General features: G+C 39.8%; 89 protein-coding genes and 2 tRNA genes (1 of these 91 running past the window's edge). 36 read left to right on the forward strand and 55 right to left on the reverse strand.

The window, feature by feature from the left end:
• Positions 1–571, forward strand: partial view of a sulfatase family protein gene (locus D7Z94_RS21025; protein ID WP_120713588.1) — the end only. Its footprint begins 866 nt before the window's first position; the window shows 571 of its 1,437 coding nt (coding positions 867–1,437); its start codon lies beyond the left edge, outside the window; it ends in the stop codon at positions 569–571.
• Positions 572–638: 67 nt separating this feature from the next.
• Here the strand turns inward: D7Z94_RS21025 and D7Z94_RS21030 are convergent.
• Positions 639–716 (reverse strand) — tRNA-OTHER (locus D7Z94_RS21030).
• A 117-nt stretch (positions 717–833) separates the two neighbouring features.
• Here D7Z94_RS21030 and D7Z94_RS21035 point away from each other — a divergent pair.
• The gene (locus D7Z94_RS21035) at positions 834–2,060 is read left to right on the forward strand and encodes a site-specific integrase (protein WP_158594697.1); all 1,227 of its coding nucleotides are present in this window, start codon (positions 834–836) and stop codon (positions 2,058–2,060) included.
• A gap of 306 nt (positions 2,061–2,366) precedes the next feature.
• Here D7Z94_RS21035 and D7Z94_RS21040 read toward each other — a convergent pair whose 3' ends face one another.
• The 7 genes from D7Z94_RS21040 to D7Z94_RS21070 all read right to left on the reverse strand — a co-directional run bounded on the left by D7Z94_RS21040 (position 2,367) and on the right by D7Z94_RS21070 (position 10,054).
• Positions 2,367–4,652, reverse strand: coding sequence for a relaxase/mobilization nuclease domain-containing protein (locus D7Z94_RS21040; RefSeq protein ID WP_120713590.1), 2,286 nt, complete (start codon positions 4,650–4,652; stop codon positions 2,367–2,369).
• On the reverse strand, positions 4,649–5,038 hold the full coding sequence (gene mobC, locus D7Z94_RS21045) for a plasmid mobilization relaxosome protein MobC (RefSeq protein ID WP_147415951.1): 390 nt from the start codon (positions 5,036–5,038) through the stop codon (positions 4,649–4,651). Before mobC ends, D7Z94_RS21040 begins: the two co-directional genes overlap by 4 nt.
• 570 nt (positions 5,039–5,608) lie before the next feature.
• Positions 5,609–6,472, reverse strand: a complete 864-nt coding sequence (locus tag D7Z94_RS21050) for a phospholipase A (protein WP_120713592.1) — start codon at positions 6,470–6,472, stop codon at positions 5,609–5,611.
• A 216-nt stretch (positions 6,473–6,688) separates the two neighbouring features.
• Entirely contained in the window at positions 6,689–7,366 is a 678-nt protein-coding gene (locus tag D7Z94_RS21055) for a type 1 glutamine amidotransferase domain-containing protein (RefSeq protein WP_120713707.1), read from the reverse strand.
• Positions 7,367–7,517: 151 nt separating this feature from the next.
• Complete coding sequence (locus D7Z94_RS21060; RefSeq protein ID WP_120713593.1) at positions 7,518–7,685, reverse strand: lmo0937 family membrane protein; 168 nt, start codon at positions 7,683–7,685, stop codon at positions 7,518–7,520.
• 122 nt (positions 7,686–7,807) lie between these two features.
• Positions 7,808–8,908 carry an AI-2E family transporter gene (locus tag D7Z94_RS21065; protein ID WP_120713594.1) on the reverse strand — a complete coding sequence of 367 codons (1,101 nt, stop codon included), beginning with the start codon at positions 8,906–8,908 and terminating at the stop codon, positions 7,808–7,810.
• Between the two features lie 267 nt (positions 8,909–9,175).
• On the reverse strand, positions 9,176–10,054 hold the full coding sequence (locus D7Z94_RS21070; protein WP_120713595.1) for a YihY/virulence factor BrkB family protein: 879 nt from the start codon (positions 10,052–10,054) through the stop codon (positions 9,176–9,178).
• Between the two features lie 146 nt (positions 10,055–10,200).
• Between D7Z94_RS21070 and D7Z94_RS21075 the strand changes: the two genes are divergently transcribed.
• From D7Z94_RS21075 to D7Z94_RS21095, 5 genes are all read left to right on the forward strand, one after another.
• Positions 10,201–10,836: a DNA-3-methyladenine glycosylase family protein gene (locus D7Z94_RS21075; protein ID WP_120713596.1), complete on the forward strand. Its 636-nt coding sequence runs from the start codon at positions 10,201–10,203 to the stop codon at positions 10,834–10,836.
• 205 nt (positions 10,837–11,041) lie between these two features.
• The gene (locus tag D7Z94_RS21080; RefSeq protein WP_120713597.1) at positions 11,042–11,494 is read left to right on the forward strand and encodes a ferritin-like domain-containing protein; all 453 of its coding nucleotides are present in this window, start codon (positions 11,042–11,044) and stop codon (positions 11,492–11,494) included.
• Between the two features lie 171 nt (positions 11,495–11,665).
• Positions 11,666–11,818, forward strand: coding sequence for a YqaE/Pmp3 family membrane protein (locus D7Z94_RS21085; RefSeq protein WP_120713598.1), 153 nt, complete (start codon positions 11,666–11,668; stop codon positions 11,816–11,818).
• A gap of 24 nt (positions 11,819–11,842) precedes the next feature.
• Positions 11,843–12,415, forward strand: a complete 573-nt coding sequence (locus D7Z94_RS21090; RefSeq protein WP_120713599.1) for a hypothetical protein — start codon at positions 11,843–11,845, stop codon at positions 12,413–12,415.
• A gap of 385 nt (positions 12,416–12,800) precedes the next feature.
• Positions 12,801–13,997 (forward strand): IS256 family transposase, encoded by a 1,197-nt coding sequence (locus D7Z94_RS21095; RefSeq protein WP_120713600.1) that lies wholly within the window; start codon positions 12,801–12,803, stop codon positions 13,995–13,997.
• Positions 13,998–14,046: 49 nt separating this feature from the next.
• On the opposite strand, the gene D7Z94_RS25700 is transcribed toward D7Z94_RS21095, so the two are convergent.
• Positions 14,047–14,184 (reverse strand): hypothetical protein, encoded by a 138-nt coding sequence (locus tag D7Z94_RS25700; protein ID WP_158594698.1) that lies wholly within the window; start codon positions 14,182–14,184, stop codon positions 14,047–14,049.
• A 61-nt stretch (positions 14,185–14,245) separates the two neighbouring features.
• Entirely contained in the window at positions 14,246–14,548 is a 303-nt protein-coding gene (gene hpf / locus D7Z94_RS21100) for a ribosome hibernation-promoting factor, HPF/YfiA family (RefSeq protein WP_120713601.1), read from the reverse strand.
• A gap of 319 nt (positions 14,549–14,867) precedes the next feature.
• On the opposite strand from hpf, the gene D7Z94_RS21105 reads away from it, so the two are divergent.
• The 5 genes from D7Z94_RS21105 (at position 14,868) to D7Z94_RS21120 (ending at position 19,813) form a co-directional block, all read left to right on the forward strand.
• Positions 14,868–15,428, forward strand: coding sequence for a helix-turn-helix domain-containing protein (locus D7Z94_RS21105; RefSeq protein WP_120713602.1), 561 nt, complete (start codon positions 14,868–14,870; stop codon positions 15,426–15,428).
• Between the two features lie 15 nt (positions 15,429–15,443).
• Positions 15,444–15,890, forward strand: a complete 447-nt coding sequence (locus D7Z94_RS21110) for a response regulator (RefSeq protein WP_120713603.1) — start codon at positions 15,444–15,446, stop codon at positions 15,888–15,890.
• A 12-nt stretch (positions 15,891–15,902) separates the two neighbouring features.
• The gene (locus D7Z94_RS21115) at positions 15,903–18,062 is read left to right on the forward strand and encodes an ATP-binding protein (RefSeq protein ID WP_120713604.1); all 2,160 of its coding nucleotides are present in this window, start codon (positions 15,903–15,905) and stop codon (positions 18,060–18,062) included.
• Positions 18,063–18,615: 553 nt separating this feature from the next.
• Positions 18,616–18,765 (forward strand): DUF5670 family protein, encoded by a 150-nt coding sequence (locus tag D7Z94_RS26235; protein WP_394347461.1) that lies wholly within the window; start codon positions 18,616–18,618, stop codon positions 18,763–18,765.
• 31 nt (positions 18,766–18,796) lie between these two features.
• A complete protein-coding gene (locus D7Z94_RS21120) occupies positions 18,797–19,813 on the forward strand; it encodes a helix-turn-helix domain-containing protein (RefSeq protein WP_120713605.1) in 1,017 nt (338 codons plus the stop codon).
• Between the two features lie 145 nt (positions 19,814–19,958).
• Here the strand turns inward: D7Z94_RS21120 and D7Z94_RS21125 are convergent, their stop codons facing one another.
• From D7Z94_RS21125 to D7Z94_RS21155, 7 genes are all read right to left on the reverse strand, one after another.
• Complete coding sequence (locus D7Z94_RS21125; RefSeq protein WP_120713606.1) at positions 19,959–20,447, reverse strand: Dps family protein; 489 nt, start codon at positions 20,445–20,447, stop codon at positions 19,959–19,961.
• Positions 20,448–20,548: 101 nt separating this feature from the next.
• Entirely contained in the window at positions 20,549–21,193 is a 645-nt protein-coding gene (locus D7Z94_RS21130) for an SDR family oxidoreductase (protein WP_120713708.1), read from the reverse strand.
• 332 nt (positions 21,194–21,525) lie between these two features.
• A complete protein-coding gene (locus D7Z94_RS21135; protein ID WP_120713607.1) occupies positions 21,526–23,277 on the reverse strand; it encodes an FAD/NAD(P)-binding protein in 1,752 nt (583 codons plus the stop codon).
• A gap of 16 nt (positions 23,278–23,293) precedes the next feature.
• Positions 23,294–24,115: an MOSC domain-containing protein gene (locus D7Z94_RS21140; protein ID WP_120713608.1), complete on the reverse strand. Its 822-nt coding sequence runs from the start codon at positions 24,113–24,115 to the stop codon at positions 23,294–23,296.
• Between the two features lie 60 nt (positions 24,116–24,175).
• Positions 24,176–25,396, reverse strand: coding sequence for a Pycsar system effector family protein (locus D7Z94_RS21145; protein ID WP_120713609.1), 1,221 nt, complete (start codon positions 25,394–25,396; stop codon positions 24,176–24,178).
• A gap of 49 nt (positions 25,397–25,445) precedes the next feature.
• Complete coding sequence (locus tag D7Z94_RS21150) at positions 25,446–29,168, reverse strand: ShlB/FhaC/HecB family hemolysin secretion/activation protein (protein WP_120713610.1); 3,723 nt, start codon at positions 29,166–29,168, stop codon at positions 25,446–25,448.
• 86 nt (positions 29,169–29,254) lie between these two features.
• Positions 29,255–29,932, reverse strand: a complete 678-nt coding sequence (locus D7Z94_RS21155) for a head GIN domain-containing protein (RefSeq protein WP_120713611.1) — start codon at positions 29,930–29,932, stop codon at positions 29,255–29,257.
• A gap of 295 nt (positions 29,933–30,227) precedes the next feature.
• Between D7Z94_RS21155 and D7Z94_RS21160 the strand changes: the two genes are divergently transcribed.
• The 3 genes from D7Z94_RS21160 to D7Z94_RS21170 all read left to right on the forward strand — a co-directional run bounded on the left by D7Z94_RS21160 (position 30,228) and on the right by D7Z94_RS21170 (position 33,935).
• Positions 30,228–31,247, forward strand: a complete 1,020-nt coding sequence (locus D7Z94_RS21160; protein ID WP_245967271.1) for a DNA topoisomerase IB — start codon at positions 30,228–30,230, stop codon at positions 31,245–31,247.
• A 64-nt stretch (positions 31,248–31,311) separates the two neighbouring features.
• Positions 31,312–32,343 (forward strand): ligase-associated DNA damage response exonuclease, encoded by a 1,032-nt coding sequence (locus D7Z94_RS21165; RefSeq protein ID WP_120713613.1) that lies wholly within the window; start codon positions 31,312–31,314, stop codon positions 32,341–32,343.
• The gene (locus tag D7Z94_RS21170) at positions 32,340–33,935 is read left to right on the forward strand and encodes an ATP-dependent DNA ligase (RefSeq protein WP_120713614.1); all 1,596 of its coding nucleotides are present in this window, start codon (positions 32,340–32,342) and stop codon (positions 33,933–33,935) included. Before D7Z94_RS21165 ends, D7Z94_RS21170 begins: the two co-directional genes overlap by 4 nt.
• A gap of 381 nt (positions 33,936–34,316) precedes the next feature.
• Here D7Z94_RS21170 and D7Z94_RS25800 read toward each other — a convergent pair whose 3' ends face one another.
• The gene (locus D7Z94_RS25800) at positions 34,317–34,481 is read right to left on the reverse strand and encodes a hypothetical protein (protein WP_170158857.1); all 165 of its coding nucleotides are present in this window, start codon (positions 34,479–34,481) and stop codon (positions 34,317–34,319) included.
• 232 nt (positions 34,482–34,713) lie between these two features.
• On the opposite strand from D7Z94_RS25800, the gene D7Z94_RS21180 reads away from it, so the two are divergent.
• The 4 genes from D7Z94_RS21180 to D7Z94_RS21200 all read left to right on the forward strand — a co-directional run bounded on the left by D7Z94_RS21180 (position 34,714) and on the right by D7Z94_RS21200 (position 38,602).
• Positions 34,714–35,043, forward strand: coding sequence for a YtxH domain-containing protein (locus tag D7Z94_RS21180; protein ID WP_120713616.1), 330 nt, complete (start codon positions 34,714–34,716; stop codon positions 35,041–35,043).
• A gap of 352 nt (positions 35,044–35,395) precedes the next feature.
• Entirely contained in the window at positions 35,396–35,596 is a 201-nt protein-coding gene (locus D7Z94_RS21190) for a hypothetical protein (protein WP_120713618.1), read from the forward strand.
• 247 nt (positions 35,597–35,843) lie between these two features.
• The gene (locus D7Z94_RS21195; RefSeq protein WP_120713619.1) at positions 35,844–37,268 is read left to right on the forward strand and encodes an SDR family oxidoreductase; all 1,425 of its coding nucleotides are present in this window, start codon (positions 35,844–35,846) and stop codon (positions 37,266–37,268) included.
• A 137-nt stretch (positions 37,269–37,405) separates the two neighbouring features.
• Positions 37,406–38,602: an IS256 family transposase gene (locus D7Z94_RS21200; RefSeq protein ID WP_120713620.1), complete on the forward strand. Its 1,197-nt coding sequence runs from the start codon at positions 37,406–37,408 to the stop codon at positions 38,600–38,602.
• A gap of 235 nt (positions 38,603–38,837) precedes the next feature.
• On the opposite strand, the gene D7Z94_RS21205 is transcribed toward D7Z94_RS21200, so the two are convergent.
• The 5 genes from D7Z94_RS21205 to D7Z94_RS21225 form a co-directional block, all read right to left on the reverse strand.
• Positions 38,838–39,254: a PepSY-like domain-containing protein gene (locus tag D7Z94_RS21205; RefSeq protein WP_120713621.1), complete on the reverse strand. Its 417-nt coding sequence runs from the start codon at positions 39,252–39,254 to the stop codon at positions 38,838–38,840.
• A gap of 32 nt (positions 39,255–39,286) precedes the next feature.
• On the reverse strand, positions 39,287–40,183 hold the full coding sequence (locus tag D7Z94_RS21210) for a mechanosensitive ion channel family protein (protein ID WP_120713622.1): 897 nt from the start codon (positions 40,181–40,183) through the stop codon (positions 39,287–39,289).
• A 186-nt stretch (positions 40,184–40,369) separates the two neighbouring features.
• Positions 40,370–40,972 carry a DUF2652 domain-containing protein gene (locus D7Z94_RS21215; protein WP_120713623.1) on the reverse strand — a complete coding sequence of 201 codons (603 nt, stop codon included), beginning with the start codon at positions 40,970–40,972 and terminating at the stop codon, positions 40,370–40,372.
• Between the two features lie 18 nt (positions 40,973–40,990).
• Positions 40,991–42,277 carry a DUF2254 domain-containing protein gene (locus D7Z94_RS21220; protein ID WP_120713624.1) on the reverse strand — a complete coding sequence of 429 codons (1,287 nt, stop codon included), beginning with the start codon at positions 42,275–42,277 and terminating at the stop codon, positions 40,991–40,993.
• A 17-nt stretch (positions 42,278–42,294) separates the two neighbouring features.
• Positions 42,295–43,008, reverse strand: coding sequence for a flavodoxin family protein (locus D7Z94_RS21225; protein WP_120713625.1), 714 nt, complete (start codon positions 43,006–43,008; stop codon positions 42,295–42,297).
• Positions 43,009–43,376: 368 nt separating this feature from the next.
• Between D7Z94_RS21225 and D7Z94_RS21230 the strand changes: the two genes are divergently transcribed.
• Positions 43,377–44,255, forward strand: coding sequence for a mechanosensitive ion channel family protein (locus D7Z94_RS21230; RefSeq protein ID WP_120713626.1), 879 nt, complete (start codon positions 43,377–43,379; stop codon positions 44,253–44,255).
• 173 nt (positions 44,256–44,428) lie between these two features.
• Entirely contained in the window at positions 44,429–45,112 is a 684-nt protein-coding gene (locus D7Z94_RS21235; RefSeq protein ID WP_120713627.1) for an SOS response-associated peptidase family protein, read from the forward strand.
• Positions 45,113–45,193: 81 nt separating this feature from the next.
• On the opposite strand, the gene D7Z94_RS21240 is transcribed toward D7Z94_RS21235, so the two are convergent.
• Positions 45,194–45,406, reverse strand: coding sequence for a hypervirulence associated TUDOR domain-containing protein (locus D7Z94_RS21240; RefSeq protein ID WP_120713628.1), 213 nt, complete (start codon positions 45,404–45,406; stop codon positions 45,194–45,196).
• A gap of 181 nt (positions 45,407–45,587) precedes the next feature.
• On the opposite strand from D7Z94_RS21240, the gene D7Z94_RS21245 reads away from it, so the two are divergent.
• The 5 genes from D7Z94_RS21245 to D7Z94_RS21265 all read left to right on the forward strand — a co-directional run bounded on the left by D7Z94_RS21245 (position 45,588) and on the right by D7Z94_RS21265 (position 47,493).
• On the forward strand, positions 45,588–45,851 hold the full coding sequence (locus D7Z94_RS21245; RefSeq protein ID WP_120713629.1) for a hypothetical protein: 264 nt from the start codon (positions 45,588–45,590) through the stop codon (positions 45,849–45,851).
• A gap of 65 nt (positions 45,852–45,916) precedes the next feature.
• Complete coding sequence (locus tag D7Z94_RS21250) at positions 45,917–46,366, forward strand: ferritin-like domain-containing protein (RefSeq protein ID WP_120713630.1); 450 nt, start codon at positions 45,917–45,919, stop codon at positions 46,364–46,366.
• A 257-nt stretch (positions 46,367–46,623) separates the two neighbouring features.
• The gene (locus tag D7Z94_RS21255) at positions 46,624–46,785 is read left to right on the forward strand and encodes a DUF1328 family protein (protein WP_120713631.1); all 162 of its coding nucleotides are present in this window, start codon (positions 46,624–46,626) and stop codon (positions 46,783–46,785) included.
• A 34-nt stretch (positions 46,786–46,819) separates the two neighbouring features.
• Complete coding sequence (locus D7Z94_RS21260; RefSeq protein ID WP_120713632.1) at positions 46,820–46,999, forward strand: hypothetical protein; 180 nt, start codon at positions 46,820–46,822, stop codon at positions 46,997–46,999.
• A gap of 227 nt (positions 47,000–47,226) precedes the next feature.
• Positions 47,227–47,493 carry a hypothetical protein gene (locus D7Z94_RS21265; RefSeq protein ID WP_120713633.1) on the forward strand — a complete coding sequence of 89 codons (267 nt, stop codon included), beginning with the start codon at positions 47,227–47,229 and terminating at the stop codon, positions 47,491–47,493.
• Positions 47,494–47,840: 347 nt separating this feature from the next.
• Here the strand turns inward: D7Z94_RS21265 and D7Z94_RS21270 are convergent, their stop codons facing one another.
• The 4 genes from D7Z94_RS21270 to D7Z94_RS21285 are packed head-to-tail and all read right to left on the reverse strand — an operon-like array spanning position 47,841 to position 51,614.
• Complete coding sequence (locus D7Z94_RS21270) at positions 47,841–48,383, reverse strand: hypothetical protein (protein ID WP_120713634.1); 543 nt, start codon at positions 48,381–48,383, stop codon at positions 47,841–47,843.
• Between the two features lie 40 nt (positions 48,384–48,423).
• A complete protein-coding gene (locus D7Z94_RS21275) occupies positions 48,424–49,623 on the reverse strand; it encodes a DUF748 domain-containing protein (protein WP_120713635.1) in 1,200 nt (399 codons plus the stop codon).
• A 10-nt stretch (positions 49,624–49,633) separates the two neighbouring features.
• The gene (locus D7Z94_RS21280; protein WP_120713636.1) at positions 49,634–51,220 is read right to left on the reverse strand and encodes an AsmA family protein; all 1,587 of its coding nucleotides are present in this window, start codon (positions 51,218–51,220) and stop codon (positions 49,634–49,636) included.
• Positions 51,204–51,614, reverse strand: a complete 411-nt coding sequence (locus tag D7Z94_RS21285) for an arsenate reductase family protein (protein ID WP_120713637.1) — start codon at positions 51,612–51,614, stop codon at positions 51,204–51,206. Before D7Z94_RS21285 ends, D7Z94_RS21280 begins: the two co-directional genes overlap by 17 nt.
• Positions 51,615–51,739: 125 nt before the next feature.
• On the opposite strand from D7Z94_RS21285, the gene cls reads away from it, so the two are divergent.
• From cls to D7Z94_RS21300, 3 genes are all read left to right on the forward strand, one after another.
• Positions 51,740–53,161, forward strand: coding sequence for a cardiolipin synthase (cls, locus tag D7Z94_RS21290; protein ID WP_120713638.1), 1,422 nt, complete (start codon positions 51,740–51,742; stop codon positions 53,159–53,161).
• Between the two features lie 68 nt (positions 53,162–53,229).
• Positions 53,230–53,802 (forward strand): hypothetical protein, encoded by a 573-nt coding sequence (locus D7Z94_RS21295; protein WP_245967272.1) that lies wholly within the window; start codon positions 53,230–53,232, stop codon positions 53,800–53,802.
• A 95-nt stretch (positions 53,803–53,897) separates the two neighbouring features.
• Entirely contained in the window at positions 53,898–54,200 is a 303-nt protein-coding gene (locus tag D7Z94_RS21300) for a hypothetical protein (protein ID WP_120713640.1), read from the forward strand.
• A gap of 164 nt (positions 54,201–54,364) precedes the next feature.
• Here D7Z94_RS21300 and D7Z94_RS21305 read toward each other — a convergent pair whose 3' ends face one another.
• The 4 genes from D7Z94_RS21305 to D7Z94_RS21320 all read right to left on the reverse strand — a co-directional run bounded on the left by D7Z94_RS21305 (position 54,365) and on the right by D7Z94_RS21320 (position 64,057).
• Positions 54,365–55,885: a GH3 family domain-containing protein gene (locus D7Z94_RS21305; RefSeq protein WP_120713641.1), complete on the reverse strand. Its 1,521-nt coding sequence runs from the start codon at positions 55,883–55,885 to the stop codon at positions 54,365–54,367.
• Between the two features lie 107 nt (positions 55,886–55,992).
• Positions 55,993–56,670, reverse strand: coding sequence for a ferredoxin reductase domain-containing protein (locus tag D7Z94_RS21310; RefSeq protein ID WP_120713642.1), 678 nt, complete (start codon positions 56,668–56,670; stop codon positions 55,993–55,995).
• A gap of 173 nt (positions 56,671–56,843) precedes the next feature.
• Positions 56,844–59,174, reverse strand: coding sequence for a translocation and assembly module lipoprotein TamL (tamL, locus tag D7Z94_RS21315; RefSeq protein WP_120713643.1), 2,331 nt, complete (start codon positions 59,172–59,174; stop codon positions 56,844–56,846).
• Positions 59,175–59,197: 23 nt separating this feature from the next.
• Positions 59,198–64,057, reverse strand: coding sequence for a translocation/assembly module TamB domain-containing protein (locus D7Z94_RS21320; RefSeq protein ID WP_158594699.1), 4,860 nt, complete (start codon positions 64,055–64,057; stop codon positions 59,198–59,200).
• 750 nt (positions 64,058–64,807) lie between these two features.
• On the opposite strand from D7Z94_RS21320, the gene D7Z94_RS21325 reads away from it, so the two are divergent.
• Positions 64,808–66,262, forward strand: coding sequence for a CotH kinase family protein (locus tag D7Z94_RS21325; protein WP_120713645.1), 1,455 nt, complete (start codon positions 64,808–64,810; stop codon positions 66,260–66,262).
• On the opposite strand, the gene D7Z94_RS21330 is transcribed toward D7Z94_RS21325, so the two are convergent.
• On the reverse strand, positions 66,259–67,407 hold the full coding sequence (locus D7Z94_RS21330; RefSeq protein ID WP_120713646.1) for a metallophosphoesterase: 1,149 nt from the start codon (positions 67,405–67,407) through the stop codon (positions 66,259–66,261). The genes D7Z94_RS21325 and D7Z94_RS21330 overlap by 4 nt on opposite strands.
• Positions 67,408–67,650: 243 nt before the next feature.
• On the opposite strand from D7Z94_RS21330, the gene D7Z94_RS21335 reads away from it, so the two are divergent.
• Both D7Z94_RS21335 and D7Z94_RS21340 read left to right on the forward strand, forming a co-directional pair.
• Complete coding sequence (locus D7Z94_RS21335; RefSeq protein WP_120713647.1) at positions 67,651–68,082, forward strand: PA2169 family four-helix-bundle protein; 432 nt, start codon at positions 67,651–67,653, stop codon at positions 68,080–68,082.
• A 164-nt stretch (positions 68,083–68,246) separates the two neighbouring features.
• Positions 68,247–68,657: a hypothetical protein gene (locus tag D7Z94_RS21340; protein ID WP_120713648.1), complete on the forward strand. Its 411-nt coding sequence runs from the start codon at positions 68,247–68,249 to the stop codon at positions 68,655–68,657.
• Positions 68,658–68,786: 129 nt separating this feature from the next.
• On the opposite strand, the gene D7Z94_RS21345 is transcribed toward D7Z94_RS21340, so the two are convergent.
• The 3 genes from D7Z94_RS21345 to D7Z94_RS21355 all read right to left on the reverse strand — a co-directional run bounded on the left by D7Z94_RS21345 (position 68,787) and on the right by D7Z94_RS21355 (position 71,928).
• The gene (locus D7Z94_RS21345; protein ID WP_120713649.1) at positions 68,787–69,227 is read right to left on the reverse strand and encodes a nucleoside deaminase; all 441 of its coding nucleotides are present in this window, start codon (positions 69,225–69,227) and stop codon (positions 68,787–68,789) included.
• A gap of 113 nt (positions 69,228–69,340) precedes the next feature.
• Positions 69,341–70,729: an NAD-dependent succinate-semialdehyde dehydrogenase gene (locus D7Z94_RS21350; RefSeq protein ID WP_120713650.1), complete on the reverse strand. Its 1,389-nt coding sequence runs from the start codon at positions 70,727–70,729 to the stop codon at positions 69,341–69,343.
• A gap of 83 nt (positions 70,730–70,812) precedes the next feature.
• Positions 70,813–71,928 carry an alkene reductase gene (locus tag D7Z94_RS21355; protein ID WP_120713651.1) on the reverse strand — a complete coding sequence of 372 codons (1,116 nt, stop codon included), beginning with the start codon at positions 71,926–71,928 and terminating at the stop codon, positions 70,813–70,815.
• A 292-nt stretch (positions 71,929–72,220) separates the two neighbouring features.
• Between D7Z94_RS21355 and D7Z94_RS21360 the strand changes: the two genes are divergently transcribed.
• Complete coding sequence (locus tag D7Z94_RS21360; protein WP_120713652.1) at positions 72,221–73,075, forward strand: formate/nitrite transporter family protein; 855 nt, start codon at positions 72,221–72,223, stop codon at positions 73,073–73,075.
• A 277-nt stretch (positions 73,076–73,352) separates the two neighbouring features.
• Here D7Z94_RS21360 and D7Z94_RS21370 read toward each other — a convergent pair whose 3' ends face one another.
• From D7Z94_RS21370 to D7Z94_RS21415, 10 genes are all read right to left on the reverse strand, one after another.
• Entirely contained in the window at positions 73,353–73,598 is a 246-nt protein-coding gene (locus D7Z94_RS21370; protein WP_120713654.1) for a hypothetical protein, read from the reverse strand.
• 358 nt (positions 73,599–73,956) lie between these two features.
• The gene (locus D7Z94_RS21375) at positions 73,957–74,229 is read right to left on the reverse strand and encodes a hypothetical protein (RefSeq protein ID WP_120713655.1); all 273 of its coding nucleotides are present in this window, start codon (positions 74,227–74,229) and stop codon (positions 73,957–73,959) included.
• 9 nt (positions 74,230–74,238) lie between these two features.
• A complete protein-coding gene (locus D7Z94_RS21380) occupies positions 74,239–74,508 on the reverse strand; it encodes a helix-turn-helix domain-containing protein (RefSeq protein WP_120713656.1) in 270 nt (89 codons plus the stop codon).
• A 969-nt stretch (positions 74,509–75,477) separates the two neighbouring features.
• A tRNA-Val gene (locus D7Z94_RS21385) sits at positions 75,478–75,552 on the reverse strand.
• A gap of 206 nt (positions 75,553–75,758) precedes the next feature.
• Positions 75,759–76,970 (reverse strand): bifunctional folylpolyglutamate synthase/dihydrofolate synthase, encoded by a 1,212-nt coding sequence (locus D7Z94_RS21390; protein ID WP_120713657.1) that lies wholly within the window; start codon positions 76,968–76,970, stop codon positions 75,759–75,761.
• The gene (locus D7Z94_RS21395; protein ID WP_120713658.1) at positions 76,971–77,873 is read right to left on the reverse strand and encodes an energy transducer TonB; all 903 of its coding nucleotides are present in this window, start codon (positions 77,871–77,873) and stop codon (positions 76,971–76,973) included. It lies immediately after the preceding gene.
• Positions 77,873–78,259 (reverse strand): ExbD/TolR family protein, encoded by a 387-nt coding sequence (locus D7Z94_RS21400; RefSeq protein WP_120713659.1) that lies wholly within the window; start codon positions 78,257–78,259, stop codon positions 77,873–77,875. The genes D7Z94_RS21395 and D7Z94_RS21400 overlap by 1 nt, the downstream gene beginning before the upstream one ends.
• 9 nt (positions 78,260–78,268) lie before the next feature.
• Complete coding sequence (locus D7Z94_RS21405) at positions 78,269–78,961, reverse strand: MotA/TolQ/ExbB proton channel family protein (RefSeq protein WP_120713660.1); 693 nt, start codon at positions 78,959–78,961, stop codon at positions 78,269–78,271.
• A gap of 52 nt (positions 78,962–79,013) precedes the next feature.
• On the reverse strand, positions 79,014–80,351 hold the full coding sequence (nhaD, locus tag D7Z94_RS21410) for a sodium:proton antiporter NhaD (RefSeq protein WP_120713661.1): 1,338 nt from the start codon (positions 80,349–80,351) through the stop codon (positions 79,014–79,016).
• Positions 80,352–80,367: 16 nt separating this feature from the next.
• Complete coding sequence (locus D7Z94_RS21415) at positions 80,368–81,600, reverse strand: Glu/Leu/Phe/Val dehydrogenase dimerization domain-containing protein (protein ID WP_120713662.1); 1,233 nt, start codon at positions 81,598–81,600, stop codon at positions 80,368–80,370.
• A 281-nt stretch (positions 81,601–81,881) separates the two neighbouring features.
• Between D7Z94_RS21415 and D7Z94_RS21420 the strand changes: the two genes are divergently transcribed.
• From D7Z94_RS21420 to D7Z94_RS21430, 3 genes are all read left to right on the forward strand, one after another.
• Positions 81,882–83,024: an acyl-CoA dehydrogenase family protein gene (locus tag D7Z94_RS21420; RefSeq protein WP_120713663.1), complete on the forward strand. Its 1,143-nt coding sequence runs from the start codon at positions 81,882–81,884 to the stop codon at positions 83,022–83,024.
• Positions 83,025–83,436: 412 nt separating this feature from the next.
• Positions 83,437–87,945 carry a glutamate synthase large subunit gene (gltB, locus tag D7Z94_RS21425; RefSeq protein ID WP_120713664.1) on the forward strand — a complete coding sequence of 1,503 codons (4,509 nt, stop codon included), beginning with the start codon at positions 83,437–83,439 and terminating at the stop codon, positions 87,943–87,945.
• Positions 87,946–87,953: 8 nt separating this feature from the next.
• Entirely contained in the window at positions 87,954–89,420 is a 1,467-nt protein-coding gene (locus tag D7Z94_RS21430) for a glutamate synthase subunit beta (protein WP_120713665.1), read from the forward strand.
• Between the two features lie 119 nt (positions 89,421–89,539).
• On the opposite strand, the gene D7Z94_RS21435 is transcribed toward D7Z94_RS21430, so the two are convergent.
• The 9 genes from D7Z94_RS21435 to D7Z94_RS21470 all read right to left on the reverse strand — a co-directional run bounded on the left by D7Z94_RS21435 (position 89,540) and on the right by D7Z94_RS21470 (position 97,889).
• Positions 89,540–91,072: a sulfatase gene (locus D7Z94_RS21435; RefSeq protein WP_120713666.1), complete on the reverse strand. Its 1,533-nt coding sequence runs from the start codon at positions 91,070–91,072 to the stop codon at positions 89,540–89,542.
• A gap of 128 nt (positions 91,073–91,200) precedes the next feature.
• On the reverse strand, positions 91,201–91,338 hold the full coding sequence (locus tag D7Z94_RS25805) for a hypothetical protein (RefSeq protein WP_170158858.1): 138 nt from the start codon (positions 91,336–91,338) through the stop codon (positions 91,201–91,203).
• Position 91,339: 1 nt separating this feature from the next.
• Positions 91,340–92,815 carry a sodium:solute symporter family protein gene (locus D7Z94_RS21440; RefSeq protein ID WP_120713667.1) on the reverse strand — a complete coding sequence of 492 codons (1,476 nt, stop codon included), beginning with the start codon at positions 92,813–92,815 and terminating at the stop codon, positions 91,340–91,342.
• Positions 92,812–93,573 (reverse strand): creatininase family protein, encoded by a 762-nt coding sequence (locus D7Z94_RS21445; RefSeq protein ID WP_120713668.1) that lies wholly within the window; start codon positions 93,571–93,573, stop codon positions 92,812–92,814. Before D7Z94_RS21445 ends, D7Z94_RS21440 begins: the two co-directional genes overlap by 4 nt.
• Before the next feature lie 4 nt (positions 93,574–93,577).
• Positions 93,578–94,456, reverse strand: a complete 879-nt coding sequence (locus D7Z94_RS21450) for a RidA family protein (protein ID WP_120713669.1) — start codon at positions 94,454–94,456, stop codon at positions 93,578–93,580.
• Complete coding sequence (locus tag D7Z94_RS21455; RefSeq protein WP_120713670.1) at positions 94,453–95,586, reverse strand: mandelate racemase/muconate lactonizing enzyme family protein; 1,134 nt, start codon at positions 95,584–95,586, stop codon at positions 94,453–94,455. Before D7Z94_RS21455 ends, D7Z94_RS21450 begins: the two co-directional genes overlap by 4 nt.
• A 2-nt stretch (positions 95,587–95,588) precedes the next feature.
• Positions 95,589–96,392 (reverse strand): SDR family NAD(P)-dependent oxidoreductase, encoded by an 804-nt coding sequence (locus D7Z94_RS21460; RefSeq protein WP_120713671.1) that lies wholly within the window; start codon positions 96,390–96,392, stop codon positions 95,589–95,591.
• 45 nt (positions 96,393–96,437) lie between these two features.
• Positions 96,438–97,178 carry an SDR family NAD(P)-dependent oxidoreductase gene (locus tag D7Z94_RS21465; RefSeq protein ID WP_120713709.1) on the reverse strand — a complete coding sequence of 247 codons (741 nt, stop codon included), beginning with the start codon at positions 97,176–97,178 and terminating at the stop codon, positions 96,438–96,440.
• 21 nt (positions 97,179–97,199) lie between these two features.
• Positions 97,200–97,889: an RraA family protein gene (locus tag D7Z94_RS21470; protein ID WP_120713672.1), complete on the reverse strand. Its 690-nt coding sequence runs from the start codon at positions 97,887–97,889 to the stop codon at positions 97,200–97,202.
• Positions 97,890–98,194 lie beyond the last annotated feature (305 nt).

Raw genomic sequence — 98,194 nt, forward strand, 5'->3', positions numbered from 1 at the left:
TGGGGATCTTTTGGGGTCCCACGGGGCTTATAAAAAACAACAACCCTACGAGGAATCTGCTCGGGTGCCTATGCTATTTTATATTCCGGAGAAACTAAAAATAGCTGTAGAAGAGAAAGATGCTTTGATGAACTCGGAAGATATATTGCCTACTATTTTAGGTTTGTGCAATATCCCAATTCCCAACTCTGTGGAAGGCATCAACTATAGACCCTATTTGGAAGGTAAAGAGCAATTAGGCGAGGCTGCTTTACTGACCTGTGTACAGCCATTTGGTCAATGGAACAAAGTTGAACACGGTGGAAGGGAATATAGGGCCATCAAGACCAAACGGTACACCTATGCTCGAGATTTGAAAGGTGCTTGGTTGTTATTTGATAATAAAAAAGATCCCTATCAAATGAACAATCTAGTTGATCAAGCTCAGTATGCTTCCTTGCAAAACGATTTGGATAAACAACTTTCAGAACGATTGAGGGAAACAGGGGATGAATTTCTTCCCGGGATGGACTATATTGAAAAATGGGGGTATCCCGTTGATGAAACAGGTACTGTACCTTACACGCATTGAATAAGGATATCGCAATTTCTAAAAACAAAAAAGCCTCCGATTTCTCGGAGGCCTTGTGTTTACTGGGTGGGCCCTACTGGATTCGAACCAGTGACCCCCTGCTTGTAAGGCAGATTTTATTTGAATTTATATGAATTAAAAACCCAATAAATACGGGGGTTTTCAGCGATTAGTTGTATATTTAGGTACATTTAAGACCATAAAAAACCACATTCTGCGTGCAAACTGCGTGCACATGTGCACGCAGTTTTTAACATTTATCATGGCTACCTATATAAAACTCTCATTGGATACACGAAGGAAAGATAACAAAACCTTCCCTTTAATCTTTCGTTTGACCCATAACCGGAAATCTACAAGTATTGGAACGGGGCATAAATTAGCGACTTCCGAATGGGACGAAAAAAGACAAAAAATCAGGCCTTCTTTCAAAGGCACTGAATCCCCTTCCCGTTTGAACAATCTACTACAAAAGAAAATGGCGCGTATGGTGGATATCCTTACGAAATTGGAAGATGGCGACAAATTGAAATATATGAGCGTGTCCGAAGTACGAAGCCATATTACCCGTACTACCAAAAAGGTTACTTTTTATCAGTTCGCCGAAAAGCAGATAGCCGACCTGATCAAAGCGAACCGTATCGGAAATGCCAGGGCATACAAACATGCCTTAAAAGCGGTCAAAAATTTCAGAAACAACAAGGATTTTACATTCGATGAGCTGAACCTAGATTTCCTTAACCGATTTGAAAAGCATCATTTGGCTAAGGGCAACAAATTGGGTGGCCTAAGTGTTTATTTGAGAACTGTAAGGGCGATCAACCGAAAAGCAATCAAAGCAGGGGTTGCCGACAAAGAAGGTTATGCTTTTGATGACTATGTCATTCGAAATGGAAAGCCCGAAAAACGGGCTCTTCCTATTGATGCCATCCGTAAAATAGCTGAACTTGATTTGGAAAAGGATACCGTTCTGTTCAGGGACAGAAACATTTTCATGATGAGCTTCCTGCTCAACGGCATGTCCTACGTGGACATGGCCCATCTCAAGCTGTCCAATATCGTTGATGGTCGCATCCGATATTCAAGAAAGAAGACCGATGAACCCTATAACATAAAAATCCATGACCAACTCAAACCTTTGCTGACCTATTTTACCAAAGGCAAGAAAAGAAGCGACTACTTGTTGGGTGTTGTCAAAAGTGATAATCCTATTGAAAGCTATAATCAAATCGTTTGGGCTAGAAAGCGGTATAACGATAATTTGAAAAAACTGGCCGAGCTTGCCGGAATTCAAGAAAACATTACGAGCTACGCAGCACGCCATTCATTTGCTTCAGGAGCAAATGAAATGGGAATTCCTCTTACAGCAATTTCTCAAATGTTAGGCCATAAGCGAATTAGTACCACACAAGCATATTTAGCTAATTTGAGAAAAAGCAAAATGGACGAATACCAAGACGAAATTTTCGGGCAACTATCGGAAAAGTAAGTTTATCAATGTTTCATAAATCGGATTAAAAACCCTCCTTCTTTCTTTTACTTCAAAAAAACGAAGAATCTCAAACTCCATCATCATGTCTTTTGGAACAGTTTTCCGTCCTCCCCCAAATCTTGCCATAACTAACCTGCGCGTGGATCCTGCGGAGTTTCTTTAGCGTTCCGGCAGATAAGCGTAAAGAAGAAACTTCGTAGGGCGCAAACCGACCCCTGCTTGGTATACCATACTTCTTCTCTCCCTAGCCACAAAAAAGCACCCGTAGGGTGCCAAATTCTTTGATAAATTCCTATGTTTGATTTACATCGATAAGCCCCTACCCTTATATTTCGAGTAATCGGTTAGTTCATCCTTAAAGCCGTTGAAAACTTCTTCCCCTCCAAGACTTTTGCTTCCCAACAGATTGCCCAGAGCATAAATGCCTTTTCGAAGGAGGCGAGCCTGTTTTATATCCATCTGTTTTTTGGAAACAGTATTTAGGGCTTCCTTAAACCCGTTTTCCATATGGTGTTCCAACAGCTGTAAAGGAAGATTGGGTCTGACACCGTCTAATACGAACAAATAAGCAGCCTTAGTATATTGTCCTCGCTCGATCAAATATGCAGACCAAAGATTCTTCAAATTATCCCGCCCATGGGTTTTGATATCCTTCAAGGTTTTTGTTTGCCCATCCAAAACCTTATTTATATCACCCGATGATTCCAGATAGGTCTGTGTTTTTGGCGGGAGCGGAACTTGTATGGGATACTTGGAATATATCGAACCGATGCACAGCCTTTCTTCCCTTCTTTTAAAATAAAACCCTTTGGCATTGAAAAACTTGATATAATCTCTTGGGGATTTCTCAAAGGATACCTGTATTCGCTCGGCATATTTATGATAGGCCTTCAGGCTCAAGCGTTCAAATTTCTCCCTGTAAGGTTCGGCAATGGCATCATAGAGGTTCGGGAACATCAACGGCAGGAATATCGCGGTCGGGTTTAGACCGATTTCTTTTTCGGTCTTCTCGTTCAAAAGTCCTTCCAATACTTTTTCGTTCTCTTTAACGAAGAACGGGGAAGCATAAAAGTCGTTTCGGTTGGGCAAACTTACGTAGCCTAAATCCATTTTGACCGAATGTCGATTGGAATTCACGTAACTGATAACGCCCCTGCCGTATTTGATTCCAAGGCCGGGCAAAAGCTCGAAAGGGATTATTCGTTGCCTTGTTGTATTGAACAGTTGTTTGTCGATTGACTTTTTTACTAGGTCGGCCTTTATCTTCAATTCCCGTTCTTCCCGCATCAGTTCGGTGCCATAAATCTCATGTTTTACAATGTCGAATTGCGCTCGTATCAATTTGCCCAGCTCTCGGTTGTCGGTGTGCAGGTATTTCTGTAGAAACCGGAACCGTTCAGATCGGGCCATTTCGGCTGCTATAGCTTTTATTGGAATCCTATGGATATGTTCCGAGGAAAGGAGCTTGCTTCTAGAACTTTGATAGGTGCTTCTGTAAGCTTCCTTGATGCAGCGTTTAAGTTCCAATTGTAGCTGTTCGCTTTCCGCGTACATCTGGGTAAATCCGCTTTCGAACAGTTCTGGGTTTTGAATGATTCCGATATCATTTGCTATCTCCCCGCTCTTGAGGACATAGCCCGATTTGTCATAAATTGTAAAATCCAAGGCTTTTCCTTTTTCATCATAGTCGACCTTGCAATCCAGTTTTTGATGGGATTTTAGGATATCCAGAAGATGTTCGGGGTTTATTCCCTTGAAAAGCTTGTACGTGGTACGCAACTGTTTTTCCAACCTTTTTTTGACCATCGGCAATAGTTTTGAACCTAGGTTATGTTCAAAGACTTTTTGCAGTTTTGGACCGCTCAATTGGGGGTGGACGGTATAGCCGTTGATGAACCTTGACTTGTACCCATCTTTTACGGCGATACCATACGATACCCCTATCCTGCCATTACGTTCGGTCGTCTTTAGCTCAATGTGATTGTTCTTGAGATGTTCGGCTAGTTCTTTAAAGCTTCGCACCTTATACTTTTGAAGGGTGTTGTTCACGATGTCCTGTATATAGAACCTGACCCCGTTGCTATCCCGGTTTCGGAATTCGGGCATTTCATAAATCGGTAGGTCTTTTGTGTTCTTCGTTTCTGGCGATGGGGAAAGTCCGAACTCTTTTTCAAGATATTTCTGTGTTGCTATGCTCCTTCTTATATCATTGGAGAGGTTTATCTGCAAGCAGTCTTCTTTGATCGTGGTCGATACGATATGAACGTGCTCGTGTTTGGTATCATGATGGCGTACCACAACAAAAGGCTGTTCGCCATAGCCCATGTGTTCCATGTACTTTTTAGCGAGTTCGAAAAAGTCCCTATCATCCAAGTGATCTCCCCGGGGAAGGTTAAGGGAAGCGTGTAGATACCGCTTTTCTGAATCATGCCGATTGCCAAGATGATTCAATACCCTGCCGAAAAACTCCATGTTGGTATCTGTATCGGAATAGGTATTCTGGAAGCCTAGAATGGTGCTTTCCGTTTTGCCCAATACATACTTCAGCACTCCCTGCACGCTTTTCCGGTAAAGCACCCTTACTATCATTTTTGGTTTTTGGTGTTAATCGTTTCTATAAGTTCGAGCATCAGTTCGCTGGCTCTTCGTATCTCCCGTTCGAGGTTCGAATTCGGGCTTCGCATGTTCTTGTAGTTGGCCACTTTGACGAGTTGGTTAATGTTGGTGCCTATCTTGTTAATCTGGTAGCTGAGGTTGGAGATGCCATCGGGAATACGTTTGTCTTTTACGGTTTCTTTGTTCAAAATAAGCTTTCTCAAGAAGGGACCGACCGTGCCCCTTTTTCTAAAATCGAGATTATAGGATTGAAGGATGGTCTTTACTTTTTCCAGTTCCGTACCATTGAATCGGAGCGTTATCGCATGCTCCCGTTTCCTGTCCCCCAATCGTTTTCTCCCGCCTTTGTTACTAGCCATTTTTTGACTCGATTTTATCGTTTTTTCACTTCGCAGAAGTAGGCGTTTTACGGTGCGCAAAACATCACTTGCTATCCACCAACGTGGATAAATATAATATATCAAATCGAATTATAATAGTCTAATAATCAATATTTTAAGTCGTAAAACCATATAAGACCAATAGATACCATTTGAGACCAATCGACTAATTTAAATGGTCTAATATGGTCTCGAAATAATTACGGAATTTGGGAAATCTTTAAAATTTTTGAGAGTAGGGAGAGGAAAAGACAAGCGGTTTTTTCGCCGCTTGGTTTTTTGCGGGGTGCCGAGGGTGTTCAGAAATATGGAACGGAAAGACCCCGAATGCGAACCAGCGAAGCGGTTCGCTTGGGAAGTCTTAAAGTGGAAAATTTTTGAACTTCCGCAGGGGCATCAGGGACATGGGTAATTACCGATTTATAGATCTTGAAGAAATTCAAACAAATCTGATATTTACACACTTTAGAATTTCAATCTTTAACTAAAAAAGAAATACTTTTTTACTAGATTTTTAATTCAAATAAGACCTAAAATTTGAAACCAGTATTATTGCTTCCCCCTAAACTTCATGAACAAATCTTTAAAAGCAATTCCGATTCGTAAACGATATGTGCTTTCATCAAATGTAATCAGCTCTTCTGAATAGCCCATGTAATATTGCAGGTAGATAAATTGGTTGCTTCTTTGTGAGATGCGATAGCTGGCACCTACTACCAAACTTCCCTTCCAATCAAAGCTTGGTGCCTTTCTTATTTCTGTATCGAAAATGATATTTTTATTGAGTCGATATGCAAGGTCTAGTTGTTGGTAACCTCTGAACTCAGTGATATTTTTGTTTTCTACTGGTGGCTTTAGTGGAATCCATATTTTCAGACTGCCGCTCAGATTATCTGAAATATATGTGTTGTAGGTTGCTGAAAAGAAATTCCAGCTACGCGAGTTAGCCCCATCCCTACCATTACTTTCATGTTCGAATTGCACTTGAAGAAAACTATGGAATTTTGAGTCCTTAAAAAATGGTTTAAAAAGGGCTAGCGAAGGATTATAATTGGTTTCTCGAAATGGATAAGATTCTTTGTATATATCCCAAAAAACTTTCTGACGATACGTAAAAAATAGGTAAGAGCCCCAAAGGAATTTCTTATTGGTCAAGCGTTGCTTGAAGCCAATTTGAAATTTCGCATCACTGTTGTCACTGGCAGGTGATTCTCCTAACGTAGAACCGGTAAGAAAATAATTATCACCATAAATTGTAAAAGATGGTATCGTGCTCACCCTATCACTGAATGCTACACTGTCGATTACTGTAGTTATAAAAGTTAAGCTATCAGGAACAAAAGTCGCCTGTGCGCCAAGAAATAAAGGAAAACACAATAGGCTGACAAAGGCATTTGAAAATCTTGAATACATAATTATAAATGTTTCTGCCCAGAAATACCTTTAAATTAAGTATCGATGGAATATTTTTAAATGTGTGAAGGTGCTTTAATCATTGGACTTACCCCTAGAGCATCCATTTTTACATATTAAAGGAAATATAGGCCTTAAAAACCTACTTAACTTCGAGAAGTAAAAAAGCCTACAAATTGATATTTTGTAAGCTTTTCAATACTATATTTTTTTTATTTATTGAACCATCTCCATTAACTTTTCAGCAACCAATCCTGAAGATGCTGGGTTCTGACCTGTAATTAGATTTCCATCGGTGATGGCGTATGATTCCCAATCTCCTTTTTTGGAATAGATACCGCCATTTTCGACAAGCATATCTTCTACCAAAAACGGAACGACGTTTGTCAATTGAACTGCTTCTTCTTCGGTATTTGTGAATCCTGTTACTTTTTTTCCTTTTACCAAGGCATCGCCATCTGCATTTTTAACATTCTTTAAAGCAGCAGGTGCGTGACATACAAATGCTATGGGCTTTTGCTGTTTATTAAATGTTTCTATGAGTTTGATGGATGTTTTGTCATCTACCAAGTCCCATAACGGACCATGACCTCCTGGATAGAAAACAGCATCATAATCTTGAGCCCGAACATCGGTCAATTTATGGGTTTCCTTTATTTTTTTCTGTGCCGTTTCATCTTTCTTGAAACGCTCGGTATCCGCTGTCTGGTTATCAGGGGTATCACTGCTAGGGTCAATTGGTGCTTCACCACCTTTTGGTGTTGCAAGCGTTATGGTTGCCCCTTTATCTAATAAAGTGTAATACGGGTTTGCGAATTCTTCAATCCAAAAACCAGTTTTCTTTCCTGTGTCTCCCAATGTATCATGAGAGGTCAAAACAAATAGTATTTTCATTATCATTTTTTTAATTATCAATACAACTATTTAAAACAAAATAATGCTTTCTCATCGCTGAGAAAGCATTATTTATAACTTTCTACTGTCCAATTGAATACAGCTAAATACAAATTCAAATGAAAGCAATTTTAGACTTTTATATAAGGGTCTACAAAGGTTTTCTACCTGTAATAACATTATATAGTATCGAGATAACTGCGATAACCAATAATAAATGTATTAAGCTACTTGAACCTATTCCGGCAATAATACCAAAAAAGCCCAAAGCCCAAATAACGATTGCGATAACAGCAACTAGCCAAAGAATACTTCTCATAATTTATATTTTTAGGTTATTATTTATAATTCAAATTTCCACCAAATAGGTCAAGGATATTGACCCTATAGCATTATTTATTAGTTCAATCCTGAAATATGCATCTGCTTTTTCCGTGAAAACTAAAGTCCTTTGGTAATTGCCCTAACCCATCGGTAATCGAACATGAACTCTTTTAGGACTACTTTAATGACCGTATAACCTGGCACTGCTATAATCATTCCCACAACTCCAAAAAGCAAGCCTGCCGCCACTATGACCAAAAATATCTCCAACGGATGTGATTTAACACTGTTCGAGAAAATCAAGGGTTGTGAAAAGAAATTATCGACTAACTGACCAATAACAACACCTATGAAAACATAGCCCGCACTTGGTAGAATTACTTCCCTAAAATCCAGCTCTAAAAAACTGGTCATGGTTAAGAGAATCATGATAATTGTACCAACCATGGGTCCCAAATAAGGAATTATATTGAAAAGTGCACAAAGTAGTGCAATAACGACAGCGTTCTCAACACCTACAAGTAAAAGCGTTACACTATATATAATAAAGAGTATGAGAATCTGTAGCAGCAGACCAACGAAGTAGCGCGACAATAAAATCTTGATGGTCTCAATGGAGTGTTTTGTTTTCTCTTCAAGAGATTCCGGAAGCAGTTTTAACAGAATCCTTTCTATAAACTTACTATCCTTTAAAAAGAAAAATGAGATAAATAGTACTGAAAAGAGCCCGATTCCAAAACTACTTAGAATATCTATGAAGTAATTCAAGAACTTAGGAACGAAACCCATATCAAGCTCTTCCATTAAGTTACTTTCTAGTTCAACTTCCTCCATAAACTCATCAACTACATTAGGTGACGCACCAAAATATTGCACTATTTGGTCATATAGCTTATCAAGTGCCTTTTGCAAATCATCCATATTCAACAAGGAAAGGTTTTCCCCTTGGTCCGTTAACATAGGAATAAAGAGCGCGAAAATACCAGTTAAAATCCCCAAAATGAACATCATAGTAAGGACGACTGCTAGGGTATTTGGAAACTTCAATTTTCTTCTTAGAAAAATTACACTCGGACGCCCAATCAAGGCGACCACTCCCGCAATTACTAGATAAACAATGACCGATTGCAACTTATAAACAAGAACGCAAAGCAGCATTATTGCAATAAGTATGGCTATTGCTTTTAAAATACCTTTGGCAATGGTTGTTGATTTCATGATTGAAGATTGCTTTTTTAATTTTTATTGGTTCAAACAAAACTAGAATTGGAGAATCAAAACCTTTAACTCAAAAGATTAAAAGAGTAACCTAGTAGCAGTTCAAATTAGAAATTATCCTAGATTGGAATACATCTAACAATCTCTCCGCTATAGTAAATGGATCAGTGTTTTGCGTGTTGACGATATTTTTAAAGGTCGATTGAATCTTACTAGTAAAGGAATAACCACAAGTACCGGATTAAGGCTGTTTGCATCCAGCAAGAGTCACTCAAGGTTCTGGGTGAGATATCGGTCAGAATACACTTTGGTGAACTGAGCCCCAAAGAATAAAATTAAACTGGAGTAAGATACCCACAACATGACAATAATGATAGAACCTGCCGCGCCATAGGTAGAGCCGGGTTCAGTTTGTCCAAAATAGAAAGCCAGTACATACTTACCGATTATAAAAAGCAATGCTGTGAGTGCGGCACCAACCCGTACAGCTTTCCAGCGGATACTTTTACTGGGAAGGTATTTGAACATGGAGGCGAACAATACATAAATGAAGACCAACGAGAGTGTGATATCGATGAAATAGGCCAGCCCAACAATTTCAGCAGAAAAAAGATTTGAAATTCTTTTTGCAAAACTGGTTAGTAGTGACGTAAGTACAAAACTCACCAAAAGTAAAAATCCAAAGATGAGAATAAATCCGAAGCTCTTTAAACGACCGAAGAGGGTTGCTATAAGTTCATTACTGAATTTCTTTTGAATTCCCCAAATTTCGTCCATGACATTTTGTAGTTGATAGAAAACACCGGTAGCGCCATACAGCAGTACACCAATACCGAGAACGCTTGCGAATATTGATGTTGGCGCATCTCCTTTTTTAGTGACCATTTCTTGAATTGATGCCGCGGTATCAGGGCCTAATGCGCTAGATATTTCAGTAAAAAGTTCGCCTTGTACGATTTCCCTTCCCCAAATAGCGCCTATAATGTCGAGAATTAAAATCAGTAATGCGGGAAGCGAAAGAATTGCATAGTACGCAACCACTGCACCTAGCTTGAAAGGCTCTTTGGCTATCCAAGCATTAAAGGTCTTTTTTAGAAGGTTGGGTAAATACTTAGCTGTAAACCTTTCCCTATTCAATTCGTTCATAACTATCACTTTTTAGCTGTAAATTAACTAAAGCTATATTTTAGAAATTGACCTAATCAATTAAAGTGTTGCTCGTTTTACCAAATAGGATTCTAATTTTGTCTGTCTTATTACGGGTTATAATATCTTTCCTTATATAGCAAACTATGCCAAATCCAAACGACATCAAAACCATCATTACTCCAGAAGCGGTCATATATTTATCCGCTACTGATAAGCATATGAAGCGGATTCATGGACTCTATGGACTTCCCCCTGATTGGAAAAGGCCGGCAAACTTTGTATCCTTAGTTAAAATCATTTTGGGGCAGCAGATCAGTCTGGCATCCGCCGAAGCACATTTTCGAAAACTCAATGCATATCTGCACGAATTTTCACCCAAAAAGATTTTAAAGTTGAGCGATGATGAAATGCGTATGTGCCAAATCAGCAGACAAAAAGCTTCGTACTTAAGAGCTCTATCTCAAACTATAGTAGATGGTTTTCTTTCGATAGACAAACTAAGCGGTCTCGAAGAAACAGAAATTCGTGAAAAATTGACTTCTATAAAAGGCATCGGGCAATGGACGGCAGATGTGTTTTTGCTGTTCTGTATGCAATCAGAGGACATTTTTCCCATTGGGGATGTCGCCGTTGTAAATACCGTCAAAAAATTATACAACGTAAAGACAAGAGAAGAAATCATAAGCCTTTCGGAAGTCTGGAAACCCTATCGCTCGCTAGCCACTTATTTTCTCTGGCATCATTATTTGAGTGAAAAGGGGCAAGTTTTCCTTCCCTAAGGATTCAATCCTGAAAGGTTTTTCCATTTACAATTCCCAATAGCAAATTCCCGCAAGCCCTTACGGCGACTAAAATCGTTGTACTTCATCGATATGACTAATCTTAAATTCATTCGCGTCAACAAAATAGATATGTTCTCTTTATTTTGAGTTCAGCTAATAGTTAGCAGTAAAATTTAATTCACACTAAAAATCACATACAGAAATGAACAAAGACATCGAAAAAATTGAAAATAGAATAAAGGATATTTTAGAAAAGAACGAAGACGCCATAAAAGGCTTCGATAAAGGAGCGGAAAACGCTAAAGAACTTGGAACCAAAGCTTATTTCGCGAGAAGGGCTGAAAATCGTAAAATGTTCTTAAAGCAATTGAGAAATTCCGTCACCGAATTAAATGTTGGGAACAACGAAATAGAGGGAAGCACCGCAGGAGCAGTACACCGCACATGGATGGATGTAAAGGCCTTCTTCGCATCAGATAATGATGAATCAATGTTGGAGGAAGCTGTGCGTGGAGATAAATCAGCTATTAAGGAATATAATGAGGTATTGACGGAAACAATGATTCCGTACAGGGTAAAGGAAATTATTCGAGAACAGCGAGATTCCATCCAAAACGATTTGGAAACTTCAGAAATTTTGGAAGATTTTAGGTAGCAATACACCTCATAAAAACCATAAAAAGGCCTCTTAGAAGGTCTTTTTTTGCTTTATAAAATAAAATTGTAGTTATCATCTCATAGGTATAGCGTCTGTTTTAATTTGTTTTGCGTCAAAGTGTTGGACTAATGATTGGCACTTTTGCAACGAACATAAAACAGAATTGAAATGTCATTAATTACCATTATTCTAAACATACTGCTGCCGCCGTTGGCAGTTTTTTTAAAGCATGGGGTGAGCACCACGCTTTTAATTAGCATCGTATTGACTTTGTTGGCTTGGTTGCCTGGGGTTATTCATGCATTTATAGTAAACAAGTAAAAATTAATCTTAAAAATTTATCTTATGAAAAAAGTAATTCTAACAACGTTAATACTTGCATTTGCCATCAGCTGTAATGTAAAAAAAGAGGAAAAAGGAGCATTGCCCGATATAGATGTCGATGTATCCGCAGACATGGGTGAACTACCAGAGTATGAAGTAAATTGGGCTGATATAAATGTTGGTACCACTACTAAAATGGTAAAAATTCCAAAGGTAATCGTAGTTATGGAAGAGGAAGAGGTTGAAGTTCCTTTCATTGATGTTGATATGCCTGGTGAAGATAAAATGGAGCGTACCATTGTTATCGAAGCAGAGGTTTCAGGAAACGAGCACGACTTGAATATTCAGGAAATCCGTGCAACTGACCGAAGATTGTACGTTATTTCAAAATTGGATAAGCTTGATACGGATTTGGGAGATAAAACCATGCGTGTGCAAGACCAGATTGAGCTGAATGCACCAGATTTAGATGTGGTTCATATCATTATAGGTGAAAGAGCGGACAATGTATTGAACAAACAATACCGTTACATCAATTCTATGAATGACCTTAGTGAGAAGGTAAAAAAGGCTAAAATTATCTATTCAAAATAAGTTTATAGTCTTTAATAAAAGTAAAAAGTGTCGATGATATATCGACACTTTTTTTATGCATGCTTACGCCTAATTATGCAAGTCATTTGGTCATTGGGAATGAATTTCCATCGTAGAAAAATATTTGTATTGGGGTTGCCGAAGATTGAGATTGGAACTTACTCGCAATGAATAACCTGAAATAACTTTCCTATTAGTTTCAATACTAGTTCGGACTAAAATCCTAATACCCTATTAAGACCATACACATTTTTTCTAAACCAAGTCTGAAGTCTTTTGTGCCTACTTAGACCTATAAAGGACTATCCCATAAAGTGTGTAAATAGAAAATTAGCGGGGGCATGCCCCCGCTAATTTTTTGTCTAATTTTAAATATTTACACATTATGAAGAAAGAAGAGTTGTTCAACGATGATTTCCTGAAGCAGTTCAAGACCGGTGACGAACTCAACAGTTTTCTGAAGGAACTGCAAAAAAGAGGCATCGAGAAGATGCTCGAGGGTGAGCTCGACGGCCACCTCGATTATGAGAAACACCAAAGGTCGTCCAATGCCAATAAGCGCAACGGGCATTCGAGGAAGAAGGTGCGGACTTCCTTCGGGGAGTCCGAGATAGCCGTTCCCAGGGATAGGGATGCCAGTTTCAATCCCATGATAGTCCCCAAGCGGGGCAACATGGTCGACGGGCTTGAAAATATCATTGTATCGCTCTATGCCAAGGGCATGTCGGTCAGTGACATAGAGGAACCGATACACGAGGCCTATGGCTTCGAGGTCTCCACATCGACCATATCCCGTATCACCGAAAAGGTAGCCGCCGACGTTACGGCATGGCAGAACCGGCCCCTGGAACCGGTCTACCTGATCGTATGGATGGACGGTATCGTCTTCAAGGTCAGGGAATCCTCCAAGGTGATCAACAAGACCATCTACGTGGCCGTAGGCTTGCGTAGGGATGGGAAAAAGGAAGTATTGGGCCTATGGCTGGGCAAGAACGAATCGGCCGCTTTCTGGATGTCGGTTCTTACCGATATCAGGGCCCGGGGCACCGAGGATATCCTGATCACGGCTACCGACAACCTGAACGGCTTTACCGATACCATCAAGAACGTCTTCCCCGAATCCAAGACCCAGCTCTGTGTGGTGCACCAGATACGCAACGCCTGCCGTTACGTGGTCTGGAAGGACAAAAAGGCTTTTACCTCGGACATGAAGGGCATCTACAACGCTCCCAACCAGAAGGCTGCCAAGGCCGCCCTAGAGGACTTCGCCAAGAAATGGGAAGCCAAGTACTCCTACGCGATAAGGAGCTGGAGAGAGAATTGGGATGATCTCACAGTGTTCTACGAGTTCCCTGTGGAGATACGACGGATTATCTATACCACCAACCTTATAGAGAACCTGAACGGGAAGATTAGGAAGTACACCAAGAACAAACTCTCCTTCCCGACCGATGATGCCGTAATGAAATCCGTATATTTGGCAACAAGGGAGGCTACAAAAAAATGGTCGATGCCCATCAGGAACTGGGGCATCATCCTGAACCAGTTCCTTACGATCTATGAAAAAAGGGTAAGACTTTAAAAAAGTCCAACCCCTGCTAATTTAAACTTACACACTTATCGGGATAGTGTCACCTATAATTCGATTTCTTCTTTCTATTTTTAAGATACTTGTAGCCCATATAACCAAATTGAGCACCTACCATTACAATTTTCATTTTTCTGCCTACAAAAAGGGAGGCTATACTCAATAGTGAAGTTTTCTTCATATTTTTTTTCTTGTAAAAACACTACCCAAGTAATAGAGAGTGCTTGAGATTTCATTTCAAATTAGTACGACCGATTTTTCTCTTTACGTTTGCGTAATTGTCGTTCCAAGTCATTGACCGACTCTGAAATTGAGCTCGCAAATTCGGCATGACTGGCTTCTGCGAAAAGACGAGGACCAGGCAGGCTTAGTCTAATGTTGCAAATTTTTCCTGTTTCATCGGAGGTGGTGTTCTCTGTTTTGAAAAATACATCCGCTCTAATAACATCAGCATACTTTTCATGTAATTTTTCTAACCTTTCTTTAACCATTACTTCCAATCTTGAACTGGCTTCTACATCATGGTACTCGTAAACTATTTCCATAAAATTCTAAATTATTTCATTGATTTATCGACAGCGTGAAAAATAGCTCTGATTTTCTAAACCTCACTATAAATACGCTATCCTATACTGTATAAAATTATTAAAGCATATAAAATTGTATTGACCCATTATCAATTTTGTTTGCCCCTAATACGAATTCTCTAGAAACAAGATTTATGTAGATAATATAATTCATGCTTTGGGGTGGGTATTTTCAAAAACTAATATTCGCTTATTGCTCAGAAATATTTCCATATCTTGTGTCCTTAGTTCAAAAGAGTTCTTATTTCGATACTGCTCCGAAAACCATTGCCTATTTATGAAACTATACGTCAAATTCGATTTCAATACAACTTGCAAAAGAGTTTTGGAAGAACGTCTGAACGCGTTCGGTGTAGACTATAACATATTAGGTATTGGAGAGGTCATTTTGAAATCCTCGTTCAGTACCGAGCAACTAAATCAATTGCAAGTCTCACTTGACCCATACGGTATCAAGATTATCGACGATGAAAAGAGTGAACTGGTGCAGCGTATCAAAGATGCCGTTACCGAAATGATTTATCTTGACGAGAAAGCAAAACTTTACAAGTCATCTACCTACCTTGCCGATAAATTGAATTATTCTTATAACCATTTATCGAATGTTTTCTCGGAGACTACCTATAGCTCGATTGAAAACTTCATTATTTTAAAAAAAATAGATTATGCTAAAACATTGATAGCGGAAGATAAGCTGACATTGACTGAAATCGCGTTTCGATTGAATTATAGTAGCGTGGCGCATTTATCAGGCCAGTTTAAGAAAACCACGGGACTTACCCCTTCAGTTTTTCAACGTATACTAAACAAACGAAAAGAACTTTCTCAACCCCAATAACTCCGTAACACACCTATGAATAAAAATGCAATGCATATTGTATTAGCCGATGATGACGAAGATGACCGTCTTCTATTTCAAGAAGCTATAGAAGAGACCAAGGTCAAGTTGCACCTCTCGCTCTTTCATGATGGCCAACAACTAATGGATTATCTCTTACAGGGGCCATCTGTTCTGCCGCAACTGATTTTCCTCGATTTAAACATGCCCATCAAAAACGGTATGCAATGTTTGAAAGAGATTAGAAGCACTGCACATTTAAAACATCTTTGTGTCGCCATTTATTCTACCTCTTCCTCTGATCATGACATCGAGGAAACCTTCATTAACGGAGCGAATATCTATATTAATAAACCCAACAGTTTTTCGAAGCTACGCGATGCCATTAAAAAGGTGTTACAGATGAATTGGCAGTACCACACCTCGAGCCTAAACAAGGATAATTTTTTACTTCGCATTTAATGTGTAATCCATATGAAATTAACACGGATACGGTCTTCTTATAAATTATATGTTGTCATCCTTATTGTTGCAGTAGGTGTTTTACTTTTTACTGCTGCCCTGGTTTACAAGCAAACCAAAAGACTTCAAACTAGCTCTGAAATGGTAAGACATACGCTAGAAGTGCAAAAAGAAATCAACAATCTTTTTACTAGCTATACCTTACTGGTGGCCACCCAACTGGATTTCGACGCTAAGGATGGTACTACACTTTCAGATACCGTCTCAAAATACCAGAAGGAAGGAAATGCCTCATTGACCCACCTAAAAGAATTAACGGCCGACAATACCAAACAACAAAATTTTCTAGCTGAAATGAGCAGTTTGCAAACCCGTTTATACAATCGGGTCGTTATTTCTGCGATGAATGTCCCTACAGATTCTACCGTGATTTCAAAGGCGTCAAAGGACCATGAAAAAATAATTGTGTTGTTTGAAGAAATACGTGAATTAAAGAACGAGATGATGTCAGAAGAGGAAAATCTTTTGGCCCTAAGAAAAGAAGATTATAATGAGCGTATTTCAGTAACACCGCTTGCTTTGATAGCTTCATTTTTGTTTTCGCTATTGATATTTGTATTCGCTTTTCAAAAACTGAACAGCAACAGAAAACGGATTACCAGCACACAATTGTTTTTGGAGAAAATATTAAAGTCTACCGATAATGTTGTCGTTTTCTATGAACCCATAAGAGACAAAAACGAGAAGATAATCGATTTTAAAATATCCTATTCCAATGATGTGCTAACTGATGCTACCGGAGATAAAGTCGATGATATAATAGGCAAGAAAATGAGTGAAGTGTACCCAATGCTATTAGCAAATGGAGTTTCTGACATCATGATAAAAAGCTTAGAAACGAATACTCCGCAACATATCGAGAAAGAATACCACCAGTTTTTTGATAGGCCCCAAATTTTTCATAGTACCGCTACAAAATTAGATGACGGTGTCTTATTAATCTCATCTGAAAATACTGCAGAGGTACTAGCAGAGCGGAAATTAAAAGCTCTAAACGAGAGCTTGACCTTTCAAAATACAATACTTAACGATGCGGAAGTATTAGCCAAAATAGGTAGTTATAGATGGGATAAGAACACTAAAGAAACTATTATTTCTGACAATTATTTTAGACTTTTAGGCTATGAACCGGGAGAGATTGAATTCAACCCGGATACTTATAGAGAATTTGTATATCCTGCAGACAGACCTATATATGATGAAATACTTAAAAATATCAGGGAGAAAAATGAACATGGGGAGTACTCCTATCGCATCATCACTAATAAAGGCAAAATAAGGCACGTTCGCAGCATAGGACATTTTGACAATAATCTGATGGTTGGCCTGGTGATGGACGTTACTCACGAACATAAAGCGCAACTAAAATTATATAACAAAAATCAAGACCTAAAGCGCTCTAATGAAGAACTAGAATCTTTTAACCGTGTTGCGAGCCATGATCTACAAGAGCCTTTACGCAAAATACAGATGTTCATTTCTCGTCTTTCCGATTCAGAACTTGAAAACCTATCTGAAAAAGGAAGGGGCTATATCGAAAAGGTAAGCTCTTCCGCCAATCGAATGCAGACTTTGATCAAGTACCTTTTATCGTATTCTCGTATCAATAAGACCAAAGATGACTTTGTAAAAACAAACCTAGACGATATATTGGATAAAGTAAAGGAAGATTTAGATGCCCGTATCAAAGAAGCTAATGTACACATTGCTATAGACAACATGCCTACTTTAAAGGCGGTGCCTTTTCAAATGGAACAATTGTTCAATAACCTCATATCAAATTCCATTAAATACAGAAATCCTGATGTGGCATCGAAAATCGTAATCGATTGTAAGAAAGTGACCAGTAAACAAATCGGTAATGATTTTATAACAAAGGCTAAAAAATACAATCGCATTTCCATCATGGACAATGGTATCGGCTTTGACCAAAAAAATTCAGAAAAGATTTTTGAGTTATTTCAACGGCTACATCAAAAGCATGAATATTCTGGAACGGGTATTGGTTTGGCAATATGTAAAAAAATCGTAGAAAACCATAATGGACATATTGTGGCCGAAAGTTCGCCTAATGAAGGTGCTTCATTTTGCGTCTATCTTCCCATAATTTAGCAGTACAGAGCCAACAATCTCGTGGCAAGCCTATGAGAAATTTCAAAGGGGCAAAATTTCAATTTTGAGACGCACCTTGTGGCATTACATTTTGATTATCGAGTAAATAATTAGCTCTTGTACGTGGAGTTTCTCTTTATTATTCTCAACAGATGTCATGTCTTCTTTACCAATATCCATCTCTAACTAGCCTCTCATCTATCTTTAAACGGGTTATTTCTTCAATAATATTAACCCTTTCGTAAAATTATGTAACGTAATACCAAAATTGTGTAACACGAAAGCTGACCGCTTAACGGAACTTTGTAGTGTAGCATTAAATAGATAAATCAACTACAAAATTACACCGATATGAACACAGCAATCATCTATCAGCATCAAAATGCCAGAGTGGGTAAGACTAGAAGTCAATTTGAATTTCAGTCAGAATATATCAAACACAAAGAGGTAAAAGTTGTAGTTCATAGTTCAGTGAATAAAAATACGACCGTTGGTTGAGCTGATAAAATCATGAGAATCAGTTTCAATTTATTCCTTATTAAGCACAAATCAGATGTCAAAAATTTTAAACAGCATTGCAGCCTTCAGCATGCTATCATGGATAGTTGGTTTCTTTTTTTACAACTACGGTCCTGAAGTTCATTTACTCTTAGCGGCAGCAGTAGGATTACTCATAATAAAAGTCCTTTTAGAAAAACAATAAAATTATAAGAACAACTATAAAATCAACAACGATGAAAAATATAAGAATCACTTCAACCTTACTCGAATCACTTTTCAAACAATTACAATTACAATTAGGAGGTCAAGTTCAAACGTTAGCTAAAGAATATACTTTGGAAATCAACAACGATGTGGCCAAAGGTTTTATTTCAGGAATCGTTTCGGAAGAAGCTAAATCATATATAGAATATGATATTACTTTTAAAGAAGATGTTGCCTTAGCTCATATATCAACTGAAGAAAACCCCATCTTTTTCAGTTACTGCTCAAAAGGGCGCTTGATGCAAAATTTCGGGGAATATGGGAAAAAAAACAGATTAGGACAATTTCAAACAGGAATTTTCTCAAGTACATATGACCAGAGCATTTACTTGAACTTTAGAAAAGATGAGGCGGTAAAAATCTCCATGATTCTAGTAAACCAAGATGCTGTAAAAGAGGAAGAATTAAAATTCCAATTACGGAATGCTTTTGCTCCAAACACGGATACGGATACCTATGCGTACATTGGTTCTTTCAATTTAAAAATCGCTGAACGCATTCAACAATTGGCTGCTATATCTCAAAAAGGACTGGTACGAAATTTATTAATCAATGGTATGGTTCAGATGATTCTTGCTTTGGAAATACAACAGCACAGCGAAGATATGATTAGCGTAGTAAGAAACATGGGCTCGCTAACGAGAAGCGAAATGGAGGATATTAAGGAGATTTCAGAATTCATTAGAAACTACCCTGAAATACAATACAGCTTGAAGTACTTGAGTAGAAAATCAGGTCTATCTCCCTTCAAATTACAAGAAGGTTTTAAAGTTCTATATGACCGGACAGTTACCGATTTCATCAGAAATGAACGTGTCGAAGCTGCGGAAAAATTGATAAGAACCTCAGAGCTGAACATTTCTGAAATCGTTTATACTGTTGGTTTGACGAGTAGAAGTTACTTTTCTAAAATCTTTAAAGAGAAATACAACTGTAGCCCTAAACATTATCAAAATCATCAGAATACGATAGCTGTTACAGCATAATATACACTTAAACGTAGAAAAACCGTCCACTGAGTTTGGACGGTTTTTTGTTTACATGCGTTATTGATTTAAAAAAGAACCAACTAAAAAATGCAGTAAATAGATCCTGTCGTTTTCATACATAAACAAAAAATTCTAGAACATTCTAGAATGTCTTCAAAGTCGCTCGCATCATCCAAGCCATTTGTTCGTGCTTTTGCATCAATGCGATTATAAAATCAGCCGTTCCGTCATCATTACGCTCTTCAGCATTCTCGCTAATGTTCTTTCTGATGAATTTGATAATCGTGTCATGGTCTTCTAGAAGTATACTAAAAAAGCCTTTGGTATTATTTTGCTCAGGTCCCTCTTCATTTAGTTGAGAGGTTTCTAAAAATTGTTTCATTGTGCCAGGAGCATAAAATCCTAACATCCGAATACGCTCGGCTACCTCATCGATGACCGTTTCTAACTTGTTGTATTGTTCCTCTAGAAAAACATGTTTCGAATGAAAATCGATTCCCTCGATATTCCAATGCGCATTTCTTGTTTTGATATATAATACATGCTCATCTGCCAAAATTTGCTTTAGCATTTCCACTACCGCTTTTCTGTTTTCCTTCTTAATTCCTATTTCTGTTTTTGTTGTTTCCATTGCGATTAATTTTAAGTTATACTGTAAGTTAAAGGGATGTTGCTTTTTGTCTTGATGGCAATGACAAAAGGAGTGACGCAAAACATTTTAGACAGCCATTATTATCCCATGTTTTCTTCGGAAATGGCATCCATTGCCTTTCCAATTAAGGTTTCGCCTTTAATGATTTCAAAGGTTTGATTGAAAGGCGCACTATCATGCAAGGCCCTTACCAAAGTTTGAGCTACATCAGCTCTACTAATTTCGCCTTGCTTATTTAATTTGTGACTTAAAGCTATTTTACCTGTGCCTATTTCATTGTTCAAAGTTCCGGGTCTTACAATGGCATAGGTAAGATTGCTTTTCTTTAAATATTCATCAGCGTTGTGTTTCGCCTTCAAATAGTCTTGTAGTTCGGAAGCTTCTTCGGGAGCATCTGCGCCCATGGAACTAAGCATAACAAATTTCTTTACAGCCATATTTTTTGAGGCGTCAATAAGTTTTTTTGCTCCCTCTTGGTCTACCTCAACGACTTTCTTGCCACCCGAACCAGCAGCAAAAATCACTTTGTCAATATCCTTAACGGTGTGATTTATATTTTTCTCTAAATCACCCATGACTGTAGTAATTCCTTTATCCGAAAATTGAGAGATATCTTCTTCTTTGCGAACCATCGCAATAGGGTTGAAATATTGTGATGCTTCTAAAAGGGCTATTATTTTCTTACCTGTTGTTCCGTTCGCACCTGCTACTAATATATTTTCCATTGTATTCTTTTTAAATTTCATATAAAGTTGCCACTAATCGAACAGATAGTTTGATGCAGATTGATTTAAAATTGATGCAAAAGGAGAGGAGAAAAGTGGACGGGAAAAACCTTCTTAAAGCTAGCAAGCATTAGAGGCTGTTTTGAAAAAGGTCTAAGTTCAGAGGAGCGTAGTTTTGTACTGGTGCTACATGACTTATATCAGGCCATGGTTTTTTGGATGACTTCCACTCCATCATCGATATTCCTTATTTGTTAGATTTGATACAGCCGGAACAATATTTATACTATTAGAGTAAGGTTATTTTGGTGAATATGATTTGCTTTAAGAATCTATTTCAATTCCAATCGCTCCACAAGACCCTCAGCCCATAACTCTGAGCGTTCTCCAAAGCATTCTAAAATAGCGTCAACACCTATAATCGTTCCTTTGGCGAGTCGGCCTAGAACAGCTAACGGTAGGATATTATTCTCTGCCCCCAGTTCTACCAAGGCATTTTCGGCGGTGTTGATACCTAACGCGCTGTGAACCGGCTCTACTAGCGAATCGCTTAGAAGACTTTTAACTAAGGGGGAGTTCACTTCTAGCAACTTTGGAGAATCCAAAACCGAGTCGACCATGCTATTAGCTATTACGCGCTTGTCATCCCGTTCCAATTTCCAACCCTCGGCGGTTTGGGTGATTTCAGGGTTATTTACGAAATCAAAGGTCATTGCACCCGCATCTACCAGCGCCAATAGTTGCTGAAGACTATCTACAGGAGGGCCATACGAATAGCGTTTTAAGCGTTCATCCAATTGAATGATTTCGGCGATGAGCTCATCATCTAAGTTTGTAAAAGAAAGTTCTTTGTACATGCTTGGTTGGCAATGCCGCCATACCTGCCCGATACAATAATCTAAACTGATTTTGGAATGCCCGGTTGCCATTTCGACGAAAGCTGTCATACTTTGGTAGGCTGGCAGCGATTTTGAGATGATTAGGGAATCTTCTGTACTTCCATCTTCCAACCAGTTCGCTACTAGCTTCTCCAGTTCGCCTTCGGTCAGGGTATGGGCGTAAACACTATCCCCCAAGGAACAATACTTTTTAACAATCAAAGGTGTAATAGCGTCTATTAAAAACCTTGTATCGGAAACTTTTCCTCCCTTTCGAACCGAATTTCTAAGCCGCTCGGCAAACGCTTCTAGTTCTGCTTCCGAAGGTATATAGGGTTTATCTAAATTGAGATGTAAAGGTTTCGGGGTCATAGGAAGTCCGTCCAAAGAGAAAGGAACCAACTGCACCCCATTTTTCTCCGAAGGGCGATAACTCATCTTTCGCGTGTCTTTATCCAATAGCTCAAAAGAACCACCCAAACCTTCGGTAAGTGCACGCGCCACATCAATCATGGCGAGACCAAAACCACGAAGGGCAATGACATCATCCTCTTTAACATCCTTACTGATATCCTCCACAGGATAGGGAGCGGTAAAAAGTTGAAGGGCCGTATCCGCTTCCAATTTTTCTTTCCATTTTGTCAGCTGTCTATCTACTTTGGTGGGTTGATGCCCTATGGTCAAAACGACCTCATCGGCAGAATAGGTTTCCTTTACATTTGTAGTAATTTTAAACTTTCCGTCAGAATAGTCCAAGCTCGTGACCTTCGCTAGCACCACTTCAAGTTTACCTAGCATCAGCAAATCCTTTGTTATGGCAGCATAGCGTTCGCCTAAATAGGTGCCAAGTTCAGAACGTAAAGGAAATTTGTCGGGTATCGTTCCCACGTCCTTCCTTTCGTCAAAACCGCTCCAAGTCTGATAGGATGGAAAACTCGGTATAGCGAAACCGCTACCATTAATTGATTCTCTTTTGGGGATGGTCAAACCTCTTTCAGAGACATTTAACCAATTCGTATCGGGCTGCCCCAAATGATATACTGGTCCATTGCCCAATTGGTCAGTTTCTTCAAAAAGTAAGGTCTTAACTTTTCCTTTAAAATCTTTATTAGCTAGTGCTTTGTGTAAACTTTCCAGAGCGGAAAGTCCCCTTGGGCCGCCACCAATGATGGCAACAACTTGTTCATTCTCGTGGTTCTTTGACATAGATTGTTCCGAAGGTTTATTTCTCCAATTTCTTTATCACTTTCACAATATCCCCCTGCGCTATAAATCCTTCTGTAATCGGCACCAGATTGATTCCGAAAGCGGGACCTAAACCTCTTGCTAACCCGGTTTTTGCAATTGTTGCCAAAGGTTCTAATTGTTCATTTTTGTCTAAAGTGTCGGGGTCGATGGTCGTAAACACGCAGCGTTGCGTCTTTTCCTGTACCCTGAACATACATTCGTTAATTTGAATCATATCCCAAGTATTCTCCTCAAAAGCTTGGTAACCATCGATTACGATATTCGGTCTAAAATTTCGAACGGAGACTTTATCCGATAACTCTGAATTGAGATGTTTCAATGTCTCTAGATTAAGTAGATGAACCGGAGCGGAATCCGCATAGGCCATATGTTCTCCTTCCCTACCGCCATGTTTGGGTGATATAGGCCTGAAATTCTTTCCCATATAAATCATGCGAAAATTTCCGTCTAAGAACTTCGATACCAAGGAGGAAGTCTCACTATTGAGAAGTATTCCTGAAACGGTATTCCTGAAAAGTTTGATTTCTACCATCTCATCCTGTTCATTTGGTAGTGAAAAAGAATAGGTGTCCGAAGCGATGGATACTTTTAATTGAAGGTTATCAATTCTAGATTCAATACTCAAAAGCCTGGGATACTCTCTGCCGGTAACGATCTTATTATCCGCATCGATAACGGCCACAGTCCGGTCTTTGTCCAACCCGTATGCTGTTACAAACGCCTTTTCCAAGGAGTTACCCCTCATTGATTTCACAGGATATTCAAAAATCTCAACTACACACTTTTTATGGGACATCTAATAGTAATTAACACTGCATTTAAACTATACGAAATGATTCATGCCAAAAAACTTCCACTATTTGACAAGCTCGGGAATAACTAACAAACGCTCTGGCCCGAAATACTTAAAGGCGACGAAAAATACGATTACCGAAATAATCATCCCAGTCATAAACAGGGTATAAGTCCATCGCAAAAGTTTATATTTTCTTGATAGCACTACCCCAAGAAAATAGAGGTCTTTCGTTAAGCTGCTGTAAATATAATCCTTATCGTTCAGCATGCCCTCTATAGCATTTTCGTAATCTTTCAAAGCCATCTTGTGAAAATTTCCAAAGAATAATATATTGACTTTTTTAGCCTTGACATCTTCTATATTGAACTCGCCACTTGTCACATTGGGCTTTGTAGCAGAAACCGATAAAATCATAGAGGCAATACTAAATATGATAAATATTAAAGTTGGATAAATCAAATAATCATTTGACGGATTATCTAATTTCGGAATCAAATTTGAAAGCGCCATCGAGATGATTATCGCATTTACAGATAATAATATATTTGCTTTAGTGTCAGCGATATCACTCAATTTCAGGTGGTTACGCAATGTGACGCGATACAAAGTCTGAATGCCCCTATCAGGACTATTGTTCTTCAAGGAGGCCTTTAATTTCTCCTTCCGGACCAATTTTTTCTCGGATTTCTTGGCCTTCATCAGACGGCGCAGGTTTTTATCCTTTCGCTCTTGCCAATTTTTTTGAGCATAGTCGGTATAAAAACGATGCTCGCTCCTGAAAAGATTGATGTTCTCATTTCGCCAGTCCGTAGCGGCTATTTTTCGGTCTGTCGTACTGTTGATTTCCTCTTTTAGCAGCTCTGCAAGCGCCATATATTTTTTCTTCCCGAGATGGGACCAATCGGCATCCTTAATTATTTTTTCACTATCCGTCTTAGGGACATGGTTTCTTTCGGTCGCTCTGATTAAATCACAAACCATATCTATTTTAGGTTGACTATAATCCAATTTACCTAAAAACTCTTTTGCCATAGTGCAACTGCGCTCTTCATGGCCTTCTATGGCATGTACATAACCAACATCATGAAACCAAGCAGCTATAAGGATTACTTCCGTAGTTTGGTCATCCAAAGACACGTCTTCCATAATTTCTTTTGCACTAGCCACTACGAATTTGGTGTGTTTCAAATTATGGTAGACGTACGAACCATCAAGTTCGGTAGTTAAGATATTGGTGATATGCTCCGTTATCTTTTTCAAAATATCATTGTTCTGAACCATAAGCTTAGTATTTGTTATTTATTGCTATTGCTTTTGCGAAAGTTCCCTTTTATAGTGATAAGCCAAATCCGAATTGCACCAAGTTGTTCTCCTTTGAATTAAAATAACCCAGATTGAGTGTCAAGGCTTTGAGGCTGCTAATCCAAAAACCAACTCCTTGAGAGGTGTGCCAAATGTTTGAATTTTCGTTGCGCTCCCAAACACGACCATAATCGAATCCGCCATACAGACCTATCGTTACAGGAGACACGGCCGTGATGTACCTTTTCAGTTTTACTTTCAAATCGGTGGAATGATACAAGTACGAACGACCTGTAAAACGTTGGTCACGGAAGCCTCGGAGTCCATTGTCGCCACCCAATGATGGAGCATGGTAAAAGAAGGTATTTCCTCCACCGACCAAACTTTTATATTCTGCTCGAGTAGCTAATACCAGATTTCCCGAAGGAATCAATTTATGGTCAACACCTACATTTAGCGAAGCGTAGCCAAAATTATTGTTATTGAGATTCACGTTGGCTTTATATCCGATGGAAAAACCAAACTGTAGTGCCTTCGTCGGAAAATCACCCGCATTACCATTCTTATACTTTCCCATGACTTCGGCACCTAGGTACCTTTGCTGTTCAAAAACAATGGGGTCAAAAGTTGTTGGATTAAAGAACCGTCCAGTAGCTTCATTCACCCTTAGCGATTCAAAAAGCGCCTTTATTCGAAGACTATAAAAAGCCAAGCCGACACTGGCACGGTATTGTTGAAGACGCGCACGATAGAAATCCCTATCCAAAGCATCTTCTTGGTTGACCGTCTCGTTACCACGTCCAAAAAAGTTATTGGTGAACTTGTCGCCTGTATAATAACCATTGACCTCCAAGTTCCATTTGGGAAAAATGTTACCAAAAACACCTTGATAATCTAATTCGGCGGATTCAAAACCAAAGTAATAGCTACCTGCAAAACTATGTTTCTGACGAAAGGAGTTTCCGTTCAAACCCCGTTTCACATAGGTATCTTTAAATCCGAGAAAAAAACCATCATCCGTTCTAAAACCTACTTTTGGAGCTAGAATATTGGTATTGTTCTTGAAATAGGTAAAGTGGTAGTTATTGGTTTTATAGAGGTCACTAAGTTGTACTTTGGGCTTTTCTTTTCCAAAATTCGTTTTCTCATGTTCCCACTCATACACCTTCAAGCGCTTCTTATTTTCAACGATAAAAGTATCGTCTCCGTAACCACCGATGATACGAACCATAATCTCTTTATCGGCTTCCCCAGTAACCATGAAAACATCATCATCGCCTAGGCCGTAAATCAAAAGTTCTTTGGTCTCGTCACGACGAAAAGTGCGTTCATATATTTTTTCGTTTTTTTCATCTGACAATAATCGCTTGATAACCACTTTGGTCTGCCCCTCGGGCATACGCGTTATTTCGATAACATCATCTTTTTCCGTGGCTGTTATCGCCACACTACGGTTTAGGAATTCGCCATATTTCTTAGCGTTCCCGGGAAGCGTTTTCAATCGCTCCATCAAATCTTTTTTAATCTTAACGACGATATCATCCGCATTTACCTCTGGAGGTAATTTTGAAAAAGCATTTTCAATGACATCTGATGTTATCTGTTCCTGTATGATTTTTGCCTCTTGCTCCCAAGCTTCCGCACCCAATTTTGTCAAAAGGGAACGGTCAAGCGGATAACCGCTATTATTAATCCATTTCAGATTATCGATATCCGCATCGAAAGTTTGCCATGAGCGACTCAAAGGCACAAAAAGTTTGATTACCTTCATGGCAAACCCATCAAATTTCGGGAAGGCATTGTCCCTATCCCGTGGTACGGGCATGAACTCCTTATGACCTGCGTTATTCTCAAATTGCAGCCATCGCCATTGGTCTTGGTGCCTATCCCAATCGCCAATGAGCATGTCAAAAACACGTGCTCGAATATAACTATGTTGGTCTACCGTGTATGATTCGTCGCTCTTGATTTTCTCAAGCATATCGGTGGAGCTCTCCACATCCGTGACTTTTCCTGTTTCGTCAATGGTGCGTTTGTAGCCTTTATAATTGGTCTGTTCTTCGGATGGTCTTCTTTCCACGAAATAAAGCTCGTCCCCAAAACTTTTATTATATTCTTCTAAAGAAGCCTGCTTTGGCACATAGAATAAATCGGAATCAGAATGGTTGACCCCAGCTGCTTTCGCTAATGGATTGACCGCCAATTGTAAATACGGATGTGCCGTCGTAAAGAAGTCTGAGATCACATCTTCGGCGAAGGTATCTTTATAGTCTTCTTCATTATACGCAAGCCCGGGTAGTTTGAATTTCAAGAACTTCAGCGCATTTTTCTTTAGCGAACGCATGGCATATTCCTTGCCCTTTTTATCTTCCAATCGTAATGAAAAAGATTGGTGCCCTCCGCCCTCTTTGGTTACTTTCAATCCACCATAAAGCGTGTCTAATTTTACGACTGGCGCAGTAACTTCTTTGGCATAAAATTTTCTGTAACGGTCTCCCCAAAGAAATTTATGAAGTCCGCTTTTATCATAGTCTTTTGGATCCGTTAAGACAGCTTGTTTTTTTGTTGTTTCCTCGGAAATTTCAAAGTTATCAAACTTCTTTTTTTTCTTGAACTTCGGTAATACTTGATAAGCATCCTCTTTATCCAATGTATCATCGGTTATCATGGTCACTTTAGAACTTCCATCAGCGAAATATTCCAATTTGGAAAAGCCTCTTTTTCCTGCAGTATAGACACCTTCGTACAATAAAGAGCCCCCAATGGCAGTAATGCGGTCTTTTCCTCTATTAGTGGCGGACGCCTTGCCCAAAGAACCGCTCACGATTTGATGTAAGTCACCGCCCGATAGATATTGTAGACTTTCTTCATGACCTGAAACTATAGTAATTCGGTCTGAAGCCTGCGCCAACGAGCTTACCATAATCCGCATGTAATTGTAGTATCTGGAATTCAAATTATCCGGGTTGAATGCCCCTAAATCGTTTACGGTCTGGCGAAGCGTTCCTAAAAAAGGCAAGGGTAACAGATGTTGTTTGGCCGTGATGTGACCTGCATATTCTCCATTACTTAAAACAGGGTGGTGCATGGCAATAACAATATTTTTACCTTGCCCATCATTTATATAGCCTTCCAACTCTTGTATGAAACGCCTCCGCGTATTTACGTTGGTACACTTTTTATTAATATTTTCAATACGTGACCAATTTGAGATAAACCATTTCGAATCGACCAGTATCAAATCTAAATCTTCATTGATAACCCTTCGTTCGAGCGGACATGCATTTTCAGGGAAGAAATTTATTCGGTCTTTGTCCAGATCCTTGATAAAGTCTTCGGTTCGTTCCAGTTTTTCTGATTTGTAACTCTTCCATTCATTGTTTCCAGGGATGAAAATGGTCTTACCACTAAAATTTTTGACCAAATCAAGCTGTTTTCGCAAAAGAATTTTATCTCCTTTCCAATTCTTGGTTTCCATGGAAACATTATCCCCCGTGAAAATAAGGGTGGAGTTAACATTAGATGCCTCTAATTGCGTTCTCAAGGTACTCAGAATTCTCTCGGATGCATCTTTATCAAGATTGCCCAAACCGCCCGCTAAATAAAAAGTGTGGGTAGGTTTTTGTTCTCCGTCAAATAGAATCGCCGATTCTGCATGCTGGGTTTTAAAGGTTGCGCAAGATTGAAAGAGGAACAGCCCTAGAAGGGCTTTTGAAAACTGTTTTAAAATTAGGTTTCGTGAAATTAGCATAGGCGTCGGTCTTGTTACTAGCCGTTATATTTCAAAAAAGGGACTAAAAGCATAGCTTCTAGTCCCTGTGAAGTATTTGTTCCTTTTTATTTTCTTACGATAATGGAACCGCCAAAAGTTTTATCTTCTAAAATCTTCTCGGGATTTCCAAAAATCTCTACTGTGCCACCTGCAGTTACGCTTGCATCAACGTAGTCAGAAGCAGAAATAAAAGCCGTACCGCCTGCGAGAATGGTAACGTCAGTAGTTTCAGTTTTGAGTCCTTTACCTGCGAAATGTCCTCCGGTACGTACTGTAATCTCTTGATTCGTTGCAGAGCCATCAACCATTATCTTTCCACCCGTAACCGCTTTTGAATCTAAATTTCTTGAATCCAGTTTTAGGGTGATTTCTCCACCTTCTTGCGCTCTGACCGTTAGATACTTGGTGTTAATAATATCTTCTGAGGTAATTTTTGAATTCTCGTTAGCATCTATCAAACTAAGATTGTCGGTATAATAAAGTGTGATATCGGTTGTTTTTCCATCTAGGGCATTATCTACCTCCATACGTACTTTCAACAAGCCGTCATTGTTCACTATCGCGACCTCATCTTGGTCGTCTCCTGATATAACTGCCTGATTTTTATCAGACTTGACGAGTTTGACACTTAACTGGTCATATACTTTGAGTTCGTCAAAATTTGCTAAATCAATTGTTGTATTCTGGGCAAAACCAAAGGCGCTGCTTAAAATAAGCGCTGGTAAAATCATTTTTATTTTCATCTTGTCTCTTTCTTTAATTTATTAATAATAAAACAAAGCTATGGGGTTCTCACAGGGCAGTTTGTCGCTAACCCCATTATAATTGACGCAAATGCAATAGCTTGGATTTGGATGTGTGATAAAGAGCAATCCAGTTAACGAAATCTCCAATAGAGCACATTTTGAAAAACGAAACAATCTAGCTTCGTTGTAAAAATTTGAGATTCTTACCTCCCTTGAAAACTTTACCACAATGCGAAATTTAAAACATGAGACGATTGCTCAACTATTGCAACAGCCAGAAACGGCAATCGAGTTGTTAGATTTAATCTACGTATCGGATGAGCATTTATCGATTAATCGGTTGTTGAACGAATCTAAATTCGAATATTTAACCGAAGATGGAGTCTATCTAGAGCAGGAAGATCAACTGGAACGTATCAAATCTTTAGTCATCCCTCCGGCATGGCAAGACGTAAAAATTACGCATTTGCCTAACGGACATTTACAGGCTGTTGGAAAAGATGCCAAGTCCCGGAAGCAATACCGCTACCACCCCATGTGGACTAAAATCAGGAATCAGACCAAGTTCTACAAAATGGCCGCCTTCGGCAAAGTGCTGCCAAAAATCAGAAAGAAAGTAGAGCGTGACCTAAACCAAGACGGATGGCCAAAAAGTAAGGTGCTCGCTTTGATAGTCAAACTGATGGAGGAAACCCACATTCGTATCGGTAGTGAGCAATATGCCAGAAGAAATAAGACATATGGACTCTCAACCCTGCGCACAAGGCACGTAAATATTCACAAAGACCGCTTAAAATTCGAGTTTGTTGGTAAAAAAGGGAAGAAGCATAAGATTAGTATCCGCAATAAAAAGCTACTACACTTAGTAAGCAAGTGCGAAGAAATTCCAGGTTGGGAATTGTTTCAATACTACGACAAAGATGGAGAGAAGCATTCGGTGGACAGTGGCATGGTCAACTCCTATATTCACAATATCAGCGGCGAATTATTCTCAGCCAAAGACTTTCGCACTTGGGCCGCTTCGGTCGTCTTTTTCGACACCTTGTTAGACCTTGATCCAACCGAAGACGAAAAGCAAATTCATAAGAATACCCTAATCGGCTTTGACGCTGCAGCTGAGGCTTTGGGCAATACTAGAAATGTATGTCGTAAATCGTATGTACACCCGCTGGTAGTCAAAAAATACGAAGAAGGTTCACTTTCAGAACAGTTCATGCAAGTAGAACGTATAGAAAAGGAAAAACCATTTATGTCTCCTTCGGAGGAGGTTTTACTCCAATTGTATGGCACCTACAAGCCCTTAGAAATTTAAGAGTTGAATTTCTTGACTGAAAACAATATCGTACTCTAACTCCCATAGAAGAAAGAAAAATAAAATGCAAACAAAAGTCCCTTTACTCGCCTTTAATGAAAATGGAATTTACTGTGAGGCCGCGCAAGTGTATTTAGACCCTTGGAAGCCTGTAGATAAAGCCATTATTACACATGGGCACGCAGACCATAGTCGCTGGGGGCATAAAAGTTATATTACACACCACACCAATGTACCCATAATCAAACACCGCCTGGGCGATATCAATGTCAGCGGTAGAGATTTCAATGAAACATTCGTTATCAATAACGTGAAATTCTCCCTACACCCAGCAGGACATATCATCGGCAGTTCTCAGGTACGTGTGGAACACAAGGGGGAGGTTTGGGTCTTTACAGGGGATTATAAAACCGAGGAGGACGGAATTTCTATTCCCTTCGAGCCTATACAATGTGATACGTTCATTACAGAATGTACTTTCGGATTACCTGCGTTTAAATGGATTCCTCAACAGCAGGTTTTTGATGACATTAATGCTTGGTGGCATGAAAACCAAGCCGAAGGAAAAACATCCATTTTATTCGGATATTCTTTAGGTAAGGCACAACGCTTACTAAAATACCTCGATACATCCATCGGAAAAATTTATACGCACGGCGCCATTGAAAATATGACGGAAGTCCTGCGCCCACTAGTAGAATTTCCACCAACGACTTTGATAACCAAGGAGACGAAAAAAGAAGAACTACTGGGCAATATTGTATTGGCACCGCCCAGCGCCCACGGCAGCACATGGATTCGCAAGATGGTGCCTTATGTAACAGCCTCAGCCAGCGGATGGATGACCTTTAGAGGTGCGCGACGCCGTAGAGCCATAGATAAAGGTTTCGTACTCTCCGACCATTGCGATTGGGAAGGCCTACTCTCAGCTATTGAAGCTACAGGAGCCGAAAAAATCATCAGCACACATGGGTATACCGATATTTTCTCAAAATATTTAAGGGAAAAAGGCTATGATGCCCGAACAGAACAGACCCAATACGAAGGAGAACTAAATGAAATGGCAACTGGAAAAGAGGAGGCGACTATAGCATGAAGTATTTCGCAGATTTAATCCGAAAACTGGATAGCACCAATAAAACCAATATAAAGGTTGCAGCTTTGGCAGATTACTTTTTACAAGCTTCAGAAACGGACAAGGTTTGGACTATTGCGATACTATCACACCGCAGACCACCTCGGCCTGTGAACACAACCCTGTTGCGCAATTGGGCTTCAGAACTTTCCGGAATACCCTTATGGCTTTTTGAAGAGTCGTATCATATTGTGGGCGATTTGGCAGAGACGATAGCCTTGGTTATTCCTACTTCGGAAGAGCGTACTGAAAAGAGCCTGACGGAGTTTTTGGAAGAAATGATTCAGCTTAAAAAAGAGGATGATGATACGAAAAAAGCATATCTTTTTGACAATTGGAAGGTCTTGAACTACTACGAGCGTTTCGTGTTTACCAAACTAATCACGGGTGGTTTTCGTATTGGGGTTAGTCAAAAATTGATGACCCGCGCACTTTCGCAAGCGACGGGTATTGATGAAGATATTTTGGCGTATAAATTAATGGGGAATTGGAAACCCAGCGAAATTTCATTTCACGACCTTATTTTAGAGGAAAAAGCATCGGATTATCTTTCAAAACCTTACCCCTTCTATTTGGCCTATGCCGTAGAAAATGAGGTTTCTGATTTAGGAGATGCTAAAGAATGGAGTGTCGAACACAAATGGGATGGTATTCGCTCACAGGTTATCATTCGCGAAAACGAGCTCTTTGTTTGGAGTCGTGGTGAAGAATTGGTCACCGACAAATATCCCGAGTTCAATACATTTATAGGGGAGTTGCCCAACGGTACGGTGCTGGATGGGGAATTGCTTCCTTTTATCGATGGAAACATTGGTACCTTCAACGACCTTCAGACGCGCATCGGGCGTAAGACGGTATCCAAGGCATTGTTGGCAAAGACACCTGTTGTAATGAAGGTCTACGATTTGCTGGAGTGGGAAGGGAAAGATATTAGAGCGCTCCCCTTTCTTGAAAGGCGAAAATTATTGGAGAAGTTGGTAACTCAGGCATCAGATGAATTACCGCTTCAACTTTCACTAATGATGCATTTCAATACATGGGAGGAAGTGACTCAAGAACGTTCACGAGCACGAGAAATGCGTAGCGAAGGGCTAATGCTTAAACAAAAAGACTCCGCATATAAAGTAGGAAGAAAAAAAGGCGAATGGTGGAAATGGAAAGTAGACCCACTAACTATAGATGCCGTTCTGACCTACGCAATGCGAGGTCATGGTAGGCGTTCCAATCTTTTTACCGATTATACGTTTGCCCTTTGGAATACAGAAACGGAAACACAAGAACTGGTCACTTTCGCAAAAGCCTATTCAGGTCTGACAGATGCGGAATTTAGAAAAGTAGATGCATGGATTAAAAGAAATACCTTGGAACGTTTTGGACCTGTGCGCAGCGTAACACCTGAATTGGTGTTCGAGATTGCTTTTGAAGGTATCGCACTTTCAAAACGTCATAAAAGCGGAATAGCGACACGCTTTCCTAGAATTTTAAGGTGGCGTCAGGATAAGAAAATCGACGAAGCAAATACCCTTGATGATTTGAAAGCGATGATACCTTGAATTTGATTTAGTAATCGCGCGATCTTAGATTGCGAACGTATTGGTGATACATTACATTTAGTTTTCCAAACGCTCAAATTACCTCTCAGGCGCTTGTCTATTTTTCCTTTCTTCACAGTCAGACGTTTCATAGCATCCATAATACTAGAGTCTTTTCCCTGTTTGAATAGCTCATTGAGCTCTGGAACTAACGCCTTAGCTTCCCTTGAAGCATTGACCTTATCGTTAGTGGTCATTCCAGGCAATTTCCTTTTTTCGAATTCTTCAGCTCTTTCTTTTAACTCTTCTACTATAATGAATCGCCTGATAGGGAAGCATACATTTAATCCCTTTCCAGCCCTTTTTCAATGCTAGATGGAGATTTCCACATTACTCTCCGTTTTAGATCACCGTACCACTTAATACAATAGCAGCAACGATGATGATTAATACGATGACAATAAATATGGCGCCAAAAAAGGTCTTTTTGTTTTTTTGAAAGATAAATTGTCTCGTGGAATCCTCTGGTTCTTTTACAAATTGGGTTTCTTCTTCACCTTGTTTCATAGTTGCTTTTAATTTTTAGTTTGATTTTTAATCTTTCATTCCAAAAATACAGGAAGACAAGAAGGCCGCTTACCGTTATTGACCAAAAAACTAACGCAATTGCTTTATCATCATCTCAGTCAATGATTTGACTTTTAGCGTCAATAAAATCCCATGATTCTATAGAACTTTGTAAAACAGTAAAAACCGATTCTAATATTGGTTCAAGGATAACTCTTAAAAACAAAAACATATGAGCAACGAAGGAAACACAGTATTAGGCATATTGGCCGGAACAGCAATTGGAGCAGCATTAGGCATTCTTTTCGCCCCTGATAAAGGCACCAACACAAGAAGAAAAATTGCAGACCAGGCTGCTGCCACCCAAGAGTCGCTTAGGGAAAGTGCCTTGGATATGAAAGATAAGGTAAGTCACTCTTTGGCCAATGGTAAAGAATCTTTAGAAACCCGTGTTGAATCACTCGTTTCAGATGCCAGTTACAAGACAGAAGATGTTATCTCTTCTTTAGAGAATCAATTGAAGGTCTTAAAAGCTAAAAACAGACAGCTACAGAAATCATAATGGGCGTTATCGATTCTTTAAAACAAACCTCATCCAAAGCAATGGATACTGGGGAGACCTATTTGAAAAAGACACAGGAGTATTATACCCTGAAAGCTTTTCAACAATTGGCTTTCTCGGCCAGTCTCTTAAGTAAGTTGCTCCTGGTGTGTAGTTTGGTTTTTTTAGGATTTATATTCCTAGTAGTAGGAGGTGTTATCGCCCTAGGAGAACATTTAAATAGCCTACCGCTAGCATGCCTAGTTATCGGTTTTGTTTTAATCGTTATAGCAGTGATAGTTTTCTTTTTCAGAAAACATATCGACACAGCCGTTATACGAAAACTCTCTAAAGAATTTTTTAATTGAACCAGATGAACAGATACCAATCTTTTGAAGATATTAAATATAACCTAAAACGACTAAGTCTTGAAAGGCAAATAGCCTTAGAGCAAATGAAAGGGCTGAAGCATGAGGTGGAAGAGGACCTTGGCCCCTATCAATGGCTACAAACCGCCGTAGGTGCCATAAAGAAATTTGGAGCATTGTATTTTATAAAAAAACTTGTGAAGTAGTTCACGACGTTTTAGTTGGTTAATTGGTTGGTTGTTTAAAAGCGTGCCCGTTTGATTTGGGTGCGCTTTTATTGATTTAGAAATCAAAAACACATCACTATTTCCTAAACGATAAAAAAGATTCTCGGTTACTGTCTTGGCAAAATTCTTTAAAACAAATTACAGGGACTGAAATAATATATGGCCGATAGCCTAAGATGGAGTACAACATTGTACCTTATGGCGAATACATTGACTTTAAATAAAAATGAAGATACTTTTAACAGGAGCTACAGGCTACATTGGCAAAAGATTACTGCCCATTTTGTTGGAAAACGGTCATCATGTTGTTTGTTGTGTAAGGGATAAAGAAAGGTTCAACCCTCCTAAGTCATTAGCACAACATATTTCGATCATAGAAATTGATCTTCTAGAAAGTTCTACCTTGAAAAATATTCCGAACGACATTGATATTGCGTACTATTTGGTGCACTCAATGTCTTCGACGAATGACTATCGAGTATTAGAACAGAAATCTGCAATCAACTTTCGGCAGGCCTTAAGATCGACTTCGGTCAAGCAAGTTATCTATCTAAGTGGTATTGTCAATGAAAAAGAGCTTTCAGAGCACTTATTATCTAGAAGAAATGTCGAAAAAGAGCTTGAAAAAGGCCAATACCACTTTACATGCCTCAGGGCAGGAATAATCATAGGATCAGGTAGTGCATCTTTTGAAATTATTAGAGATTTGGTCGAAAAACTTCCTTTCATGATCACTCCCAAATGGTTGCAAACAAGGTGTCAACCCATTGGAATAAGTGATGTTATCCTCTTTCTTACTAAATGCATGCTGGAAGAAAGAACGTTTAATCGAAACTTCGATATCGGTTGCGACGATATACTCACGTATAGAGAGATGCTCTTGGGTTTCGCCAAGGTCAGAAACTTAAAACGTATTATTTGGACCGTGCCTGTGATGACCCCAAAGCTATCCTCGTATTGGTTGTATTTTGTGACTTCTACTTCTTATAATCTAGCTACATCATTAGTGGAAAGTATGAAAGTAGAAGTGGTTTGCCGAAATACGGAATTGAATGAGATTTTAGACGTTCATCCGATTTCTTATGTAGATTGCCTGAACAAGGCTTTCAGTAAAATTGAAAAGGGAGACATCGATTCTAGCTGGAAAGATGCCTATCAAAGCAGTGGTATGGGAATTCACATTTCAGATCACATGGTAGTACCCGAACATGGTTGCTTTAATGACAAGCGTAATGCTAAGATAAAAGACATTGAATCATGTAAAGAGAGAATTTGGAGTATCGGCGGTAAGAATGGCTGGTACTATGCAAATTGGTTATGGAAAACTCGGGGTTTTTTAGATAAATTGTTCGGGGGAGTAGGCTTAAGGCGAGGAAGAACCAATCAACATACCCTTGCAGCAGGAGACGCGCTTGATTTTTGGCGGGTCTTATATTCGGACAAAGAAGAGGGTAGGTTGTTGCTATATGCTGAAATGAAGCTCCCGGGAGAAGCCTGGCTAGAATTTAGACTGGAAGGGAATAAACTGACCCAAATAGCGACTTTTAGACCTTTGGGTTTGACGGGACGGTTGTACTGGTATGCAGTTTACCCATTGCATGAACTAATATTCGGTGGCCTGATTAGAAAATTAACAGAGGTAACCAATTAACCGTGAATTCATCAATCGCCATTTCGGATGAGAAGTTGAGCAAAAAAAGAAGGACTATCCCATAAAGTGTGTAAATAGAAAATTAGCGGGGGCATGCCCCCGCTAATTTTTTGTCTAATTTTAAATATTTACACATTATGAAGAAAGAAGAGTTGTTCAACGATGATTTCCTGAAGCAGTTCAAGACCGGTGACGAACTCAACAGTTTTCTGAAGGAACTGCAAAAAAGAGGCATCGAGAAGATGCTCGAGGGTGAGCTCGACGGCCACCTCGATTATGAGAAACACCAAAGGTCGTCCAATGCCAATAAGCGCAACGGGCATTCGAGGAAGAAGGTGCGGACTTCCTTCGGGGAGTCCGAGATAGCCGTTCCCAGGGATAGGGATGCCAGTTTCAATCCCATGATAGTCCCCAAGCGGGGCAACATGGTCGACGGGCTTGAAAATATCATTGTATCGCTCTATGCCAAGGGCATGTCGGTCAGTGACATAGAGGAACAGATACACGAGGCCTATGGCTTCGAGGTCTCCACATCGACCATATCCCGTATCACCGAAAAGGTAGCCGCCGACGTTACGGCATGGCAGAACCGGCCCCTGGAACCGGTCTACCTGATCGTATGGATGGACGGTATCGTCTTCAAGGTCAGGGAATCCTCCAAGGTGATCAACAAGACCATCTACGTGGCCGTAGGCTTGCGTAGGGATGGGAAAAAGGAAGTATTGGGCCTATGGCTGGGCAAGAACGAATCGGCCGCTTTCTGGATGTCGGTTCTTACCGATATCAGGGCCCGGGGCACCGAGGATATCCTGATCACGGCTACCGACAACCTGAACGGCTTTACCGATACCATCAAGAACGTCTTCCCCGAATCCAAGACCCAGATCTGTGTGGTGCACCAGATACGCAACGCCTGCCGTTACGTGGTCTGGAAGGACAAAAAGGCTTTTACCTCGGACATGAAGGGCATCTACAACGCTCCCAACCAGAAGGCTGCCAAGGCCGCCCTAGAGGACTTCGCCAAGAAATGGGAAGCCAAGTACTCCTACGCGATAAGGAGCTGGAGAGAGAATTGGGATGATCTCACAGTGTTCTACGAGTTCCCTGTGGAGATACGACGGATTATCTATACCACCAACCTTATAGAGAACCTGAACGGGAAGATTAGGAAGTACACCAAGAACAAACTCTCCTTCCCGACCGATGATGCCGTAATGAAATCCGTATATTTGGCAACAAGGGAGGCTACAAAAAAATGGTCGATGCCCATCAGGAACTGGGGCATCATCCTGAACCAGTTCCTTACGATCTATGAAAAAAGGGTAAGACTTTAAAAAAGTCCAACCCCTGCTAATTTAAACTTACACACTTATCGGGATAGTGTCAAAAAAGAGAACATCCCCACGATGTTCTCTTTTCATATTAATGGTTTATCAAAACCTTACATAACCTACTTATGCCTTACAAAGTTATATTTTTAAACTCCCGAAAGTTTGCTCATTTGATTCTGTTTTTAATACAATTGATAAACTACAGCTTTGCAAAATCTAGATATCTATAAAAGGAAAATCAATTAATTATCTGCCCCTCTGTATTGAACTCCACATCCATATTCTTGCCCTTGGCCTTGAATTCAACATCGTAGAAGCGGCCTTTTGAATGGTGGTCAACCTCTTCGATTTCAACAAGGTCCTCATCTTTGTACTCTTTCTTGATGATATCTTGAATTACTTTAGGAAGGTCTTTTTTCTTGATGCTCCGTTCGGTTTCTATCCACTTACCATCGGGACTAAAGTCCGCTCGGTACTTCTCCCCTTTTTTCTTAAAACCTGCCTCAAAGTTACCGTTCGCATCTACCTCCCACTCCGGACTATTCTCCTTGGGATATTTGTGCTCGAAAGCAGATAGAACCGCATCAGGAGTTTTCTGTGCACATCCCGTTAAGTGAAAAAATAATAGAATCGTAAAATATAGAATCCTTCTCATCTTATTTAATTTTACTCGAACTGAGTTCAGGTCTAATTTTGACTTACTTCGCCAATTTCTTTGTTCTTAAATTCCAACTCATTATCAAATTGCAGGGTGCGTATCGGAAATGGTATGTTGATATCATTGGCGTTGAAAGCAGCTTTAATCGCTTTGATTCCAATACTTTTTGCTTCCAATCGGTTTCTGACATCTCTGGCGTTGACCCAGTATCTACAGCTAAAATCAATGGCGCTATCGCCAAAGTTTCTATAATAAAATTCTACGTCTGTATTTTTATCGACTTGATTCAAGTTCTTTATCGTGTCTTTTACCAATTGCTCGACTTTATCTAAATCTGAACCATAACCGACACCACAGTTGATTTCAATTTTAAAATTCGAGGTAAGGGAGTAGTTCTTTAAAGGGTTTTCTATAATCGTTTTGTTCGGAATAATCACTCTGGTATTATCCATCGGTTGCAACACTAGACTGTTTAAATTGATATCTACCACTTCACCTTCATACCCTGTAGTTTCAATCCAATGTCCAATTTGAATTTTCTTTCGAAAAGAGAGTTGAATACCCGAAAGCATATTTGACAAAGTACCCTGAAGCGCGAGCCCTATAACCAGACCGGAAATTCCTGCACCGGCCAATAAGGTATTTAAAGCTTTACTTAGGTCCAGAGCACCCAATGCCAGAAAAAGACCGACTAGCACCACAACAATTGCAGCTGCACGACCTATTAAATTAGTTATAGCCTTTTGTGGAATGCTCCTTGAAGCCAAACGAACGGCCCATTTATTGACCACTTTGGCCAAGTAATAAGCAATTACCATTACTATAATAGCCACGAGCAAGTTGGGCAGGTTATGTATTACGGATATTGCCCAGCCTATTAGTTTGTCATATATATCGGTAAAGGATGTTTGTATTTCTGTTTTCATACTATCATTATTTTTCGAGAAACATGGATTATTCTTTGCCATGACTACTTTCAGATTCCATGAGAGCAATCGCTGTTGACATTAAGTAAATGCAAAGTTAATTAGAGGGCACACCAAAACTTTATCCGTATGAATAACATATTGATGCAATCGAAAATGTAAATTGCTTGCTGAAAGGAAAGTTGATTATTCGAGCAAAGGTTTCAGGCCTATGTAGCTGTAATTAATTTCCCCTAGATGGCGGTATTCAACATCTCGTTCGATTAACTCTCCCCATTCGAAATTTCGTAGCAAGGCGCCATTTTTATACTGGTCGGTCAGGGCCTCTGATAAAAGAATATATTCATCTAAGGGAACATCGTTTTTCAGAAGTTTATGGGCGATAATTAGATCTTCGCCAATGAGCTTGATACGTGTTCCTACCTTAACTGGTGCGATTTCGTTACCATAATGTAGCACAATCTTCAAACCCAACATTTCTGGAATCATTACCGCTTGGTCACTTTCTCCGTAACGCTTTCTCAAAACCTCAAGTTGCTCGTAGAACTCAAGATAAAACTGCCTGCATTGGTCGACCAAGGCTTTTAAGGTAGGCAGTTCGCCCATTTTATAGAACAAAACGGCATCGCCCTCTATTTCAGAAACTTTCAATCCTATCTCATTGGAGTAGATTATTTGGTTCAGTAGTGAGGGTATGACCTTCGAACTAAGTTCAAAATCCGCTTCACGCATAAATTTTGTAAATCCGCTAATGTCGGGTATGCAAATCAAAGTGGGTTCCGCTTTCATATTTTTAAATTATTTAATTCATTGACCATGAAGTAAACTTAGGGTATTTTTCTTGTCCATCTCATTTTCAATATTCAATTTAATATCTTCGGCAATTGCCATAAGTTCACGTGCCACATCCTCTCTTTTTTCCTTTGAAATATTAGAATTACTTTGAATAAACCTTAAAGCGTTAATGAGTGCCATCATGACAGAACTATCCTTTTTAGAATACAAACGAATGGGTTGTACAATAGTTTGCATCAAAATCTTACCAGAGATGGTGCTACCAATTACTTTTAAATTGCAATCCTTTGGGTTCAGCAATACTTCATTAGGAATTTGCAAAACTGTGTTCATCAACGTACCCAATCTTGTGATAACACTAATCGCTGTTCCAGGATCGTTTATGCCAGGTGACATCGCTTTTACAGCTACCTCCATCAATTTAATCATTCCACCTAAGCTACTATTTCCTTCATGACGGTTTGTAGAAATGTGAAGTCCCAACCGAAGCGCTTCTATTTCATCTTCATCAAGCGAATGTTCTATCCTTACAATTGGTGTACCCTCCCATAAATGTTGGTCTTCGTACGCCAAGATATTTATGACATTGTCCTTATCCTTTAGCTCATCAGCTATTAAAGGAATATCAAAACCACGGTAAAATCCAGTCTCATCCATCTTAAGCTCTTGTGAAAACGAGATGTCCTTGGTACTTTCTGATGCTGCTTCGCTAGACATATTAATCTTCTGCTCCTTTAATTTCTTGGCACTTGAACGCGCTACGCGATCGATAATATTATGAATCTGTATTGCGCCCGAGATACTATTGATAAACGAGACGAACAGTCCTACACAAAGCACTCCTAACAAAGCAGCAATCATCGTAGATAGTCCGAAGGATTTTGAATCAACACCATAGGCACCCAAAGAAATTAGGATAATCATGCAATAGGTGAGTGTTCCGATATAAACTCCTAAAATAATCTGATGCCTTTTGTTGGATATCAAACCTGGAAGCAATCGTGGAGAGAAATTGGCAGATGCTTGGTTCAAGACTACCATAACCATAGTAAAACTAAATACGGTCAAGGAAAGGATGCTTCCCACTAGAGTCGAAAGTATGACCCTTGCAGTTTCTCTGTCTTGTATAATGAGGTGCGGAACTTTTTCCTTTAACGTGGTTACTACCTCAAAATCTTCTGCGAATAAAGACAACCAAGCGAGAAAAAAAAGCCCAATTGTAATGATTACTGGGTAAAAGGCGATACTATAAATAATTTTATTGTAAAGCTTTTTAAAAAAACTGAGAAAGTTTTTCATGGAATAATATATTCAAACTATCTATACTCGGGGTTTTCGAAATTCCATCTAGTACCATCGTCCCAATCTTCGCGGGAATTCCCATAAGCGGGATACCCATTCTGGGCTTTCAACATATTAGCCATATGTAACAAATTGTAGGCCATAAACGTTGTGTTCCTATTTGTGAACTCGTTCTTTTTCGCGCCAGATTCCTCATCCAAATAACTTGGTCCGGGACCAGCTTCGCCTATCCAACCGCAATCGGCTTGCGGGGGAATGCTGAACCCTAAATGCTGCAGCGCATAGAGCATACCCATGGCACAATGCTTGATACCGTCTTCGTTGCCTGTGATGACGCATCCACCGACTTTTCCGTAATAAATATATTGTCCTTTTTCATTGGTTTGTCCGCTCATGCCGTAAAGACGCTCCACCAATTTTGTGGCAATAGAGGACTTTTCTCCCAACCATATTGGTGTACCCATGACCAAAATATCGGCGGCCATGATTTTATCAAAAATAGTGGGCCAGTCATCTTTGGCAGCACCTTCTTTGGTCATATCGGGTAGTAGGCCTACCGGCACATCATAATCGGCAAGTCTGAGGGATTCGGTTTTTACCCCTTCCGATTTCATAATCTTCATTGCGACCTGCATCAACCCTTCGGTATGACTCTTATTTGAGGAATCTTTTAAGGTGCAATTAATGAATACTGCGCTTAGTTTTGAGAAGTCGGGTTTATCTTTCATAATAGTATTTTAATAACTGCAACATTAGGCTTATATCAGCTATCCATTTGTCTTGAACAAAATAAATTTTAACCCTGATAATAGTAACAGTCTACCATATCAGTCAATGAAAAGTTTGATAAGACACGCTATCGAAATGGGTTTGCACTAGATTTGTTTCAGGAAATATAGGTCATAACATACGCAAAATGTATAAGAACCGAAAGTATATTTCAGTTAATAAAAGTATTTTTTGGTTGGTAAAAATGGTCAAGACACTCTTTATTGTCACGACCATTTTTTTTAAATCAAAATGGAATACCACACTCTTTGGAAACAAAATTGGCATAGGAGGACGCCCCTACTGACCGCAATAAATAAAATAAATTATGGAAGTACAATTTACAAACGCTTGGCAAAAGATGATTGAAAAATTACAATCTTGGCTTGATAGCTTGGTTGTCAATATACCCAATATTATCATTGCCATTATCGTATTTATTGTTGCTCTTGTTGCGGCTAAATACATTAGAAAGCTGGCTCTTCGTTTGTTGGAAAGAACAAAGTTGCAGCATTCTATGAAAAACTTAATTTCGAAGATTGTATCGATGATTGTGGTGCTAATGGGGCTCTTTCTTATTTTAGGAATTCTCGATTTAGGTAAAGCGCTCAACACCATTTTAGCAGGTGCCGGTGTAGTTGGTTTGGCTGTCGGCTTGGCATTGCAAGGTGCCTTAGCCAATACTTACGCTGGTATTGTTCTATCTTATATTAAACACATCAAATTCGGCGACTGGATCGAGACCAGCGATTTTGAGGGCGAAGTGATCAACATCGATTTAAGAGCCGTCACTTTAAAACAACCGGATAATAATTTGGTTTACATTCCCAATAAATTGGTGGTGGAAAGCCCTATAAAAAACTTTTCTACTACGGCACAATCGCGCGTAATTTTGGAATGTGGAGTCGGTTATGAATCAGATTTGCGTGCGGTTCGCGAATTGGTTGTCCAAACCATATCGTCTTCCTTCGAAGCGGTAAGCAATAAAGAGGATGTCATTTTTTTGTACAAGGAGTTCGGAGATAATTCCATCAATTTCGAAACCCGTTTCTGGATAAATTCTACCTCGGCTATCGAAGTGGCAAGAGCAAAAACAAAAGCGATTATAGAAATTAAGGAAGCCTTTGACAAAAACGGAATCAATATTCCCTTTCCGATTCGGACATTGCATTTTCCTGAAAAAGTTTCTGTTAGCACCGATTCATAGCCACAATCGTATTTGGGTCAAACTTTTGTCTGAATGAACTAGTAGTACCAATTTACCTATACTATCTTTATGAAACCTAATAAAGAGGCTTTACCGTGTTTAAACATAAACTACTTCCCCAGCTTCAACACTTAATATGTACTATAGGTAAAGCATATATCTAAAATAACGCGATGTACTATAAGCTATCAAACACAGCAGCGAGAGAAGAGATTGAGAAAACGTATGAAATGCCATTTCAGTATCCAAATCTTTACAAAGCAGAAGCAGTTGTTTTCGGATTGAACGAAGTGACGCTACCCCTTATTACCATAGAGAACACCGAAGAAATATCATTGGCCATTTGGGGGATGCTACCTACCGGCTTCAAAGAAGATTGGCCTATTTTTCAAAATGTGACCAATACCTTGAACCTTCTGCAAGACTGCGTTAAAGATAATAGCTGGCAAAGCGAGGCGTTCTACTATAGAAGGTGTCTCGTTATTGTCAATGGCTTTTTTACTTCGTTCTTCAAAAATGGTAAAGTACAGCCCTATTATGTTAGTTTGATGACAAAAAAACCATTCTTGCTTGCAGGTTTATATAACCAGACTGAAGATGGTTTTTTAACTTGTTCGCTGTTATTAGGTAAAGCCAAGGGAATCGTAAAAAAGCATCAGAACCTATCAAATCAAATGCCATTAATAATCAAAAAAAACCTGATTAATAGTTGGCTTGATAGAGATGCCGATTTAGACGAGCTAAACTATGTTTTAAATAACACTCCTTTAGATGGATTAGAAGTCCACCCCATTGCAGCTGATTTATTCAATCGTGATATTTCTTACGACACGATCTTGAATCCGGTTAGCCGATAAAAACAAGGCACTTCGCCTCAGTAGTTCTGTACTCCAATTATGGTTCTACCATCATCTCTTTAGTAGTTATAAGCTGAAACCTTAATCGTTACGCTCTACCTCGCCTTCACTTTTCAGTACATAGTCTCCATCATCTTGTATGATATAAAGTGCTTTGTTGCCTTTTTCTCCCTTTCGAGTGACTATGGTTCCTTTGATAGTTTTTGTTACGGACTCGTTATACGTCTCAACAATTTTACCCTCAGCGGTTCCGTTGCCCCATTTCCATTTGACTTTTGTTCCTTTTCTCAACATTGTGTGCTTTTTTAAATTTTCTTAAATATGAATATTTCCAGTATTCAAAACTGACGTAGAAAAATGATATTTTGATGCATATGAAAAGAAGTATTCGTCTAAAAACGTAATGAGTCAATACTAATTGCAAATGCACCAAAGAGCCTTAGTTTACAGTACTAAATTTGTAATAAATAAAAACATGGGCATTACTATTCTTATTGGACTTTTATCAGGACTGCTGATTTTTACCGTAGTTATGATTTCCATGGAAATACATAAATACTTTGAACCGGACCCGGAAGTTGATGAGGATGAACCTCTTACAGAGAAAACGAAAGAATCTTTTATAAATATTACCCCAGAATTTCATATTGATGCGGGAAATATCGAAACAAAGAACCAATTAACCGCAATGAAGTACAAACTCGAAATGTTCAAATTACGGAACGAGTTTTACAAATAATATAGTAAGATGTTAAGCAATGGGCATCTTTAAATAAATCCGTTGTTCACTTAAATTTTTATCACATGAGTACATATACAGAAACAATAGGTAACAAATTGAACGACCTTTTAGAGCGCACATATGACGCTGAAAAGGGATACAAGAAAGCGGCTGAAAACACTAAGAACAGTCATCTTAAGAGTTTTTTCGATAAGAAAGCTCAAGAGCGTTATGATTTCGGACATGAGCTAAAAACGGAGATCAAGACTTTCGGCCAAGAAGTGGATAAAGGTGGAAGCCTGACCGGAGCGGCACACCGCACCTGGATGGATGTTAAAGCACTATTCTCTGCGGACAATGACGAGGCAATGTTAGAGGAGGCAATTCGAGGTGAAAAAGCTTCCTTAGAAGAGTACAATGATGTTTTGGGCGAAACGGCCTTACCTCCTAGTACTCAAACAGTATTAGTGAAGCAGAGAGATGCTATTCAAAGCGAATTGGGCACCATCAAGCGATTGGAAGACATGAGCTAGAATAAAGTCATCGAGAGAATGAAACGGGAAGCGATTTGCTTCCCGTTTTTTATTTCAAAGGGTTGCTGCTTAAAGCAAAACCCAGCATAAGACCTTTAGTATTAGCAAAGTTCGTATAACCATCAAAAGAGAATAGCGTTAATATCAAAATGGATAGCGTCAAACCACACCGATAAATTCCTCGAAATTTATACTAATAAAGGAAGTAGAAAGTCTATATCCTTTTCATTATACAAGAACCACTAAAAACACACTTTATGTTACGTTGGACAGTTACTTTTATAATCTTAGCAATAATAGCCGGAGTTTTCGGCTTTGGAGGAATCGCTGCAGGGGCGGCCAGTATCGCAAAGATATTGTTCTTCATTTTTATCATCCTATTTGTCGTTTCATTGATAAGAGGAAGAAAGAAGATTTAATCAATAATTCATTAAACTTTTAAATACACGTATTATGAAAAAAACAGCATATATATTCTTGTTCGCCTTTATGACTATTATGGCAGCCTCCAGTTGCAGAGAGCAAACAACAAAGGAAAAGGTAGAGGATGGAGTTGAGGAAGTTGGTGAAGGAATCGAAGAAGGTGTTGAAGAAGTAGGAGATGAGATTGATGATGCTACGGATGATAATTAACATTCAATAACTTCCCGGTAAGAAGAAGCAGGCAAACCACATTTGGTTTACCTGCTTTTTTATGAAGCAAGAAGAACCAAGGTATTTTCTAGCCTAAGACAAAGTTCATATTTGCAGCAAATAAGTAGACTGATAAAGCCTAGTCTCAATTATTTTACGAATAGGGTTAATCACTTCAAAAAGAGAGTTATAGTTTTAAAGGAAAATAGAAATCAAGAAAAATAATTATGGAAAAGAAAAGCACAGGAAAGGCGTACAGTATTAATGATAGTACTGCTCGGAACAATAAAAAAAAAGAAACTAATAAAGGGGATAACAACCAAGACGAGCATGTAGGTGAGGCCTTGAGGATTAACGATAATATGGTTGGAAATGATGATGATGATGCTCCAGCTACCAAAAAAGAAGAGAATAAAGCCGAGAGTGACCGAGAGGAACACAAAGGAAACGCATTACGAATAAACGATAACACCGCAGGAAGTAGCGATTCGTAAAAAGTACTCCACTAATTTTAAAAATTAAATAGCCATCATTGTAAGTAGTTTAATACAATAATGGCTATTACCTTTCTTTTTCCATATAATCATCAGTTGAATTCATACAAACGACTTTGTTGGAACTATTTGGCCTCCATGTACTTCATGAATTCCAAAGGTGTTTTAAGAACCCGGAAAACATATCCCAAAATCATAATAGGATACATTAAAATTTCTGGATGTTTATCAGACACTATCCCGCTAAGTGTGTTAGCTGATAATTGCGGAAAGCCCTAGAGGGTTATCCGGTTTTTTAGTTATCCGAGTAGTACGAATGCTGATTATGCTATTTTGAAATATTAAAATTAGTCCGCTTCTGATTTCTCATCTTCTTCTACAATAGCTAGCGGATGGTCGTGCATCCCTAGACCAATAATCTTTATTATACTGACCACCGTGTTATAGAGCATCAAAACCACCACAATAAGACCTGCACTCAGAATACTCGAAAGTGCGAGGGAAATATAATAAATCGTATTGAACCAATTATCGGGAACAGAATCAGATTCCGTTATCGGCAAGTTCAATATCAGGAAAGACATAACAGCAGCTATGAAAACAGCGGTGTCGAGTTTTGCTATTTGAAGTACATGAAGATAATGCTCTTCTTTAAGCTTTGTTTTTGAACTTGAACTAATACCCAAAAGGGTCAATAGTAGGGCTAGTATGGTGGCGGAGGCCAAGGCGATTGTATTATAGAGCGTATTCGCACCCGATATCGAGTTTTTTATGAGCTCCTTTGCCTCATAACCACTTAACTTTCCAAGAAGGAATGAACCAAGTAGAATTATTATTAAGGAAATGACTCCTCCTAATATTGCCCTTTTCGTATACCTTGATACTGCCATAATTTAGATTTTAATACTGCGTTCTACAAAATTTTGATTACTATTCGTTATTTGTCTTCGCCTTTTCGGGTTTTCTTTTAGCTCTCCCTTTTTGACGTTCCGCCTTTTTTTCTTCCCGAGACTTGTCCTCGTCGCCATCTTCATCTGCCAACTTTTCTGCATCTTCAAAGGTTACGTCGTCATCTACGGTGCTTTTAAAACCATCTATCCACCCATTTTGAACGATGTTGAAAATAGTCGGCCAGACTTTGGTCTGCACGTTGTTCAAATCGCCTTGAAACGGAACTTTTGTCGCCAAGGTATTGCTCTTTTGATTTTTCAAAACGAACTTGAAAAACCTCACGAAACCCTCCCACAATTTTTCGAAGAACTTATCATTTTTACTGACCAATTTTGAGTCCTTCAGTAGTGGTTTAACATAACCCGTTAGAAACCCGTCGGCGATGGCCATTTCACTATAAATATTGAAATTCCCTTCTGAAAAATCGATTCCGGCATAGTGATTCGTAAAATCGTTAAAAGCTGTTACCGAGGCATCCTCCAAAGAAAAAGATATATCCATATCCGGTATTTGTTTGACCAAGTTCATCTTACCGTTCATCTTCACGTTTCCATTCCCAATGGATGTAGCAGTCGCATTTACCTCCGAGGGTAGTTCTCTCCCATCCAAAACAACATTTTTAAGATTGTTGGCATCTAGTTCAATATTATTTAGGTTCAAGTCGATATTCGGACTCGTAGTAAACTCTACAAAGGCTGCCTTCCCATCAGAAATCTGTAGGTGATTAATATCAATTGGTACCAAGCCGGTCAAGGCTTTGGTCCAATCATCGAATTCGGCAGCCTCTTCTTCTCCTTGTTGCTGATCTTCAGACATATAGATAAACGTTGGGCGTATCAATATCAATTCGCTCACTACCTTACCCTTGAAAAGTGACTTCCATTCAACCGATATATCGGTCTTTTCCAATTTTAGAAATGGGACCTCTGAAAGGGCATCGACCTTGTTCAAGTACATACCTTCAATAACATAAGCACCGCGCAATAACGAAATTTCAATAGCATCAACATGCCCGTAATAACCAGGTATATCTGCCAGAACCTTATTGACATAGTTCTTCACGATATAAGGTAGCGCAACGCGCAACAAGACGAGCGCAACGATAACGATTAGGGGAATAACATAACGCTTGCGTTTCAGTGTGTTTTTGTTTTTAAGGGATGAATTAACTATCTCCATAAATTAAGACTTAGTTCTCTTTTTTACCGTTACCGGTAAGTGTACTGATCATTCCATCACGAATGTTCAGCCAGAGGTAATTGTAGAATGATTTGTTCGATTCCCGCTGGACTTCCATGGTGCCATAACGGAAGCCGTCCGCCTCGGTTTTAGAGCCATCGTTTACAAAAATATTTCCGATTACGGTCAAAACCTTGTTAATCTTAAGGCGATCTTTATCGAGCACATTGAACTTGAAATCGTGATATTTCATTTTCATATCGCCCTGAGAAGAAAAGGAATTTCCACTTACCGTAAAATACATCTCATCTACAGAACCCTTAGCACGTGTGCGCAAATTAGGTTCGAGAAAGGGGTTCAACTCTGTTGCCTTTAAGTTTAAAAGCACACCGGAAACCGTAAAAGCATCGGCGTTGTCGTTGGCATTAAACCTCCAATCAAGTTTGAAGTCTGCTTGGCCCATCAGTTTCGTTGTTGCCGCAATGTTGATGTCTTTCGCATCTTCTCGGTTCGAAATATAGTTCAGTTCAGCATTCAATTCTTCAAAAGAGAGCTTGCCCGCTTCTTGCTGCTCATCTACTTTCTCTTCGTAGGTTAAAAGACCGTTTTCGATTTTCAATTGGTCCACAGCAATGGTCAGTGGCATGTCACGAAGCAATTTCCCGTACAGAGGTTTGATACGCATATCGTCGGCCACTAATTTGTCTCGATAAATTTCGACCGTTGGCCGTTTGAATTTCAATGATTTTGCGGCAATCTCGAACCGATTTTTCTCAAAACCGAACGCTAAGTTCCCAAGTTTTACCTCTGGAATTTGAAGTTGTACATAATCGCGTTCTATTGTTAAATGCTTCGATAGTTCTTCTTTACCATATTTTGATGAAAGGTTCACATCGTTCAATTGAAACTCATTTTCAGAAGTGGTCAGGTTCGCCACTTTTAAGGTTTCGTATTTTCCCAAATCCGCAAAGATTTCGGTCGCACTCAAATCATAACTATCATATTCAAGAGGAATTTTTTGAGTAATCAACTTCGGGTCGGTAATTCCACCGTAGAAGGTGAAATCATAGTTTGTAATCGAAACTTGTAAGCTATCAGGCGCATCCTTCATGATATGGAAACTACCATCCTTAATATCCAGTTTTTCTATGGAAATCGTTTTTAAGAGACTTACTACACCTTTGGATTTCGCTTTTTTGGTCGGAAAATAATTATAGGGATAGTATTTCAATTTTGGTTGCTGCAATACGACCGCATCAAGCGAGATGGTGTTGTTGAAGAGCAGTTGCAAATAACTCAGACCTTCCAACTCTAAGCTTTCTGACTTTAGGAAGGTATGCACCTGAAGCGAATCCCTATTTTTTACTTCTAAAGACAACCCATCGAAATCGATGGTACCACTAAACGCGCTGACGCTTAAATCGGTATAGTTCAGTTCCAAATGTGGAGGTGTTTTACGGGCAAGAAAATCCTTGACTGCATATTTCGCGCCCCATTGTGCCAAAAACAAAAACATCCCCAGAAAAATGAAGATGGAAACTAGAACTCGTTTTTGCTTATTTTGTGACCAGTACATAGGCTTAATCCTGACGGACATCTTTAGCGGTACTATCGGGTTCCATGTACTTCACAAAATCCGAAGGTGTTTTAAGTACGCGGAAAACATCCCCCGAAATCATCACAGGATACGCTAAAGTCTCAGGATGTTTTTCAAGAACCCGCAACCAATCGTGCTCATCTAAATCTATTTTTTCTTCGCCATAGCTCTTTATAAAATCCGGATGCTCCGTATTTATCAAATCGCCTACAGGAATGTTGAGTCCTGCCGCGATTTCCGCCCATTGGCTACCCGTCACTTTTGTTTTGGAGACATCAATGCCCAAAACTTTCTTCGCTGAAGCGCTCACATAGGCGTATGTCTGTTTGCCTAGAGAGGTTTTGCCACTGTAGTATAATTTGATTTCGTTATCGTTGCTGGCTATAATACCCATAATATATTGCTTTTTACAAAGAGAACATTTTACAAGCGGTCTGGTTAACCCGATTGCATTTTATAGTAACCCTAAAACCGAAACCGGTTGTTGGTAACAATTGATTGCCCTATCTTGGAGATTCTATGGCGAACCTTTTCTTGTTTTCATATATAGCACTGGGGCTTTGGGGCTTTTTTAGCGTCATTATGCACGGCTCTCGACCGACCAAATCGTTGGCATGGGTGTTGACCATTTTTATCATACCCTTCGGTGGGGCAATCTTATATTATCTATTCGGTGTAAATCGAAGAAAATTCAAGTTCTTTCGGTTAAAACGCTCGCAGAAAAGAAAGCTGTACGATGTTGAGAATGTCGAAGTTGTATCTAAAGAGGTCGACGTAGGGTTTGATTCAAGGCAGTCTGAAAAGCTTGCCGAACTTATTAAGAACAATAGCTATCTGCATCCTTCAAAAGGAAATGCTGTACGTATATTGAATAACGGCAACCAGACTTTCGAGGCTATTTTCAATGCGATTTCAAAGGCAAAGCATTTCATACATGTACAATATTATATTTTCGAAAAGGGTGAATTACAAGACCGATTTTATGAGCTTTTCAAGAGTAAAATTGCGGAAGGTCTCGAAGTGCGAATGATTTATGATTCCTTCGGGAGTGTTTCCTTTCGGGGAAAACTTAAAAAACGATTTCGAGATATTGGCGTAAAGACCTACCCCATGATGCCACTGCGCTTCGGAAGCTTTCTGTACACCTTGAATTACAGAAACCATCGTAAAATCATTGTTGTAGACGGTAAAGTTGGTTTTACAGGTGGATTCAATGTATCTGATAAATATATGAAGCCTATATCGGATTTGGGTGTCTGGCAAGATTTACATGTCCGCTTAGAAGGTCCCGTGGTCAATAGCCTACATCGAATTTTTATAAAAGACTATCATTTTGCAAGCGGGGAAGCTTTATTGCTTACCCCAAAATACCTACCAGAACATGAACCCGTAGGAAACTGTATTGCTCAAATCGCAGCAAGCGGACCAGATTCTAATCAACCGGCCATTATGCAGCAATATATTGCAATGATAGGCTTGGCAGAAGAATCCATTTTCATCGCGAACCCTTACTTTATTCCTGATACAGCAGTCATACAAGCCTTGAAAATTGCCGCACAAAGTGGCGTTGAAATAAACGTTCTTGTTCCTAGAAAGGGTGATTCACTTCTGGCAACCTATAGTATGTTTTCCAATTTTGAGGGTTTCTTGGCGGTTGGCGTCAACATATTTACGCGAAGCGATTTTGCTCATAGTAAGGTCATTCTCATCGACGGTAAAATTGCATCGGTAGGCTCTGGAAACTTTGACCACAGAAGTTTTGAACACAATTTTGAAACCAATGCGGTCATTTATGATGAACAAATTGCGAAACAAATCCAAACCGAGTTCAAACGGGAATGCAAAGAGGTGGACAAATTATCTTTCGAAAAATTCAAATCCAGGCCGCAAACACAAAAATTCTTAGAAGGACTAGCAAGATTCTTCAGTCCACTTTTATAGCAAATGAAAAAATAATGGCCCGTTTACTCGTCCTCTTAACACTAGTATTACTCTTAAACCAATTTGTATTGAAAGCACAACATACATATCCTTTATCAATTGAAAAAGAAGCTACCAAGGCCCTTTCCTATTATCCTGAACTGGACGGTATAGCTATCACTTTTAAATTCAAAAAGAAGACCGGCAAATCGACCATGCAAGCACAACCAACTTTTGGGAGTATTTTTCGCTCCAAAAGAAAGCGTAGCTATGTGATTTTAATGAGCGAACGCTTTTCAATCGGCGATACCGTTTTTAGAACTGTCGATATTCCTACGGATGTTTTGATTGGTTGGCTAGGGCACGAACTCGGCCATGTGATGGATTATGAACAAAGAACCGGATTCAACCTCATAGGTTTTGGTTTAGGGTATTCATTTTCCGAAAAATACATGAAGAATGCAGAACGTACGGCCGACACCTATGCCGTAAACCAGGGTATGGAAAAGTATATTCTCGCCACAAAGAACTTCATTCTAAACGAAGCCGGTTTTCCTGAAAAATATAAGAACCGTATCAAAAGATATTACCTATCTCCTGAGGAGATTATGTTGTTGGTTGAGGAGCGGAATACTAAAAATAAATACATTCGTTCTGATTGAATTAAGTCAATTACGAGGAACCACTCTATCAATAAACGGTTTTGAATTCATGGCTTAACCTTCAATCTAGTTTAATAACCCTAAATATATCATAAATGAAGGAAACAATACTCGTCAATCAAGTGCATTTACCCACTAATCAAGATGATTTACAGCTTTGTGACATTGACATACCTGAGTCAAAAGAGGATGTCATTTGTGGTCATTTGCAGATAGTGACCAAATCGGATTCATATTTGAAAATCAAAACAACAGAGAGCGGTAAAAAGTTCAGAGTGGTATTTTTCATAAATAATAGGATAACAGCCTTAAGTGTTATCTATACCTCAATATCTGGAAATAACTACCAAATAACTGCAAAAAAAGGTCACGCTATTGGTATCGAATGTGTGAAATGATTTTTAAACATATGCCCATCCGATTGAATTGATAGCACCAAATCTTTAATTGCCTTTTTAATTGCAAATAATAAAGTGTACTTAATCGTTTTGTGTCCCTTTATCATATGCGACAAAATCCAAACTTGTAAATGTCAGACAGTCACAAATGAAATATTTTTGAATTATTGTTTGCCCACAAACTCCTCCCACTCGGCAAATTTCTCTTCGCCCATTACCCGTTCCATCTTTACTTGGCCCCCTTTCTTTTTATTGGCTCCGTTCCAATCATAAAAAACCGATGGGGGAATCGTATTGACCTTCACTCCCTTTAAAGCTTTTGAACGCGCTACACGATAGTTTTTATTGGCCTCCTGTAAAAATTCATCTATGGATTCCGCCAGTTTATCTGCGTCAACATCAGATTCCGTTCCCAAATACCAGCTGTGGTAAAACTCATCATCAAAACGTTTGGCACATAAGGTATATTCAGGGATTTTGATATCAAATTCCTTTTCCAAATGCGCAACGCCCGCGTTCAATTTATTTACGGATAACTGTGAACCAACCGTATTCAAAAAGAATTTGGTACGGCCTGTTATTTTGATTTCCGCTTTTTCAACATCAGTAAATTCGATGGTGTCACCGATAAGATAGCGCCAAGCACCTGATACGGTACTAATGACCAATACATAATCTTGGTCCGTTTCGACCTCATCAAGTGTCAGAGCAGGTGCTTTGTCAGCAAGAGAGCCGTCTTGATTGATGTATTCTGGACGGAAAGGCACAAATTCAAAATAGATGCCATTATCCGTAGCCAATTGTATGGCATCGGTTTCAGGTCTGCCTTGAAAAGCGATAAAACCTTCCGAGGCCAAATAGGTGTCAATGACAGTAATGGGTCTTCCCAATAGGGCATTAAAACTCTTTTCATAGGGACCAAAAGCAACTCCTCCTGAAGTATACACTTCTAAATTGGGCCATATTTCATGAATGTGTTCCGCTTTATGGTAGGCTATCACTTCCGCCAGCATCAACTCAATCCATGACGGAATACCGCTGATGGCACCGATATCCCAATCCTTAGCTTTTTCGGCGATACGTTGAACACGTTCATCCCAATCATCGATTTGGGCAATTTCTTCTCCCGGTTTGTAGTAGCCTTTGAACCATGAGGGAATATTGCTTGCGCTGATACCACTGATTTCCCCTTCCAAATGATTATCCTTTTCGGTCAGGTCGGTAGAACTTCCCAACATCAAAATTCCTTTTTCGAAAAAGGTCGGCGGTAAATTATAGTTGCTCAAGGCGGAAACTTGTGCGATTCCAGTAGATTTGATGGCCGCTATCATTGCTTCGGTTACCGGAATGCGTTTGCTCGTTTTTCCCGTAGTACCTGAACTCAACGCATAATAATCTGGACTCCCAGGCCACGTCACATCAGTTTCCCCCTCATGCAGTTTACTCCACCACTCCGTATTTATTTTATTGTAATCAAAATAAGGAACGTTCTCCGAAAAGGATTTTTGCATATCGGAAGCAGAACCGATTTGACTGAAATCATAAAACCGTCCAAAGGCCGTATTTTCAGCAGTCTCTAAGAGCACTTTCAACACATTTTTCTGCTCCTCAGATGGATTCGATTCTGGGGTAAGCTTATCCTTTAATTCAATCATTCCCTTAATAATACTGCCAACTATATGCATATCACTTTCTTAAAATTATATTTTCAAAATAAGGGAAGCCGAAACTTCCCATTTTAAATCATCGCTTACTTTAAATCGTATTGATGAAGTCTTTTTATCGAGAAAAGCTAATACTCCTCTACCACGATATTCTTCTCAGCTACTCCCAAATCCTTCAAATCACTAATAATCTCATCCATCATTTCGGGTGGTCCGCATAGATAAAAGTATTGGTTAAAATCGGAGAACGTATTTTGCAAAAAGTCTTTATCGATATGTCCTTTAGGATATTCGTCAGTACTTTCATCTGACAACAAATTGATGTACTTACGCCCCAACATCCTTTCCAAGGTGTCTTTCAAAAAGATATCCTCTTTCTTTTTATTGGCAAAGACCAACGAATTACCAGATAATTTTTTTTTCGCTTCCAAGGATTTCAAAATGGCAATAAACGGCGTAACTCCCGAGCCACCAGCTAAGAATGCCCCCTTTCCCCTATACTCGATGGCACCGAACACCTCATTCAAAATCAATTCATCACCAGCCTTTACAGATAACAACTCATCAGTCACGCCATCATGTGATGGGTAGGTTTTGATCACGAACTCTAAATGGTCTTCTTCTGGTAGATTCGTAAACGTAAACGGACGATTTTCATCTTCCCATCCTTTTTTATTGATAGCCATCTCAGTAGCCTGACCTGGTCGAAAATCATACCCTTCAGGTTTTTCTGTAATGATTTCCAACACATCATGATTTAATGCGGTAATCGACTTTACTTTTACAAAATACTTTTTCTTTCCCATAGTTTATTTTAATTTTCATTAGCAATGTGCCTTTTACAACACTTCATAAAAGTAGTTCTACGCCAGTAGGTAGTTTGCACCAGAAAGTTTAAAAATTGATGCAATCAAAGTGCTCCTGAAGAATCAGACCGCATAGTTATTTAAATAAGGAAATACTCGTACTTCCTGATACTTTAAAATGGATAGCCAATGGCAAAATTAAAGGTCAAATTAGTGTCTCCGCCATCAAAAAAAGGAACTCGGCTTCGTTCGCTGTCAGGCAAATATGGCACACGCCAAGGGGAGGCAACATCCAAACGAATCACAAAACTCTGTACGTCAACACGTAACCCTAAACCGACACCGACACCCAATTCACTCGCCCAATCGGAACCAAATCGTCCTTTTTCGGAAAGTTCTTCATTGAAGGCGCGACTTTCTTCCGATTCATCGGGAGAGAGCTCAATTTCATTTGTCAACCATACATTACCCGCATCGGCAAAAACAGCACCTTTTAAATACGACCAAATGGGAAAACGGTATTCCAGATTCGCTTCTAACCTAAGGTTACCCGATTGGTCGAAAAAGGAACTGGAACCTACATCATCAGTCGAGCTGAATGACCCGGGGCCCAATGACCGAATCTGAAAGGCACGCACACTATAAGGTCCTCCTGAAAAAAACTGTTTTACAAAAGGTAAGGTGCTAGAATTACCATAGGGAATGCCCCATCCACCGTACAATCTTGTAATTAAAGCCTGTTCTTTGCCCCACTTTAAATAATACCGAAAATCAAGGTCTAGCTTCGCATACTGTGCATACTCCAAACCAAAAGCGGTCTCTTTGCCTCCATTTAACAGATTCAAAGTATTGACCGCCACATCTAAACTGGTGGCCAGATAAATGGGATGTGTTTTGTCTTTATCGACCAACTCATTATAGGCAAAACTATAGGTAAGTCCGGCAATAAACTGTTGCTCGAAACTTTGTCTTAAAAACGGATTTTGGTCTAAAATCGCTTCGAAAGCTTCTGTAGAATTTAAAAGATTCACATAATTCACACTTATCGGATTCAATTCGTGAAACACATATTTATTTGCGTTCCAAGTATAACCAAAAGAGACATTGACCGAATTTAAGGTGTATAGTTTGCCGCGGTCAAGCAGGTCGCCACCTAAACTGATTTTCGTCTTAGGCACGGCATACCTGAATCTACTGGGAGAGAAAGGCACCAAGCGCGGAAGTATTAAATCAGCTTTCAGACCTGCTGATAAGGTGCTTAATCCAGCATTCGTACCACCAGAAATTTGGGTGGCGTAGGCGAAATTCCCTGAAAGACTTAGGGTCTCGCCACCACGAAAAAGATTTCTATTGCTGTAGGTCAGAGAAATTCCGGGTCCTGCAAATCCGTTGGATTTGGTTACTGCCTGCAGTTCGGCACGAACAGAGCGTTTGGTTAACGGAGAAAGGTAAATGTCCGCGTCTAAAGCCGCAATGCCATCGGCGGTATTCAAACTATCCTTTTCGTTAAAACGGATGTTTACAAACTTATAACTTCCTATTGCAGATAAGCGGTTACTGGTCAACCGTGCCGTTTCAGCATTGTATTTTTGACCTTTCCCAAACAGGATATAGGGTTCCAAACGGTCAGGCCGGAAATAGTCGTTCTTTTGAATAAAATGGATACCGTTCTCGGTTACTCCATCCCTGAAATCAGTTGAATCATTTTCAATGGAATAATTCGGATATACAGTAATGGAATCTATTTCATACGGAACAATTGATTTTTTCGGAGTCTGATTCTTAAGCCGAAGTACCAAATCGAATTTTCGATTATCATAGCGATTGGTATCAGCCTCGAAAATCAAAAAATCAGGATTGAAATTATAGTATCCCCGTTGTTTGAGTTCGCGGTCGATTCGTTCCCGTTCAAATTTCATGACATTCAAATCAAACCGATTACCGCGTTTTATTTCCGTTTCTGCCAACAGCTCCTGTATTTCGTCATAAATAGGCAACGAATCTTTACGTAGTTGGAAGTTTTCAAGTAAGTAGGGTTCGGTAAGCGTGATATCATATGTAATGCCCTTAAATTTCTTGACACTATCAATGCTCGATTGTACTTTACTATAGAAAAAACCTCGGTTATCAAGTCGGTTTAGCAGCAATTCTTCGACCCTTTCAGGGTTGATATTGGAAAGGTATATGGGTTCTTCCCCTATTTTTTTATTCAACCATTTCGTTATAAAACCTGGTTTCTCGTTTTGAGCTTTATAGTGATAGTAAAGTCCCAAATACATGCCTAAAGTTTTGGAATTGGGTTGAACACCCAAGAGTGCGTTTAGTTCATTTTCAACATCCTTCAAATCCTTCGCTTTTTCTTCGGATGTCATCTCAATTTCAGAACCAGTATACAAAGATTCCCCTTCGGGAATAAATCTATTTACGCTACAAGAAATCACCCCTCCTAGAGTAAGAAGCACAAATGTGAAAGTGATTATTCGTTTAATTGTGAAGCTTTGCATATTGATTTTGCCCTTTCTTGCGACTATTTTTTATCCTTTTTATCTTTCTCCGATTTCAAATTCTCTTTATTTTCAAGCGGATTGAACAGGTTACTGAACTTATTGAACTCTCTATTAAAAATCAAAGCAACTCCCGTTAAAATCAATTGTCCGTCAATGACGTTCTGATATTCATTTTTACGAAAACCCCTTAATCGAAACCTACCATCTTTGGTCAATAGGTACTCAAGGCTCACGTTACCAATAATGGGAGTTTCTTCTTGTCCCGTTTGCGCGCTGCCATCAACATCTACAGCACTTCCAGCACTAACAATCAATCGGTCATTGAACAGTTTTTTCTTTGCATTGATGTTCAGTTGCGTTCGGTCTTGGGGATTGTCACCCTGATAATCGGTAAAACTATCCAGGTCAAAATCCAGCTCGAAACCATTATTGCCAAAAACCTTATCTGAAAAGGCATTCAGTTCTCCTGATAGCACACGGTTCACATTATCGCGGGCAATAGCGGCGGTGCCTCCACCACTTCCATCACTACCAGAATCAGGGAAGAAACGGTTCAATGCCAATAACGAAAATACCTGTTTGTTTAATTCAGATTCTTGTGTGTTGAGTTGCTGTACACGGCTATAAACTGCACCACCAAGAGAACCTTGTACGTCTTCGGGCATATCTAGACCAAAAGAAAGTTCAGGTTTTAGAAGTTCGCCGTCGACATTGAGATAGACCAAAAATGGCAGCACTTGCCGGTATTTGGCAGTCACACTAATATCCTCGCCCGAAGTTACCGAAGACATTAGGGGCTCTGCGGAAGTTTCAACATTGTAAACGGCCGTAACATCCAATTTAGCATCGGACGGGTCTCCTTGCCAAGTGATGGTACTACCCGGACTAATCTCAAATTTTCGTTTTACCAGATTGTAAAGACTTGTCTCATAATGGCCTGAGTTCAGTTCGTACCTACCCGTCAAATTGATTCTTCCATTGGGTTCGACACTTAGATTCAAAGCGGCATCGCCTGAAACTTGCAGGTTGTCTCCCGTTCGTTCGTCAATGATTATATTGAAAACCGCATCATCGGCAATTTCCAAAATCGTATTCGCATCAAAACCTCTAAATATTGACGGCGTTTCCTCTTGGTCATTTCTTGTTAGGATTGCATCGGGATTCTCATTGTTCACAAAGATGACTACACCATCACGTTCTTCTACATCAAGTTGCGATTCTGGTACAACATACGTAATATCGGTTACGTCACGAACACGAAGTTTTCCTTCGATCTTGGGAAGTTTTAAATCGCCTTTAATAGCAATATCGGCATTGATGCTTGCCGTGCCATAAAACAGTTCATTATCTTCTTTTGTGGAGTTCAATAACTGAAACTTTTCCGCGGTCAACTTCAAGTCAAAGGAAGGATATATAAGTTCTTTGGTCAAGATGGAACCGGCAATATTGAAGCTATTCCCATTGGCATCGCCAATAGTAAAATCATCCAAATAAAGACCCGAATTGTCTAGCTTCAGGGTTTCATCGGAAATCTTAAAAGTCGAATTTAAACTGGCTACGTTGAAGCTGGTCTTATTAAATTGGAATTTTCCATCATATTGGGGGTTATCCGTTCTTCCCGTAACTTTTACGTTTCCGGAAATAGAACCTTCCCCATTTTTAAGACTTCCTTTGGAGAGTTCCTCCACTAGTTTTATATCGAGTTTGCTCAGGGCCAAATCAAGGTCCAAGTAAGCGCCTTCCGAAGCCGCAGCATAATCGCCCACAAGGTCGAGGTCTAGTCCACCGTCTTTTACGGAAAGGTTGAAATCGTATTCTGACAAGCCGACGGAAGTTGCGTTCAATTTCAGATTACCTAAGGGATTTCCTAGAACTCCCAACTCGTTTATTTTGAAATCCGCAACGATACCCGAGGCTTCAAAAGGATTTTCTAAAATAAAACTTCCGTTTACGTCTCCAGAAACTAAGGACTCATCAGGGTTCAGTAGACTCAAAAAGGTCTGTAATTTAAAGTTGTCAAAGGTCAATCCGAAGTGCTCTTTTTCTATTCCTGAAATAGCATTACTAAGTTCTAGTGATTGAGAATCTCGGCTCAATATCACATTTTTGAATTGCAACAACCTATCGGCAATCGTGATTTGATTGTCTTGCGGAATCGACCACTTCTTTTTATTGAACAACAACCCATTGGAATTGATGTGAAGTTGGGCGGTATCTTTTACCAGTCGCATTTCAGAAGCAATATGTACCAATTTCTCATTGTCATCGAAAGAACTGAAATCAAGCAGCAATTCTTTGTTCTTCAAATTTCCATCAAACAGCGTTTTTTTAATATAGATGGGGTCCGAATTCAGATTTGCGAAACCTGCGGTAAAATTGAAATCGGTAGCGTTGCCGTTCACGATGATTTTCAAACTATCCAAATCAGTACCATTGTAGCGGGCAAAAGGCACGAAAAGTTCAGCAGATATTTTTCTGGTAACAGCATCGAAATCGGCATGAACCGTGATGGAATCGAGCTGCTGTATATCCCTAAAAAATACCTCTGTCAAAATGGGAATCGGTCTTAAGGAAACATCCAAAGTTGCGTTTATAGGTTTTACAATAGAATCCTTTTCAATAGCGGTCTCAAAATAGCCTTTGAACTGTCGCTGCAATGAGAAACTAACTTGGTTGGGAGATGCGTTCGATTTCAAGGCGAGCTCTAAAAATTTGCTATCTACATCCAACAAAGTATTAGTCTCATCAATTTTGGCGGTAAGTTGTAACTGCCCCAATTGATATTGTTCATTGTCATAAACCGCGATACCTTCGGCAACCGATGCGTTCAATGTAAAGTCTTTTGCATTCCCTTTAAAAACTCCGTTCAATTTTGCGCCGACCTTGATATTTTCTTGCGTGACACCCAAAGCAAAAAGGTCAGCTCCGATAAGCTCCACGTAGAACTTAATATTTGAATTTATGGAGTCTAAATCGACTTTGGTGTCAGCGGTAAGGTTCAAATTCTCATCCTTAAAACTCAGGTCGATGTCGCCTTTTCCAGCTATGATTTTTCCATTTAGGGATAGGTTTGAAAAATCGTATCCGTTAAGTTCCAATTGTGAAAAATCGGAATTCAAAGTAGCGTTCAAACTATTGATTTCGGTTCCGCTCCCTTTGGCACCCATAGTAAAAGAGACTTTACCCAATTGTTCGTTTTTGAGTAATCGGTTTAGTTGTAAGCTATCAACCTTTAAAATGGCATCAAATTGAAGTTGATTTTGATTGGAATAGTTTCCCGTAAGCTGTGCCCTACCTTCCGGAATTTGCAAGAGCGCGTCAGCATCAATATCATTTATAGTTCCCATGGCGGAAACGGTAATATCTACCGTTTTAGGTAAGGAGATTCCCAATTCCTCTTCGGAAACAAAATTCAGTAGGTCTTTACGCGTGCTAATCGCTTTGATATCCTTTAAATCAAAAGAAAGGGAATCCGGTTCCAAAAGATTGAACACTTTTCCCTCGGCAGAAAGGGAAGTTTGCTTGCCCCAATGAATTTGCATTTGGTTTAGCAGAAGTTCTTTTAAAGTGCCGTTTGCTGAGATACTTCCCTCAACAGAATTTTTTGCCGCTTTTACAAAGTTTTCATTTTCGGAAAGAGTGGGTTGAAAAATCAAGGCATCTTGGAGTGCTAAATTTAAATTCGGAATGTTAAGTTGAATACTTGTCTGCTCCGGACTATTAATGAGTTCATATAAAGAGGAATAGTTTATACCCAAATCGCCATAAACCGAACTGTTATTCGTTTGAAGTTTGAAGTTTGAAACGGTTGCAGCCGTATCGTTTATTTGACCTTCGAAAGAGAAATCTTTCAAGTGAAATCCACTTTGTTCTTTGAAGGAAAACGTGGTCAATTCTAAGTTGGCTTTTTTAGCTGCGTAGGTTACATCGGTAAAATCAATCGCCAAATTGAAAATAGAAATATTGTTTGCATCAAAACCTTTTTTCGCATCCTCAGGAATTACTGATTGATATTGTATTCGGTTATTTTCAAGGGTAATTCTATCTGCTGTAATAATATAATCTGGCCATTCAAAATTCGTAGCCGTTGCCTCGGTAAGCAAACTGTCTTGCGATTGAGTCGGATTACTAGGGAGTTTTAAAGTAAACGTTGAATTTTTGAGAGAAACCAAATCTACATTGATATCATTCCTTGCTAAATCTGCCTTAGGCAGTTCCATGAAAAAATCGCCAAGAGCTGCTTTAAAAAGAATGTTCTCGGGAAGGTTGTTATAATCGATTTCAACATTTTGAATGGCGAGCTGCTCCAAAACTAAATAAGGCAATTGGGTCTCTGTAGAATCTTCGGTAGCAACAAAAGGTTTTAGCTGTTTATAACATATTCGGCTGTCATTAAATTCCAACTTATCGACCTTGAATACCTGACCGTTGAAATCGGTTTCGTCTGCATCTAAAAGGAGTTTGCCGATTCGTATTTGGCTTTCTATTCCCAAATAAACGTCCTTATAGTTGATAGCAACATCGGTAAGGTCGATGGTACCGATATCGATTTGCATGGGTTCCGAAGTATCTTCGGTGGCTAAAGTATCCGCACCAACAAACGCTTCCATTAAAAAATTGAAATTAAAGTTCTCTGAAGTATCCGATCGGCTAATGTTGGCTCTTAGTCCATTCCACTCCAGTGCTTTTAAATCCAAAGTGTTCCCAAAAATCAATGGAGATAAAGCAAGGTTAGCTTCAAGGGATTTCGAATAGACCAAAGTATCTCCTATTTTATCCTCCAAATACATTCCCTCTAAAAAAACATTCCCCGAAAAGGTTACGAAAAGACGGTCTATTTCAACTTTCGTATCCGTTTTATTAGAAACGTATTTCGTCAACTTACTAACAATAATATCTTGCCCCCACGGACTTCTTATGAAGAGAACCAAGACAATAAAAAGTATTAGCAGGCCTATTATAAACCTGACGAACCGCCTGAGAAGTTTACTGTATTTTGTATTTTTCTTACTCATAAATAGAGGTCATCACACGTATAACCTATATACGTAAGGTAGTTGTTTTTAGAAGGAGATTTGGTTGAAATAAATGTAATGATCCAGTAACATATGCTTGTTCAGCCTATTACCTGTAAAAAGAACATAGTATTCATAGAACCTTCGCCAAAACTCAGAAATTTATAACTATTAATGATATAAAAATGAGAAGAAGAATAATTATAATTTAAACATTATAATGCCTCCTTTTTAATATTTTTCTTGCCTTTAGCTTACTCAACTTTATTTTTTTCAAAACTAAGTAGCAAGTTGAAGTATGATGTACTCAAATGATTAATTGATTGTCTCGAAAGGAATGTTCAGATATCATTCGAACAAGAGATAGTTAAGCTAACCTACGAAAGGATTTGTACTAGGCAAATTCCATGTTATTTATGCCTATATTTATCCCCCTTGGATACGGTAAAAAAGACTGGGTAAAATTAGTACAATTGAACGCTTACCTTCATCATCTTCCAAATTTTATATCACCTCGGGGTAAGTCTACTAGGCATTTAAAAGAAAAATAGTTTGATTTCGAGATAAGCCTAGGAGCATTTTACATCTCGAATATCTCGTTAAATCAAATTTAATATGCGAATAAGCCGAATAATATCATTATTAATACTCTTTCTGGTTTTGACTTTAAATGGTATTTCTGCACAATCCGTTAAGGGTAAAAAGGGAAGTTTTGCCATCGATAAGACCAATAAGATGATTGTCTGGCATGAGGCTAATCTTGACTCCATATCCGCAGTAAAAAATAGCATCACACAATTCAAGTTTGGGAAGAAGTTTTTGTTGACCGATTCGCTTTCACAACTTTCGCATACGAGAAAAATTAAAGTCCGGCAGAAAAAAAAGGCCTATTCACTTTATACGACCAGACTCCCTTTGATCCAGATTCGCGTTGATACTAGCATCAATAAAAACACCAAAGTGCCTGCTCGTTTTACCTATTTCAATAAGAACAAATTGGTCAAAACCGTTGTGGGTATTGAGTACCGAGGAAACCTTTCGCTGACCTTTCCTAAAAAATCAAAGGATTTGGAGTTTTGGAGCGACAGTCTCTCGCAAGATTCAAAAGATTTCACCTTTAAAAGTCTACGAAATGATGATGATTGGATTCTTGACGGACTTTATAACGAACCGTTACGAATACGCTCGTATATCGCCAATAACATTTGGCTAGCCATGCACCAACCGCATTACCAATCAAAGGAACCAACTGCCAAGAGCGGAATCGATTCAGAATTGGTCGAGGTTTTTAGGAATACCCAATACAACGGCATACACGCATTGACGGAATCCGTAGACCGAAAGCTGCTTCAGCTTAAGAAAAATGATGAAAATGGTATACACGGAGAGTTGTTCAAGGCATCTTCGTATGAAGGCGGACCCTCGTTTAAGAAAGCCCCTGAATACAGGAATTTATTTCCACATTGGGCGGGTTTTGAGATGGAGTACCCCGTAATAGAGTATCGTTCGCATTGGGATGATTTGTCCGTTTTGGTAAGCCTTGTCGTAAAAGGTACTGATGAAGAATTTGCTTCGGATATTGCAAACAAACTCGACCTCGACAACACCATTGACTATTTTCTTTTCGTCAACCTGATGAGGGCTACCGATAACTTGGGGAAGAATTATTACATCGCCAGATATGATGCGGAAAGTAAGTATTTCTTCGTGCCGTGGGACCTTGACGGAGTAATGGGAATTATTCAGGCTGGAAAGCGAATTTCCACCACCGATGATATTTTAAGCAATGGATTATTTGATAGGCTTTTACGTGTGAATCCTGAAAACTATAAGAGTAGGCTTGTCTCCCGTTGGGAAGAACTACGAAAGACTATTTTCAGCAATGAAAACCTACTTGCACGAATCGATTCAAGCTATAATATGCTTACTGAGGAAAAAGTTTATGAACGCGAATATACTATCTGGCAAAACGAAGTGTCAATGGACGACCATTATGAATACCTCACCAACTGGCTGAAAGACCGACTACTTTTTTTAGACCAGCATTTTGAGACACTAAAGGAAAATTAAAGCCGGGTTTTGTTTCCCAAATCGTCTACAATGTATTCGATGCCTTTCTCAATAAGTAATCCTTTGGTTTCTCCGCTGAACTTTTGGTAGCCATGCGAAACATCGATTCGTATTATTTTTCCCTTGTATCCTTTTGAAACACTATCTACAACAGTATGGCCTAGCACCATTTTTTCTGCCTTGTAATACAAAAGTACTTGGTCTATTTCACTTTGTACTTTAGCTGTAGCCTCCGGTTTTTGACCTATCAAACCTCGATACCAAAACGGACCTTTGGAACTGTACAAAAACTGAGTTACGCTATCCTTCTCATAATCTTCGCGATGATGGGTCGAACGGACTTGATGGTTGATTTCCTTAAGGTTTAATTGGTAGTTTAGAATTTCCGAGGACAATCCCCCGTGAACAAAAAGATAGTCCCCTATTTTTTCAATCACATTTTTAGTGGCCAACCACTTTGCAATTTCCGATTTCTCAGAATACAAATACTTTAGCGCTTCGGTGTTGTTCTGCTTCCCGCTTATCTCTTGGGCGACTTTAAGATACTTGCCTTGATTGTAACGGTGGTCTCCGTGAAAATTCATCACTTCATGATTCCCCAGAACAAAATGCACCTTCCCTCCTTTCAACTCGGCTTGCTGTTCTAGTTTATAAATGAGCCATAAAACTTGGGTAACATTTTTGCCTCTATCCACAAAATCGCCCACTAATACGAGATGGCCTTTGTCGAAAATCCAATTGAAATTTTCATCTATAATTTGATTGCATTGCAGGAAGCCGGCAAAGGCATCGAACTTTCCTTCAATGTCTGATATCGCTATTAATTTCTCTGGAAATTCATAGTTGCTTTTAGGAATGGCATACTTCGGGCGAATCGACACGAAGAACTCATCCACTGACTGGTTCGCGACACTTACTCCTATCGAATCTAAATCATACTGAATTGTTTTGACCAGCTTATTTTCCCGAGAAACTTCGTAGAGTGTATCGTTTATAAGATAAGGTCCATCTTGACCCTCAAGCTGAATGGACTTGGGTTGTTGTTGAGAAACCAGAAAATGAAAAGAAAATAAAGCGACCCATAGAGCAGCTACTTTCAACGCATTCATTTTGTTTTGCAGCATTATGTCACCCCTACTTCCCATTCATATGTTTTTAGTAAAAGTACTCAAAATAGAATTGCAGCGATTACTGTTCATAGGCTTGGGAAGAACTAATTTTCTCAAAATTCCTACTGCATAAAACCTAAAAAACATATTATGTTTAATGGATGATAGCGAGTCTTTAGTTTGAGCGTCAATCTAAAATTTGATAACGTCAAAGAAATCAGTTAAAAACTTTCATATTGCTTTTATAAATAAGGTATTAATCAAAAAATAAAATTAGAGATGAGTTATTCACAAGTAGTAGATTTATTAAATGATTTGTTGGAAGTTCATTACCACGCCGAGAACACTTATAAGAAGGGAATTGAGCATGTAGATGATGAAACACTCAAATCGTTTTTCGTAGTAAAGGCTGCGGAAAAAGCTAGTATGGTAAATGAGTTGACCGATATTATTATAAGACTCAATGGTACTCCCCTAAAGGTGGGACTGCCTTCACAAACCGCAAGCAAAATTTGGTCAGACGTACTTTTATTCTTTAAGGGGAATAGCAAAGTTGCCATCATAGAGGAATGTAAAAAAGCTGAGAAAATAGTTCTTAATCAGTACGAGGAAGTTTTAAAACACAGCTCCATCACTGATTTTAATAGAGAAATTTTAGTAGGACAGCATAGAGAAATTGAAGAAGGTATTGCGAGTTCTTTTACTATGTAATTCGCGAGTTTACCTAACGACGAATTGTTCAATTGAACTTCGTTAACAGGCTTATGTCCGAAATAAAGAGTGTATAGCACAATATATTTCTGACATAAGCTTTTCTGCCACATATAATTACCAAGGAATAATCAGCAAGCAAACTAATCAGAAATTAAAATCGCATGAAATTCAAACGAAAAACGATCGCCAAAGGATTTATCATTGCAGGACTCATGAATATGTCGGTACTGGTTTTTTCAAGATTCTTTACAAATAAAGTCATCAACGAAACAGACCCCGATGTTATGTCAAACTTCGGGCTTGTTATGATAGTTGTATGGGGATTGGCCTATATTTCCGTTGCAAAAACCTATCAAAATGTTACGTGGCTTATCGGTATCTTTGCCTTTGAAAAACTTATTTATGGAATCACTTGGGCTAAATGGATTTTTACAAATAACCTTGCAACTGTTTTTGAGAAAGATGCCATGGCGGGAATGTTCTATGCTGTGTATGGGGTCAACGATTGGCTTTTTTGCGTGTTCTTCTCCATCGTGTTTTTTCCTTTGATGAAGGCTAACAACTCGGGATAGAACTATCATTTATGAATATTCAAATTTGTTACCCTAAACATGGATAAAGGACCAGCCCTAGCTAAAGCTCCGAGTACAATCCACTTTTTAAATTTTCCCATGTCATTAGTGCATCTCGACTTTGAACTCTTAAGATTTAGTCCACACTTCCAAGGCTTCCGTTCTTAATAGCTGGGTCATCTTAAACTCGCTTCGTCGTGCGGTACTATCCATATCAAGGTATGATTTTGAATAGGTGAAACCATGCTGCTGCGCGTCTTCCGCAGAAGTTCCGTAATAAATAGCCTTAAATTTTGCCCAATGACAAGCTCCAAGACACATCATACAAGGTTCACAACTTGTATAAAGAATACATTCTTTCAAATTATCTTTACCTATGGTCTGGCAAGCAATTTGTATCGCCAATAGTTCCGCGTGTTGTGTGAGGTCATCCTTTCCTTTCACTAAATTATGAACCTTACATACGATTTCGTCGTTTCTAACGATGACGGCTCCAAAAGCCCCTCCTCCGTCAGCGTCTCTTCCTTGAATGGCCTTTTCAATTGCTAAACTCATATGGTGTTCGTTCATAACCGTATTATTTCAAAGTTCTTTGTGTTATAAAAGTACAAACCCAGGAACTTACATTGTGCATGTCAGAATTCCTAGGCTGTATTCTACTTTAAAAACTATGCCTTAAGCAATTATAGCGTTATTGCCTTCACATTAACGAATTCTTTGATGCCAAAACCGCCATGCTCCCTGCCATAACCTGAATCTTTTACACCGCCAAAAGGCATGTTAGGATGTGCAAGTCCGAAAGAGTTGATATGTATCATACCAGTATCAAAGTGGTTTTTGGCCAATTCAATCGCCTTGTCCTCATCTTTGCTGAAAATACCTCCCCCAAGGCCAAATTTACTGTCGTTAGCAATGCGCATAGCATCTTTATTGTCCTTAGCTTTTATCAAAGACGCAACCGGGCCAAAAAGCTCTTCGCTATATGCTGGCTGGTCTGGAGTGATATTTTCTAAAACCGTGGAAGGGTAATAAAATCCAGTACCATCAGGTATTTTTCCTCCACATAAAATTGTTGCTCCTTTTTTGACACTTTCCTGAACCTTATCATGCAGTTCTTGCCTTAAATCCTTTCGTGCTATTGGCCCCAAATCAGAATCATCCTTCATTGGGTCCGCTGCAACAATAGCTTCCATAATACCGACGAATTTCGTTTTGAACGCTTCGTAAACGCTTTCTACAACGATAAATCGTTTTGCAGCTACACAGGTTTCTCCGTTGTTGTACAATCGCCCTTGCGCACAAATTTTGGCAGCTAAATCAATATCAGCGTCATCCATTACGATGTATGCATCGTTACTACCCAATTCTAAAACCGTTTTCTTCAAAACCTCTGCGGACTTTTTAGCTACATGTTTTCCAGCCGCGGAGCTTCCTGTTAAGGTCACTCCTCTTACAAAGTCATTTTCAATAATCTTATCGGAAACATCATGTTCGATTATCAATACCTTAAAGAGGTCTTTCGGCAATCCTGCTTCTTCAAATACTTTATGCAACATAAGGGCAGAACCTGTAACATTCGTGGCATGTTTCAACAAGACGCCATTACCTGCCATTAAATTCACTATCGAATAACGTATGGCTTGATACAATGGGAAATTCCAAGGTTGAATTCCATAAATCACACCAATGGGCGCATAATGAATTATACCTTTGCCGCCATCTGATAAATCTCTGTGCTCATCAGCCAATTCCTTTACCCCTATGGAAGCGGTATACTTACAAACTCCGATACACAATTCAATTTCTTGGTAACTCTGCTTTAATAACTTACCCATCTCATTTGTCATGAGCTCCGCGTAGGCGTCCTTATTTTTCTCTAGTGCCTTTCCTATTGCTTTAATTAGCGTTGCACGCTCTTCTAAGGTGGTCAATTTCCATTTTAAAAATGCTTTATGACAATTCTCCACCTCTTTCAAAGCTCGGTTCTCCGTCATATATTCGTACTGCGCTATTGTTTTTTCCGTAGCGGGATTTATGGTCTCAAATCCTTTATTGTGCTCTTTGTTACTCATTTTTCTATTTTTTACAGGGATTTTCTTTGGCGTGTTTCAACTTCTAAAAGTTTCCTTTTTCTCGCCGTCACTCTCACTTCAGTTTATGCTTCTTGACTTGCGTCAGCCCTAGAATAATCAGTGTATCCTTTTTTTCCGGTTGTGTAGAAGGTGCTTTCATCCCATTCGGATAGTTCGCTATTGTTTTCAAAACGCTCCACCAAATCAGGATTCGACACATAAGGCTTTCCGTAAGCAACCAAATCTGCTTCACCACGTTCAATGACCGCGTTACCTTTCGCTTGGTCAAATCCCGCATTAATCATTAAAGTTCCCTTGTACATAGGGCGGTATCTTTTGGCAATTTCTGTCTCAGCAAATGAGATATCGGAAACGTCATTAAAGGGCTCAGAAAGATGTAAATAGGCCAAATCGTAGTCCTTACCCAATCTGTTGATAATGTAATCAAAGGTGGGAATGGTCTCCTCATCCATAGTCATTCCAAAAATTCCGTGTAGCGAAGGATTCAGGCGAACACCAATTTGGTTTTCTGGCATTACGGATTTTATCCCATCAATTATTTCAAAAAGAATACGGGATTTATTTTCATCTGAACCGCCATATTCGTCAGTTCTCTTGTTTGAAGTACCGTTAAAAAACTGGTGTAGTAAGTATCCGTTTGAAGCATGAATTTCAACGCCGTCAAAACCAGCCTCCACTGCATTTTTTGCAGCCGAAACGAAATCCGCAACCGTTCTCGTAATATCCTCCTTGGTCATTGCCTTAGGCTTTACTGTTTCTTTTTGACCCTCGGGTGTATATACACTAGCTTGTGGATTCAGCGCTGATGGGGCCAAAGGTAAATTCCCATTGTGGAAATCGGGATGGGAGATACGTCCGACATGCCAAAGTTGAATGTAGATACGACCTCTTTTTTGATGTACCCTTTCGGTTACTTTTTTCCATCCAGCAACTTGCTCTTTAGAATGAATTCCTGCAGTATTGATATACCCAACAGCTTCTTTAGATATTTGAGACCCTTCCGTAATGATTAAACCGGCACTTGCTCTTTGGGAATAATAGACTGCATGCAGGTCTTCTGTTGGACTATTGTGCTCATTTTCAGCACGACTACGCGTCATCGGCGCCATTACTATTCTGTTTGGGAGTTGAAGCTTTCCCATAGTAAATGACTTTAATAATTCTTGTTCAATTTTCATAGTAGCAATCATTTTTTGAATTTATTTAAATCACGACTTCCCGATATATCGAATCTTCTATATGCAAATTCGACTCTTCTTCCTAGAAACTCTATGTCGCAATGTTCTCCTATATAAGACTTAAGTAATAATGTCATCTTTTCAAGGTGAATTCAAAGCTAGAGCGATTCTAAAGGTCATTCTAACTGTATCGATAAAATTGCTGTCTTAAATGGGTGAATTTTTTATTCTATTGAATCACTGTATGTACCTTTTCAAAAAACTATTTTCAAGATTTTAAAATTGTTATAGAATGAAGACCACAGCTAAAAGTGATAAAGAGCAAAAGGAAAAATTTGTAGAAGAAATAGTAGAAAGCGAAAGTGAAAGCAATGGACAAAAATCTCAAGAAGAAATTTTAGTAGAACAACTGAGTGAAGGAATGGAAACCTTTGAACAGAAATCCCGAAAAATTTTTATCAGTTCTACCGCTGCAGGTCTTGAAATCGGATTTAGCTATTTGTTAATCGCAATTTTGTATACCTTTCTAGCGGATAAGTTTTCTCTAAAAACACTACCGTATATTGTTGCCTTTGCCTACCCCGTCGGTTTTATTATGGTGGTTTTGGGCAAATCGGTTTTGTTTACAGAACAGACTTCGCTGTTAGCATTACCCGTACTACATGGAAAGCGTACCATAACTGAGCTCTTAAAATTATGGGGTTTGGTTATCATAGGCAACTTATTGGGGGGAGCGATCATTGCTTTGATAATTTGCTCTGTAGGTACATCAATGGGTATAATTTCTGCTAAGAGTATAGCGGATATAGCGTTGCATGTAACACATCAAACTACCTTAACGATTTTAGGAAGCGCTACACTAGCCGGCTGGCTTATGGCGCTATTATCTTGGCTTGTAACATCATCAAACGAGACTATCAGTAGAATTTTCATTATCTACATGATCACCGCAGTTGTTGGCTTCGCTGGCTTTCACCATAGTATAGTGGGCAACATAGAAGTCTTGTCCGGATTAATTTTCACGAGTTCAATATCTTGGGTAGACTATGTTACATTTCAAGTTACCGCACTGGTCGGAAATGCATTCGGAGGAGTGTTCTTCGTTGCACTTTTAAAATACAGGGCATTTTCCGCAAATTTTCAGTAGACCAGATGATACTGAAAGCAAAAAAAGGAAGTTTAGCCAAAAGACACAAACTTCCTTTTTTTTCTTTTTCAATTATTTTCCTTCGTCACTGTTCACTTTACAAGAAAGGAGTTTCGAAAGATAGTGCAGTGCCATTAAAAGCTTTTTCGCGATATTTCTGTACCTGTTGGAAGGCTTACATTGCCTTCATCTTCTGCAGTGACAAAAATTGCTTTTGGTTCAAAAGCCGAAACGGTTTCAAGCTCAACCTTTTCACCGTTTTCGGGATTTAACTGACCTACATTTTTGATTCCGTTTCATCAGTTTCAATCCATACTACGTAGGTTTCTCTTGATGGAGAAAGTCTATCAGCAATGGCCAAGTTCTTCGCTGTAAGCTTTATCGTAAAATTATTATTGCCATCTTGTTTTTTTACCACCGTAATCTCCGCCGCTGGAACTTCATTAGACACGGGAAGTTGGATGGTTGAACCACATGAATTCAATAACAATAAAAGGGTAATAATAAATGCTGTATTTCTCATATTCTGGTTTTATAAATCAATTTAAAAATTATTTTTGCTGGCAGAAAAAATTCCACTGCTGGATGTTTATTCTACTTTCCTTCAAAATTAAGGGATTCACTTTAGCATTATAATTCCAAATGAATAAAATATTGATTCAAAAGCGAATGTTGAAAGAGATACTCACTAGCAATTTTTCAATTTGTAGATGAATTTGCATACTCTAACGATAGTTTTACAGGAAATTGAAACTTTTAAGAATGATTCAAATTCCCGGTGTGTTGAAGATTGTCTTCTGAAAGAAGTATTATCGGAATGGAGGAGAATTTGCTAGAAGTAAGTCCTAAATGCATTAGATTAATAAACAAGCATGTATTAGCTATAGAGACAAACCTTTACCCCTATTCTTGTTTTTACCTTTTCTCTCAGCCTTAGACTTTATATTTCTAATTTGAACAGATTTAGCAAGTACTTTATTTTTTGAAAGTGCTACCTCATGAATATAATGAAGCATTCCGGCCTGTATCGCATTTGTTGAATTTTGTGAGGAATCTTGGCCTTTGAACATTGGGGTTTTCAAGTTCAATTCCTTGGCAATTTCGTACCCTAAATTAAATGCCTTTTTATAATCCGAATCAATCCTAGTCTCCATAATTATACATTAAAAGGTTTCACGAGCGTAACTTTCCAAGTATTCATTTAGCGAATCACGGTCATAAAGAATTATTTTCTTTTGGGGCTGGGTAAACCTGATTTTGCCTTCATCCCTTAATTTCTGCAAAGTTGTCGTGGATTTTATCCTGAGAATATGCATTGCTTCCTCGCCATCTATCCATTTATCCGGCATATCCCTTCTCTTGGCTTCAACGTGGTCGATTACCTTATCAAACAGGGCATAGAAAGCTTCTTCTTGTAGACAGACTACTTGCATAATCAGGAGAGGATGTTATAGTTTACAACAACTAAAAATTAATTATAAACTTCAAAAGCCGACAAATTATTGGGTGAACGGTTTAAAAAATCTATTAAATGAAATACTTGAAGGTAGATGACCCGTAGATAAACAGTAGATTAGAATCAAATAATTATCCTTCGGATAGGACTTTTCATTTTTGCCGATGAAACTATCAGGAACTTCTACTGAAGAATTAGTTGATAAATCAATTTAAAAAAAGCACGCTGAAAACTAAAAAGACAGTTACAAATAAATATAACCTTCTGATTTTACCCCCCCTTTTGGGATTGAACCAACGACCCTCTGATTAACAGTTGATTTTATCTTGGTTAAAATCTTTTTCCCTGAAAGTATTTTTAAAAGACCTGTGTCTGTTGAGAAGCAAACTAACCCAAATGTACCTATGTTGTACCTGAAATAAAAAAGCCGAGACATAAATCTCGACTTTCTCCTAATTTACCTTAGGTGGGAATCGAACCCACACTCCAAAGGAACTGGATTTGGACTCAGTAGTAATTCTGTTTTAACCCTTTATAATAAAAAACTCTTTAGGGAAAATGAGAAGCTCCAGAAAAATGAATTTCCTTGAAAGGTCTTCCTAGATTCGAGTCAGTATCCCTGTCCGTCAGCTCAATCATTTCCTTCATTTATTTCATATACTTAATTGTCCGCTTTTTCAAATAGACAAAACACTTATTTGTTTGTCCATTGTTTGACCAAAACAAAAAATCCGTCTTCTAAAAGTCGGATTTTCCCTTTGTTCTCGAAGAGAGACTCGAACTCTCAAACCTTGCAGCACTAAATCCTAAGTCCGGCTTTACCAACTCCAGTAGCTATTTATTTCGCTACACATATAAAAATCCAACATCCAGATTGCGTGCAATCCGCGTGCAACCAAAAAATAAAAAAGCCTTCCAATTTCTTGAAAGGCTTGATTTTACTAAGTGGGCCCTACTGGATTCGAACCAGTGACCCCCTGCTTGTAAGGCAGGTGCTCTGAACCAACTGAGCTAAGAGCCCAAATAATCAATTTTTTCCTCTATCCGTCATAATTTTATGACAGCGGCTCTGAACCCCGTTCGAATGGATGAAATCCTTTCATCCGGGCGGGCAACTGAGCTAAGAGCCCTATAAAGATTTTCACCATACCACTATAGCAATAGCTTTCAGGCGGGTGCAAATATACTATAGTTTTTTTGTCGGCCAAAAGAAAAAATACGAAAAAATCAAACCACCTCGGCCACAGTAAATGTACTTCCCCCAACGAAGATAAAATCCGTGTTAGAGGCATGGAGCAGTGCATTTTTTAAGGCTTCCGAAACAGAGCTATACATTTCACCCTCTAGCCTAAATCGAGAAGCTTGGTCCTTCAAAATAGAGGCGTCCAATCCTCGAGGAATATTGGGTTTGGCAAAATAATATCTTGCATTATTGGGAAAAAGTGGAAGAACGGTTTCCAGATTTTTCTCCTTTACAAAACCAAGCACAATATATAATTTATCAAAATTCTGCTGTTTTACTTGATCAAGAACAATGGAGAGTCCTTCACGATTATGGGCCGTGTCACATACTACCCTTGGGTTTTGTTGTAGCACTTGCCATCTCCCCAACAGTCCTGTATTTTCTACGACATTCTCAAACCCCCTTTGGATATGTTTCTCTTCAATCTTAAAACCTTTAAGCTCCCTTAAAACGGCCACTACACCTTTAGCATTTTTAGATTGGTAATTGCCCGGAAGGGATGTCCCATATTCTTCCTGTATTCTTTGGTCCGCAAATACAATCCTTGCATTACGTTCCGATGCAATTGATTTAAATACATCGGCAATTTCTTGCTGGTATTCGCTGATTACCACCGGAACCTTCTCCTTAATGATACCGGCCTTTTCTATAGCAATTTTTGGTAAGGTATCTCCAAGTATGTCGGCATGGTCCATCCCAATGTTGGTAATCAAGGAAACTTCCGGCACTATAATATTCGTGGAATCCAATCGCCCTCCCAAACCTACTTCGACTATCGCAATGTCCACCTTGTTTTGGGCAAAGTATTGAAAAGCCATTCCGACGGACATTTCAAAAAAAGAGAACTGATGTTTTTCAAAAAAAAGTTTGTTCTCGTTTACAAAATCGACGACAAATTGTTTATGAATCGTTTCCCCATTGATCCTGATCCGTTCTCCAAAATCTTTGAGATGTGGTGAAGTATACAATCCAACTTTATAGCCCGCCTCTTGTAGAATGGACGCCAACATGTGGCTACTACTACCTTTGCCATTGGTTCCGGCAATATGGATACTCTTGAATTTTTTTTCGGGATTATTTAGACGGGCAGAAAGGACCTTAATGTTATCCAATTTTCCATTGAAAGCCACTTTACCTTTTTGTTGGTACATGGGTAGTTGGGCGAACATCCAATCCAAGGTTTCCGCATAAGTCACTTATTCCCCTAATTTGAAGTTGACCACCACAAAACCAATTTGTTGGCTTGGAGCATTGGAATCCAGGTTCCATTTGTGCTTAAAAGCTGTCTTTCTGGCTGGATCCAATAGACAAGGATCATTATTGGTAGTTCCTTTTACGCCCGGTGTAGCACTTACTACATTACCATTTCTATCCACAACGATTTTAACGACTACCCTCCCCTCCTGGTTACAGTTCTGTTTTTCTTTGCCCTTGCTGACCAAAGATCTTCCGTTAAGTCCGTAACCTCCTGTGCCGCTACCAGAGCCCGGACTTCCATAATAACTTGTAGCATAGGGATCACCTTCAGGTGAGCCTTTGTCACCGGCTATATTATCATCCCCTTCCGAGCCGGAAGCATTGCCATCGGATTTGTTAATACCACCAATAAGTTCGTCCAATTTTTTCTTTTTGGCCTCTCGTTCTTTTTGGGCCCTTTCCTCGGCTTCACGTTTCTCACGAGCTATCCGCTCGGCTTCGGCCTTAGCTTTTTTAGCAGCTTCATCCGCCTTTCGCTTTGCTTCCTGTGCCTTTTTTATTTTGATGGATTCCTCGTTTTCCTGGGTAAGGACTTTTTCGGCAGCCGGCTCCTTTTCCACTACCTCTTCTTCCACTACCTCTTCCGGCACGGCGGTTTCTTGAACTTCTTCAGGCTCATTGGGAGGTTCTGGGATATCAACTGGTTCGGATTTTATTTTTTCTTTGGGTTGCTGGTTGCCCATTCCAAAATCCATAGTCCCGAAATTTACGGAAATACCATTTTCAATGGGAGGGTCCATGTAGGTGAGGCCTATATAGAATAATATAAGCAGTAACACACTTAACAACAAAGTGGTAAGCGTGAATGATTTTTTCTTGTGTCTCGTATCTAAAAATGACATTAATTGGGTCGCACGGCCAGAATAACTTTATAGTTATTTCGGTTCGCAATGTCCATAACGTTCACTGCCTCTCGAATAGCTACACTTTCTTCCGCCCTAAGAATGATAGTCGGTTTCTCCTGTCCTTCTAGTGCCTTTTTTAATTCAATTTCAATATATTCTCCGTTAATTCTTTCGTTGTTCACAAAATATTGCAAGTTTTTATCGATACTTACCGAAACGTTTTGTGTGTTTGTCGATTTCCCTTTGGCCTTGGGCAAAAGTAAATCCAGTGCATTGGGCGAATTGGCGGTAAGCATGAAAAAGATAAGCAAGAGGAAAACAATATCCGTCATGGAGGACATGCTAAAATCAGGGCTTACCTTATTTCTTCCTTTCAATTTCATAGTCCCGGATTAAAGCGGTTCGTTCAACAAATCCAAAAATTCCACGGCATTGGCTTCCATTTTATGAACCACCTTATCCGTCCTGTTCACCAAATGGTTATACCCTATATAAGCTATAATCCCTACGATAAGTCCTGCTACGGTAGTTGTCATGGCCGTATAAATTCCTGAGGCCAGGGAGCCCATTTCAGCTTGACCTCCGCTGCTGGCCATTTCATGGAACGCCAAAATCATACCAATAACCGTTCCCAGGAAACCTATCATCGGTGCCGCACCGGCCACAGTGGCCAGAATACTTACATTTTTCTCTAGCTTGTAAACCTCCAAAGTACCTGCATTTTCAATAGCGGTATTTATATCGTCCAAAGGTTTTCCGATACGGGAAACTCCCTTCTCGGTAAGTCTGGCAACTGGTGAATCGGTCTGGGCACATAAAATTTTAGCAGCTTCCAGTTTGCCACTGGTGACATGGTCCCGAATCTGGTTCATGAAGTTTTTGTCGATTTTGGATGCAGCCTTTATAGCGAACAGTCGTTCAAAATAAATGTAGCATGCTACAAATAGAAGTACAAATAGTACGGAGATAATAACGACACTACCTGTGCCCCCGTTTAATATCAGATCCATTACGGAAAGTGTCTTCTCCTCGGATACCACTTCTCCCATTTCTGGATCCTGAGCAAGTTTCAGAAACAATAACATAAATTTCTTAAGTGTTTAGATTTGCCATAATAACGGCATTTTATCGATAAAATTATCCGTGAAGTACAAAATCACGCAATAAAATAAATACGACGGCTCCAGCCAAAAATCCAGCGAACGCCAACCATGCAATTTTTCTTAAATACCAGAAGAAATCTATTTTCTCCATACCCATGGCAACCACGCCCGCTGCAGAGCCAATAATCAACATACTACCACCTGTTCCCGCAGAGTATGCGATGAAATGCCAAAGCGGACTGTCCAATCCCTCAGAGAACATTCCCATACTGGCAGCCACCAAAGGTACATTATCGATTACCGCAGATCCTATGCCCAAGAGCATTACAACAATATCGGTATTGGGTATGGCCTGATTCATACTTTCCGCATAATGAAACAACAAACCTAGGGATTCCAAAGCGGCAACGGCCAACAATATCCCCAAGAAGAATAGGATACTGGGCAATTCTATTTTGGAAAGTGCCTTGTGGACCGGACTATGATGGGCCGCCTCATGATGTCCTTCATCCGTGGCAGAACTGATACTGAACTTGGCATTGCTGTAAATTTCGGCAAAAGTAGCCACAACTGCCAAGGAAAGCATCATACCTACGTATGGAGGCAAATGGGTAATTGTCTTAAAGAAGGGTACAAAAACTATGGAGCCCAATCCCAAATACAACATTGTAGGGCCAAATTTTGATTTTGGTGTTTCTATTTGATTAATGTCCGTCTCAATATTCCCCTGAAAGGCCTTGAATCTGCCCGCAATAAATGTTGGTACAAGCATACAGATAATGGAGGGCAAAAGCACATGGATTACCAACTGCGCAGCGGAAACCTTGTCCGCTATCCACAACATGGTGGTAGTTACGTCCCCAATGGGTGACCATGCCCCTCCAGCATTGGCATTTATGATAATTAAACCTGCGAACCAAAGGCGTGTCTCCCGATCTTTGATTACTTTTTGTAGAATGGTAACCAACACAATGGTGGCCGTTAGGTTATCAATAATGGCCGAGAGTATAAAAGCCAAAATGGAAAATAACCATAATAGCTTGCGCTTGCTTCGGGTCTTTATATAGCCCTTTATAGTGGCAAACCCGTCAAAATAATCAATGATTTCAACAATGGTCATAGCGCCCAAAAGGAAGACCAGTATTTCAGCAGTTTTTCCGAGATGATGGAGCAACATCTCATCCAAGTGACTAGGCTCTAACTCCTTGAGCTCGGCATTTACCTCAAATACAGGCATATGCGTCAAAGCAATGATAGCCCATAATATGGCCATCATAGCTAAGGCCGGTATTAACTTATCAATTTTAAGGTTGTGTTCTAAGGTAATGGCAAGATAGCCTACAAGAAATACGATAATAATTATGGTCTCCATACTCGGTCGGTTTTAGTTATACTAGCTGTTTCAATGCAATTTCAAATCCCGTTCTGCTCAAATTTATTTTTGAAGGATTCTGCTTAAAGATATTCAAAATTGCCTTTCTAATGGTATTGGAAGTATCATTAAATATCAATTCATCATCTATTCCCACTCTTTTCTCCATAAAGTAGGCAAAAACACGAGCCATACCGCAATTGGATATAAAGTCCGGAATAAGGCTAACCCTACCATCTGTATATTCCATTATGGGGCCAAAGAAAATCTCTTTGTCCGCAAAAGGCACATTGGCTCCGCAGGAGATGACCTCTAGGCCAGTGTCCATCATTTTGGCAATCTGTGCTTTGGTGATCAACCGGGACGCCGCACAGGGAGCAAATATTTCAGTAGGCAGTTCCCATATGCTTTCCTTTACCTCGTCAAAAGGAATCATTTGGTTTGCCGGGGCCATGAGGTTATTCCCCTTTTTATTTAGAAAAAAATGCTTGATCTCGTCAAAAGTAAATCCTTTTTCGTTGATGACCCCTCCTGTCCTATCCAATATGCCAACAATCTTTGCGCCCATTTGGGAAAGATAGAAAGCCGCAGCCCCCCCAACATTGCCAAAGCCTTGGACCACAGCTCGTTTTCCCATGACATTACCTCCAAAAATATCATAATAGTGACGAATGGCTTCGGCCACCCCAAAACCGGTAATCATATCCGCTACCGTATATTTTCGGGAAGTATCGGGAGAATATCTATCACTTTCAAGGGGTTTTATGACCCCGAGCCGCAATTGTCCTATCCTATTAATCTTATCTGCCTCTGTAGGTCTAAAATGGCCATTGAACACCCCCTCTTGTGGATGCCAAACTCCAACATCTTCGGTTATTGGAATCACCTCGTGGGTTTCATCTACATTGAGGTCTCCACCTGTGCCATAATAACTTTTGAGCAAAGGGGATACGGCATGGTACCATCTTTTCAACACCCCTTTTTTTCTCGGGTCGTTCGGATTGAAATTTATGCCTGATTTTGCCCCACCTATCGGGGGGCCTGAAATCGTGAATTTCACTTCCATGGTTTTGGCCAGGGAGAGGACTTCGTTCATATCAAGTCCCTCACGCATGCGCGTTCCCCCACCAGCGGCCCCACCCCTAAGTGAGTTTATAACCGTCCATCCTTCGGCCTCAGTTTCAGGGTCTTTCCAATTAAAAACGATTTCTGGCCGCTTATTTTCATATTCTTGAAGTAGTTCTTTCATTACTATAGATCTAAAATGTATGTGACTTAGAATACATGTATTATGTAAAACTTTTCATTATTCTGCTGTTCCCCTAGGATGTAGCTAATGCTGTCTCATACTATTTTTTCTTAAATCAGTTTGAAAGATGACCGGTAACAAAGATAAAAATTTGGCATCGGTTTTGACATGTTTTACAGTTCCTTATCACAAAAATTAACCGTATAAAAAATAGCTCGTAAACCTATTCTGCATTAAGCCCCGTAACCTTATCTTTGTTACAGAAAAATAAGTGACTTTTTATGGATTTTACCTTATCCGAAGAACAATTGATGATACGGCAGGCAGCCCGAGATTTTTCCCGGAACGAACTACTTCCTGGAGTAATTGAACGTGATGAAGCGCAAAAATTTCCGACAGCACAAATAGAAAAAATGGGGGAAATGGGCTTCATGGGCATGATGGTAGACCCCAAATATGGCGGCAGTGGATTGGACACCATATCCTATGCCATTGCCATGGAAGAGTTTTCAAAAGTGGATTCGTCGGCATCCGTAGTGGTTTCCGTAAATAATTCCTTGGTCTGTTGGGGACTGGAAACCTTTGGTAGCGAGGCCCAAAAAGAAAAATATTTAAAGCGCCTGGCAACAGGTGAGATTATTGGCGCATTTTGCCTTTCCGAACCAGAAGCTGGTAGTGATGCTACCTCACAAAGGACTACGGCCATTGACCAGGGGGACCATTATGTACTTAACGGCACCAAAAACTGGATTACCAACGGTAATACGGCCGAAGTTTATTTGGTAATAGCCCAAACGGATAAGGAAAAAGGCCACAAAGGCATCAATGCCCTAATCGTAGAAAAGGGGATGGAGGGTTTTGAAATAGGGCCCAAAGAAAATAAACTTGGGATTCGGGGAAGTGATACCCACTCCCTTATTTTTAATGATGTAATTGTACCAAAGGAAAATCGAATAGGCGAAGATGGTTTTGGCTTCAAATTTGCCATGAAAACCCTTGCGGGTGGTAGAATCGGAATTGCCGCACAGGCTTTGGGTATTGCTTCAGGAGCCTATGAACTGGCATTAAAATACTCCAAGGAGCGCAAAGCATTTGGGACGGAGATATCCAATCATCAGGCCATCGCCTTTAAATTGGCGGACATGCATACACAAATAGAGGCGGCCCGCCATTTGGTATACAAGGCGGCATGGGACAAAGATCAAGGGAACAATTATGACCTTTCCGGTGCAATGGCCAAATTGTATGCCTCCCAAGTGGCGATGGAAACAGCGGTAGAAGCAGTTCAAATACATGGAGGTAATGGTTTTGTAAAGGATTACCATGTAGAGCGGTTAATGCGCGATGCAAAGATTACCCAGATTTATGAAGGCACTTCCGAAATTCAAAAAATCGTTATCTCAAGGGATATTTTAAGGGATTGATACATAAACGAATCAGGGCCATGTTTGCCTACCGTAACGAATAAGGGGCTTACTTTGTTTTATTTCCGCATTAAATGTGTTGCCCCTCTAAAAACACAGGGGGTATTTGTTATAAATATCCAAAACAGGACGACTTACCCTATAAAATCTTTTCAAAGCCTTTTTGGATTTCTTAAATTTATCATTCTAATAAATTAAACCAATCAAAAATTCGTTTTTGAATATTTTTAAGCATTTTATTCTAATTGTTGAATTTTATTTTGTCTTTTTTTTGATTCAATACAAATAATTCATCAATAATGCTATTTTTGAAGAAATGCCATAATGTTTGGAACATACTCTTTCAAACAAGTACATCTACTGAAAGGTGCACTAAATTGTATAGGGCCCTTAACAAACTAAATTGTATCAGATGAAATTGAAGAAGCAAGGGTTATACCTACCGGAATTTGAACATGACAACTGTGGCGCAGGGTTCATCTGTAGCCTTAAGGGGAAGAAATCCAATGACATTATTCACAAGGCCCTAGAGATACTGGATAAATTGGAGCATAGGGGTGCCGTAAGTGCCGATGGAAAGACAGGTGACGGAGCAGGTATCCTAATAGACATTCCCCATGATTTCTTTAAGGATGTTTGCAGTTTTGATCTTCCTGAGCCGGGGGAATATGCCGTGAGTAATGTTTTTTTGCCCCAAAAAGAAAACCAGCGTAATTTCTGTATTTCGGCCCTGGAGGAAAATATTAAAAAACAAGGACTCAATTTGTTGGGTTGGCGCAATGTTCCGGTAAATAAGTCCGTACCCGGCCGCATTGCCATGGAAACAGAGCCTTTTGTAAAACAGATTTTTGTCGGAAAAGAAAATGCGGAGCAAACCTATTTTGATTTTAACATAAAGCTTTTTATAGCCCGCAAGGTCACCGAACATACCATCATTGAATCCAAACTTTCTGAGAGTAAATTCTTTTACATACCTAGTCTCTCCACGAAAATCATAATTTTTAAGGGCCTATTAATGCCCAAAGACATCAGTTTGTATTACAAGGACCTGATGAACCCCAAAGTAGTGACCAGATTGGCCTTGGTACACCAAAGGTTTTCTACCAATACTTTCCCAACCTGGGATTTGGCACAACCTTTCCGCTATATGTGCCATAATGGTGAAATCAATACCCTCCGCGGCAATGTTTCAAGGATGCGTTCAAGGGAGAGTCTGCTTCAAAGTGATTTGTTCGGCCCACAAATAAAGGAAATACTTCCTATTATCCTTCCAGGAAAATCAGATTCGGCGACCATGGATATGGTCGTTGAGCTTTTGCTGATGACAGGCAGGTCTTTGCCGGAGGTTATGATGATGTTGGTTCCTGAAGCTTGGGAAAAAAATTCGGAAATGTCCGAGGCCAAACGTGCCTTTTATGAATACAATTCCTGTGTAATGGAACCTTGGGACGGACCTGCTTCCATTCCATTTACAGATGGAAATTACATAGGTGCAGTTTTGGATAGGAACGGATTGAGACCTTCTCGATATTCGGTAACCAAGGATGGATATGTAGTAATGTCCTCGGAAACTGGAGTCGTCGAATTGGAGCCGGAAAATATAGAATATCACGGTAGACTGGAACCTGGTAAGATGTTCTTAGTGAACATGGAAGAGGGAAGAATAGTGAATGATGAGGAAATAAAGGAAGAAATTGCTCAAAGACATCCCTATAAGAAATGGTTGGACAATAATTTGGTGCATTTAAGGGATATCCCTTACAATGATTGCCCCTTGTTCTTGGGCGAAGCAACATTGGAAAAGCGGAAATCTGCCTTTGGATATACCTTGGAAGATATCAATACCATAATCCTACCTATGGGGAAGAATGCCAAGGAGCCCATTGGCTCCATGGGTTCTGATACCCCCATAGCGGTACTTTCGGAACGTCCCCAATTACTCTATAACTATTTTAAACAGCTTTTCGCGCAGGTTACCAATCCTCCTTTGGATGGTATTCGTGAGGAATTGATTACGGATATCAGCCTCACCTTGGGTATGGACCACAACATTTTCGACATTACGGAGTACCACTGCAGAAAACTAAAAATCCAGAACCCTGTGATTTCTAAGGAGGATCTGGACAAAATAAAGAATTACGACTCCAGTCCGGATTATAAAGTGGTCTCCATTCCCATTTTATATGAAGTGCAAAAAGGTCATAATGGTTTGGAAGATGCCCTGCAATCTATTTTGGATCAGGCCTCCAAGGCCATTGATGAAGAGGCCAACATCATTATTCTATCCGATAGATATGTTAGTGCCGAAAATGCACCAATTCCTGCCTTACTTGCCTGTTCCTATGTAAATAGTGGGTTACAACGATTGGGCAAACGCTCGAAACTCAGTATTATCGTCGAATCCGCCGAACCTAGGGAAGTACACCACTTTTGTCTCTTGTTCGGATTTGGGGCAAGTGCAATAAACCCATACTTGGTAAATGAAATTATTGGGGAACAGATCGAAGAAAATGATATTACTGAATTCACTTTCGAAGAAGCCATTGCCAATTATAACAAGGCCATCGGTAAGGGAATCTTAAAAGTGATGAACAAAATAGGTATCTCTACGTTGAATTCATACCGGGGTTCACAATTATTTGAATGCATTGGCATAAATACCAAAGTAGTTGACAAATATTTCCCCAATACGCCCACGCGAATTCAGGGTATCGGATTGTACGAGATTGAAAAAGAAATTGCGAAGAGGCATAATAAGGCATTTAGCAAAAAAGAAGTGGCAGCGACCCTGGATTTGGAAATTGGTGGGGAATATCGTTGGAGAAGGGATGGCGAGAAACATATGTTCAATCCATTGTCCATTGCCAAGCTTCAAAAAGCCGTTCGTAACAATGAGACCGATACCTATAAGGAATTCTCCGAGATGGTGAACGAGCAGTCCAAAAATCTAATGACCATTCGGGGCTTGTTTGAATTTTCCAATTTTGACCCAATTCCCTTGGAGGAAGTTGAACCGTGGACGGAAATCGTTAAGCGTTTTAAGACCGGAGCCATGTCCTACGGGTCCATAAGTAAAGAAGCCCACGAAAACCTGGCTATAGCCATGAACCGTATCGGAGGGAAGAGTAATTCTGGCGAAGGTGGGGAAGACGCCGAACGATTTTATAGAAACGCCACAGGGGACTGGCGTAACAGTGCTATAAAACAAGTAGCTTCAGGAAGGTTTGGGGTAACCTCCAACTACCTTACAAGTGCACAGGAAATACAGATTAAAATGGCTCAAGGTGCCAAGCCTGGCGAAGGTGGGCAACTTCCTGGCCCAAAAGTAAATCCTGCCATAGCAAAAACAAGAAACTCAACCCCCTATGTAGGACTAATTTCACCCCCCCCCCATCACGATATTTATTCCATTGAAGATTTGTCCCAATTGATTTTCGACTTAAAATCCGCCAACAGAAAAGCACGGGTCAACGTAAAATTGGTTTCCGAAGTTGGGGTAGGAACCGTGGCGGCAGGAGTTTCAAAGGCAAAAGCTGATGTGGTACTTATTTCCGGGTTCGATGGAGGTACAGGAGCCTCACCCTTGACTTCCTTAAAACATGCCGGACTCCCATGGGAGTTGGGAATAGCCGAAGCGCAACAGACTTTAGTTCTCAATGACCTTAGAAACCGGATCGTTCTTGAATGCGATGGACAGTTGAAAACAGGTAGGGATGTGGCAGTAGCCTGCCTTTTGGGGGCCGAGGAATTTGGTTTTGCCACCGCACCTCTAGTAGCTTCAGGGTGTATTATGATGCGTGTTTGTCATTTAAACACTTGTCCAGTGGGCATCGCGACCCAAAACCCGGAATTGCGTAAGAAGTTCGAAGGCAAACCCGAGCATGTGGTCAATTACATGTATTTTGTGGCCCAAGAGCTTAGGGAAATCATGGCCCAATTGGGCTTTAGGACCGTAAATGAAATGGTCGGGCAAGTGCAAAAATTAGATCGAAAAAAGGCCATAGAACACTACAAGGCGGCAGGAATTGATCTTACACCAATTTTGTACCAGGTAGATGTCCCAACCGGTACCAAATTCTACAATACACAGAAACAACAGCATGATGTGGACAAATCCATTGAATTTGACATCATAGCACAAGCACATCCGGCCTTGTTCCGAAAAGAAAAATTGACTTTGGATTTCCCCATACACAACACGGATCGTGCAGTAGGAGCCATTATTAGCAATGAAATATCAAAAATATACGGTGCGGAAGGGCTCCCGGAAAATACGTTAAAGCTCAATTTTACGGGCTCTGCGGGACAAAGTTTCGGAGCTTTCGCCACAAAAGGATTGACGATGGTGGTCAATGGAAACACCAATGACTATCTGGGTAAAGGGTTGTCCGGTGCCAAATTGGTCATTAAAGTTCCGTACAAATCTACTTTGCAGCCTGAAGAAAATGTCATTACAGGAAACGTAACCCTGTACGGTGCAACGTCCGGCGAAGCCTACATAAATGGAAAGGCAGGGGAACGTTTCTGCGTCAGAAACTCCGGTGCTAAGGCAGTAGTTGAGGGAATCGGGGATCATGGTTGTGAATATATGACTGGTGGTATAGCTGTAATTCTTGGTGAAGTAGGAAGGAATTTTGGTGCTGGAATGAGCGGTGGTATTGCCTATGTTTTTGATGAGAAGAATACATTTAGGCAAAAATGCAATACGGAAACCCTAAACCTCTTGGAGGTAGATGAGGACAATGACGTAAAACAGCTTAAGCAACTTATAGAAAATCATTACAATGCTACCCTTAGCCCGTTGGCCCAGCGTATTTTGGAAGATTGGGAACAGAGTCTTCCCAAATTCATCAAGGTATTCCCTGAGGAATATAGGCAGGCTTTGATACGTTTGGAAAAAGAAAAGTTGGAAACTATATAAATCGAGAAATGGGAAAGATTACAGGATTTTTGGAATTCGATAGAAAAGTTGAAGAATATGCCCCGGTAGAGGAGCGTGTTAAAAACTTTAAGGAATTTACCCTTCCAATGAAGGAAAAGGAACTCAAGGACCAAGGAGCTCGCTGTATGGATTGTGGTATTCCTTTTTGTCATAGTGGATGTCCATTGGGCAATTTAATCCCTGATTTTAATGACGCGGTGTATCGGGGCAAATGGGAAAAGGCAGCTGATATTTTGCATGCCACCAATAACTTTCCCGAGTTTACAGGCCGGTTATGCCCGGCTCCCTGTGAAGAAGCCTGTGTTTTAGGTATCAATGAAGATCCCGTTTCCATTGAGAATATAGAAAAAAATATTGTCGAGACCGCCTTTAAAAAAGGATGGATAGAAGCCAAGCCTCCCAAAAACAGAACCGAAAAAAAGGTTGCTGTGGTTGGTTCAGGACCAGCGGGATTGGCCGCGGCACAACAATTGAACCGGGCCGGACACTGGGTTACGGTATTTGAACGCGATGAAAAACCTGGAGGGTTATTACGGTATGGCATTCCCGACTTCAAAATGGAGAAACACATCATTGACCGAAGATTGGAGGTTCTGGAAGAGGAAGGCATAGAATTCATATGTAATACAAATATTGGAAAGGACTTGGAAGCCTCTCAATTGAAACAGGATTTTGATGCTATTGTACTATGTGGTGGTGCTACGGTCCGTAGAAATTTACCTATTAAAGGTTCGGACTTAAAAGGAGTTGTCCAAGCTATGGATTTTCTATCCCAAAATAACCGAAGGGTAGATGGCGTCAAAAAATTTGATGGGGAAATTTTGGCCACTAATAAGAACATTATTGTTATCGGTGGAGGTGATACGGGTTCGGATTGTATAGGTACTTCATTCCGTCAGGGGGCAAAATCAGTATCCAATTTTGAGATTATGCCCATGGCCACAACAGACAGACCAGAGGACCAACCTTGGCCATTTTGGCCCATGCGACTACGTACCAGTTCCTCTCACAAGGAAGGTGCCGAACGCTTTTTCAGTATTTCTACCAAAGAATTTATTGGGGATAAAGAGGGGAATCTAAAAGGTTTGATTACCTCAGAAGTTGAATGGATCAAACAGCCTGGTAAACGTCCAGTTCTAAAGGAGGTAGAAGGAACGGAAAAAGAGTGGAAATGCGAATTGGCCCTCCTAGCTCTAGGGTTTACCGGATCTGAAATGACCATTGCAGAACAGCTGGGACTAGAGGCGGATCAAAGAACCAACATAAAGGCACCGGAAACGAACTACCAAACCAATGTGCCGGGAGTCTTTGTAGCTGGTGACCAAAGAAGGGGACAATCCCTCATCGTTTGGGCTATTTCAGAAGGTAGACAGGCAGCGCATTATGCGGACACTTATCTTATGGGGAGTTCGGAATTGCCTTTAAAAGGGGAAGGAGATTTGCCTAGGGTTTAATTGTATAAGTGCAATCCATAAAATGTTTCAATGATATTTTCAAGGTGTTATTGACCACAATGATATGGATTTATTTTTGGTAGTAGAGGAATTCAACCCTTCCATTTACAAAATCAAAATTATTGGTTTTCTCTATGCAAGTTTCCTTCTTTGTTCACCCTATAGCCGTCAGGTATTTTATTACTCCATGTAAGTTTGGGCAACATATCCAGGAGAACAGCCCTATGCTCATTGATGATTTTTCTATTTTCTTTTTTGTATGCTATATTGTCCCATTCATAGGGGTCTGTAGTATGGTCGTATAGTTCCTCAAGTCCTCCATCAACATAATAAATATAGCGATACCGCTCACTTCTAACAGCATGGCCTGTTACTGGTTTTTTGGTCCAAGAGAACCTATAGCTACTAATAACGGGTATAGTCCTTTCTAAAGGATTTTTGATTTGGGGCAACAGACTATGCCCGTCCAAATGTTCCGGTATATCAAATCCTATCAAATCTACCAAAGTGGGGTATATGTCCATTAGACTCACAGGTTGATGACAGACCGAACCTTTCTGTGTAACACCTGGAGCCGAAATAATCAAAGGTACTCGCGTCGAATCTTCCCAAAGTGTAAACTTCTCTATATTTTCCTTTTCACCCATATGCATGCCGTGATCGGACCATAAAACGATTATTGTATTCTGGGCATATTGGGAATTTTCCAAAGTGTTAAGCAATCTACCCACCATTGCATCTGAAAAACTGATTGCAGCCGCATAAGCCTGCACTACTTTTTCCCACTGATTGTTTTCCTTCGTCCATTTATAAATCCAACGCCTCCCATGATCAAAAGCATCTTCTAAATCGTTATTTTTATAGGTCGGGAGCTTAATATCCTCTAATGGATATAAGTCAAAGTATTTTTGCGGTACTTCCCAAGGATCATGCGGTTTCCATACGCCTATAGCCATAAAAAATGGATTTTCATGCTCTTGCCCCAGCTGGTAGTTGGCCCAATCCACTACATGATAGTCGGCCATTTTTTCATCAGATTCAGGTATTGGACCCCAAGTCCACCAGCCATTTTCCCCACCAGGTCTACCTTTATTGTCCACATTCTTAGGATAAATAACATCCTTAGGAGCCCTAATTTGATGCGGATGGGAAATATAAGGACTTGGGTAATAAAAATCCCAATTATCCGGCTCTACTTGACTAGTTGGTGTCCAAGGAGGAGCTTGACTGTGATATATTTTTCCCGCTCCCATAGTTTTATATCCCCTGTTTTTGAAAAATTGCTCCAAGGTTTCGACATTTTTGAGACCAGGAAAATTTCGCCATTCCGGGCCATCTCCCCAATGCACATTTTCGACACCAGATCTAGCATGATGAACACCCGTTAGAATAGCGGCCCTAGCAGGTGCACAAGCAGGTGAAGGGGTATGAGCATTGGTAAAAATCATAGAAGAGGAGGCCAATCTGTCTATATTGGGGGTTTGGATTTTCATATCACTATGACCTCCCAGGTATCCGACCCAATCATTCAGGTCATCTACGGCAATAAAGAGTATATTTGGTTTTTCTCTACTTAGGTGTACCTGTGCATGTCCCAGATAGCACACAAAGAAAAAGGAAAGAGCTAGGCCTTTTTTGTTGAATCCAAACATAAGCTTATATTGAAATGTCCATGTTCCTTGCGGTTAAGAGATGATAAATTACGAGTTCGGTTATGACTAAAAGAATAGCGAATGGTCTTGAAACGCCAAATTTCATAATGTCATAACTTCAATGTGTTTTACTCTTCCATTTCCTGTTTCCATTTGGCCAACATCTTCTTGATGTCAGTGCCCCCACGAAGCGCTACCACAATAGTAACCACAAAGTACCATACCAGTACCAACGCGCAGAGTATTGTCCAAAACCAATGTTCCATATTACTTTGTTTTTTTGTTGGATGGTTTAATTAATGAGCCAATAAACATAGCTAGGGCAGCCGCAAAATACGTAACAGCACCAAATTTGTATGGGCCTACTTCCAATATCCATTCCTGTGTAACCGACACTTCTTGCAGTATCAAGTAACTCATTGGAATGGCACAACCAATTGCTATGGCAGCTATGGCCCCCCAGTTATTGGCAGGTTTCCAATAACAAGCAGCTATCAACAGTACGCTCATACTAGATAGATAAATGGTCCCGGTTACCTGAAGATACACCCAAAGATCTCCCTTTAGGGGATACCACAATCCATAGAGCAACAAAAAAATCCCGATAAGGGCAATAAGGATACGATTCCAGCGAAGTCCTTTTGCGTCCGACCATAGGCCTTTGTGAATCGGTTTCATGATGTCATTATAAATAACCGAGCTCCAGGCAATCATATAGGAAGAGTTTGTGGACATGTCCGCAGCTAACATAGCCGCAACCACAATGCCTATTAACCCTACAGGTAAAAGTTGAGCGAACATAGTGGGCATAGCCAGAATCGCTTCACTATCGGTAAATTTATCTGGACCAAAATAATGAAGGGCCGCAATACCCAAGATTGCGGGAATTGCAAAACGAGCCAACATAAAAGGAGATGTCCCGATAAAGATATGTTTGGCGGTTTTGGTATCCTTAGCCGATAGCACCCTTGAAATTATGGTCTGCCAGGTCAAAATAGAAGCAAAAGCCAATAAGACATCGAGAAGAATGCGATCCAAACCATAGGTGTCATCCTCAAAAGGATTATAGGCCACTGGGCCTCTTATTTGATCTAAACTGGACAACATGTCTATCCATCCAAACTGATATACAACCAAAAAAACAACAGCAATGAGACCAATGCTCATTACTACAAATTGTATATAATCGGTTATAAAAACCGAAATCATCCCTCCCAGAATCGTATACGCCGCCACTCCCAACAGAATAAGGGTCATTACAATTTCCAGATAGGCTATATCAAAACCGCAAACGGCCGTTAAAAAATTCCCAGCTTGCCGTAAAAAAACACCCATATTGAGCAACCCTCCCAAAACAATGACCACACCGCTGGCCCAACGTACTCTTGCACCAAATTTATCCTCAAAAAGTTCGGGCAAGGTAATGACCTGTTTATCCCGTAATGGCTTAACACAAAATCCGGTATAACCAACAACGAACATGGCAAAGGCCAAGGCTATCCCAGGGGTAATACCTGCAAAACCATATTTGAAGCCCAGTTCTGCATTGGCCATACAAGTGGCAATACCAAACTCGGTTGCAGCCAGCGAAGCAATACCTAAATACAGGTCTACACTTCTCCCTGCTACCAAAAAATCGTTTACGTTCCTTACATAGCGACGTACCCAAAGACCTGCAGCTATTGTACCTACAAGGTATAGTACAACAATTCCCCCATCAATAAAAAAGTCAAAATTGGTCATTTCGTGTCCTTTATTAAGTCAAGGACAATCCTTTGCAGGTTTTCCAATACCAATTCGGTAATTTCCAATCCTTTGGTTTTTGAAGCGTGGGTGGGGTCACCAAATACCCCATTGGAAGTCATTTCCATAATAGAACGATAGAGTGCTATTTTTGGAGGATGCAACATGTCACCTTCGGCCCAAGGGTGGGTTTTGGAGTGTTTTCCCTTTTCATACTTATCGGTCCGTACCAAATGAGGTGCTATCAATAACATTAAAGAAGTCTCAAACTCACCTGCGTGACCCGTACTCATGGCACCACCTTCATTTAGCATTCCTAATTCGGAGCCCCCCAACTTCCACCATGTGGCCATTACTATTTGAACACCCGGATAGGTATTCCCCAATTTTTCTACCAAGACCTGCCCTACAGCCTGATTTCCACCATGGCTGTTCAACAGTATAATGTTGGTAAATCCATGATGTATCACAGATCTAACTATATCCTCAACATGACTTATGAAGGTTTCATGACTTAAGGTTAATGACCCCATGAAATCCATATGGTGATCGGAACATCCAATGGACATTGTTGGCAAAACAATGATATCATTAGGTATTTTTTTTTGCAATGAATAGGCAAAATGTTCCCCTATTAACCGGTCTGTGGCCAAAGGCAAATGAGGCCCATGTTGTTCCGTTGCTGACATGACAAAAAGAACCGGGATCTTCCGGTCAATTCCTTCAAAATCCAAGGTGGTCAATTCATCCCAAATCATAATACTAGTTTTTTACCGCCCACATTTCTACTTCTACACGTAAGGTCATCAACAAACCTGACTCTACCGCCGTACGTACTGGTTTCGGTTCTACAAAATAGTGCTTGTACACGGCATTGAAACGGGGCCATTCCTTTAAATCCTTAATATAAACGTTAACCTTAAAAACATCTTGAAGTGTACAACCGGCACTAGCCAATTGCAACACGCAATTGTCCAAGGTATAGGCGGTCTGTTCCTCAATGGTCTCCCCAATTACGTTACCTTCCTTATCGATTGCGGCCTGTCCGGAAATAACCACTAATTTTCCTGGATTCACCTCCAATACCGGCGCATAGGGCCCGGCAGTTTTATGCTGACTTGCATTTTTTGGTAAAGATTTACCCGTATCCCTAGACGTATCCACCGATTTTGCCATTAAAGGCATATACCCTGTAAAACCCACTATTTTCCATTCATCCCCTACTTTTTTACAGCGGTATAGAGTTTGCCAATCCGTCGCGATCTCGCCACCATCCTTCTTCTGCATCGGTCCAAAAAACTTTTTGTGCAAAAGCGCAAAATTACCTTGTATCTCTATATCCTGCAGTACGGTTACCCGATGAAAGGCATCTTCCTTATCCTCTACCAGATCCACTTTGGCAAATTCCTCAGCTTGGGACAACCACTCCGTTCTATAAGATTCCAAGCTAGGGTATTTTAATACCCATTTATCTACATTATCCTGTTTCCCAGCATCGATACCCATAAACCCTTCCGCAATAAAATCATCTTCTACTATGGACCAATCTTGGGAAACAAATGCAAGGATATCCCGATTTACCAGCATCTCCCAAAGATATCTTCTGTCCACATCGTTTGGTGGGAAAGGATTATTTTTCATGCCTTATATTCTTTTTTACTTACCTGGTAATCTGTAATGGCAACGATATCAGGTTCTATGCCCAAACCCTTGCCTTCTGGAAGATACACAAACGGGGGTTCCATCTTCAAGGGTGTTTTAAGTAAGTCGTGCTCCCTGATCAACCTACCGAATATATCGCTAGGCCAAATGCAGGATTCCGCTGCCGCGGCAGAATGTACGTACATCGCTTCCAGAATCCCCAAATCAATTTCCGATCCGTGCCAACAAGGAAGTTCGGCCGCCGAAGCAATATGATCCAAACGTTGAAAATCGGCCAATCCGCAATTGAAATTGAAGCCATCTACCGCTTGCTCCTGAATAGCCTGTATACTATCCTTAATTCGTTGTCCATGAAGTATATAAGGCAAGGCAACATGTAAGGCAATAGGAACGGAACTATAGGCTCGCAATTTTGAAAATTCCGATAACTGCCATCTGGGAATAGGATCTTCAAGGCAAAGTACATTGCCAACTTCCCTTAGGCCATCCAGACGTTTTTTGGTCTCATACGCATGTTCCCAGCGTTCGTTGGGATCAAGAATGACCTTCATACCAGGAGCTGCCTCTGCAATGTTCCTACACCAACCTACTACGTCATCCTCCAAGTCCGTCTTAAATTTTAGACAATCGTAACCTTGTTTTTGAAAATTGGAGGCCAACTCACCAATATCATCCAAATGCCGGTGGCTGGACCACGCCCCTATCTTAACTTTATCCTTGATTGCACCTCCCAGCAAATCTACCACCCTAACATCTTTTAACCTGGCATAGGCATCCCAAAGAGCACACTCAAATCCGTCATATTCTCGGCAAAAAACAAAAGGCAGTTTTTGAAGTACTAGATTCTCAATATCCATCCCGATGAGAATATTGCAGATATCATGGACCATTTTCCAATCATGACCTCTATACAACTCGCCCCAACCAATTGTACCATTGCTCAATTCCAATTGCACCAAGAGCTTGGAGATTTCGTCGAATTGTACGCTCCATCCTGCCTTGGCTCCAACTGGGAGTTTGTGCAAAGGTTTATTTATCCCTTTACTTGCAATGGTCCCAGGATGTGTTGGCACTTTTACTTCATATAAATTGATATGGCTAATTCGCATAGCTATTGAGTATTGGGAATAAAACTATTGGCATACAATAAATTGGTAAAACCTGCATCGACGGTAAGTGTCTGCCCAGTTATGGAGTTGGCCATATGGGATAATAAAAAGACCACGGCATTACCACAATCGCGAGCGCTTATCATATGTCTAAGGCTTTGGTAATCGTTTTTTTGACCCTGGATCCAGGCCTTAGGTTTATCGGTCCAGGAAGCCACAGCATCCCTACTTTGCTCGGAATCTACATAACCTGGAGCCACTGCATTACAACGTACACCAAACTCGCCTAACTCAATTGACATTCCCCTGGTCAATCCCTCTACAGCCGCCTTCGCACTGGCATATAAAGCATACTTTGCTGTTGTTTCACGTGCATGAACCGATGAGATGTTAACGATATGACCTACTTCATTAGCCTTCATTAATTGCCTGACAAAAGTCCGGGCCATTAACCAAACACCTTTGACGTCAATATTATAAAGATTGTCAAACTCAGATTCATCGGCCAAGTGGGCATTTTTGTGTAAACCTATACCCGCATTGTTAACGAGGCCGTGTACTATTCCATATTCATTCTTTATTTCTTCAAAAATCCGTTCCACGTCCTTTGCATTGCTGATGTCCCCCACTACGGCATGGGCATTTGGATATTTTTTAGCTGCAGTTTTAGTCTTCACCGCATCAAGGTCGTTGAGCAACAGGGTACCCCCACAATCCGAAATAGCTTCACAGATACCGGCACCTACGCCTACACCCGCTCCTCCGGTTACCAAAAAATTTTTCCCTGTAAAGTCTATTTGCATCATAGGTTTAAAACCTTACTAACTATGTAATAAATCATCTTAAAAGTATTAATAAGTAGCTCGGCCGCCTGAGAGGTCAAAAACATACCCCGTGTTAAAACTTGCCTCTTTTGATACAATCCAACACGCCATTGCAGCAACTTCATCGGTTGTCCCCAATCTTCCCATTGGAATTTTTGATGTCATATATTGTAACATCTCTGGCGCTGTATCCTCGTTCATCGGTGTTGCAATTACTGCTGGCGCTATTCCATTAACGGTAATCCCGCTATCCGCATATTCCTTGCCAACTCCTTTGACAAGGCCCATAAGTCCGGATTTGCTTGACGCATAACCTACCATTCCCGGATTTCCTTCCTTGCCCCCGATGGAGGCTAGATGAAGAATCCTCCCATACTTCTGATTACACATTTGCGGTAGTACGGCTTTGGTAACAATAAAAGCTCCTGTAAGATTTACATCCATAACCTTTTGAAAATCCTTCAGTTCGTATTCCATAATTTTTGTGGATGAAGGACCAATAATACCCGCGCAATTTACCAAGATGTCCAATCTATTGTTGTTATCTATTACATTTTTGACCGCCTTATTCAAGGTTACTTCATCCGTAATATCTACTATGGTAGTATTAATAGTTCGATGATTGTTCTCCAATTTTGGAAAATCTCCTTTTAATACATCGAAGACCGTGACTTCCGCACCTTCATTGAAAAGCCGTTTTGCTATAGCCTTACCGATTCCTCTGGCGCCACCTACGATTATGGCTGTCTGATCCTTAAATCTGTTCATCTGAATATCCATGTTTTCAAACTACATAATTCCATATTTGGCAAACGCATCCGTTGCCGACATTCCATTCTGTATTGCCTTGAGTACTACTTTTTCTCCTCGTGCCTTTTCCAAAGCGGCCTTCACTACCTCTTTTTCTATTTTTCGGGGAATTACACATACGCCATCCATATCTCCAAATATGATGTCGCCCGGATTTATATATACACCGTTGATTTCAATGGGTACTCTGTAATCTATAACCTTACCCCTTGGGCCTTGATCTTGGGCATATCGTCCATAGGAAAACATAGGAAAGTCCAAATTTAGGATTCCAGAAGTATCTCTAGAATAGCCATCTACAACAGCGCCTACGGCACCGCATTGCAAGGCTCTTGCACTCATTAGTTCGCCCCAGAGGGCATATTCAGGCGAAGATCCGGTGCAGATATAAACTTCATTTTTTTTTAAATCGTCCAGAGCTTCAAGCATCAAACCGAAAGGTTTTGACATTACGGGGTTCTTTTCACTTGGTGAAATTTCCCCAAAACTATCTGCTTCAAGAACCGGCATAGCCCTTCCCACAACAACCATGTCGTCGCGTAATGGTACTATTTTAGGGGAAAGGAATTGGTGAAAATATCCCAATTTGTCCATAATATCACCGACCACTGCTGAAAACAATTCTGACCTTATCAGTTTGAATAGTTCATCATCATCCTTCCATGTCATAAGCTAGTTTTTATCTCTGACGACTTTATTATACACTCGATATGAGCAAAAATATGGGATAAGATATGAGCTTTCTAATGAAAATACTATCAAAGTCGATAGGAATCGACCAAAATATAGGTGCTCTATGACCCATGCCGGTACATATGGAAATTTAAATGACCTGCATTGTGATACGGAAAAAAGTTTGTAGAAGTATTGAAAATAAAAAAGCCCCCCTCCACTGTTATGTGGAGGGGGGCCTTGAGGAAGGCGGCTCCCTACTCTCCCGCCCTTTCGGGCAGTACCATCGGCGCTGGCGGGCT

It is taken from the genome of Ulvibacterium marinum (assembly GCF_003626755.1).
Classification (GTDB): Bacteria; Bacteroidota; Bacteroidia; order Flavobacteriales; family Flavobacteriaceae; genus Ulvibacterium; species Ulvibacterium marinum.

Bases quoted from the DNA above. Each gene is read 5' to 3' on its own strand.
- D7Z94_RS21035 (WP_158594697.1), top strand. From the start codon at position 834: ATGGCTACCTATATAAAACTCTCATTGGATACACGAAGGAAAGATAAC.
- D7Z94_RS21040 (WP_120713590.1), bottom strand. From the start codon at position 4,652: ATGATAGTAAGGGTGCTTTACCGGAAAAGCGTGCAGGGAGTGCTGAAG.
- mobC (WP_147415951.1), bottom strand. From the start codon at position 5,038: ATGGCTAGTAACAAAGGCGGGAGAAAACGATTGGGGGACAGGAAACGG.
- D7Z94_RS21050 (WP_120713592.1), bottom strand. From the start codon at position 6,472: ATGTATTCAAGATTTTCAAATGCCTTTGTCAGCCTATTGTGTTTTCCT.
- D7Z94_RS21055 (WP_120713707.1), bottom strand. From the start codon at position 7,366: ATGAAAATACTATTTGTTTTGACCTCTCATGATACATTGGGAGACACA.
- D7Z94_RS21060 (WP_120713593.1), bottom strand. From the start codon at position 7,685: ATGAGAAGTATTCTTTGGCTAGTTGCTGTTATCGCAATCGTTATTTGG.
- D7Z94_RS21065 (WP_120713594.1), bottom strand. From the start codon at position 8,908: ATGAAATCAACAACCATTGCCAAAGGTATTTTAAAAGCAATAGCCATA.
- D7Z94_RS21070 (WP_120713595.1), bottom strand. From the start codon at position 10,054: ATGAACGAATTGAATAGGGAAAGGTTTACAGCTAAGTATTTACCCAAC.
- D7Z94_RS21075 (WP_120713596.1), top strand. From the start codon at position 10,201: ATGCCAAATCCAAACGACATCAAAACCATCATTACTCCAGAAGCGGTC.
- D7Z94_RS21080 (WP_120713597.1), top strand. From the start codon at position 11,042: ATGAACAAAGACATCGAAAAAATTGAAAATAGAATAAAGGATATTTTA.
- D7Z94_RS21085 (WP_120713598.1), top strand. From the start codon at position 11,666: ATGTCATTAATTACCATTATTCTAAACATACTGCTGCCGCCGTTGGCA.
- D7Z94_RS21090 (WP_120713599.1), top strand. From the start codon at position 11,843: ATGAAAAAAGTAATTCTAACAACGTTAATACTTGCATTTGCCATCAGC.
- D7Z94_RS21095 (WP_120713600.1), top strand. From the start codon at position 12,801: ATGAAGAAAGAAGAGTTGTTCAACGATGATTTCCTGAAGCAGTTCAAG.
- D7Z94_RS25700 (WP_158594698.1), bottom strand. From the start codon at position 14,184: ATGAAGAAAACTTCACTATTGAGTATAGCCTCCCTTTTTGTAGGCAGA.
- hpf (WP_120713601.1), bottom strand. From the start codon at position 14,548: ATGGAAATAGTTTACGAGTACCATGATGTAGAAGCCAGTTCAAGATTG.
- D7Z94_RS21105 (WP_120713602.1), top strand. From the start codon at position 14,868: ATGAAACTATACGTCAAATTCGATTTCAATACAACTTGCAAAAGAGTT.
- D7Z94_RS21110 (WP_120713603.1), top strand. From the start codon at position 15,444: ATGAATAAAAATGCAATGCATATTGTATTAGCCGATGATGACGAAGAT.
- D7Z94_RS21115 (WP_120713604.1), top strand. From the start codon at position 15,903: ATGAAATTAACACGGATACGGTCTTCTTATAAATTATATGTTGTCATC.
- D7Z94_RS26235 (WP_394347461.1), top strand. From the start codon at position 18,616: ATGTCAAAAATTTTAAACAGCATTGCAGCCTTCAGCATGCTATCATGG.
- D7Z94_RS21120 (WP_120713605.1), top strand. From the start codon at position 18,797: ATGAAAAATATAAGAATCACTTCAACCTTACTCGAATCACTTTTCAAA.
- D7Z94_RS21125 (WP_120713606.1), bottom strand. From the start codon at position 20,447: ATGGAAACAACAAAAACAGAAATAGGAATTAAGAAGGAAAACAGAAAA.
- D7Z94_RS21130 (WP_120713708.1), bottom strand. From the start codon at position 21,193: ATGGAAAATATATTAGTAGCAGGTGCGAACGGAACAACAGGTAAGAAA.
- D7Z94_RS21135 (WP_120713607.1), bottom strand. From the start codon at position 23,277: ATGTCAAAGAACCACGAGAATGAACAAGTTGTTGCCATCATTGGTGGC.
- D7Z94_RS21140 (WP_120713608.1), bottom strand. From the start codon at position 24,115: ATGTCCCATAAAAAGTGTGTAGTTGAGATTTTTGAATATCCTGTGAAA.
- D7Z94_RS21145 (WP_120713609.1), bottom strand. From the start codon at position 25,396: ATGGTTCAGAACAATGATATTTTGAAAAAGATAACGGAGCATATCACC.
- D7Z94_RS21150 (WP_120713610.1), bottom strand. From the start codon at position 29,168: ATGCTAATTTCACGAAACCTAATTTTAAAACAGTTTTCAAAAGCCCTT.
- D7Z94_RS21155 (WP_120713611.1), bottom strand. From the start codon at position 29,932: ATGAAAATAAAAATGATTTTACCAGCGCTTATTTTAAGCAGCGCCTTT.
- D7Z94_RS21165 (WP_120713613.1), top strand. From the start codon at position 31,312: ATGCAAACAAAAGTCCCTTTACTCGCCTTTAATGAAAATGGAATTTAC.
- D7Z94_RS21170 (WP_120713614.1), top strand. From the start codon at position 32,340: ATGAAGTATTTCGCAGATTTAATCCGAAAACTGGATAGCACCAATAAA.
- D7Z94_RS25800 (WP_170158857.1), bottom strand. From the start codon at position 34,481: ATGAAACAAGGTGAAGAAGAAACCCAATTTGTAAAAGAACCAGAGGAT.
- D7Z94_RS21180 (WP_120713616.1), top strand. From the start codon at position 34,714: ATGAGCAACGAAGGAAACACAGTATTAGGCATATTGGCCGGAACAGCA.
- D7Z94_RS21190 (WP_120713618.1), top strand. From the start codon at position 35,396: ATGAACAGATACCAATCTTTTGAAGATATTAAATATAACCTAAAACGA.
- D7Z94_RS21195 (WP_120713619.1), top strand. From the start codon at position 35,844: ATGAAGATACTTTTAACAGGAGCTACAGGCTACATTGGCAAAAGATTA.
- D7Z94_RS21200 (WP_120713620.1), top strand. From the start codon at position 37,406: ATGAAGAAAGAAGAGTTGTTCAACGATGATTTCCTGAAGCAGTTCAAG.
- D7Z94_RS21205 (WP_120713621.1), bottom strand. From the start codon at position 39,254: ATGAGAAGGATTCTATATTTTACGATTCTATTATTTTTTCACTTAACG.
- D7Z94_RS21210 (WP_120713622.1), bottom strand. From the start codon at position 40,183: ATGAAAACAGAAATACAAACATCCTTTACCGATATATATGACAAACTA.
- D7Z94_RS21215 (WP_120713623.1), bottom strand. From the start codon at position 40,972: ATGAAAGCGGAACCCACTTTGATTTGCATACCCGACATTAGCGGATTT.
- D7Z94_RS21220 (WP_120713624.1), bottom strand. From the start codon at position 42,277: ATGAAAAACTTTCTCAGTTTTTTTAAAAAGCTTTACAATAAAATTATT.
- D7Z94_RS21225 (WP_120713625.1), bottom strand. From the start codon at position 43,008: ATGAAAGATAAACCCGACTTCTCAAAACTAAGCGCAGTATTCATTAAT.
- D7Z94_RS21230 (WP_120713626.1), top strand. From the start codon at position 43,377: ATGGAAGTACAATTTACAAACGCTTGGCAAAAGATGATTGAAAAATTA.
- D7Z94_RS21235 (WP_120713627.1), top strand. From the start codon at position 44,429: ATGTACTATAAGCTATCAAACACAGCAGCGAGAGAAGAGATTGAGAAA.
- D7Z94_RS21240 (WP_120713628.1), bottom strand. From the start codon at position 45,406: ATGTTGAGAAAAGGAACAAAAGTCAAATGGAAATGGGGCAACGGAACC.
- D7Z94_RS21245 (WP_120713629.1), top strand. From the start codon at position 45,588: ATGGGCATTACTATTCTTATTGGACTTTTATCAGGACTGCTGATTTTT.
- D7Z94_RS21250 (WP_120713630.1), top strand. From the start codon at position 45,917: ATGAGTACATATACAGAAACAATAGGTAACAAATTGAACGACCTTTTA.
- D7Z94_RS21255 (WP_120713631.1), top strand. From the start codon at position 46,624: ATGTTACGTTGGACAGTTACTTTTATAATCTTAGCAATAATAGCCGGA.
- D7Z94_RS21260 (WP_120713632.1), top strand. From the start codon at position 46,820: ATGAAAAAAACAGCATATATATTCTTGTTCGCCTTTATGACTATTATG.
- D7Z94_RS21265 (WP_120713633.1), top strand. From the start codon at position 47,227: ATGGAAAAGAAAAGCACAGGAAAGGCGTACAGTATTAATGATAGTACT.
- D7Z94_RS21270 (WP_120713634.1), bottom strand. From the start codon at position 48,383: ATGGCAGTATCAAGGTATACGAAAAGGGCAATATTAGGAGGAGTCATT.
- D7Z94_RS21275 (WP_120713635.1), bottom strand. From the start codon at position 49,623: ATGGAGATAGTTAATTCATCCCTTAAAAACAAAAACACACTGAAACGC.
- D7Z94_RS21280 (WP_120713636.1), bottom strand. From the start codon at position 51,220: ATGTCCGTCAGGATTAAGCCTATGTACTGGTCACAAAATAAGCAAAAA.
- D7Z94_RS21285 (WP_120713637.1), bottom strand. From the start codon at position 51,614: ATGGGTATTATAGCCAGCAACGATAACGAAATCAAATTATACTACAGT.
- cls (WP_120713638.1), top strand. From the start codon at position 51,740: ATGGCGAACCTTTTCTTGTTTTCATATATAGCACTGGGGCTTTGGGGC.
- D7Z94_RS21300 (WP_120713640.1), top strand. From the start codon at position 53,898: ATGAAGGAAACAATACTCGTCAATCAAGTGCATTTACCCACTAATCAA.
- D7Z94_RS21305 (WP_120713641.1), bottom strand. From the start codon at position 55,885: ATGCATATAGTTGGCAGTATTATTAAGGGAATGATTGAATTAAAGGAT.
- D7Z94_RS21310 (WP_120713642.1), bottom strand. From the start codon at position 56,670: ATGGGAAAGAAAAAGTATTTTGTAAAAGTAAAGTCGATTACCGCATTA.
- tamL (WP_120713643.1), bottom strand. From the start codon at position 59,174: ATGCAAAGCTTCACAATTAAACGAATAATCACTTTCACATTTGTGCTT.
- D7Z94_RS21325 (WP_120713645.1), top strand. From the start codon at position 64,808: ATGCGAATAAGCCGAATAATATCATTATTAATACTCTTTCTGGTTTTG.
- D7Z94_RS21330 (WP_120713646.1), bottom strand. From the start codon at position 67,407: ATGGGAAGTAGGGGTGACATAATGCTGCAAAACAAAATGAATGCGTTG.
- D7Z94_RS21335 (WP_120713647.1), top strand. From the start codon at position 67,651: ATGAGTTATTCACAAGTAGTAGATTTATTAAATGATTTGTTGGAAGTT.
- D7Z94_RS21340 (WP_120713648.1), top strand. From the start codon at position 68,247: ATGAAATTCAAACGAAAAACGATCGCCAAAGGATTTATCATTGCAGGA.
- D7Z94_RS21345 (WP_120713649.1), bottom strand. From the start codon at position 69,227: ATGAACGAACACCATATGAGTTTAGCAATTGAAAAGGCCATTCAAGGA.
- D7Z94_RS21350 (WP_120713650.1), bottom strand. From the start codon at position 70,729: ATGAGTAACAAAGAGCACAATAAAGGATTTGAGACCATAAATCCCGCT.
- D7Z94_RS21355 (WP_120713651.1), bottom strand. From the start codon at position 71,928: ATGAAAATTGAACAAGAATTATTAAAGTCATTTACTATGGGAAAGCTT.
- D7Z94_RS21360 (WP_120713652.1), top strand. From the start codon at position 72,221: ATGAAGACCACAGCTAAAAGTGATAAAGAGCAAAAGGAAAAATTTGTA.
- D7Z94_RS21370 (WP_120713654.1), bottom strand. From the start codon at position 73,598: ATGAGAAATACAGCATTTATTATTACCCTTTTATTGTTATTGAATTCA.
- D7Z94_RS21375 (WP_120713655.1), bottom strand. From the start codon at position 74,229: ATGGAGACTAGGATTGATTCGGATTATAAAAAGGCATTTAATTTAGGG.
- D7Z94_RS21380 (WP_120713656.1), bottom strand. From the start codon at position 74,508: ATGCAAGTAGTCTGTCTACAAGAAGAAGCTTTCTATGCCCTGTTTGAT.
- D7Z94_RS21395 (WP_120713658.1), bottom strand. From the start codon at position 77,873: ATGTCATTTTTAGATACGAGACACAAGAAAAAATCATTCACGCTTACC.
- D7Z94_RS21400 (WP_120713659.1), bottom strand. From the start codon at position 78,259: ATGAAATTGAAAGGAAGAAATAAGGTAAGCCCTGATTTTAGCATGTCC.
- D7Z94_RS21405 (WP_120713660.1), bottom strand. From the start codon at position 78,961: ATGTTATTGTTTCTGAAACTTGCTCAGGATCCAGAAATGGGAGAAGTG.
- nhaD (WP_120713661.1), bottom strand. From the start codon at position 80,351: ATGGAGACCATAATTATTATCGTATTTCTTGTAGGCTATCTTGCCATT.
- D7Z94_RS21415 (WP_120713662.1), bottom strand. From the start codon at position 81,600: ATGAAAGAACTACTTCAAGAATATGAAAATAAGCGGCCAGAAATCGTT.
- D7Z94_RS21420 (WP_120713663.1), top strand. From the start codon at position 81,882: ATGGATTTTACCTTATCCGAAGAACAATTGATGATACGGCAGGCAGCC.
- gltB (WP_120713664.1), top strand. From the start codon at position 83,437: ATGAAATTGAAGAAGCAAGGGTTATACCTACCGGAATTTGAACATGAC.
- D7Z94_RS21430 (WP_120713665.1), top strand. From the start codon at position 87,954: ATGGGAAAGATTACAGGATTTTTGGAATTCGATAGAAAAGTTGAAGAA.
- D7Z94_RS21435 (WP_120713666.1), bottom strand. From the start codon at position 91,072: ATGTTTGGATTCAACAAAAAAGGCCTAGCTCTTTCCTTTTTCTTTGTG.
- D7Z94_RS25805 (WP_170158858.1), bottom strand. From the start codon at position 91,338: ATGGAACATTGGTTTTGGACAATACTCTGCGCGTTGGTACTGGTATGG.
- D7Z94_RS21440 (WP_120713667.1), bottom strand. From the start codon at position 92,815: ATGACCAATTTTGACTTTTTTATTGATGGGGGAATTGTTGTACTATAC.
- D7Z94_RS21445 (WP_120713668.1), bottom strand. From the start codon at position 93,573: ATGATTTGGGATGAATTGACCACCTTGGATTTTGAAGGAATTGACCGG.
- D7Z94_RS21450 (WP_120713669.1), bottom strand. From the start codon at position 94,456: ATGAAAAATAATCCTTTCCCACCAAACGATGTGGACAGAAGATATCTT.
- D7Z94_RS21455 (WP_120713670.1), bottom strand. From the start codon at position 95,586: ATGCGAATTAGCCATATCAATTTATATGAAGTAAAAGTGCCAACACAT.
- D7Z94_RS21460 (WP_120713671.1), bottom strand. From the start codon at position 96,392: ATGATGCAAATAGACTTTACAGGGAAAAATTTTTTGGTAACCGGAGGA.
- D7Z94_RS21465 (WP_120713709.1), bottom strand. From the start codon at position 97,178: ATGAACAGATTTAAGGATCAGACAGCCATAATCGTAGGTGGCGCCAGA.
- D7Z94_RS21470 (WP_120713672.1), bottom strand. From the start codon at position 97,889: ATGACATGGAAGGATGATGATGAACTATTCAAACTGATAAGGTCAGAA.